Here is a 113,717-nt window from a genome sequence, read left to right as displayed (position 1 = left end):
CACCGACATTGGGGTCTTGCGCATTGTCCGCAGTCGGATCGAGACGATTCGCTCGACACCTGCCAGGGACCCGAGGAAAGGCGAGACGGTGCCCGCGCTGTATCCCGCCGTAGGAGTGCGTGCGCTAGTCCTCGTCCCGATCGGGTTCGTCCCGCGGCGGCAGAATGGGTTCGCTGTCGGCGGGCTGCCCCTCTTCGATGCGCCGCCCGCGCGCGAGCTCGGCGTCGAACTCCGCCCCGAGCAAGATCGCGACGTTCGACAGCCACAACCACACCAGGAAGACGATCGCACCGGCCAGCGAGCCGTACACCTTGTTGTAGGAGCCGAAATTGGTTGCGTAGAAGGCGAATCCGGCCGACGCGGCGATCCACAGCAGTACCGCGAGCACGCTGCCCGGCGTGAGCCAGCGGAAGCCGAGCTGACGAGCGTTGGGCGCGGCCCAGTACAGCAGCGCGAACACCAGACTGGCCAGCACCGCGAGCACCGGCCATTTCACGATGCTCCACACCGTCACCCCGGCCGATCCGAGCCCGAGCCACTGGCCGACGGTGTCGGCGACGCGGCCGCTCACCAGGACACCGATCGCGCACAGCGCGACGAGCAGCACGGTCACGGCCGTGAGCCCGAGGCGCAGCGGCAACGTCTTCCAGAGCGGCCGCCCCTCCTCGGTGTCGTAGACCGCGTTGGCGGCGCGCACGAACGCGCCGAGATACCCGGACGCCGTCCAGAGCGCCGTCGCCACACCGATGATCGCCAGCGGTCCGGCCAGCGAACGCGAGCGCTGTAGTTCCTCGACGGCCTGCACCACGACCGTGTTGCCGCTGCCCGGCCCGATGTCATCGATGGTGTCGATCAGTGAACGGGTGGCATCTGGTCCGGCGAGGCTCAGCAGCGAGGAGAGCACGATGACGGCCGGGAACAGCGAGATGACGCTGTAGTAGGTCAGTGCGGCGGCCCAATCGGTCAGGTTGTCCGACCGGAATTCCGCGACGGTGCGGCGCAGCACGCCCCACCACGATCGCCACGGCAACGCCAGTGGGCCGCCGATATGGGCGCGCGCTCGCACCCGCTGAGCAGTCGTCGCTTCCGTCATCGCACCAACCTTCCGTCCGCTTGGCGCGTACCCGGCGAGTGTTGGGCGAAACGGGCCGCGCGGCTCGGTTCCGCGGGGACGCCGTGCGCGGCAACAGAGCTCGCTCCCACACCGCGCCGAGCCGCTGCTCTCCTTTCGGCGAATTTCCGCGGCCGTCGGCCGAGCGTGCGCACGCGTCGTGCGCGGTGCGTTGCGGGGGCTGTACTTTCGACGGGGTGAGTGCGTGGTTGGGCCGGACGTTTCGCCGGGTGGAGCAGATGGATCGGGCGGTTACCGGTGCGGTGGCACGGCTTCCGATGACGGCGGTCGATCGCGGCATGGTGCGGTTGACCCGGGCGGCGGACCGGGGCGTGCTGTGGACGGTCGTCGCCGCGGCGCTGGCCACCCGCCAGGGTTCCACGCGCCGGGCGGCGCTGCGCGGCGTCGTCTCGGTGGCCGGGGCAAGCCTGACCGTCAACCTGGTGCTCAAGTCGTTGATCGCGCGCCGCAGGCCCGCGGCGCAACTGCTGCCGCCGCATCGGCGCCTGATCCGGGTGCCGACCTCCTCGTCGTTCCCCTCCGGGCACAGCGCGGGCGCCATCGCGTTCGCCACGGCGGTGGCGCTGGAGAGTCCGCGCACTGCGGTGGTGGTGGCGCCGCTGGCCGCCACGGTCGCCTACTCGCGGGTGCACACCGGAGTGCACTGGACCTCCGACGTGGTCGTCGGCGCGGCCGTCGGCGCCGGTGTCGCGATGGCCTCGCGCCGGTGGTGGCCGGTCCGTGAATCCGACGAGGCGGAGGCGCACGCGGTGCGCGAGGTGCCGATGCTCGTCGAGGGCAAAGGCCTTGTCCTGCTGGTGAATCCGGTGTCCGGCGATCCCGGCTACGACCCGACCGACGACATCGCCGCCGCGCTGCCCGCGGCCACCGTGCTGCGCACCGAGCCCGGCCGCGACTGCGTCGAGCAGCTGGAGGAGGCGCTCGCGGCGCGCACCGAGCGGGCGTTCGCGGTGGGTGCTGCGGGCGGTGACGGGACGATCGCCGCGGCGGCGGCTGTCGCGCTGCGCCACGAACTGCCGCTTGTCGTCGTTCCCACCGGAACCCTGAACCATTTCGCGCGCGATCTCGGCGTCTACGACCTGCGCGAGGTGGTCGACGCCACCGGTGCGGGCGAGGCGGTCGCCGTCGACATCGCGAGCGTGGAACTCGACACCGAGGACGGCGCGCGCACCCACTATCTGATCAACACCGCCAGCTTGGGCGCGTACCCGGATCTCGTTCGGCTGCGCGACAAATGGCAGCCGAGGTGGGGGAAATGGCCCGCCTTCGCGGCCGCCCTTGTGGTGGTCCTGCGGGACGCGCAGCCGGTCCGTATTCGCCTGAACGAGAGCTGGCACGACGTGTGGTTCCTGTTCATCGGCAACGGCGCCTACCATCCGCACGGCGCGGTGCCCGCGTTCCGCGCCCGCCTCGACGACGGCATGCTCGACGTCCGCTGGCTGCGCGCCGATCTGCGCTTCTCCCGCACCCGCGCGGTACTGGCCCTGCTCCTGGCCGCCATCGGCCGCAGCAAGGTGTACAACGAACTCCAAGTCCCCGAGCTGATCGTCCAGGTCCGTGAACCGGAAGCGGTGGCGGCCGACGGCGAGGTCCTCGGCGAGGCCCGCCGCCTGCGCTTCTCGGTCGCGGGCCAGGTCGCCGCCTACCGCCGCGACGAAGACAACCCCCGCTGGGCAGCCCGCCCCCGCCCCCACCACCGCCGCCCCTTCCTCCGCCGCTGGCTCTGATCGCGCGGCCTTGGGGGTTACCGCTGCGCTCGAGGCGCCGGTGCGATGGGCAGGTCGCTACGGCTCACCCACGGCGGCCGGTGAGGTCAAGGGCGATGTCGACGATCATGTCTTCCTGGCCGCCGACGAGGCCGCGTCGTCCCGCCTCGACGAGCAGGGTGCGGACGTCGATTCCGTAAGCGGTAGAGGCGTTTTCGGCGTGCCGCAGGAAGCTGGAGTACACCCCGGCGTAGCCGAGGGCCAGCGTCTCCCTGTCGACTTGCACGGGCCGGTCCATCAGCGGACGGACGAGATCGTCGGCGGCGTCGGTGAGGGCGTCGAGATCGGCGCCGTGCTTCCACCCGGTGAGATCGGCGACGGCGACGAACGCCTCCAACGGCGTATTGCCCGCGCCCGCGCCGAGCCCGGCCAGCGAGGCGTCGACCCGGGTGACGCCCTCCTCGACGGCGATGACGCTGTTGGCGACGGCGAGCGAGAGATTCTGGTGCGCGTGAATGCCGATCTCGGTGCTCGGATCGAGCACCGCGCGGTAGGCCCGAACCCGTTGGCGCACACCGCTCATGGTGAGCCGCCCGCCGGAATCGGTGACGTACACGCAGTGCGCGCCGTAGGACTCCATCAGCCGCGCCTGCTCGGCCAGCCCGGCCGGAGTGTTCATGTGGCTCATCATCAGGAACCCGGAGACGTCCATGCCGAGCTCACGGGCGTAGCCGATGTGCTGCGCGGCGATGTCGGCCTCGGTGCAATGGGTCGCCACCCGCACCGAGCGCACGCCGACGTCATAGGCGCGGCGCAGGTCCTCGATGGTGCCGATGCCGGGCAGCAGCAGCGTGGTCAGCCGGGCGGTGGTGAGCGCTTCGGCCGCCGCGGCGAGCCATTCCCAGTCGGTATTGCTGCCCGGTCCGTAGGTGAGGCTGCCGCCGGACAGGCCGTCGCCGTGCGCGACTTCGATCGCGTCCACGCCCGCCGCGTCGAGTGCGGCGGCGATGGCGGCGACCCGATCGGTGGTGATGCGGTGACGCAGCGCGTGCATGCCGTCGCGCAGCGTGACGTCTTGCAGGAATACGTGGGTCATCGGGTCAGCTCCCGCGCCGAGGCGATCTGTTCGGCGACGCGCAGCGCCGCGGAGGTCATGATGTCGAGGTTGCCCGCGTACGCGGGCAGATAGTGCGCGGCGCCTTCGACTTCGAGGAACACCGACACCTGATGCGTTACCGGCCGGTCGCCGACGAGCGTGCGCACCGCGTCCTGCGGCACCGGCGTGATCTGGATGTCCTGCTTCAGCCGATAGCCGGGCACGTACGCCGCGACGGATTCGACCATGGCGCGGACGGATTCGCGCACCGCGTCCCCGGCGCGCTGTTGCGGATCATCGATGAGCGCGAGCACCGTGTCGCGCATGATCAGCGGTGGCACGGCGGGATTGAGCACGATGATGGCGCGTCCTCGCTCGGCGCCGCCGACCGCGGTGATCGCCGCGCCGGTGGTCTCGGTGAACTCGTCGATGTTCGCGCGGGTGCCTGGCCCGGCCGACTTCGAGGCGATCGACGCGACGATCTCGGCGTAGGGGACGGGCGCCACGCGCGAGATGGCCGCGACGATCGGAATGGTGGCCTGTCCACCGCAGGTGACCATGTTGACGTTGTCCGCGTCCAGGTGCGCGTCGAGGTTGACGGCGGGGACCACGAACGGTCCGAGCGCGGCCGGTGTCAGGTCGACGAGCCGCTTCCCGTGCGGGGCAAGGGCTTCGGCGTTGGCGACGTGCGCACGGGCGGAGGTGGCGTCGAACACGATGTCGATCTCGGCGAAACCGGGCATGGCGATGAGGCCACGCACGCCGTCGGCGGTGGTGGGCACCCCGAGTCGCGCCGCCCGCGCCAGACCGTCGGAAGCGGGATCGATGCCGACCATCGCGGCCATTTCCAGGGTGTCCGAGAGCCGGAGCACCTTGATCATCAAGTCGGTGCCGATATTGCCCGAGCCGATCACGGCGACCTTGGTGCGTGTCATGCGGTTTCCTCCAGGGTGAAGCCAACAGTGCCGAGCGTCTCTACGCCGTAACGGATTTCGGAGTGCACGTGCGCGCCGGGCCGCAGCGGCGCCATCGGACCGAGCGCGCCGGAGAGCACGATCTCGCCTGCGCGCAGCGGGTCGCCCAATGCGCGGGCGGTGCGCGCCAGCCAGGCCAGCGCCTCGAGCGGATCACCGAGGCACGCCGAACCTGTTCCGGTGGAAACGATCTCGCCGTCGAGCAGCATGCTCATGCTGACCTCGCGCGGCTCGAAGTCCGCCAGCGACAGCCGCCGCTCACCGAGCACGAACCATCCGCTTGACGCGTTGTCGGCCACGGTGTCCCCGAAGGTGATGTCCCAGTCGGCGATTCGGCTGTCGACGATCTCCAGCGCGGCGACGGCGTAGTCCACCGCGTTCCGCACGCTGCGGGCATCGATTTCCTCGGTGTCGAGATCGGCGGACAGCACGAAGGCCAGCTCCGCCTCGATCTTCGGTTGCAGCAGCCGGGGCCGGTCGGCCACCGGGGTGCGAACGTCCATGTCGGCGAACAGGACTCCGAAGTCCGGCTGGTCGACGCCCAGCTGTCGCTGCACGGCGGGTGCGGTCAGGCCGATCTTGCGGCCGACCACCCGCGCGCCGGATTCGATACGCCTGCGGACGCCGAGTCGCTGCACGGCGTAGGCGGATTCGACATCGTCGCTGCCGATGAGGTCACGCACGGGCGCGGCGGCCACGCCGGTGTCCGCGGCATCGGCGAGCCGTTGCGCCGCGGCCAGGATCGCTGGGCTCTCGGTCACGGTCGAGGTCATCGGGACTCCTCGTATTCGGGGGTGGTCATGTGCTCGGGGTGGGGTAGTGCGGCGTGGCCGGTGGGCAGGCGCAGCTGCCGCACCAATTCCGCGACCAGCGGCCCGGTTTCACCGCGCGGTGCGATTCCGAAGACGAACCGATCGGGTCGCAGCACCATTACCGCGCCGCGGCCGACGCCGGCCTTGCCGAACCACGACGCCAGCGCACCGGTGTGGTCTTCGATGTCGGCCACCGCGTCACCCTCGCCCCGTCCGTCACCGGGCTTGCCCTGCGGGCGTCCACCGAGCGGGTAGACCGTGACGAAGTGACAGCCGAGCCCATTCAGCACGGCCAGGTCGTCGGCCGAGCATGCCGAACGCGGGTCGACGCCGTAGCCGAGCACGGCGAAGCCGAGACCGAGCACGTCGTCGAACCGGCGGTGCCTGCCGTCGTAGGTGCGCACCTGCGGCTGCGGAGCCAGGGTGCCCTCGACACCGCGGAGCCCGCGCCGGGGCAAACCGAGGTAGGCGCTGCGGCGGAACCTGGGCGGCGGCTTCATCTGCGCCCCGCGCAGCCAGCCGCCCAGCCCCGGCGTCCGCAGCGCGGTGGTCACCGTGAGGTCCCGGAGCCGAGCGGCCACCGGATTGTTCACGGAGACCAGGTTTTTCATCCACACCGACAGGGTGATCATCGCTTTGGCGTGCGGGCGACGCTCGGACTCGTAGCTGTCCAGGATCGCCGGGTCCGCGCCATGGCGCAGGATCGCGGTCAGCTTCCAGGACAGGTTGTCGGCGTCGCGCACACCGGAATTCATGCCCTGGCCGATGAACTGCGGCGTCATGTGCGCGGCGTCGCCTGCCAGCAGGATGCGTCCGTCGCGCCAGCTGTCGGCCACGACCGCGTTGAAGGTGTAGACGAGCTTGCGCAGCACCTCGACCTCGTCGGGATCGACGAACCGGGCGATGTGCGCGCGGACGTTGTCGGCGTCCTCCATCTCCTCCTTGGTCTGCGACTCGCGCAGCATGAACTCGAAGCGGTGATGCCCACCCGGCTGCGGACAGGACACGATCGGCAGTTCGGGCTCGCACACGAAGTTGAAGTACGGCAGATGCCGGAACGCGTCCACGCCGTCCTTGGCCTTCAGATCGACCACCAGCCAGCGCTCGGGGAAGCTGGTTCCGGTCATGTCGATGCCCAGCTGGGTGCGCACCACGCTGCGGCCGCCGTCGCAGCCGACCAGGTACTCGGCGCGCACCCGCTCGGCGGTCCGGCGATCGGTCTCGGGTTGCCGTTTGCCGTAGCCGGTGCCCGCGCAGGCGGCGTGCTCGACGCTCACACCCGTGGCGTCTTGGTCGAAGTCGACGACCTCGCGGCCGCGTCGCACGGTGACGTGCGGGTAGCGCTCCAGCGCCCGCTCGAGGGAGCTCTCCAGATACGGCTGGTAGAGGAAGTTGACCACCGGCCAGCCGAGGGGACGCTCGACCTGGTTGAACTGCGCGAGCAGCTTTCCGTCGGAGCGGACCCACTGGACGGTGGAGTCGATGTTCATGTCCGCCGCCAATTCGTCCGCCGCACCGGCCGTTTGGAAGATCCGCATGCCCTCGTCGTCGGTATAGACGGCGCGCGCGAGTCCGTAGTACTCCGGCTCGCGCTCCAGCACGAGCACCCGCACGCCGCGGCGGCCGAGCAGGTTGGCCAGGGTGAGCCCGGTCGGTCCGAGCCCGACGACTACCACGTCGTAGTCGAATTCGTTCATCGAGACGGTTCTCCCGACAGTTCCGGCACCGTGATCTCCGGTGTGCGTACGGTTTCCATGGCGCGGCGGAACTGGGCGAACGTGTCCAGCACCGTCTGTCCGACAGTGGTGTGGCCCCAGATGCTGATGCCCTGATAGGTGCTCGGCTCCCAGGTCGCCTCGCGTTCGGGTGTGATGACGATCGGATTCCAGCCGACCTCGAGCTCGAAGCCGGACGGTGTCACGCAGTAGTAGGACAGCTCCCGGTCGTTGGTGTGCTGGCCGACCGACCACGCCATGCGGAAACCGAGATCGGTGACGCGCTGGAAGGAGGCCAGCATGTCGTCCAACGTCGCGGACTGAATGTTGATGTGCTGCACGCGGGTCCGGATCGGGTCGATCTTCACTCCGCGCACGTTGGCGATCGCGATCGAATGGTGGCGCTCGTTGACCCGCAGGAAGCGGATCTTCATCGTCAGTCCCGAGATGTTCTCGTCGATGTAATCGCTCAGGCGGGAATCGAAGATGGTGTGGTAATAGCCGCGCATCGACTCCGGTTCCCTGGACACGATCGCGACATGGCCCATGCCCGCCTCGCCGGTGACCCAGCCCGAGCTGAGCATTCGCAACGGTTCCGGCGTGGTCACCGCGGTCGTGAAGATCTCGGTGGCAATGCCTTTGGGGCCGGGAAAGCGCCAGAGCCGCTCCACCCCGCGCAGGACGGCTTCGTCGGGCGTGCCCTCCTCGATCGGGACACCGCGGTCGGCGACCCTGGCGACGATCCGGTCGAACGTCTCGTGATCGTCGATCTGCCAGCCGAGAGCCGTCACGTCCTCGGCGGGACCGCGCTCGATCAGGAATCGGCACGCGTGGTCGTCGAGCCGGAAGCGCAGCGTATCGGCGTCGAGCCGATCGACGTGCATGCCGATCGCCAAGGCGCCGAAGCGATCCCAGTCGGTCAGCTTGCGGGACCGCACCGCGACGTAGCCCAGGTGCACCGCTCCGAACACCGAGCCGTCGGAGTTCGGGCGCAGGAAATCGGTCATGGCCTCGCCTCGAGGAACGTGGTCGCGAGCCCGTTGAACAGGTCGGCGCGCTCCCACTGCACCCAGTGGCCGGTCCGTGCGGCGAGGAACAGGTCGCAGTTGGGCATCCGGTCGGCCAGCATGCGGCCGCCCTCGGGCCGGTTGACCTGGTCTTCGGCACCCCAGATCACCAGTGTCGGATGCTTCACCTCGCCGAGCCGAGCATCGCGGGTGAAGTCCATCCGCCACACCGTCCGTAGCGCCGAGGGGCCCGACGGCCTGCGCAGCGGCGGATTCGCGACGACGTCGGGGTCCAGGCTGGCCCGATACCGCTCATCGATCAGCTCCTCGGTGATCGCGCTCGCGTCGTAGACCAGGTGATCTCGCACGAACGTGGCGAGTTTCTCCCGGCTCGGGCCGTCGCCGCCGTAGTAGGAAAGCAGCGACCGCAAGCCTTTCGTCGGCAGCGCACGGGTGGTGCCGATGCCACCCGGGCCCATCAGGATCAGCCTGCCGACCTTCTCTGGGCGGTCCATCGCCAACCGCAGCGCCGCGGCGCCGCCGTAGGAGTTGCCGACCAGGTGCGCGCGCGGCAGGTCCAGCGCGTCGAGCAGCCCGCCGACCGAGGCGGCGAGATCGCCGAACGGGTCGGACTGATCGACCCGCTTGGTCGAGCGGCCGTAGCCGGGCATGTCCGGGACGATGACCCGGAACCGCCCCGCCAGCGCCTCGATGTTGCGCGAGTAGTTCGAGAGCCCGGACGCACCGGGGCCGCCGCCGTGCAACAGCACCACGGCCGGGCCCGCGCCGAACTCGGCGAAGAAGATGTCGCGGTCGCCGACCCGAACCGTCCGTCCGGCGTCGACCCCCTTGTCGATGCTTGTCACAAGCCACCTCCACAGTTCAGATGATGAAATCATCAGTTACGAGGAAAGTGTTTGTCAAGCAGAAATGATGAGAACATCAGAAAAGATGATTGTCTCTATTAGGTGTGGCGCGCGCCGCGGCACCGCGGCCGGGAATCGTCTCTGATCGTTTCCTCAGTTACGATTCTGGTGACGATTCCGAGTGGGGAGAGGGCCGATGACCACCGAACCCGTAGTGCGCAACCGCGTCGACCGGCGCCGTGAGCGCACCCGCAACGCACTGCTCGGCGCGGCACGCAAGTTTCTCTCGGAGGGCCGTTCGGCGGTGAGCATCCAGGAGATCACCGACGCCGCCGACGTCGGATTCGGTTCCTTCTACAACCATTTCGAGTCCAAGGAGCAGCTGTTCGACGAGGCGGCGCGCTCGGCGTTGCGGGTCTACAGCGAGATGCGCGACGCCATCGTCGCGCTCTACGACGACCCGGCCGAGGTGTTCGCCGTCAGCTTCCGCCTGACCGGACGGTTGCAGCGGCAGATCCCCGAGATGGTCAAGGTCGTACTGAACTGGGGCATGTCGATCATGCTGCTGGACGAGGGTCTCGCGCCGCGCGCCCGCCGCGACATCGTCGCCGCCCAAGAGGCGGGCCGCTTCGAACCTATGGACCCCGACCTAGCCGTGATGGCCGCGGGCGGCTCGATGCTTGGCCTGCTGCAACTGCTCGACGCCGAGCCGGACGCCGACGCGGGCGCCCTCTCGGACGAGATGGCCTTCCGCGTGCTGCGCATGTTCGGCATGAACAAGCGCGCCGCGCAGAAACTCACCTCCACCGAGCTGCCGCCGCTGCCGCAGCTGTGACCGTCAGGGCCGGTAGGCGCGCCGGGTGAGCTCGACGAGCGAGTCGGCGTAGTCGGCGGTGAGCGGGCGGCCTAGAGCGCCTGCGGTCCGGCGAGCCCGATACTGCCCGCGAGGTCGGCGAGGGTGGCGTCGAACAGCGCGTCCGGATCGCTGACGGGCATCGGGTAGTTGCCGAACACCTCGAGGGTGACGTGCCCGTACAACCGCGCCCAGAGCGTCATCATCAGGTAGGCCACGCCCAAGTCGAGCTTCTCGGCGGGGAACTTCTGACTCGATTCGGCGAGCATGGCGAGCAATTCGGTCTGGAAACCGATCAGATCCTCGCGCAACGCGTCGGGAATCGTGTCGGTCGCAGGGGTCACCAGGTCGTAGGTGGTGAGCAGCCTGCCCGCTGCGCCGAGGAAGACCCGGCCGAACGGTTCGTCGAATTGCCTTATCCCGCCCGGGTTCTCGCCGTTCGGCGAGGCGAAGACGAGGGTGAACTCGTGCGGGTGGGCGAGGGCCCAGCGCCGAAAGCCCTTGCAGATGGCGAACAGTTGCACGACGCCGTCGTCGGGCAATTCGGCGACCTGCCCCGCGAGTTCGTCCGCCAGGTCGACGCAGATGTCGCGGCGCAGCGCGGCGACCAAGTCCTCGCGGGAGGCGTAGTGGCGATACAGCGCGGGCGCGGTGATGCCGAGATCGCGCGCGATGGCGCGCAGGGTCAACGCCTCTGGCCCCTGCTCGGCCAGCACCGTTCTGGCCACCCGCCGGATGTCCGCGTCGTGTACCGCGGGCATCCGGCCCCGTCGTGCGGGTTGTGTCATTCGTATGCGACCTGCCAGCTCTTGATGCCGTTCAACCAGCCCGAGCGTAGCCGGACCGGCTCGGAGATCTGACGCAGGTTCGGCATCACGTCCGCGATGGCGTTGAAGATCAGATCGAGTTGCAGCCGAGCGAGATTCGCGCCGACGCAGAAGTGCGTTCCGGTGCCGCCGAAACCCACGTGCGGGTTGGGGTTACGGGTGACGTCGAAGTCGAAGGGCTTGTCGAAGCGCTCCTCGTCGAAGTTGGCCGAGGCGTAGAAGAGTCCGACGCGCTGGCCCTTGCGGATGGCCTGGCCGCCGATCTCGGTGTCCTGCAACGCCGTCCGCTGGAAGGCGATCACCGGCGTCGCCCACCGGACGATCTCGTCGGGCGCGGTGCGCGGCCGCTCCGCCTTGTACAGCTCCCACTGCTCGGGGAAGTCGATGAACGCCTTCATGCCGTGCGTGGTGGCGTTGCGGGTGGTCTCGTTGCCCGCGACCGCCAAAAGGATGACGAACCAGGCGAATTCGTCCGATCCGAGCGCCTCGCCGTCGAGGTCGGCGGTGACGAGCTGGCTGACGATGTCGTCGGCCGGGCACTTGCGGCGCTCCTCGGCGAGGTTCCAGGAGTAGCCCATGATCTCCGCGGTGGCCAGCTTGTGGTTGCCGTCGAAGTCCGGATCGTCGTAGCCCATCATCTGATTCGACCAGTCGAACAGCTTGCCGCGGTCGGACTGCGGCACGCCGAGCAGCTCCGCGATGGCCTGCAGCGGCAGCTCGCACGCCACCTGCTGGACGAAGTCGCCGCCGCCGGTCTTCTTGGCCTCGTGGACGATTCGCTCGGCCCGCTCGTGCAGCGCGTCGCGCAGGCTCTGCACGGCGCGCGGGGTGAAGCCGCGGGAGATGATGCGCCGCAGCTTGTCGTGGATGGGCGGATCGGTGTTGACCAGCATGGCGCGCTGGATGTCGATCTCGTCGCGGGTGATGTCGCCGTTGAAGCGGATCACCGCGGTGTTGGCGTTGGTGGAGAACACCTCGGAGTTCTTGGAGATCTCCTTGATGTGGTCGAGCTTGCTGACCACCCAGTACCCGCCGTCGTCGAAGCCGCTGACGCCGTTGGGCTGGTCGACCCACCAGACCGGGGCGGTCCGGCGAAGCTCGGCCCATTCCTCGACGGGCAGACGGCTGGCGAGCAGGTCGGGGTCGGTGAAGTCGAAATCGTGCGAGATGGACGGTGCGGACACGGTACCTCCTTTGGAACACGTTCCACAGGAGTGAACCACACCACACCCTATTTGTGAACACCATTTAGTAAATCGGGTTCACTTGATTTTCGGATCAGTCCGACGGCGGTCCCGCGAGGATGGCGGTGACGACGTCGACGAGCTCGCTCATCACCTGCTCGGGGTTGAGCTGGACGCCGGAGATCGCGAGCAGGTCCTGTGTCTGGTGGACGTCGCCGAGAACTTGGAAGGTCAGGGTCATGGCCTGCGTCAGGCGGAATCGGATGGTGTGGCGAGGGAGGTCGGGGAAGGCTCGGCCGAGCAAGGTCATGAAACGGCGTGCTTGATCGGCGAACCCCTCGGCGACGGTGGACAGCGCGGGGTGGCCGCTGCCGAGAACGCTCGCGATGAACTTGACCCAGGATTCGCCCTCGCCGGTCGCCATCTCCCATACCGGCAGCACGAACGCCTCCGCCAAGCCGCGGGCGCTGACGACGCCCGACTGCTCCACGTCGTCGAGCAGGGCCGCGCGCCGGGTCGCGACCGCGTCGCTGCGCTGCCGGATCAGCGCCTCGATCAAGGCTTCCTTGGACCCGAAGTGGTAGTGCACCGCGGCGACATTCGCGCCGGCGGCCGACATCACGGCGCGCAGCGACACCGCGTCGATGCCGCGTTCGGCGAACAGCCGCTCGGCCGCGAGAATCAGCCGCCGGTCGGTCGGCATGGCTAGTTCTTCTTCGCTGATTCGAAGCTCGGCACGGTCCGCTGCGCTGGTCACCTGCTGCATTGTAGTGACCGTTCGCCCAGCGCAGACGATATCTCTATCAACTGATGCAATCACTTGATAGAGTGCGGTTCGTGAGTACGCCGACCGTTCCCGCGCACGACTTCGCGGAACTGACCGCGCTGGTGACGGGCGATCCGTCCGACACCGTTCCGGTGGTGGAGGTCTTCACCGGAACGGTCGTCGCGCACCTGCCGCAATCCTCGCCCGCCGACGTCGCCGCGGCGTTCGACCGCGCCCGCGCCGCCCAAGCCGAATGGGCGCGCTGGCCGGTGCGGCGTCGCCTCGCGGTGTTCGAACGCTTTCACCGTCTGGTCCTGGAGAACCACCGGACGATTACCGACTTGATCCAGATCGAGACGGGCAAGGCGCGCCGCATGGCCTTCGAGGAGCTGTGCGACATCCCGATGGTCATCGGCCACTATCTGAAACGCGCTCCCCGGCTGCTGCGCTCCGTTCGGCATCCCGGTGCGATTCCGCTGGTCAGCACCTCGACCGAGATCCGAAAGCCGCGCGGGGTCGTCGGCGTCATCGCGCCGTGGAACTTTCCGTTCGCGATCGGCTACTGCGATGCGATTCCCGCACTCATGGCCGGGAACGGGATCGTGCTCAAGCCGGACAACCGGACTCCGCTCAGTCCGGCGTTCGGATTGCGGCTGCTGCGCGAGGCCGGGCTTCCGGAGGGGCTCGTGCAGATCGTCTGCGGCGACGGGCCGGTGGTGGGGCCCGCGGTCGTGGACGGCGCGGACTTCGTGATGTTCACCGGATCGGAGGCCACCGGTCGGCTGGTCGCGAAACAAGCGGGCGAGCGCCTGACCGAATCGTGTTTGGAGCTCGGCGGCAAGAACCCGATGATCGTCTTGGCCGACGCGGATCTGTCCGCGGCGGTGCACAGCGCGATCTCGGGGGTCTTCGACAACACCGGTCAGCTGTGTTTGCACATCGAGCGGATCTACGTGCACGAATCGGTGTATCCGGCGTTCCGCGACGAGTTCACCGCGCGCGTCGCGGCGCTGCGGGTCGGACCCGGCTACGACTTCGACACCGAGATGGGCGCTTTGGTCTCGGAAGATCAGTGCGCTCGGGTGGCGGCGCAGGTCGAACAGGCGAAAGCTGTTGGCGCGCGGGTCCTCACCGGCGGTCATGCCCTGCCGGAGCTCGGGCCGACCTTCTACGCACCGACGGTGCTCGAGGGCGTCACCGCGGAGATGGACGTCTTCGGGGCGGAGACCTTCGGACCCGTTGTGGCGTTGTACCCGTTCTCGACCGTCGACGAAGCGGTCGAGCTCGCGAACGACACCCGGTACGGGCTGAGCGCGAGCGTCTGGGGGCGCGATCTGTCGGCGGCGCGCGCGGTCGGTGCGCGGCTGGCGGCCGGACACGTGAACGTCAACGACTCCGCCGCGCTCGCCTACGCCGGAAAAAGCGCGCCCTCAGGCGGATTCAAGGCGTCGGGGATGGGTGTCCGCAATGGCGACGCGGGTCTGCTGAAATTCACCGAGTCGACCAACGTGGCGACGCTGAAGCGGCAGGTGCTCGGGCCGGAGCCGGGCCAGCCGTACGAGAAGTACCTCGAGCGCACCCTGACGACGCTGTCCCTGCTGCGCCGCTTGCGCATCCGCTGACCGCCGATCCCGTTTCCTCACGGCGCCCTTCGAAGCCGCGAAGAAACCTCCGTACCGACTGCTGCTCGCGGTCTATTTCCTCGGCGGGCCGATCGTCACCGTGACCGGGAGACGGGCCTGCGGCGTCGCGGTGCGGCAGCCGGTGAAACCGGCTAGGGGACAGCCGGTTTCACCGCTACGTCCGCAACCGAGTTACGTCAGCGGTCGAGCCGCTCCGCCGCGAGGGCGCGCACGGCCTTCTTGTCGGGCTTGCCGAGACCGGTGAGCGGCAGCTCATCGATGACGAGCACGTGCTTGGGCACCTGGACCGATCCCTTGCGCTGCCTCACGGTCTCCTGAATCTCGGCGATCATCGTCTCCACCGCGGCCGAATCGCTCGGCGCTGTGGGATCGAGCACGACGACGGCGGTGACCGCCTCGCCCCAGCGCGGATCGGGCACCCCGACGACCGCGACGTGTGACACCGACGGATGTTCGGCGACAACGTCTTCCACCTCGCGGGGAAAGACGTTGAAACCGCCGGTGACCACCATGTCCTTGCTGCGGCCGACGATGTGCAGGAAGCCGTCCGCATCCTGGCGCGCCAGGTCGCCGGTGCGCAGCCAGCCGTCGCGGAAGGTCTCCGCGGTGGCCTCGGGCTTGTTCAGGTAACCCGCCGCGACCAGCGGTCCGGAGACACAGATCTCGCCGACCTCGCCGGGCTCGACGACCTTGTCGTCGGTATCGAGCAACGCGACGCGCAGCGCTGCCGAGGGACGCCCACACGAGGTGAGCCGCGCCGAATCGTGTTCGCGCTTACCGAGATAACTGATCGCCATCGGCGCCTCGGACTGCCCGAAATACTGCGCGAAGATCGGCCCGAAACGGTCGATCGCCTGCGTCAACCGGGTCGGGTCGATGGCCGAGGCGCCGTAGTACACCGTCTCCAGCGACGAGACGTCGCGGGTCGCGAGATCCGGGTGGTCGAGCAGCGCGTAGAGCATCGACGGCACCAGCATGGTCGCGGTGATCTTGTGTTCCTCGATGGCGCGCAGCACCTCGCCCGGCTCGAAGCGGGGAAGCACCACGCATTGACCGCCGAGCAGGACGACCGGGAGGAAGAAGGCCGCGCCCGCGTGCGAGAGCGGCGTGCAGATGAGGAATCTCGGCCGCTGCGGCCATTCCCATTCCGACAGCTGGATCTGGGTCATCGTCGCCATGGTGAGCGCGGTTCCGATGACGCCCTTGGGTTTTCCGGTGGTGCCGCCGGTGTAGCTGACCGAGATGACGGCGTCGGTCGGCAGGTCGGTGGCCTCGATCGGCTCCGCGTCGAACGCCGCGGCGGCGGCGGTCAGATCGACGCCGACATCGGCCAGTTCCGGCGGCACGGCGCCGAGCACGAGAACCCGCTTCAGCTCCGGCACCCGGTCGACCAGCTCGCGGGCGCGTTGCACGAAGGCGGGCACCGGATCGAGCACCAGGGTGGTGATGCCCGCGTCGGCGAGCACGTAGGCGTGATCGTCGAGCCCGCCCATCGGGTGCAACGCGGTGCGCCGATGGCCGCGCACCTGCCCGGCGCCGATGGTGAACAGCACCTCGGGCCGGTTGAGCGCGAGGACGCCGACGGGCGTGCCGGTGTCGACGCCGTTGGCCGCGAACGCGGCGACGTAGCGGCTGATCGCGTCCAGCACGTCGGCGCCGGTGAGGACGGTGTCACCGAGGGTGAGGACCGGACTGTCGCGGTGCCTGCGCAGCCCGGCGAGCAGGCTGTGGCCGTTGTGCACCGGCAGGCGCAGGTGGGTGTCGTGATCGATTGTCGTCATATGGTTTTCAGCTCCGAGCACTCGTTGATCGTCGTTCGGCACTATTCATGCGTGCGCCTCGCGGACGCGTGGTTCCGTCGTGCGCGGCTCGCTCATGACGGCCCCGCGTACAGTGTGACGACGCAGGCGCCGCCGAGACCGAGATTGTGCGCCAAAGCGATTCGCGCGTCCGGCACTTGCCGGTCCGCGGCCAGCCCGCGCAGCTGCCAGCAGAGTTCGGCCGTCTGCGCGAGTCCGGTAGCGCCGAGCGGGTGACCCTTGGAGATCAATCCGCCGGACGGGTTGACCACCCAGGTGCCGCCGTAGGTGGTGGCGCCGGACTCCACCAGCGCGCCCGATTCGCCCTCGCCGCAGAGACCGAGCGCCTCGTAGGTGATGAGCTCGTTGATCGAGAAGCAGTCGTGCAGTTCGATCACGTCGACCTCATCGATGGTGATCCCCGCGGTGTCGAGGGCGCGACCGGACGCGGCGCGGGTCATCGGCGCTCCGACGACATCGATCATCGACCCCGTGGCGAAGGTGGACGCGTCGTCGGTGACCAGCTCCTGGGCCAGGATCTCCACCGCCTGCGCCTCGAGCCCCAGTTCGCGCACGACGTCCTCGCTCACCAGCACGGCGGCCGCGGCGCCGTCCGACATGGGCGAGCACTGCGAGCGGGTCAGCGGACCGTGCACCGGCACGTCGGCAAGCACCTGATCCAGCGTGTAGGCATTCTGGAACTGCGCCAAGGGATTACGCGTCGAATGCGCATGGTTCTTCACCGCTACGGCGGCCAGCTGTTCGGGCGTCGTGCCGTAGCGCTTGGCGTGCTCGAGCGCGGCGTTGCCGAAGAACTGGGTGGTCATCGGCGCGGTGCCGAAGTCGTAGTGCGCGGACATGATTCGCAGGTGCCCGTCGACCGTGGTGGTCTTCGGCGGTGTCGCGGGACCGGCCATGGCTTGCTTGGTCATCTGCTCGAACCCGACGGCCAGCGCCACGTCCGCGAGACCCGCGCCGATCCACTCGCGCGCCAGCATGATCGCGGTGGAACCGGTGGCGCAGTTGTTGTTGACGTTGACCACCGGAATGCCGGTCATTCCGACGTCGTACAGCGCGCGCTGACCGGCCGCCGAGGGCTGGAAGACGTAGCCGACCGCGGCCCGCTGAACCCGGTCGTAGCCGATTCCCGCGTCGCTCATCGCGCCGCGCACCGCTTGGCCGACCATCTCGGGGTAGGTCCATTCCCGGGACCCGATCTTGACGAACGGCGTCATCCCGACGCCCACGACATACACCCGTCGCATCCTCGAACTCCCTTCTCGCTTCATGCCCGACCTCGCTTCTCGCGCAACGGCTCTCGTCGCCGCACAACGGTTGTGTCCGGTACGAAGCGTGCGAAAGGGCCATTCACGTCGTCGGCCGTTCGTCGCCGACGACCCACAGGGCGTGGAACTGAGAGGCGCCGCCCATGGCGTGGCCGATGGCTCGTCGCGTGCCGGGGACCTGGTGCTCGCCCGCCATGCCGCGGACCTGCAGCGCGGCCTCGAGGAAGCGGACCAAGCCGGTGGCTCCGGTCGGGTTGCCGGACAGCACACCGCCCGACGGGTTGACCGGCAGGGACCCGCCGAATCGCGTCGTCCCGTCGTCGACGAGTTTCCACCCTTGGTGCAGCGGGGCGAGGCCGATGTTCTCCAGCCACATCGGTTCGTACCAGCTGTACGGGATGTACAGCTCCGCGACGTCGACTTCCCGTGCGGGATCGACGATTCCGGCCTGCCGGTAGGCATCGGCGGCACACTCCGCGCCCGCGCGCGGGTTGACCTCGTCGCGTCCGGCGAAGTGGCCGGTCTCGGTGCGGAACGACATGCCGTGGATCCAGGCGGGCGGGCGCGCCGTTTTCCCGGCCTGCGAGGCGGCGGCGAGCACGATCGCGGCTGCGCCGTCGGAGGACGGGCACGATTCGAGGTAGCGGATCGGGTCCCACAGCATGCGGGACTCCTTGACCTTCTCGACGGTGATGTCGGGCATGTGCACGTGCGCGTACGGATTGCGCAGCGCGTTGAGCCGGTGATTGACCGCGACTTGCCAGCCGATGTGTTCCGGCGCGCCGGAGCGGCGAATGTATTCGCGGATGACCGGTGCGAAATGGCCGCCCGCGCCCGCGCCGAGTTTGGCGCTGAAGGGCAGTCCGCGGGAGAGCGCCCAGGTGAAATTGCCCTCGGACTCTTTGGAATACGCCGCGACGAGCACCCGTCGCGCCAACCCCGCCTCGATGAGGTGCGCCCCGTAGATGGCGGCGTGCCCGCCGACGCTGCCGCCGGTGAAGACGCGCGTCACCGGAAGGCCGCGGGCGCCGAGCGCGTCGGCGAGGTAGAGCTCCGGGTTCATCACCCCGTCGAACAGGTCGGGCGTCTTCGACAGCACGATCGCGTCGACCTCGCCCAATTCCAGCTCGGCGTCGGCCATCGCGGCCGCGACCGCTTCGCGCACCATCGCGCCGATGGTCGTCTCGCGGCGCTTGGCCTGCTTGCCCTGACCGATGCCGATGACGGCGACGGGTTCACTCATGCCGGGTCTCCTTCCAGCAGGCAGACCATATTCTGTTGCAGCGCTTGACCATTGGTGGCGTGCGCGAGCGCTCGGCGGGCTCGACCGGAACGAATGCCCTTGGCCGCCTCGGCGATACGGATCAGGCCGGTGGCCGTGGTCGGTCTGCCCGCCAACGGACCACCCGACGGATTGATCGCCGTCGGCGCGCCGAGGCCGAGCTCGCGCACCAGAAGCGGTTCCTGCGCGGAGTATTCGATGTGCAGTTCGGCGATGTCGACCTCGCTCGCGGCGAATCCCGCGGTCGCCGACGCCCGCGCGGCGGCGAGGTTCGCCGACGGCGCCCTGGTCAGATCGCGCGAGCCAGGGTAGTGCCCGTCCATCCGGTGGTCGATGCCGCGGATCCAGGCGGGACGTTCGCACAGCGACCTGGCCACGTCACCGGCGGCCAGCACGACGACGCTCGCGGCATCGCCGACCGGTGACACATCGTGGTCGCGCAACGGCGCGGCCACATAGGGCGCGGCGAGCAGTTCGTCGACCTCGTACTCACCCGACACCTGCGCGTGCGGATTGGCCTTCGCGTCCGCCAGGCTGCGCGCGACGATCCGCGCCATCTCACGCTCCGTGGTCACCTCGGACTGGAGTAGCGCGCACGCCTGGATGCCCGCGATCGCGTCGCGGTGCGGGCGCAGCGGCGTGAGGTAGTAGGGGTCCAGCTGGGTGGGCACGACCTGGTCGAGGTCGCGGGGCAGCGAACCGCGGCCGATCCCGTACACCAGCGCGATGTCGCCGTGTCCCAGTTGCAGCCACGACCACGCCTCGTAGAACGCCCACGCGGCGTCCATCTCCACGTGCGACTCCGCGATCGGCGGCCAGGCGCCGACGGCGTCGAGCGAGTCGATGTAGGCGAAGGTGCGTCCCTCGTGGAAGTCGTGACTGCCGGAGCACACGAAATCGACACGGTCGCGGTCGAGTTGGATGCCGGAGAGCGCCTCCCTGATCACCGGGAGCAGGATGCCCGCCATGTCGTCGCGGCGGTTCGCGGCGAGGCAGGCGGACTGTGCGGAGCCGACGACGGCGATCTCACGCATGCCGAACCTCCTCGGTTGCGACGGGACGATAGTGGCGGATGCTCATCCACGACGGCTCGAGCTCGCCCTCTTGCCAGACCGGCTCGACCTCCATGCCGATGTGGACCTCGGCGATGTCGACCTCGCGGATCAGGTGCATCAGCCGGGTGTCCGCGCCGTGCGGCTGGATGTATGCCACCACGTACGGCGGCTCGATCTCCTGTCCGGGGAACGGGAAGCTGACGACGCAGAAGGTGGAAACGACTCCGCGCCCGTCGAGTTCGGTCGGCGCGTCGAGTTCTACGAGGCAGCGGGCGCAGAATTCCGGAGCGGGCAGATACACGTGGTGGCACGACGGGCAGGTGCTCGCCAGCAGGCGGCGCTCGGCGAGGCCGCGCAGGAATCGCGAGCGACCGACACCGGCGACGAACGTGTACTCCATCCGCAGCGGCGTCGGCATCAGCGAAACCGGTTCCGGCAGTGGTTTATTCATCGTCGTCCTCCGGCTCGAAACAGCGGAGATCCGACATCTCGCCGCGGCGTTCCTCCGCCCACCGCGCCCGCACCCGCAGGCCCCGCCGGATCCGCGCCGGATCGCCGCCGACGTCGAGGGCGTGGAAGAACGTGCCCTCCGTGCCGTCCACGGCGATGAGCGCCCAGGCGAAATCGGCGTCGACCGGATCGCCCGCCCGATGCCGAACCCAGGTCCACGACTCGACAGCGCCGACCGGCTCCAGCTCGACGAGCTCGCCCAGCTCCTTCCCGGTCACCGGATCGAACTCCGGCGGCGGGCACACCACGGTTCCGCGCTCGGTCCGCGCACCGAACAGCCGCTTCTCCCGCAGCCCGGCCAGGAACGTCCCGACCACCGGCCCCACCGTGCGCTCGAACGGGAACTCGATCTCATACGGGGCCCGTAGCCCCTCGTCGACCTCAGCAGCGGACATCGGCAGCTCCTTTCCCGTCCGGAGTCTGCCTCAATCACGTGATTGAAACAAGTGCTTGAGCCCGCGTGCGGGTCTCGCGATGTCAGTACCCTCGCCCGAGCAACCCCGCCGCGCCGGAGCAGAGTTCGTCGATGACCTGGGCCGCCGGGGTGACCGCGGTAACCTGGCCGACTCCTTGGCCCGCGTCGACCGGTGCGGTGCGCGGGTCGTCGGCGGCGACGGCGGCCGCCAACTCAGCTTGGGCCGCCTCGTTCGTGCGCAGGGCGTCCTCGTGGCCCGTCCACCGGGTCGCGAAGTCGTTGCGCAGGACGCGTGCGGGAAACCTTGTCGGCCAAGGCAATCGCATCGCGACGTCGAATGCCGTGGTGGCGATCGTGTCGGTGCCGTCGGCCGCGAGCATCGCGCGGCGGCTCGCCTCCGGCAGCGACGACTCCGAGCAGGCGGCGAGGTGCGTGCCGAGCCACGCCCCGCTCGCGCCGGCGGCGAGCACGGCCGCGAGACTCGCGGGCGACCCGATGCCGCCCGCGGCGAGGACCGGCACCGTCACGGCGTCGAGCACCGCGTCCAGCAGCGGCAGCGTCGCCATTTCCACCGCGCCGTGACCGCCGCCTTCCGCGCCTCGCGCGACCAGAACGTCGATGCCGGCCTCCTCGGCTCGGCGCGCCTCGGCCGCGTTGTATACCTGTGTGGCCGTGCGTATTCCGTGGGCGCGCACGCGTTCGATCCAGGACGGGTCCGTCCCGAAGCTCACCGCGATCAGGGTGGGCGCCGCGGCGATTGCGACCTCGAGCAGTTCCGGTTCGGCGGCGACGACCCAGTCGACCAGACCGATACCGAATCGCCCGTCGAGGGACTCCGTATACGGAAGTTCTCTGCGCAGCGCCGCCGCGGATCCGGCGCTGCCCATGCCGATCATCCCCAGCCCGCCCGCCGCCGTGACCGCCGCCGCCAGCCGACCGCCCGCCACCCCGCCCATCGGTGCGTTCACCACCGGCACGCGCAGTCCCATCGCCCGCGACCACTCCGTGCTCAGGGGCGGTCCGGCGACTCGATAGTCCGAAGAATGCGGTTCCCGTTGCGACGCGGCCATGCCTCCATGCCAGCACAGCGGCGGGATTGAAACGCGGCGGGGTGGGTAGATCGAAGCGACGACGAAGGAGGTCCGCCATGCCACGCGCGAAATACACCGACGACGAGAACAACGACAAGTCGAAGGCCGACAAGCCGCCGGGACCGACCGACCAGGGCCGCGACGGCGGAATGGCGACCAGGGAGGTCGCCCCGGAAATGGCCGCCACCGAGGACGCCCAGGAACCCCCGGACTGATCCGTCTGGCACTACGCCGGGAGCTGAACACCAGAACGGGGTCAGCTCCCGCACGGCCGGGGCGGAGGTGGCTCACTCCAGGTCGATGGCCAGCGCGGGGTCGAGGTGCAGGGTGCGGCGGGTTCGCCAGGGTGGGGGAGTGAGCATGGCGGTGAGCTGGGGTCGGGTCAGGGCGGCGCGGAGTTCGGGGGCGGCGCGCAGGTGAGTCATGGTGGAGTACAAGGAGTTCGGGCGGACACCCCACATGATCGGGGTGATCTTCCACGGGCCGTCCAGGCTGTCGGCGGGTGGGCGTAGGTGCGTCGGCGTCCTTCTCGGTGTCCGGCGGGTGGTCACCGTGTCACGGGGACATCGGATCTCGATGGTCTCGGCTCCCTTGGGATCGAAACCCGCAGCGAAATGCGTTGCGTCCCAAGGGAATTCCCAGTCGAAGTTGCGCGTCGTGATCCGGATGGCGTCCGGGGAGAAGGACAGTCGTGCGGTACGCCGGTAGGAGAGGGTCAAACCCGTCAAGAGGAGGAGCGCGACGAGGAGCGCGATCCCGCACAACGTCGACTCGAGCTCGCGCGCGAGGACGCCGAGCCACAGCGCCGCCACCGCCACCGCCGCGAGCCCGGCGAGCACGGGAGCCAAGCGAACCGGGAAATAGCGCAGCACGAAGGTGTTCTCCGCGTCGCCCGCGCGCACCTCGGGGCGATCCTCGATGCCCATGACGAAATAGGTGAGCGCGGCGATCCCGCCGAGCAGCAGCAGAAGACCGCCGATCCCCACGACGGACCGGTTGCCGAACACCATTCCCACGACCGAACACGCCGCGCCGCCGACCAACGCGACCAACGACGCCACCGACCACCCGATGGCCCGAGACTCGGGCCACACGCACCGCCACGCGTACCCGGGCGGTGCGCCGGGATGGCCGGGAACTGTAGGTATGCTCATCGCCTTCCGTTCAGGGCTCGTCGTCGCACCGAACCCCGTCGTCCGGCACCGCCCTGAAAGTAGTCGTAGACCCCGACCAACCCGAAGACCAACACGGTTTGCCACGGCTTTCTCGGCATTTGTGAAACACGCGTGTGAACCTACGGGTAGACCGGTCGGTTTCTGGCAAAGTGCATGGGTATGAGCGATCAGGACACCGAACTGATCTACCTCGTAGAGATCTCGCGCCCCGGCCGGAGTGAGGAGCTGTGGTGGCGGGTCGGCAATGTCGGCACACCGGCGCAGACCTCGGCGGCGCTCGCCGAACTCGCCAGGCGCGTCTGCCGGGATCTGCTCTCGCCCGAGCCGCGGCGGTGCGACCGCGCGCGTCGCTGCTGGTATCACTGCCGAGTTTCCTGGCCGGACGGCGTAGTTCTCGACGAAGTCGAGGGACGCGTGCAGGCATTCTTGCTCGCCGTCGAGTTGTGGCGAGCCTCGGCGATAGCGGGGTCCGCGATCAAAGACGTGGACACCTAGAAATCCCGAGCGTCCGATCCGACTTTTCGGTTTTCGCGCACGCGCCATCGCCCGCCACTATCCTTGATGCGTCAGTTTCTCCAACACGGCTCGAAACCTGTCCTGTCGGGGCGGCATCCGCCACCCCGCCTAGAAGCTGGGAGAGAACCGAATGGATATTCAGGACATTCACGAGAAGTTCGACTCGCTGGACATCGACGGCGACGGCTACATCGACCGCGAGGAATTCATCCAGCACTACGAGCGCAGGGGCCAGGACATCGACATCCTGGCGTCCCGCTTCGACGAAGTCGACATCGACGGCGACGGCAGGATCAGCAGGGACGAATTCCTGACCGCCGCTCGCGCACCGCTCTGAACCGGCCTTATTGGAGCGTTTTCGCTCCGAGCCGAAGAGCGTTGCCGATCACTAGCTCCACCGGAACGCGCGAGGGCCCCTCCGCCGAGGGGCCCTCGTGTTCCCTTCGGCCCGCGCGAATTTCGTAGCGTCTCACCGGCGCCGAGCGGCTACTCGGTGATTCCCAAGGCTCGCCATGCCGCGGCGAGAACCTGCCGACGACGGGCGGGCGGCCACGGTGCGCCCTCGTCGAACCCGCCGACGACGAGCCCGTCCACGACGACGTTCAGCAGATCGGCGGCGTGCTCGCGCTCCGCGATTCCCGCCTGTGCCAACAGGTTTTCCAGCGCGGCGTCCCACCAGTCGTTGAACGCGTCGAGTTCGGCGCGCAGGACCGGCTCGGTGGGCGCGCCGAGGATCAGCGCGAGCCAGAACCGGTGGGTCGCTTCGTCGGCCGTCAGCACGGCCCACTCGACCAGCGCGCGCAACGCGACCGCGCCGCCGTGGCCCGCCATGGCGTCCTCGGCTTGTCCGCGCCGCGCGTCGACCTCGCGCCGTACCGCCATGCGCAGCATCTCGTCCCTGCTGCCGACGTAGTGCGTCACCACCGAGGTCGACGCGCCGACGCGTTCGGCTACCGAACGGATGGTCACGGCGGCGAACCCGGCCTCGGTGGCGAGGCCGACGACGGCGTCGCTGACGGCCGTGAGTCGGGCGGTGCGATCGACGGTACGTGGCATGGCCACAGCCTAGCATTTGTGCAACACTTGTTTTACAACAAGCGTTGCACAAAGGAGCTGGCGATGGAACGAACGACGGTCGCGGTCATCGGCGCCGGATTCGCGGGACTCACCGCGGCCCGCGCCCTCCGCGCACACGGCATCGACGCACTCGTCCTGGAAGCGGCCGACCGCGTCGGCGGCCGCGCCAGGACCGAGCGTTCGGCCGCGGACACACCGGTGGATCTCGGCGGCCAGTGGATCGGCCACGACCACGCCCGAATGACCGAGCTCGCAACCGAATTCGGTATGACACTGTTCCCGACGCCCAGCGTGGGCAAAGCTCTCGTCCTCGACGGCGGACGCCGGGTGCGGATCGGCCCGCTCACCGCGGCGGCGACCGGGTGGGCGCTGCTGCGGCTGGAATTGTTGGCGCGCAGGGGTGCTCACCGCCGGTGGGACGAGGTGACGGCGTCGAACTGGGTCGGCCGGATTCCCGGGTCGCGTGCGCGTCGCCTGCTCGAGGTGATCCTGTCCGAAGCGCTGGCTTGCGATCTCGACACCGTCTCCGTCGCGGCGCTCGCGGTGGGTGTTCGGTCGGCGGGCGGTCTGCGCGTCATGCTCGGCACTGCGGGCGGTGCACAGGAATCGCTGCTCTCGGGCGGGGCAGGCGCGCTGGCCGAAGCGCTCGCGGCCGAACTCGGCGACGCGGTTCGTCTCGCACGGCCGGTCACCGCGATCACGCGATCGGACGACGGCGTCACCCTCACCACGCCGACCGGTCCGGTGCACGCCGCGCGCGCGATCGTCACCGTGCCCGCGCCGGTCGCCGCCGCGATCCGGCACGACCCGCGACTGCCCGCCGAACGCCGACGCCTTCAGGACAACGTCCGAATGGGCACGATCTACAAGGCGATCGCCGTCTACGACCGGCCCTTCTGGCGCGAGCGTGGCCTCAGTGGCGAGATCGTCGCCCTGGACGGTCCGGTGCCCGCCTCGTTCGACATCTCACCGCCGACCGGCCCCGGCCACCTCTGTGTGCTCGTCCCCGGACGGGACGCAAGGGAACTGGATCGGCTCGCTCCCGCCGACCGGCGGAACACCGTGCTGTCCGCCTTGGCGAACCATCTCGGTCCTGCCGTGCTGGACCCGCTCAGCTGGCACGAGAAGTCCTGGCACCACGATCCGTTCGTCGGCGGCGGGTACTCCGGGCTTCCGCTTCCCGGCACGCTCGATCTACTCACCGCCGCCGCGAAGCCGACCGGTCCGATCCACTGGGCGGGCACGGAAACCGCGCCGCGCTGGACCGGCTACCTCGAAGGCGCGGTCGTCTCCGGTGCGCGCGCCGCCGACGAAGTCGTGGCGTCGTTGCGCTCGACTTGCCTTGGAGTGCACTCCAAGTCGTAGCGTGAGGGTCTCGGGCTTGCCGATACACGAGGAGACCACACCATGGAACTCGGCTTTCACATTCCGATCTTCGACATCGACGGTGGAACCACCGCCATCGCGGGCGAACTGGCCAGGGTCGGCGCCGCGGCCGAAGCATCGGGTGCGACCTGGTTGTCGTTCATGGATCACTACTTCCAGATCGAGCCGACCGGCCTTCCCGCGGAAGCGAACATGCTGGAGGGCTACACCACGCTCGGCTTTCTCGCCGCGCACACCTCGACGATCGAACTCGGCTTGCTCGTTACCGGTGTGACGTACCGGCATCCCGGCCTGCTCGCCAAGATCGTCACCACGCTCGACGTCCTGTCGGGCGGGCGGGCCGCGCTCGGTATCGGCGCCGCGTGGTTCGAGCGCGAGCACCGCGGGCTCGGCGTCGAGTTTCCCTCGGTCGCCGAACGATTCGAGCGACTCGAAGAAGCTCTGCGCATCTGCGACCAGATGTGGGACCCCCGGAACAACGGGCCGTTCGAGGGCAAGCACTACCGGTTGGCCGAGACGCTGTGTTCGCCGCAGCCGATCCACCGCCCCACGGTGCTGATCGGTGGTGGCGGGGAACGCAAGACGCTGCGGTTGGTCGCGCAGTACGGCGACGCGTGCAACCTGTTCGGGACCTCGCCGCAGGACGTCGAACACAAGCTCGACGTCCTGCGCAGGCACTGCGACGATCTCGGCCGCGACTACGACCGGATTCGCAAGACGATCATGGCGAACAACCCGCGCCCCACCCCGGACACCCGCGACGAATTCGTCCGCTCGATGGCCGATTACGCGAAGCTCGGCGTGCACACCGTCATCATCGTCCCGACCAGCGGCTCGCCTGCCGCGTGGATCGATGAGATCGCGCCGGTCGTCCCGCAACTGGCCGACCTCGGCTGACCGCCGCACTCGCTCCAGCCCGGCGCGGCCGGTGCTCACCGAGCTGTCAGGCTCCCGGCGCATCGTCACCGATGCGCCGGGAGTCCGCTCACCGTGGCGTCACGCCGTCGGCGCGGGGCTGAAGACGCAGAAGAAGTTGCCGGAGGTGTCGAGCAGGTCGGCCGACACCAATCCGTCGTTGCTGGTGACCGGCGGCGTCACCACCTTGGCGCCCAGCGCCTCGGCCGCCGCCAGCGTGGCCGCGACGTCCTCCACGACCACCAGGAAGGTGGCGTGGTTGGCCGAGGTGTCCGTGGTGTGCGCGATGCCGCCGCTCGGCGCCTCGCTGCCGGGGTAGTGGATCAGTTCGTAGCCCTGGTCGCCGCTCGGGTAGGGGCTGAAGGTCCAGCCGAACAGCTCGCCGTAGAACTTCTTCACCAGTTCGGGCTTGTCGCTGCCGACCTGGAACCAGGCGACGGTGTTGTAGGCGGGAGTGGTCATGGGATTTCGCTCCGGAATCTCGGGGTCGTTGACTTGCCGGATCACGATCTCCCGCCGCGGCGACAACCCCCTGTCGGTGTTTTCGAATCGGTTCTACAGCGCGACGATCCGGAGTCTGGTGTCGGGAATGTCCAACGCCGGACCGTCGAAATCGCGGTGCGGCGCGGGCTGTTCGGTCGCCGCCGCCGACGCGATCCGGTCCAGCCGGAAGCAACGCGGATTGCCGCGCAGCCTGCACCAGGCGGCCAGGTACCACCCGTTCGCCCCGTTCACCAACGCGAACGGCTCGACGTCGCGCTCGGTGCGCGCGCCGAACCGGTCGAGATAGCCGATCCGCAAGACCCGCCCGACCTCGATGGCCCCCTCGATCACCGCGGGAATCGTGTTGATCTCTTGTGCGTCGAGCGGATCGATCAAACGGATACGTCCGGCGAGCTCGCGCGCGGCGGCCGCGTTGCGTTCCGGCAGCACCGCCAAGATCTTGCGCAGCGCGCTGTGGCCCGCCTGCTCGAACGGACCGCCGCGATGACGGGCCAGCGCGACCGCCAGCGCGACGGTCTCCGCGGGCGTGAAGTTCAACGGCGGCAAGGACATGCTCTTCTCCAGCGCGTACCCACCGCGCCTGCCCACGTCGGCGTAGATCGGGATACCGGCCTGCTGTAGCGCGGCGATATCGCGTTCGATCGTCCGGACGCTCACCTCGTACCGTTCCGCCAACTCCCGCGCGGTGCGCAGCCGCGGGGAGATCGCCCGCAACTCCTCGACTATCGCGTACAGCCGATCCGTCCGGTTCACGCCGCCACCGTAGCGCCGCCCACCGACAGATCTCGGACCGTGATTCCAGCCCTCGGCCCGAATTCGACAGGCGGGTCAGACCCAGGTCGCCGAGTCGGGATCGACGCCGTTGGCGCGCGCGTTGGCGTCGATGATGTCGCGCAGCCAGGCGCTCAAACCGGTCTCGATGCCGTCGTAGAAGGTGGCGAATCCCGGGTCGGTGGCGTAGGTGCGCCCCAGGCAGACGTGCATCGAGTGGGTGCAGTCGAAGTACACGCCGAGCGAGGCCCGGTGCCGCTCGGCCAAGGCGTTGGCCTGCTCGCTTCCCGGCATCACGCCGGCCCGAAGCGCCGCGCCCAGTTCCGTGTGCAGCGCGTCGACATCCTCCGCGATCTGTTGCCAATGCTCGGCGGTCCGGCCCGCGGCGCGCTCGGCGTACTGCGCCCACTGCACGGTGTCACCCCAGCGATCGCGTGCTTCCGCGGCCCAGGACGGTTGCCAGTGCTCGCCGAAGATCGCCACCTGCTCCTCGGCGGACAGCAGGATGCCGGACTCCCGCGCCTCGATCATGCGATCGAGCGCGTCGCCCATCCGGCGCAGGTGGGCGCCGCGCTCGCGCAACTGGTCGCGCTGTGTGCGCAGCGCCGCGAGGGCGTCGGCCGCCTGCGCGTCCAACAGCGCCGCGATATCGCCGAGCGGCACGCCGAGCTCGCGGTACACCAGCACCCGGTGAATGCGAGCGAGGTCGGCGGCCGTATAGCGCCGATAGCCTGCGTCGGTGCGCTCGGACGGGTGGACGAGCCCGATCGAATCCCAGTGGTGCAGCGTTCGGATCGTCACGCCGACCAGCGACGCGACCGCGCCGACGGTGAGATCGCCGTCTTCGTCCATGGCTCGATTCGTCACGCGGATCAGTCTGGCAGCCGGTTCACTCGCTGGGCGGTTCGATCCCGATGCCTCGCAGATGCTCGGCCTCCGGGCTGTCGGGATCCCACGGTCGCGCGGCCGTCATGATCACCCGGGTGTTCTCCGGAGTGCGGATCTCGAGTTCCACCGAGTTCCACGGCATCCGCCGGGGGCCGGTCGCGCAGCCGGGGACCAGCTCGTCGCACGCGGCGGCGATCGCGTCGAGCTGGCTCAGCACGCAGGCGAAGCTCACGGTGAGCGCGGGCGCCTCGGCGGGCCGCTCGCCGTGCACGAGCAACACGTCCTGGAAGGCCCAGCGGCGCAGGTGGGTGAGTCCGCCGGGGATCGAGAACAGGTCGAAGAACCCGAGGCCGCGGGTCCAGAAGTCGACCGATGCGGCCAGATCCGGCGTCGGCGCCGTGACGAACATCGGCATTCCGTACAGGCCGTGGAAGAGCTCCGGTGGTTCGGCGTTCAACTCGGGAGTGGGAACAGGGCTGATGTCGAAGGCGGGGAAGGTCTCTGTCATGGCGCCATCGTCGACCCTCACGCGACGTGAGGGTCAAGTCGTGCGCCGTCGTGCCTCGGAGACCATCGAGGCACGACGGGGCGTGGGCGTCCGCTAGGCGATCGTGACGGTTTCCAGGTCGAGGTCGCGGAAAGGCGTGACGGTCACGTTCCGCAGCCGCTCCGACCAGCCGGTCTGCACGCCGGGGACGACGAGCGGGATCGCGGGCATGTCCTGCAGGACCAGGCGTTCGGCCTGCTGGTAGAGGCTCCAGGACTCCTGCTCGTTCGCCGTGGCGTCGGCGCGGGCGAGCAGCGCGTCGACCTGCGGGTTGCTGTAGCGGCCGGTATTGGACGAACCGCCGGTGCGGTAGAGCGGGTTCAGGAAGTTCTCGATCGAGGGGTAGTCGGCGACCCAGCCGGTGCGGTAGATCGTCCGCATCTGGTGGGCGTTGATCTGGCGGCGGAACTCGCCGAGCGTCGCGACAGGCTGGAACCGGCACTCGCGGCCGAGCGCGGCGGTGATCGACGAGCACACCGCGGTCAGCCACTTCTCGTTGGCCGAATCGACGTTGGACGCGATCTCGATCGGGCCCTGGAATCCCGTGCTGTCGAACAGTTCTCGCGCCTGCTGCGGACGATGCTCGCACAGTGCTCCGCACTGGCCCTCGGTGGCGCCGCGCACGGTGGACGGCACGAGTCCCGGCGCCGGGATGCGATCGCCGGTGAACACCGTGTCGATGACGTGCTGACGATCGATCGACATCGAAATCGCCTGGCGCACCCGGGGATCGGCGAAGCGCGGATCGTAGAGCGGGAACGTGATCGACTGCAGACCCGTTCCGGCGCGGGTGAAGTGACGGCCGGCGAGATCCTGCTTGTAGCGTCCGGCGACGAGCGCGTCGCCGGGCAGCACCTCGAGGAAGTCGAGGCGGTTGGCGACGACGTCGCCGTAGGCCGCCTCCAGCGTCTTGTTGAAGCGGAACTCCGCGCGTTCGATGGCGGGCTTGTGCGGGCCGGAGTAGTTCTCGTTGCGCTCGATGGTCAGGCTGGAACCCGTTGCGTGCGAGACGAACTCGAAGGGACCGTTGCCGATCGGGTGCGCCAGGTAGCCCGCGCGATCGGAGAAGAACCGCTTCGGCAGCGGCGCGTAGGCCAGGTAGCCGAGCCGGTTGACGAAGCTGGGCAGCGGAGCGGCGAGCGTGATCGTGAACCTGTGGTCGTCGAGGACACGCAGGCCGCTCATCGTGCGCGCGGCGGGGCTGCCGGAACTCGCGACGGGTGTGCCGCTCGGGTCGGGCGCGTTCACCGCGTCGAAACCCTCGATGACGGAGAGGAATCCGGCGCCCTGCTGCTGATTGGGCGCGTACGCGGTGTAATTCCACGCGTCCACGAAGCTGTGCGCGGTCACCGGTGTGCCGTCGTGGAAGGTCCACCCGTGCTTCAGCGTGACGGTGAAGACCCGGGAGTCGGTGGTCTCGATGGATTCGGCGACGGCGTTGCGCGGCGCGGCGGTGCGCGGGTCGTAGTCGACCAGACCCTTGAACAGGGTGCGAAGGATCTTCGAGCCACCGGCGTCGGTGGTGTCACCGGGCACCAACGGGTTCTCCGGCTCGGTCGTATTGAGCGTGAGCGGACTGGCCGCCGGCTCGGGGGAAGTCGTGTCCGCGCCACAACCCACCGCACCGAGGGCCGTGAGACAGGCGGTGAGAACGCATAGCGCGAGTCGAGATTTTCGCATCGGGTGCTGCCTTTCCTGCGTGATGCCGAGCGTCCGACCGCGACGAGGATGTGGTCGGATGCCCAGAGTCAGTGCAGCAGCGCCGTGCGTTGACCGTAATACGTTGCACGCCAGGACAATCAAAACCGGTCAATCGTTCAGGACTGCGTCGCGGTGAAGCCGATCCACATCGCCGTCCACCAGCAGCCTTGGGAGACGAGAGCGGTCACGATGCCACGCAGGACGAGCGGAAAGCCGAGGTGGGGTCCCGCCGCGGCCATCCGCCGTTCGAGCGCCATCGCCTGTACTCCGTTGACCAGCAGGATCGCGACCAGCGCCAGCTTCACGCGCGTGGCGAGGACCTCGAATTCGGGTTCGAGCAGCATCCCGCTGCCCACCAGTCCCGCGAGGCCGACCCAGATCGGCAGGTGCAACCGGCCGATGTCGTGCAGCAGCTGCGCCGTCGTCACCCGCCTCGCCAGCCACAGCAGCGCCGCGTAGTCGCCGACCAGCACCGCGCCGAGCCCGACCACCAGCGCCGCCAGGTGAACGAACAGCGCGACGCGGTGCAGTTCCTCGCTCACCTCCAGGCGGCTCGACACCCAGATCGCGACCGCGAGGAACCCGCCCGCCGAGAGCGCCGCGAGCGCGGGCGCGACCGCGCCGCCGCGAGTTGCCGGTGTCACCTTCGCGACGTCGATGGACATGACGCCTCGTCCTCTCCCTCGGACAGATCCCTGCGTCTGCCAGTGGAACAGGCGCGCGCGTTGACCTCCGCGTATCGGTCAACCGTCCATCAATCGACCCGCCGGAACATCCATACGGTTTCGGCGCCGGAGGATTCGCCCGCTCGGCCCTGGGTACGCGGCGAAGATGGATGCCTCGAACATTCGGACCGGCATCACCCTGCGCGTCGACGGTGAGCAGCGGTCCCTTCGGGTCGACAACCGCACCACGCTGCTCGACGCGCTGCGCGAGCAGCTCGGCGTGACTTCGCCGAAGAAGGGCTGCGATCACGGACAGTGTGGGTCGTGCACCGTGCTGCTGGACGGTCGCCGAACCACCACCTGTCTCACCTTCGCCGTCGCCCAGGACGGCGCCGATATCGTCACCGCGGCCGGTTTGGGTGAGGGCGGCGAGCTGCACCCTGTGCAGGAAGCATTCCTGGATCGCGACGGGTTCCAATGCGGCTACTGCACGCCGGGGCAGGTGTGCTCCGCGGTCGGGATGCTCGACGAAGCGAAGGCCGGTCACCCCAGCCACGTGACCGACGATCTCACCGCGGAGCCGGAACTGACCGACGACGAGATCAGGGAACGGATGAGCGGCAACCTCTGCCGCTGCGCCGCCTACCCCAACATTCTCGCCGCGATCCGAGCGGCCGTGGGACTGTGATCCCCTTCGAGTACCGCCGCGCCGCCACCGCCGAGGACGCGGTGGCGACGGTGTCGGCCCGGCCGGATGCCGCGTATCTGGGCGGCGGGACGAACCTCGTCGACCACATGAAGCTGGGCGTGACCGGACCGCGCCTGCTGGTGGACGTCAGCAGGCTCCCGCTCGCCGAGGTCGAGGAGACCGCCGACGGCGGTCTGCGGATAGGTGCGGCCGTGCGCAACACCGATCTCGCCGCGCACCCGCTCGTGCGCACCCGCTACCCCGCGCTGTCCAGGGCGCTGCTCGCGGGTGCGTCCGGGCAGTTGCGCAACCTGGCGACCACGGCGGGAAATCTGTTGCAGCGCACCCGTTGTCCGTACTTTCAGGACGTCACGACGCCGTGCAACAAACGCGAACCGGGCAGCGGATGTTCGGCGATCGGCGGATACGTCCGCTACCACGCGATTCTGGGAGCGTCAGAGCAGTGCGTGGCGACCCATCCGTCGGATATGGCGGTGGCCATGACCATGCTCGACGCCCGCGTGGTGGTACAGGACGTCGACGGTACGAAACGCATCCCGATCGCGGACTTCTATCGCCTGCCGGGTGACCGTCCCGATCTCGACACCGTGCTGAGTCACGGCCAACTGATCACCGGGGTCGAGCTGCCCGCACCACCCACCGGTGCGCGCTCGACCTATCGCAAGGTGCGCGACCGCGCCTCCTACGCCTTCGCGCTGGTCTCGGTCGCCGCCGAACTCGTCCTCGAATCCGGCGAGATCGTCTCCGCCCGAATCGCTCTCGGCGGCGTCGCGCACAAGCCGTGGCGGGCCGAGCATGCCGAGGCGGCGCTGGAAGGCGCCCGGGCGAGCGAAGAGATGTTCGTCCAGGCGGCGCGGGCCGAACTCGCGCAAGCGCGCCCGCTCGACGGCAACGAGTTCAAAGTCGAACTGGCCCAACGGACTCTGGTCGCGACGTTGCGGACCCTCACCGAAGGGACGCGGCGATGACACTGATTCCGGCGACATCGATGGGCGCGCCGCTCGCCCGGCTCGACGGTCCGGCGAAGGTGACCGGCACCGCGCCTTACGCATTCGAGCATCGAGTCGAGCGGCCCGCCTACCTGCATCCCATCCAGGCCACGACCGCGCACGGGCGGGTCGTCGCGATGGACACCGCCGCCGCAGAGGCGCTGGACGGTGTGGTCGCCGTGCTGACCGTCTTCGACGCGCCGAAGCTCGCGGATACCTCGGACGGCGAACTGAGCATCCTGCAAGACGATCGGGTTCACTTCCGCGGACAGCTGATCGGCGCGGTCGTCGCCGAGTCGGCCGAAATCGCGCGGCAGGCGGCATCTTTCGTGAGTGTCGATTATCGAGCCGAGCCGCACGACACCGAGCTGCGCATCGACCACCCCGGGTTGTACGCGCCGGAGAAGCTGCTCGAGACCGAGCCCGCCGACACCGACGAAGGCGATGTCGACGCCGCCATGGCCGCCGCGGCGGTGACGGTCGACCAGACCTACACCACCCCGATCGAACACAACAATCCGATGGAACCGCACGCCTGCATCGCGGTGTGGGACGAGACCTCTGGGCGCCCGCGGGTAACGCTCTACGACTCGACGCAGGGCGTGCACGCGGTGCGCAAGACGCTCGCGCCGTTGTTCGGCCTCGAGCCTGAACAAGCGCGGGTCATCGCACCGCACGTCGGCGGCGGGTTCGGTGCGAAGGGCGCGCCGCACGCCCACAATGTGCTCGCCATCATGGCCGCGCGGCGCAGCAGGGGTCGTCCGGTGAAGCTCGCGGTCACCCGTCAGCAGATGTTCGCCCTCGTCGGCTACCGGACACCCACGATCCAGCGGATCAGGCTCGGCGCGGACCGGGACGGCACGTTGACGGCACTGTCGCACGAAGTCGTCGAACTCACCTCGGCGGTCAAGGAATTCGCGGAGCAGACCGCACTGGTGTCGCGCATGATGTACGCGGCGCCGAACCGTCGGACCTCGCATCGCCTTGCGCCGCTGGACGTTCCGGTGCCGTTCTGGATGCGCGCGCCAGGCGAATGTCCCGGTATGTTCGCCGCGGAGGTCGCGATGGACGAACTCGCGGCCGCCTGCGGCATCGACCCGATCGAGTTGCGTCTACGCAACGAACCCGATGTCGAACCGGCGTCGGGCAATCCGTGGTCGGGGCGGCACCTGATCGAATGTCTCCGGACCGGCGCCGAACGGTTCGGTTGGGCCGAGCGCGATCCGGCGCCCCGAAGCCGTCGACAGGGCGACTGGCTGCTCGGTACCGGCGTCGCCGCAGCGACCTATCCCGCCTCGTCCATGCCGGGCAACGTCGCCCGCATCGTCTACTGCTCCGACGGCCGATACACGGTGCAGATCGGCGCGGCCGACCTCGGGACCGGCACCTGGACCGCGCTGACCCAGATCGCCGCCGACGCGCTCGGGTGTGACACCGCCACGGTCGATCTCCAGATCGGCGACACCGACCTGCCCGCCGCCTCGGTGGCCGGCGGGTCTTCGGGTATCAGCTCGTGGGGCACGGCGATCGTCGCGGCGGCGCGGGCCTTTCGTGAGGAGCACGGCGAAAAGCCTTCCGCCGGAGCGCAAACCATCGCGGAACCGCCGGAGAACCCCGACGCAGACAAGTTCGCCATGCATTCCTTCGGCGCCCATTTCGTCGAAGTCGCCGTCGATCGGGACACCGGCGAAATCCGCGTCCCCCGCATGCTCGGCGTCTTCTCGGTCGGCCGCGCCATCAACGCCCGCACCCTGCGCTCCCAGCTGATCGGCGGAATGACCATGGGCTTGTCGATGGCGCTGCACGAGGAAAGCGTGCGCGACCATCGATTCGGCCACGTCGTCACTCAAGATCTCGCCACCTACCACATCAGCGCGCACGCCGACGTCCGCGACATCGACGCGATCTGGCTCGACGAAGTCGACGAGCACGCCAATCCCATGGGCTCGAGGGGGGCGGGCGAGATCGGAATCGTCGGCGCCGCGGCGGCCGTCGCCAACGCCGTGTACCACGCCACGGGTGTGCGTGTCCGTGACCTGCCGATCACGCCCGACAAACTGCTGGTCTGACGAGCGTCGCTCGGACGACATCGAGGAAGTCGGCAGGCGGCGAGGACGGGCGCGCTCGAATGGCGTTGCGCGTCAGCGGTGTTGCTGCGAGGCGGCCGCGTCGGCGCTGAGGTCGGAGAGGGAGAGCGGATGGGAAGGGGGACGATCGAGGATGGGTGTGCGGTGGGCGTGGAGGTTTCGGTCGATGTGGAGGAGTTCGCCGGAGGGGAGCAGGCGCCAGTCGGGGTCGTCGTCCATCTCTTCGCTGGCTACGACGAAGGTGGGGACGCGGGCAGGCTCGGTCGAGCGGACTCGGACGGTTCCCGCGGTGCCGCTGTGCTCGAGGTGGTCGCCCGGTTCACGGTCCAACACGTAGAGGTCGTGGGTGGTGGGGTAGCGCAGCGCCCACAGCTCGGTGGCGGTGGTCAGCAGCATGTTGATCGCGAAGATCGGCAATCGGTCGGCGATCCAGTGCGTCGCTTCGGTGATGCCAGCGGTGACGTCGCCGTTGTGTGCGTCGATGTGTTTGGTGATCAGGGCGAAGAAACGTTCCGAATCGGTGTCGCCCTCGACCAGCTCGCGGTATCGGCCGAGTTCCTCGTCGAGGCGGGGAAGATCCTCGATGACGCCGTTGTGCGCGAAGATTCGCCCGTCCTGGGTGAACGGGTGGGTGTTCTTCGTGCTGAGGTCGCCGGTGGAGGCGTGCCGGATGTGGGCGAGGAATGTGGCCGACTCGCGGTGCTTGGCTTCCACGGCGAACTGCCGGTCCTCGTACGCGGCCAGCGGCTGTTTCTCGACAAGCGGCCGACCGGCGGTGTCGAAGGTGCCGAGCCCGGTGCCGTCGGGATTCGCCTCGCTCTGGCGGTCCAGGCTGTCGGCCGCGTCGAGTAGCCAGAAGCTTGCTTTCACCCGTCGCGGGGCGGCGGTCAGTCCGAACAGTCGACACATAGTGCATCACCCCTGCGCCGGTCGCACCGAATGATCTCGCCCGAGCCTATCGCGCGTTCGCCCCGCGGATCGGCGACTCGGCAGCCGCTGACCGCGGGAAGCGAGCACGCAGCGACGCGCGCCGGAATCCTGTCGACTCCGGCGCGCGTCGCACTCGCAACGGTCCGCCGACTATCGGCGGGACGGCTCCCTGACCTCGCGATTTCGCACTCGTGCCCGACGATTACCGCGAGCGCCGATCAACGCAGAGCGAGACCGACCAGACGCTGACGCAACCAGGTGAGCGGGGTCGCACCCCCGGCGGCGACCCGGTAGGTCGGGTAGCACTGGTGGGCGCCGGAGGCCAGGAAGTCATCGATCTGCTTCTTGCGCTCCTCGTATGCCGAGTTGTTGAGCTGGTCGTGCAGAAGCCCGAAACCGCCCGCGGCCATGGCGTCGTTGATGAGTTCGCCCGCCTGCTGCTGGTACTTGTCGAACAGGGCGGGGTCCGGGTTGGAGACCTGCGCGAAGAATCCGGCGATTCGGGCGGCGTAGTCACCGTCCGGGGTCGCGCAGTACAGGTCGCCGGGGGCGCAGAACGTGAAGGTGTGCGGGGTCAGCCAGCCGAATCCACCCAGGCGCGGGCCGCCCGCGCCCGCGCCGGGCACCGGCGGGCCGATGAGGGTGTCGGTGGGGGAGCGGCGCGGGTCGGCGATCAGGCCGACGAGTTCGACACGGTCGGGCGAGACAACGCCGAGCCCGGTGCCGATCTCGGCGGCGAGATCGCCTGCGGCGTCCGCGCCTTGGCTGTAGCCGAGCAGCGCGAACCGCGTCGTCGCGCAGCGCTGGGCCGTGTCCGCGATGAGCGCGCGGGCGGTGTCGATGGCTTCGCGCTTGGACCGGCCGTACACCTCGCCTTCCCAGGGGAACGCGGTCGCGGTGTAGGCGACGTAGTCGGTCCAGACGTCGCCGGGCAGGTCGTCGGCGACGGCGGCCAACATCCCCTTGCCCGGTTCGGTTTTCGAGGTCTCCCAGGTCCCGGGAACCGCCACGACGTGGATGTCGGGGCAGTGCGGCGGGCTGGCGTGTGCGGTGGTGGAAGTGACGGCGGGCGACAGGACTGCGGCGAGGGTCGCCACCGCGCAGGCGGCTGTGTTCGTCCATCGAGTAAACATCGCGTACTCCGTGTGTTCGCTGGTGGGCGAGGACGACGGCTCTCGGGTCGAGCGCCGGTGTCGTTGTCTTTCAGGTAGGCACGAGTGCGTCGGAAATCGTCCGGGGGGACAGACAATATTGTGGCGGAAAGTTTCGTTTGTGCACGGTGATGCTCGAGGATTGCCCCACCCGTGTCGGCGCGAGCGCCCGAGCGGCGGTGCCGACCGGCGGTGGGCGCGTCCTTCGACGGTGCTCCGGCGGGGACCGTGCGGTGAGGTTTCGGGCAGACTGGGCGCGGGGATCCAGCCAACGATCCTCGGACCACGCCCGGCAGAGCACGATCGCGAACAGGAGTGCGCGCGATGACCGACGTCCGCATCGGCGAGCGTCCGGCGCCGGTCGTCTCCGCGCGCGGCCTACCGCCGGTCGGCGGGTGGTCGCGGCGGGCGCGGACGGCGCTCACCGCTTCGACCCCGCGCGCCGTGGTCCTCGTGGCGTGCTGTCTCGTCGTGGCGCAGGTGGCGCTGCGCGGCTGGATCGCAGGCCGCGGCTATTTCTATTGGGACGACCTCGTTCTGGTCGGGCGCGCCGGTCGCTACGAGTTGTTCTCCGCGGACCTGCTGCTCTACGACCACGACGGTCACTTCATGCCGCTGGCTTTCGCCACGGCGTGGCTGGTGACAAAGGCGGCGCCGCTGGCGTGGGCGGGGCCGGTGCTCTCGCTGATCGTGCTACAACTCGCGGCCTCGCTCGCGGTGCTGCGCATGCTGATCATCGTGGTGGGCAAACGCCGCGCGCTGCTGGTGCCGCTCGTGCTCTACCTGGTGTGTCCGCTGACGCTGCCCGCGTTCGCGTGGTGGGCGGCGGCGTTGAACGCGTTGCCGTTGCAGTTCGCCCTCGCCTGGGTGATCGGTGACGCGGTGCTGCTGGTGCGCACCGGGCGGCGCCGGTACGCGGTGTCGGGGATCGTCGTCCTGGTCGCGGCGCTGCTGTCCTTCGAGAAGTCGGTGGTCGTTCCGTTCGTGGCGTTCGCGGCCGCCGCCTTGACCCACCACGTGGACGGTCACGCCGGGGTCATCCGAACGGTCGCCCGGCGCGGGGCGATGCTGTGGGTGGGTTGCGGTGTGGCGCTGGTGGCGTGGCTCGGCGTGTATCTCAGCGTCGTCGATGTCGCCGCCGTGCACGGCGACGGGCACGATGTCGGGGAGTTGCTGCGCAGCGCCACGTCGCTGGGTGTCGTGCCCGCGTTGTCGGGCGGGCCCTGGGTGTGGGAGCGGTGGTTGCCCGCCACGCCGTGGGCGGCTCCGCCGGACTGGGCGGTCGCTTTCGCTTGGGTGGCGCTCGGTGTGCTCGCGGTGGTCGCCGTCTTCTTGCGCCGGCGGGTGACGGCGGTCTTGGTGACGGTCGCGGTCTACGTCGTTGTGGTGCAGCTGCCGCTCGCGCTGATCCGCAGCGGACCGAACACCGCCACCGAGATCATGCAATCCCTCCGGTATCTGGCCGATGTCGCGGTGGTGATGGCGCTCGCCGGCGCGCTGGTGCTTCGGGCGCGGCCCCGCGACTCCGAGCTGTGGGCGCGGCGGTTCGTCGCGCCCGCGATGGCGGTGCTCACGGTGGCGTTCGTGGTGAGCAGCCTGTGGTCCTCGTTGACCTTCGCGCGGGCCTGGGCGATCGGACCGACCCGCACCTACCTCACCAACGTCACGGCCGCGCTCGGCGAACAGGACGCGCCGCTGCTGGAGCAGGAAGTGCCATGGGCCGTCCTCGCGCCCTACGCCTATCCGCAGAACCTCGCCGAGAACGTGCTCGCACCGGTCGCGCCGCCCACCGCGTTCGCCGACTCGACACCTCGGCTGCGCATGATCACCGACACGGGCGAGATCGTGGACGCCGTCGTCTGGTGGAACCGGCACATCCGCCCCGGCCCCGACCCCGCCTGCGACTACCGGATCGCGGGCCCGACACCGGTCACGCTTCCGCTGGACGGTCCCATGCTCGACAACAACTGGACCGCGCAGCTGAACTACGTCGCCGACCGAGACGGGCAGATCACCGTCGGCCTCGAGCGCGGGCGGCCGGTCGTCGTCCCGGTCCGAGCCGGGCAGCACACGGTGTACGTCCGCGTGGTCGGGGGCGGATCGTTCCTTCGGATAGGTTCCTACACAACAGGTCTCGGTGTGTGCGTCGGCGTGGGGCCGGTCGGTGTCGCCTCCTACGACCGCTGAACGCGACCCGTGCGCTACTCCGATTTCACAGCGGCGCCGCGTCGTCGGACGCTGTGCCACGCAAGTGGCGGGAAGCGCCGATGGCCAGCCGAATCCTGCTGGCGTCCCAGTCCGGTCGCGCGATGTCACGGAAGACCTCGGCGCGGATCGCGGGCTCGCAGGCGTCGAGCAGCAGACGGAGTTCCCGGTCGTCTTTCGCCTGCTGGTAGAGCATCCGCAAAAGCCAGAAGGGCAACCGTTCCAAGCCGGTACCGGTCACGGAGGACCGCAATTCCGGCGCCCAGCCATTGGCCGTCGCCAGTAGCACCTGGGCTTGATCGACCGGTGCGGCGAGGCGCTCGTTCCCCAATCTGCGGTAGGCGCGCTCCCGTGCGTCGTCGCCCCAACCCGGCTGGTCGAGCTCGGCCGCTACCCAGGCGAGAACCGTGCTGTGCGCGATGTTCGGCCGAACCCTCGGCTCGCTGATCGGGCCACGGGACACCCGGCCCCCTGGTGTGTGCCGTAGTGTCCACAGCGCCCTGCCGACGTGCTGCCAGAACCGACGTTCGTCCAACAGCACCGACCGTTGGACCGTTCGATCGACGGCGTCTCGCAGAATCCGCAAGGTGCGTGGGACCGCTTCCGTTCTGAGCCGTTGCAGGATGTCGGTCAATTCACACAAGGTCGTCAGCGTGGCGCTCTCCGCGATGGTGGCGACGTCGGTGGCGAGCAGATCGTCGAGAATCTGGTTGGCCTCGACCGTTCGGTCGAGAGCGCAAAGCGTGCGGATCAAGCCGACCGTGGGGCCGAGATCGGCCACCTGCCCGAAGCGAACTCGACGTCCGATTCGACTGAGGTCCAGCTGGTCGACCGCGGCGGAACCCCAACGGAAGTCCCAGATTTCGAGCATGCACACGAGCGCGTCCGCGCGTCGCGGGCTGGCGAACATCTTGACGGTCTGCACGCGCGAGCGGTATGTGGCTGTGATCCACTTCGCCTGCCGCGTGCCGCGGGACAGACCGGCCCGCGCGAAGTTGCGCGCCGCGGTGGCCTGGAGGACCGGATCCTGCAGATTCACCAGATCACCGTCGAGGACGTACATCAGGTGGCTGTCCTCGGTGAGTTCGCCGAATACCACGGGGGCGAGTTCGGGCTTCGTCTCGTGAATCGAACGGACGAGGGCGGACGCGGTGACGGAGTCGTGCAGCATCGCGGCGCGCAACAACGCCGCGAGCGTATCGAGCCGGCGATCGCCGATTCGGAAACGGCTGGGTGTATCGCGCAGCTTCTCGACCACTTCGCGCGCGCACGCGCGGTCCAGTGCGATCAGGTTGTCGAACCCGTGGACGAAACGATCGGGGTTTCGTCCGCGTCCGAGGCGTCGAGCCCAAACCTCTGCCCCGCCGCTCGCCTCGAATATCATCGCGCCCGCGCCCGGCACGTCGGCGTCCCCGAGAGTCTTCGCGACCTCTGCGCACACGGCGAGTGCGGCAGTCGGAGCCGATTTGCTCAGCCCTTCCACGAATGCGTGCAGCTCCCACTGATCGCGGTACATGGTGGCGACTTCGGGGTACAGGACACGACCGAGGCGGTGAAACATCACCCGGCTGTGCGCAGTACTGCCGCGGAACATGAGCTGCACGATCTGCTCCGGTGGAATCTCTGCACGGAGCCTGCGGAAAGCGGGCTCACCGAGTTCCGGGTCGGCGGCGAGCAGCAGCGCGATCTCCGCGCCCCAATGCTTGCGTCCGCGACGGACCGACTGCACGACCTGCTCGAGCACCAGATCCAGCACTCGGTCGCGATAGCTGGCCCCGACTTCCCAGAGCGCTTTGACCAGTTGATAGCAGGCCGACATCCGCGGATCGACGATCATCTTCCTGATCGTGTCTTCGCCGATCTCCTCGGCCAGGTCCGCGGCGAACGAGCTGCGCCACGCATGGAACATCCCCCCGACCGCGTGCGTCGCGGAAAGCAGCAGGCCGGCGCCGAGCGCGTCGTCGTTGCTCTTGATCCGGTTGGCGAAACTTCGTACGAGTCCGGCATCGACCTGATCGCCGGACCTGCACAGAATGCGTGCGGCAGTGAGGGATTGCGATCTCGCTATCGTCCGCAACAGGGTCGCGGCTTCCATCGGATCGGATCGGCGCATCAGACTGCGCGCCTGAATGAGGAAGTCGTGCCAATTGCTCAGCAACCACCAGCTGAAAGCGGGCTTGGTCGTGTAGACGCTGTTCAGCACGTCCGCCAGCTCCGCGGCGGTGGCGAATCGCATCGCGGCGGTCAGCGGCACCTCATACGACTGGAAAAGGACTTCCAGCTCACCGTTCTCGAACTCGTGGTGCAGGCTCATCGATTCGATGAGTACTCCGACTCCGTCCTGCTCATGGGGATCGTGGGTCAGCAGATCCTGCACCGCGTATTCCTGGCCGATGGGAAAGTCCTGCACGTCATTGGGTGATTTCCAGAGCAGGCGGCGTTGCATGTTCTGCACTTTCCGCACCAGCCGGTAACTGGAGACCTGATCGACCCGCAGGCCGCCGAGGACATCCAAGAACCGTTCGGCGAGAAGGGATTTCACGGCTTCGCTATCGATCCGTTCCAGCTCGAGCAGCAGCGCGAACCGTTCCTCGGGGAAGCCGGTTCGATCGGCGATGATTCTGTCGACGACGGCTACCAACCATCGCGCGAACTCGTCGGTGGTCTGATCGGAAATGACGAAAGCGGTGTCCTGTACGGCGCGTATCAAGGCGAGCAGGCGCGTCGGATGCCACACCGCCGATGTCGAATCGAGGCGACCGAGCAATTTCTCGACCATCGTTCGCGTCATCTGTTCGGGTAGCACATCGATGAGTCCGAGAGTGCGGACGACGCTCATCAGTGGCGCGGCCGAGCACCACCCCGCCAGGAGTTCGTCGTCCTCCGCTCGCTGGAGCAGTTGCTCGCACACCGCGCGGTGATACAGCCGGGAACCGATGAGCAGAGCGGCTACCTCGGCGCTGTTGTCGCGCAGTGCGGTGGTGAGCACCGGCGCGAGCAGGTCGGTGATCGTCGCGTTGCGGCGCTGGACGAGCGACTCACCGCCGCGCGCCGAATCACGTTGGGTACTTTCCCGATACAGGTCGATCAGTTGCAGACTGTCATCGATACCGGCCAAGCGAATAGTGGACTTTTCCGGGTCGACCGTGACGCCGAACAGGTCGCGATCGTCGGCTTCCAGTGCGTCGAGCTGCTCGGCCGGGATCTCGCAGCGCATCAGGCTCAACGCGGCCGCCCGCACGAGGGGCTCGCGTTCGCTGTTCGCGAGCTCGGCGAAGCGCGCCGCCACCCGGGCGTCCGGGTCCTGTCTCGACAGCGCCTGGGTGATTCGCCGAAGATCACCGCCACGGCCGACCAGCGCGTGCGCCGCCGCCGCGTCGAGGGAGGCGTCCGACATCGCGAGGTTGTCGACGAACAGCCTGCGCGCCGCCGGGCCGACCACCGACGTCACGGTGAACAGATTCTTGGTCTGCCAGTCGATCTGGGAGTCTTCGCTGTCCTGCAGGACAGCGAGAACAGCGACCTTCAACTCGCGGGCCACGTGCTCGAATACCTCGTCGACGTTGTCCGCGCCGATCGGTTGGAGGTTCTCGAAGACGAGGACAGGCCGCTCGGTGGGATTCTCGAGTACGCCGAGCGCATGCGCACCGACTGCCGCCGCCTCGTATTTGTCGGGCAGCTCGTGGTTTTCGCTGTGTTCGATGACCTGCACCGCTCGCGGGTTGCGCTTACGTGTCGACAGCAGTGTCGCGAGCCTGCGTACCGCGGTGCTCTTGCCGCTCCCGGGCGTTCCGCCGAGGATCGCGACCGTCGGTGCGTTGTTCTCGGTGAAGTACCTCGCCAGCTTGAGGCTTTGCGTGGTGTCGAGATCCGCGATCGGCGGGTGGCCGGGCGTCACGTGCCAGTCGATCACCCGCCATCCCGCCGCGGCCAACTCGTGGGCGTGCCGTTCGCGAAGCCAGCGCGTCCAGTCGGCACCCCAGACCGCCGCGGCTGCGGAGGCGAGCGTGAGGGGGCCGCTCAGCGCTTTCTCCGTCTCGTCGGGACAGAACAGGCGCCATCCGTTCTCGGTCGGAGCGAGCAGTGACCTCCCCGAAGCCTTGGCGGCTCGCTTTCGCGTGGCCAGCGCGTGACCGACCAGCGGGTGACACTCTTCGCCGATGATCTCGCCCGCGCTCAGTGGCTGCGGGTCACCCAGCCCGGTGATTCTGCCGAGGTGCCAGAGAGTGACAGGAAGTGTGGTGGCCGGTGCGGCGAAGGGCACGTCCGGGGGCCAGCACACCGATCGCGGCAGGTCCGTTTCGGTCGGCCACGCGGCAGGCCACACCGAAGGAAAGGCGCCCACTGTGGCTCGCAACGCCGCCTTCACCGTTTCGTCCGAGCTCTCCGGCAGCCGCTGCACCCAGTCGGTACCGGATTCCTCGTGCGTCGTGAGCAGGACGCCCCGGCCGTCCGGCTGCTCGACGATGATTTCCGGCCCTTCGCTGTGGAGCGCCGCGGGCGGTGTGGTCGTTGCCTTCATGTGCTCGGCCAGCTCCCAAAGACCGAGCAACAGATCATCCGACAGCCTGTCGGCGCCGGGCACATCCGAAATGCGTTCGAGCTCAGCCGGAGTCGCGACCATCCGACTCCAGACGACTAGCTCCGATGCCGGGGAATCCAGGCCTTCGCTCTCGTCGTCGAGCAGGCGGCGGACGAGAGTCGCGACGTCGACGACGGCTGACCACGCAGGCTCGGACGGCACGTCCCCGGCGACGACGGCTCGGATGAGAACCAGCCCGGCCACGAGTTTTTCGCGGGTGGACCGGTACTCGGTCGGGAGTTCGGGCCGGGATGTGGTCATGATGTCACCTTGCCCATTCCTCGAGGGCGGTGTCGGCCGGTCGGTCGAGTTCCCGCGGGGTCGACGCCATGGTCAGCAATCCGGATGGCCGAGCAACCAGGAGGTCGCCGGAGTCCAGCACCGCGAGCCCGATCGGTGGGTCGTCGAGCGGTACGTCGAGCACACGTTCGGATCCGTCGCGGTGATGAATCTGCAGCCACCCGCGACCTCCGGTCGGGCCGCCGCCCACCACGACCATGCGCGAATCGGCCGCAGCGGCACGGATATTCGGAGCGCGTTCGCCACCGAGGCGCTCGCTGTCGCCCTCGGCGCCCCGCAGATGCAATCCGCCGCCGACGTCGATGATCAAGATGGCATCGCCGCCCGGTGCGGCCGCGGTGAAAAGCGGTCTCGGAGACACGGGGAAATGCGCCACTTGGGATTCCGACAGGGGCGCGAGCCGCAGTCTTCGGACACGGCCGGTACTGGTCACCAACCACCCGACGGGATCGTCCACGGACCCGGCCACCAGAATCGAGTGCAGCTCGGATTCGAGTGCGACCGCGCGTCGTGCGGGCAGCCCGGAGGCGATTTCGCTGCTCCACACTCGACTGCCGGATCCGACGAGTACTCGCCCGCTTCGGTGCAGAGCGACATGCAATTCACCCGGCGGCGCCGCCGTCGACGCAAGGCGGGCGAGATCTGGCCTGCGCACCGGCTCCGCCTCGTTGTCGCACGGGACGGACCACACGTCGCCGTCCCAGGTCGAGACGAGCGCGACGGTACTGTCGGCAAGCCGCGCCGCGCTGATCGCGCAGGGCACACCGGACAGGCGGACCGGCGAGCGCACGGCCCCACCGTCTTTCGGGTTCCAGAACTCGAGTACGTCGTTGTCGTCGAGGGTGATCGCGATCGTGCCCGCCGCATCGGTGGTGAACCTGGCGAAGCGGCTGGTGCGCGGTCTGGCGGGGTGGACCCAACCGACTTCGTGCGCGGGCCGACAGCGTGTCCGTACCGCGGTCGCGACCGCGGCCAGCCCGAAACGGTGGCTCGCGATGTCGAGCAGCAACGCCCGGTCGGCGAGGCTGCCCTCCTCGGAAACAACGCCGGCCACCAGCGATCGGCGGGTGCGATCCGCGCCGTCGGTCAGCTTCCGCACGGCGGCCGCCACGAGACCGGCCGGCGCGCTGAGCAAGAAGCCGGGATCGTCGAGCAGTCGGCCACTACCCGTTTGCAGTGCCAGACCCCATGCGACGAGTCGCAATACGGAAGGGTCGACGGTGTCCCATTCGACTCGAGACGGATCGGTGAGCTGGGGGAGCAGCGCGAGGAAATGCTCGGCAGGCTTCATATCCGCCGATCGGCGCTTCCGGTCCGAAGAGCCGTACGGATGGAAGGTGGTACGCCAGCGGTCGGCGCCTTGGGAACCCTTCTCGCACTTCACATATCGACCGAGTTGTGCGGCGGCGGCGGTGACCGCTTCGGCGGTGATCAGTGCGCCGGACGATTTCGACGCCACGGCCGCCCACTCGTGGGCGGGCACCGCGATCGACTCGTCGAAGGAGCACAGCGCACTGAGCGCGTCGACCACCGAACCCGCGTCCTCCGCGAGATCGGCGAACAGGATGGCCCGGCAGATCTTGCGTGCGGCGGCAGTCGCCGCCCGCTTCGCGGTGCGCTCGGCGGCCGAGCGGGCTTGGCCTGCCCTGGCTTCGGCGTAGGCGTCGCACCCGGCGACGGCGACGGCGAAACCCGGCCCCCATCGTTCGGCGTTCGCGACCAGGTTGCGCAATGTCGATTCGGATTCGTCCTGGTGCACCAGACGAAATCGGGTGGCCAGGTAGCCGCCGATATCCGCGTCGATGTCCGCACCGGACTCGTCGAGATCGATCACCGGATGACCCGCCCGCGTAAGGAGTTCCGACCGCGGCGGCAAGCCGACCGCCAGGCGAACGCTAGGGACGGCGGCGAGAGTGAGGATGTCGTCCCAGGACTCGCCGTCCTCCTCGACGAGCTGATCGAGGACGACAGCGATCGGCTTCGGCGATTCGCGCAGCGCCGATTCCACCTCGGCGACGGTGGCGTCCGCCCTATCGAGTTGTCGAGCGAGCTGCCGGACAACGGAATTGCGCGCGCCCCTGCCGGTGAGCACCCTGACCGAGAGCGCGGGCCAACGCAAGCGCGCTTCCGTGGTGAGGGCGGCAGACCCTTCGGCGGTGAGGACGACGTTTCCGAGCAGCGCGCTCTTTCCCGAACCGATGGCGCCGGTGACGACGATTGTTGTCGCGATGCCTGCTCCGGCGATGTGCTCACGCAACATGCGCATTTCACGTGCTCGCCCGGTGAAGAAGTAGCCGGGCTTGTCCGCGGCCGAGACCCCGCGTGCCGCGGCCGCCCAGTTGCTGGTGATGGGAAGTTCGACTGGCAAGGACGAGGATTGGTGGCATGGGTTCGGCAGCACGCGGCACCCGGTCGTGGAATGCGCCGCGGCGAGCCACACCGACTGGCCCGACCCGAGTGCGCTGTCGATCTCTTTGGCCAGGTGCGTCGGTTCGAAGTGGCCGACGGTCCAGGAGGGCTTCGAGTTTCGTCGCAGTGCCTTCGCGAAGGCCGAGGCGAATGTTCGTTGCGCGGCGGTCTCCAGTCGCCTGCTCGAAGCTATCGCCCAGAATTCCACACGCTGCGCGGTGTTCGTCAGTGGTTCGCGCGCACTGCTCAGCGCCGCGTCGACACCTTGTCCGGCATTGCAGGTATCCAGAATGAGCACCACTTGACGCAAGGTCCTCCGCTCGGCCAACGCGGTGAGCACCTCCTGCGGCGCGAACAGGCGCCCATCGGATTCGACGAGGCGAAATCGGGACTGGTCCGCGATCACCCCGTGGCCGGTGCAGTAGATCAGCAGGGTTTCCTGATGGTCCTCGGTGGTCTCTCCCCGCGAGGCCCACGTCAACAATTCGCGTTGGAGGTCGCCGTGGCCGCGTTCGTCCTCGGTGAACGAAGCCAACTCCGTCAGCCCGAGTCTGGTCAATGCCTTTCGCATGGTCCGGAGTTCGTCGGGCACCCCGTCGAGGTCCTCCTGCTCCGTGTACGTGCTTACGCCGGAAAGACAGAACAGCTGGCGCGCGCTCATCCGAGTGTCTTGTCGATCGCGCGGGCGGTGCGGACGTTCTTCAGGTAGCTGATCGCCGAATGGGCAGCGCTGCGCGAGTTGTCGCAGGGCTGGTCGACGATATCCGGGTGATACAGTGCCGCAAGCTTTTTGACCATGGCAACGGCATCGTGGCCCGCGGCGATGTTCGTCCACGAGGGGACACGACCGGGCCACCGGGAGCGGTCCTGGGGCTGGTGGCGTCGCCTGCGGATCGCCTCGAAACCCAGTGGTGATCCCAGGGTGATCAGCGCGGGCGGACTGTCGACCTCGTTGCGTTGCAGCCAGTCGTATGCGACCACGCTGCCCAGGGAATGCCCGATTACCAGACGCGGCGATCCTGCCATCGCGCGCGAGAACTCGTCGAGAACGCGGGCCTGGAACTCGGCGTCTGTCAGATATCGATGAACCTGTTTGACGAAGGAGATCAGTATCGAGTCGACGCCTTCGAACAATCGACTCGCCTGTATGGCGACGAGAGCTTTCTGGAGGGTGTTGGGAAGGTACAGCTTCTTCCCCTCGCTGTCGGCCTCGGGCAGCGCGGCCGCGATCGCCTCGACGAGTTCTTCTTCGAGGCCTGGCTTCACATCTATTGCGGCGTAACTTGGTTCGGCTCCGGATTTGCCGTCGTTGTACTCGTGTCCGTAGAAGGCGCATTCGAGGGTCAGCGAATCGGCGTGCACACTCCTGACATTGCGTAGCCCCTCGACGATCGCGGCCAGCCAAGCGTCGTGCATCGCTTCGCGCGACGAGCGGTGCTGCTGTATGCCATGAATCGCGACGATGTCGGCCATGGTCCTCCTCAGGCGATCGAACGAATACGACGTGAACGTGTTTGCACCGGGTGTGTTCGCGAAATCGGTTGGCAAACAAGTTGTTCGGCTGAAGTCTCAGGATTTCGGGATTCGACCCATGCGACAGTTCGGGCGTCCGATACGCCGGTGGGAAGGCTGCGCCAAGCGGCAGAACAACAGTCATCGATGGCCCTTCACGGCAGATCGTTTGCCGCAGGGAAGCCCCGAATCCCCTGCCCCTGAAAGATATTTACCACACGAAGCGCCCGTGGGTGAGAGCTTTCGTCTGCCTCGATGACGTCGCTATCGGTCATCCGACAACACGTGGCAACTCGGTGTCGGCCGGTCGGATGGGTGTCGAAGTGTAGGGCGGGATCGGTGCCGAGTTGGAGTTCTCCGCGAGCCCATCGAGGGGCGGTGCTGCTCGTCCGAGCTGGCGCCCGGTCGTGCGCGCGCCATCGACCGTTCGCTCCGGCCGCCGCGCCGAGTCGAAGAACGTTCGGCGTGGTCGGCGGCGTAATCGGGGTGGAGCGAGGATGATGGGGAATCGTGTCCGAGAATCAGAAGGTCGATCTCAAACCGCGTAGCCGCGACGTCACCGACGGACTGGAGAGGGCCGCCGCGCGCGGGATGTTGCGTGCGGTCGGTATGGGGGATGCGGACTGGGAGAAGCCGCAGATCGGGGTGGCCTCGTCGTGGAACGAGATCACGCCGTGCAATCTGTCGCTGGACCGGCTCGCCCAGGGGTGCAAAGACGGTGTCTTCTCCGGGGGCGGCTACCCGATGCAGTTCGGCACCATCTCGGTGTCCGACGGCATTTCCATGGGACACGAGGGGATGCATTTCTCCTTGGTCTCCAGGGAGGTGATCGCCGACAGTGTCGAGACGGTGATGCAGGCCGAGCGGCTCGACGGCTCGGTGCTGCTCGCCGGCTGCGACAAGTCGCTGCCGGGGATGCTGATGGCGGCGGCCAGGTTGAACCTGTCCAGCGTGTTCCTGTACGCGGGTTCGATCCTGCCCGGCATCGCGAAACTCTCCGACGGCAGCGAGCGCGAGGTGACGATCATCGACGCGTTCGAAGCGGTCGGCGCCTGCGCGCGCGGGCTGATGAGCCGTGACGACGTCGACGCCATCGAGCGGGCCATCTGCCCCGGCGAGGGTGCTTGCGGCGGTATGTACACCGCCAACACCATGGCCAGCGCGGCCGAGGCGCTCGGCATGTCGCTGCCGGGCAGCGCGGCGCCGCCCGCGACCGACCGCCGCCGCGACGGTTATGCCCGGCGCAGCGGCGAGGCGGTGGTGGAGTTGATCCGGCAGGGCATCACCGCCTCCGACATCCTGACCAAACCCGCGTTCGAGAACGCGATCGCGGTCGTCATGGCTTTCGGCGGCTCCACCAACGCGGTGCTGCACCTGCTCGCCATCGCGCACGAGGCGAACGTCGACCTGTCGCTGGACGATTTCGCGCGGATCGGTCGCCGAGTGCCACACCTGGCCGACGTCAAACCCTTCGGCAAGCATGTGATGACCGACGTGGACCGCATCGGCGGCGTGCCGGTGATGATGAAGGCGCTGCTCGACGCCGGTTTGCTGCACGGCGACTGCCTGACCGTGACGGGCCGGACGGTGGCGGAGAACCTGGCCGAGATCATCCCGCCGGACCCCGACGGCAAGGTGATCCGCGCGATGGCCTCGCCGATCCATCCCACCGGCGGCATCACCATCCTCACCGGGACCCTCGCGCCCGAGGGCGCCGTGGTCAAGTCGGCGGGCTTCGACTCGGATGTATTCGTCGGCACGGCAAGGGTGTTCGACCGCGAGCGAGCCGCGATGGACGCGCTGGAGGACGGCACGATCACGGCGGGCGACGTGGTCGTCATCCGGTACGAGGGGCCCAAGGGCGGTCCGGGGATGCGTGAGATGCTGGCCATCACCGCGGCCATCAAGGGCGCGGGCCTCGGCAAGGACGTGCTGCTGCTCACCGACGGGCGGTTCTCCGGCGGCACCACCGGTCTGTGCGTCGGGCACGTCGCTCCGGAAGCGGTCGACGGCGGCCCGATCGCGTTCGTGCGCGATGGCGACCGCATTCGCCTCGACGTCGCCGCGGGCAAGCTCGATGTGCTGGTCGACGAAAGCGAACTCGTTCAGCGCGGCGAGGGTTGGAAACCGTTGCCGCCGCGCTACACCCGAGGTGTGCTCGCCAAGTACACGAAGTTGGTCGGCTCGGCCTCCGGCGGTGCCGTCTGCGACTGACGGCTGAAGGCGCTGGGGCAGTAGGTGATTCCAGCGCGTGCAGCGGTCGCTACGAACTCGGCGATATCCGGTGGTGTTGCGCCGCCACCGACGACACGGCACCTCGGCCGACAGCGCGGCTGCCCCGGCGCACCGCAGGAGGTGACGCGGCGTCGGCGTACCGGTCTACGTGGTTGAACGCGGTCGGTGTCGGCGCCGACGGCGCCGCGGCTACCGGGCTGTGGGGTGGAGGAGGATGGGGGCATGGGCATTTCGCTTGACCAGGCCGACTCGGTGATCTCGGCCGCTCGGAAGGTGGCGGGGGAGTTGGGGGAGGCTGTGGCGGTTGCGGTTGTGGAGGTCGGCGGGAAGATGGTGGCCTTCGCGTGCATGGATGGTGCGGCGCGGTATACGACCGAGATCGCGAAACGTAAGGCGGAAGCGGCGATTGCGCTGGGGTTCGACACGGTGCACATGACCACCGCGACACCGGAGGGGCAGCCGTTGGTTGGTGGGCCGCGGCAATCGGGGACACACTCATTGGTGCCCAACGGCGGGGGTGTGATCATCCGGGTCGGTGGCACAGTGCTCGGCGCGTTGGGTGTATCCGGTGCGGCCTCCTCGATCATCGACCATAAGATCGGCACGGCCGCTGTCGCCCAATGGGATTGACCGTTCACCGACAAACCGCGTCGAGCGGGAGTGCCGGAAGGCGAGGTGGTCGTGCAGCAGTTGTCGATCAGCCGGGTGTATGCCTGGGCGGGCGCGTCGGGGGAGGCTGGTCGAGAAGATCCTCGCCTTGCTCGTGGGCGGTGGGGCCGAGGAAGCGTTGCGGGTCGATGAGGCGGGTCAGCCAGGCCGATGTGGCGCGGTGGTCGGCGAAGCCGCCGGGTAGTTCGTCGTAGGTCACCTGCCAGACCTGGCCCGGCGCGGGCCACCAGGTCGATGTGTGGTGCCATCCAACAGCTTTCAGCGGCAGCAGATACCGGTCGATCTCGGCCAGGGCGAGGGGGAACTCGCCGCGGTGCACGTCGCCGAGGGAAGGGCGCTCGCCCGCCTGGATGACGACCCCGCCACCCTGTGCGCGGGTCACGGTGATGCCGGGGGTAATGAAGACCGGCAGTGCGGTGCCCGACAGGTGCGTGAGGAAGGCGGGTCCGAGAACGGTCAGCCAGCCGGCGCCCACCACCCGCTCGGTCGTCGCTTCGAGCCAGCCGTCGACCTGTCCGACGTCGAGGGCGAAAAAGCGGCGGCACCAAGAAAATACGTGCTGGTACGGATCGTTGGCGGCGTCGTGGTCCCAGACGTAGGCGCTGTATCCGCCGTGGCCGGACCGTACCGGCAGCAGCTCGGTCAACTCGGCCGTCAGCCGTGCGAGCCGCTCCGGATCCTCGTCGACGGGAACGATGACTTCGCAGAACGAGGCCCGCGTGCGGTTGTCGTCGGTGGGCGGGATGCCGCGGACGTTGAGGGTGTAGGAGCGCTCAGCCGTGGCCCCAACCCGCACCAAGACTCGGATTCCGAAATGACCGCCGACATCGACGCGCATCTGCGCCTCCCACGACTCGTCGTCGGGATGTTCGGCGTCCTCGGGAAAGCCGCCGAACGCGTTCGGCACGGCCCAGACCATATCGCCATCGACGGGGAAATGACGGCGGAAGGCCCGGAAGCAGCCGATCACCTCGTCCGGCGACGGATAGGAGCCGAGGTAGAGCACCGAGTTGAGCATCACCGACGCCTTGGGTTCCTTCTTGCCCACCCTCAGATCGCCGGGCTCGACGACAGCAGGCATCGGGTCGTGCGCCTGCGGTGCCGGAGCAACCGGGACGGCCGCGCGAGGCCGGGTGGTCGACGCGGAGCGCAGTTCCTCGAGAAGCCGAGCCTCCTTCGCTTCGCGATGCGCCGGGGTCCAGTCGGCGCGCGCGTCCTGCTCACGCTGCACCAGCCGCGCCAGATAGGACTCCACCGCGGTCAGCCGGTCGGTCAGGAAAGCTCCGAAGCCGGGATACCTGGCACGCTCCTCGTACAGGAAATCGACCACCTCGCCGGTGCCGAGCAACAGCACCACGGAAGGATCGTTGTGTGAGGCGCCGACGATCAGGGCGTCCATCAACTCGTCGGGCGCCTCGCAGTCCTCCAGCGTCTCCTCGTAGTACGGGTAGGTCTCGTCGTTGGTCAGCTCCTTCGTGCCGAATAACGTGCTGCCCCAGGGGAATTCCGGCCAACCGTCGTGCAGGCGCAAGAAGTCCAGGTACTCCGGCGAGAAATCGCCGCCCCGTGCCCGCCGGGCCTCGGCGACGGCGGGCGTCGAGGCGGGCGGGCGCGGCCCTGGCCCCGGGTCGTCCCCCTCGCGCTCGGCGATCTCGGACAGCACGGTCAGAATCCGAGAAATGGTCGCCTCGAGCATCAGCCGCGAACCCGGTCGAACTGGCTGTCCTCCCGCAGCCCGCCCAGTCCATGTGCGTTGTACGAAAGCTGCATATCGATCTCCAGGTCTCTGCGGCCCCCAACGAATTCGGGTGTCAACGGCATCGTAGAGGGGTCCCCCGACCGATAGCTCGATCCGCGAGCTCAGTGGAATTCAGGGATCAGCCGCACGGCGTATAGCTATCGGAGTCGGCGCAACTGGGGCGGGGACCCCAGCGGCAGCACCTCCCATTCGAGGCGCACTGGAAGACGTCGCTCCAGGCGCCGCCTTCACCGGCATGGGTTACGGCGTAACACCAACCGCAATACACCCCCGGTGACGTCCCCGGTCGGCATTTGCAGCCGTTTTCGACGCAGGCGGCATTGGCGACTTCGGGGAAGACCGCGGTGAGCGCCGACATGGTGGCGGTGAACACGGCGGTGAGCCCGAGGCGGCGGAGCACATCGCGGCGCGCGATCACGAGTGGGCCTCCTGGGATGCGGGTGGATGAGGAAAGGGCAGATCGGCCGGTTCGGTTTGCGGCACCGCGAGGGGATCGGCCGCTGATTCGGGTGGCCGGCGTCGGTGGGCGATCAGGCTCAGCGCGGCGGTGATGGCGGCGATTACGACAACCTGGACCGCAGGGCCGAATTCGGTGATGCTCGGACCGCTCACTCCGCGCAGGGCGACCACGACGAGCGCGGCGACGAGCACCATGTTGCGGACCACGACCGGCCAGGAGATCAGGGTTCCTACCTTGCCGAGGCATCCGCACGAGACTTCTTGCCCGCGGATCAGCGCGATCACCACCGCGGCGGTCACGATGCCCAACGTCGCGATCGCGGCGATCGCGCCGGCGCGTCCGAAAGCGCCGAGCGCGAGCATCACGCCTACCACCACCTCGGTCAGCGGCGTCAGCCACGCCATCGGGAGCAGGAAGGGACGCGGGAGCAGTTTGTAGGAGTCCAGCCAGTCCACTCGCCACGCCGCCGTGGTGGAGAACTTGGCGATCCCGGCCAGGACGAGCAGGCCCCCGATGGCCAGCCGGACGAAAAGCTCGACAACGATCCAGATCATCGGCGGCCACCACATCGACGCGGCGACCGACCATCCCGCCCACCGCACCGACCAGTCGCGGTGCTGACTCCCGAACATGAACTGCGCATGCGCCCTCCAACCAACATCGACTGCTGCCAGAGACCAATGGACCCGAGCTCGTGGACAACTCGGAGCGAAGACTTCGATCAGCCCGCGTAACGCGCAGGGCTGGAAACAACCCCGCAGAGATTAGCGGAATCGGTAGCTGCCGCACGGCATTCGGGGCCGCGTGTTCGGGCCGGGCCGAAATGCGATCGCGGCGCGGTGGTTCTGAGGTTTGCCGCTCGCTAGCGGTTCATGCGGTGCTCGCGCGCGAGGGACTCCAGGAGTTCGACCGGAGCGGGCAGCGGGATCGCGCCCTCTTCGCCGGGCGCGGTGAGCCGGGATTGCGCGACCCGCTCGTGCAGATGCTCCATCCGCATGTCGAGCCGGTTCGCGGCGTCGGCGGCGTCGGTCAGCTCGGTGAGCAACTCGTCCGGGATCTCGCCGCCGTACTTGTAGTAGATCTTGTGCTCCAGACTCGCCCAGAAGTCCATCGCGATGGTGCGGATCTGCAACTCGGCGGGCACGTGCTCGACGCGGTCGCTCATGAAGACCGGCAGCTCGAGCAAAATGTGCAGGCTCTTGTAGCCGTTGGGCTTGGGGTTGGCGATGTAGTCGCGCACCTCGTTGACGGTGACGTCGGACTGGCTGGTCAGCATGTCCGCGATCCGGTAGGTGTCCTGGATGAAGCTGCAGGTGATGCGCACGCCCGCGATGTCGACGATGTTCTTACGGATGTCGGGCAGGGTGATCGGGATGTTCTTGCGTCGCAGCTTGTGCAGAATGCTCTCCGGCGACTTCAGCCGCGATCGGACGTGCTCGATCGGGCTGTACTTGTGGATGTAGGTGAACTCGTCCTTGAGGATGTTGATCTTGGTCATCAACTCCGAGGTGACGAACTGGTACGACATCATGAATCGGGCGAATTCGGTGCGAAAGTGTGCCAGGTCGTCGTCGCGCACGGTGTTCGGTGAATCCATCAGTATCGCTATCCCGCCAATCCGGATCTGCCGTGTCCAGCCAGTCTGCCACCACGGGCTGAGACGTTGCTGAGGCGTCAGGCCGCGGTGCCGTCCTGGGGCGCGGCGTCGAGCGAGGGCAGCGGTCGGCGACAGATCTCGGCGGCCTCGTCGGCGGGCAGACCGAACATGCGCAGCAGGTCCTCGGTCACCTGATCGGCGGCCTCGGCGTCGTCGCGTTCGGGGTTGTCGTGCAGGAGCCTGCCGAGGCACAGCGCGGCGCCCGCGACGATGGTCATGGCCAGCTCCGAGTCGCGGACCTGGAACCGTCCCGCGTTGGCCGCCGCTTCGATATCGCGACGGGCGCGGGGCGCGAGTCCCCGCTCGGAGCTCACGAGACCGAGCCCATCGGCGAGCAGCACCTTGCTCAGCGTGGGGTTGCGGCGGTGCAGGCGGCCGGTGAGGCGGAAGCTCTGGGCGAACACCTGGGCGGGGTCGTCCAGGTCCTCGCACAGCAGGTCGAGTACCGCGCCGTGCCGGTCGAGCGCCTCCTCGACCGCGGCGTGGAACAGGTCCTCCCGGCTCTGGAAGTGGTTGTAGAACGAGCCCATGCCGACGTCCGCGGCCTGGGTGATCTCCAGGATCGGCACATTGAGCCTGCCCTCGGCCAGCAGCGACTGAGCCGCGCTCACCAGCGCTGCGCGGGTGCGCGCCTTGCGGCGCTCCAAGCGGTTGGGTTCCGAACCGGTCATCGCAGTCCACCTCTCCCTGACGTCTTCGCACGTCATAGTAGCGCCCGGGTCAGTAGTGACGAATTTGTCAGAAGCCTTGACTGAACGATCGGTCGTGAGTGACGATATCGTCAGAACTTGGAAGGGAGTGGTCGATGAGCAGCCAGCACGATGTGCACAGCGGTCTGCACAGCGAGCGCGGCGCGTTGGCGGGTGAGCATCCGGGCCGAGCGCGCAATCCGGTGGTGAAGGTCCTCGATCTCGCGTGGCTGGAGTTCGAGAAGGCCGATCTGGCGGGCGCCGAGACCTTCGCGCACGCGTTCGGCTTCACGACGGCGCATCGAACGGCCGACGAGGTGTGGTTGCGCGGCACCGACGCGGGCTCGCCCTGCGTGCTGATCCGCCGCGGCGCGCGGTCGCGGTTCGTCGGTCCGGCGTTCCAGGCCGCTGACTCCGCCGATTTGCTGCGACTGGCGACCGCGACGGGCTCGAAGGTGGCGCCGCTGCCGGAGTCGCTCGGCGGGTCGGCCGTCGATCTGGTCGATCCGAGCGGGCTGCGAGTCCGGGTCGTCGCCGAGACGCATCGGCTGCCCGCGTTGCCCGCGCAGCAGCCGCATGTGCTGAATCTCGGGCACGACGTGGTGCGGGTGAACGCCACGCAGCGGCCGCCGCGGGTGCCCGCGCGGGTGCAGCGGCTCGGGCACGTGGTGGTCCAGTCGACCAGGTACCGGGAGACGCTGGACTGGTACCTGGGGACTCTCGGCATGATCGTCAGCGATTTTCAGTACTACCCGGGACAGCGCGAGCGGGGGCCGGTGATGAGCTTCATCCGCTGCGATCGGGGTTCGACTCCGGCCGATCACCACACGCTCGCGCTGACTTTGGGGCCGTCCAACCGATACGTGCACTCGGCGTTTCAGGTCGCCGATCTGGACGCGCTGGCCGCGGGTGGTGAGTACCTGCGCGAGCGTGGTTACCGCCGGTCGTGGGGGATCGGCCGCCACATCCAGGGCAGCCAGATCTTCGACTACTGGCGGGACCCGGATGGCTTCTTGGTCGAGCACTTCAGCGACGGCGACATGTTCGACTGCACTGTGGAGCCGGGTTGGGCACCGATGAGTGCCTCGGGTCTCGCGCAGTGGGGTCCGCCCGCCACGAAGGACTTCCTCGGCATCTCGCCGGGCGCCGAGTCGCTGCGCGAGGTGCGCGCGATCGTCGACGCGCTGCGCGAGGACAACGAATTCGATCTCCGCCGCTTGGGCGGCCTGTTGAAAGTAGCCAATTCATGAGTGTTTCCGTTCTCCGTACCGCCGACGCTTGGTGGGTGCGCACACCCGCAGGCGCGGCCCGCATCGACACCGCCGCGACGACCACGCGGGAGCTGCTCGCCGACCGCGCGGCGATCGCGGCCGCAGCTGCCAGCTCGGACATTGTTGCGGTGGAGAGTCTTTCGTTGATCTCGCCGGTGACCGTGCCATGCCGGGTGGTGGCGCAGATGACGAACTTCGCCTCGCACGTGAAGGACTCGGGCATGGATCCGGAGACGGTGCCGTTGACGTTCTTCCGCAAGGCTTCCGGCTCGATCAGCGGCCCGCACGACGACGTGATCCGCCCCGCCCACGTGAACCTGCTCGATTACGAAGTGGAGATCGGCCTGGTCTTCGGCCGCGAGATGCCGGTCGGCTCGGAGATCGACGCGGAGAATCTGGCCGACTATATCGCTGGCTTGGTCGTCACCAATGACATCTCCGCTCGTGACGTGCAGTTGCCGAAAACGCAGTTCTACGAGGCGAAGTCGTATCCGACGTTCACCCCGGTCGGTCCGGCGCTGGTCTTGCTGGAGGCCGACGAGTTGAAGCGGTTCACCGATCTGCGGTTGCGGCTGTGGGTCAACGGCGAGGTGCGCCAGGACATGACGGTCGCCGACATGATCTACCGGCCGGTCGAGGCGCTGCGCGCACTGACCCGGTTCCAGCGAATGGACGCCGGTGATCTGTTGCTGACCGGAACACCGGTCGGCACGGCGATCAGCGCTCCTGCCAAGCCCATCGAGATCATCGGTTCGCTGTTGCCGCCGAAGGTCAAGTGGAAGATGTTCTTCAAGGGCCAGGCCAAGAATCCGAAGTACTTGAAAGACGGCGATGTCGTCGAGGCCGCGATCGGCACCGACGACGGTGTGCTCGATCTGGGCCGCCAGCGCACGGTCGTGAGGTACGCCCGGTGACCGAGACGACGCTCGAGACCTCCGCCGAAGACCTCCTCTGGCCTCGCTACGCCGATCCGGCGGATTTGGCCGCGATCGAATCAGTGCCCTTGGCGGCGCGCGGTCTGCCCGAATCCACCTACGCCCTGCTCGTCCGTGCCGCGGCGCGGTGGCCGCGACGCGATGCGTTCAGCGTGCTGCCCGAGGCCGCGCGCTGGCGAGAACCGTTGCGTCGCAGCTACGCCGAACTACTCGCCGACGTGCACCGGTATGCGAACCTCCTGCACGAGCTCGGGGTTCGCCGGGGCGACGCGGTGGCGCTGATCGCACCGAATTGCGCCGAGCTGATCCCCGCAACCCTCGCCGCGCAGCTGGCAGGCATCGCCGCACCGATCAACAGCGGTCTCTCGCGTGATCACATCGCCGAGTTGCTCGGCCGGTCCGGAGGTCGAATCCTGATCGTCGCCGGGCCCGAACTCGCCGCCGAGAGTTGGGCATGCGCGCGTGAGCTCGCCGCGCGAGGACTGGTGGACGCGCTGCTGGTGCTGCGACCCACCGCTGCGGTGGACCAAGCGCCCGAGCTGCCCGCCATCTCCGGTGTGCGCGTCGGATATCTCGATGCCTTTGCGGCCGAGCAAGATTCGTCGCGTTTCGTCGGAGTGCCGCCCACCGCCTCGGATCTGGCGGCCCTGTTCCACACCGGCGGCACCACCGGCGTGCCGAAGCTGGCCGCGCACCGGCATTCCGGTGAGGTCGCCAACGCGTGGATGATCGCCGCCAACTCACTGCTCGACGAGGACGCGGTCGTCTTCGCCGCGCTACCGCTGTTCCACGTCAACGCGCTCGTCGTCACCCTGCTCGCACCGCTGTTCCGCGGCCAGTCGGTGGTCTGGGCGGGACCACTCGGCTACCGCGACTTCACCCTCTACGCCGAGTTCTGGAACATCGTGGCGCACTACAGGATCGCCGCGATGAGCGCGGTGCCGACCGTGTACGCCGTGCTCGCCCAGTGCCCGATCGATGCCGACATCTCCAGCCTGCGCTACGCGATGGTCGGCGCGTCACCGCTGCCGCCCGCGGTGCGCGAGAACTTCCAGACACACACCGGCGTGACCCTGGTGGAGGGCTACGGCCTCACCGAGGCGACCTGCGCGTCGGCGCGCAGCTTCCCGGACCGGCCTCGACCGGGCGCGGTCGGGCAACGCATGCCCTATCAGCACGTCGCGGTCGTCCGCGTCGCCGAGGACGGTACGTGGGAGACGCTGCCCGTGGGCGAGACGGGCGTTTTGATCATCAGCGGCCCAACGGTTTTCGCGGGCTACGTGACCGGACGTGACGAGCGTGGTCACCTCGTCGACGGTCTCGGCACACTGGTCGACGGCCGGCTGAACACCGGCGATCTGGCCCACATCGACGACGACGGCTTCATTCACCTGCACGGCCGCGCCAAGGACCTGATCATCCGTGGCGGCCACAACATCGACCCGGCCACCATCGAGGACGCGCTCCTGCAACACCCGCAGGTCACCGCCGCGGGGGCGGTCGGACGCCCGGACGCGCACTCCGGCGAGGTGCCCGTCGCCTATGTCGCTGTGACGGCGGGCGCGGACGTCTCCGAAGACGAGCTGGTCGCCTGGGCCGCCGAGCGGGTGCAGGAACGCGCCGCCGCACCGAAAACGGTCACCGTGCTCGACGCGCTGCCGGTCACCGACGTCGGCAAGCCGTACAAGCTGGGACTGCGCGCCGACGCGACCCGCCGCGAGCTGCTCGAGGCACTTGCGGACAGCGCCGGAGTGCGCGCCGTCACGGCTGCGGTCGAAGACGGTGCTGTCGTCGCGACGGTTGAACTCGATGCCGCCACGTACGAGCGGGAAGTCGCGGCGATCCTCGGCCGCTACGCGATCACCTGGAAAGTCCTGGTAGCGCAATGACAATCGTCTCGACTGTCCTCGCTGGCGTGCTGGCGGCGGGAACGGGTCCGACGCTGCTGATGGCCGGTGCCATCGCGGCGCACGTCCGCGACGGCGACGGTGCGGCCGACATCGCACCGGCGGCCGTGACCGGCCTCGCCGCCGTCGCGTACGTGCTCACGCTGGCCGGAGTCCAGCCGTGACCACGCCCATAATCCCCGTCGTGCTCGTCGGAGCGGGCCCGGCCGGACTCACCGCGGCGACCCTGCTGGCCCGATACGGGATCGAATGCCTCGTGCTCGAGCGGTGGGACGACGTTTATCCGCAGCCGCGGGCCGTGCACCTGGACGGCGAAATCCGCCGCCTCCTCGGGCATCTCGGCGTCGGCGACGAGTTCGACGCCATCTCCCGCCCGGTTCTCGGTCTGCGCCTGCTCGATCCGAGCCTGCGGGTGCTCGCGCAATTCGATCGCGATCCGGCGGGGACGCGCAGCGGGCATCCGGAGGCGAACCTGTTCGACCAGCCGGAGCTGGAAGCGATCCTGCGCGCGAACCTTGCTCGATACCCCGTCGCGACACTGCGCGGCAACGCTGACGTCACAGCCGTGGCGGAGCAGACCGATTGCGTCCGTGTCGATTTCACCGACAGGACGAGCGGTCGCGCCGAATCCGTGTGTGCGCGATACGTCCTCGGTTGCGACGGCGCCAACAGCCTCGTCCGCCGTGCGATCGGCGCCCGCATGCGCGATCTACGGTTCGAGCAGCGCTGGCTGGTCGTGGACATCGCCACGACCGCCGACCTCGGACACTGGGACGGGGTACACCAGGTCTGCGATCCGGACCACGCCGCGACCTACATGCGCATAGGAAAGACGCGCTACCGCTGGGAATTTCGGCTTCGCCCTGGCGAAACCGCAGACGACTACGCGGATATCGCCCGGCTGCGTCCGCTGCTCGCACCATGGACGGCGGGCGTCTCGGACGCGGACCTCGAACTGGTGCGGGTGGCCGCGTACACCTTTCGCGCCCAGCTCGCCGACCGCTGGCGCGCCGGTCGCATCTTCCTGCTAGGAGACGCCGCCCACCTCACACCGCCGTTCATCGGTCAGGGCATGGGCGCGGGGTTACGCGACGCCGCCAACCTCTCCTGGAAACTGGCCGGCGTCCTACGCGGTGAGCTGCCCGATCGTGTGCTCGACACCTACGAGACCGAGCGAAAGCCACACGCGCGGACCATGATTCGGCTGGCCAAGCTCACCGGCGTGACCATGACCCAGGGCGGCGAGCTCGGCAATCGCCTGCGCGGCCTGATCGCGCCCAGACTGCACCGCCTGCCCGGCTTCACTCGCATGCTCACCAGCGGCGAATCCCCACCCCTGCGCCGCTCCGGCCTTGTCGACGCTTCGCCGCTGCGACGCGGCCCGGCCGGTCGGCTGACGCCGAACGATCGGCTCCCCGATGGGCGAGCGGTCGACGAGATCATCGCCGGACGGTTCGCGATCGTCACCGCGGTCGACCTGTCGCCCGAGGATCGGGCGCGGGTCGAAGAACGCGGCGGTGTCGTGCTCGCCGCCGCACCGGGAACGGACCTGCACCGCTGGCTGCGCCGCGGTCGAGTGACCGCGCTCGTCCGACCGGACGGCGCCGTGCAGCGCTGCGGCAGAAACCCGTCGACCCTGTGCGCGGCGCAGCCACGGTTCGCCCCAGCGCAAAGCCCACTCGCGTCGCCGAATGATTGCTGACCATTGATGCGTTTATGAGGAAATCATCACTTGACGTGTTATCGTACGGCGTCGGTGTTCTGGTGACTCCGTGAGAGGACCCGCATGTCTCGGTATCTGTTCGCGCTCGGCCAAGTCGTAGCCCGTCGCCGCTGGTGGGTCCTGGCGATATGGATCGTGCTGCTGGGCGCCGCGATCGCGTTCGCCGCGGGAACCGGTGGGAAGACGAACGACAACTTCACGGTCCCCGGCACCGAATCACAGGATGCCGTGTCGTTGCTGCAACAGCGGATGCCCGCGTTCAGCGGCGCGCAGATGCAGGTCGTCTTCGCGACGCCCGGCATGGCCAAGGTGACCGATCCGCAGGTGACCGGTGAGATCGAGCAGGTGATGGCCGGGTTGAAAGGGCTGCCGCAGGTCGCCGCGGTCGTCGACCCATTCCAAGCCAAGGCGGTGTCGCCGGATCAGCGCGTCGCGCTGGGCACCGTGCAGTTCTCGGTGTCGGCGGGAGAGGTCGCCGAGCACACCCTCGACGAGGTGAACCGCGTCGCCGACCCGGCCAGGGAAGCGGGCCTCGATGTGGAGTTCTCCGGCGCGGTGTATCCGGGTTTCACCGCCGAGATCCCGCACACTCCTGAGCTTCTCGGAATCGTCGCGGCATTGATCATCCTGTTGATCACCTTCGGCGCCGCGGTCGCCGCGGGCCTGCCCATCGTCACGGCGATGGTCGGTGTCGGTATCGGTATCACCGGAATCCTCGGCGTGGCAGCGTTCGTCGACGTGCCGTCGGCGGCGACGTCACTGGCATTGATGCTCGGATTGTCTTGCGGCATCGACTACGCGCTGTTCGTCCTGTCCCGGCATCGGCACCACATCGTGCTGGGAATGTCCGCGGCGGAGTCGATTCCGCTCGCGGTCGGGACCGCGGGCAGTTCGGTGGTGTTCGCGGCGGTCACGGTGATCATCGCGCTGTGCGGCTTGGCGGTGGCGGGCATCCCGTTCCTCACCGTCATGGGTCTGACCGCGGCGGGCGCGGTGCTGGTCGCCATGCTCGTCGCGCTGACGTTGCTGCCCGCGCTGCTGGCGTTCGCCGGCGATCTGGTCGCCAAGTTCATCTCGCCGCCGCTGCACCCCGGACGTCCCGAGGAGGTGGCGCGCATCGCCGCCTATGAGCCCGAACGCACCTTCGGACACGCGTGGGGACGTTTCGTCACCCGGTTCCGCATTCCGCTGCTGATCCTCGGTATCGCGATCCTCGCGGTGCTGGCGATTCCGGCCACGCGCATGGAGCTCGGCCTGCCGAGCGGCGCGACGCAGCCGGAGTCGAGCACCGCGCACAAGGCCTACGACCTCGTCGAGGAGTCGTTCGGCCCTGGCTTCACCGGGCCGCTGCTTGTCGTGACCGACCTGTCCGGCGCCACCAGCCCGGATGTCGCGCAGACGGTGATGGGTCGGCTGCAGCAGGAATCCGGCGTCGTCGCCGTGCAGCCCGCGGGCACGGGGAACGGACTGCTGCTGATCCAGGTCGTGCCCGAGAGCGGGCCCGACGATCCCGCTACCGGAGATCTGGTCAACCGGCTACGGGACGACCGGGACCGCATCGTGAGCGATACGGGCGCAACGTATCTCGTCGGCGGCACCACCGCGGCCAATATCGATACCTCGCGGCGGCTCGCCGAGGCGCTGCCGATCTTCCTCGCGGTCGTCGTCGGCCTCGCCCTTGTGCTGCTGACCATCGCCTTCCGCACCATACTGGTGCCGCTGTCGTCGATCGCCGGATTCATCCTCTCGGTCTTCGCCGCGCTCGGCGCGCAAGTCGCGGTGTTCCAATGGGGTTGGGGCGCGCAGCTTTTCGACGTCACCAAGGCGCAGACGCTGAGCTTCCTCCCGATCATCACCTTGGCCATCATCTTCGGCCTCTCCAGCGACTACCAGATCTTCGTCGTCTCCCGGATCAAGGAGGAGCACACCCGCACCGCCGACGCGACGGCCTCGGTGCGGAACGGCGTCGGCCACGCCGCGCGCGTCGTCACCGCCGCCGCGCTGATCATGTTCGGTGTCTTCGTCGCCTTCGCCACCGTCGACAACCCGATCGTCAAACCCTTGGCGTTCACCCTCGCCGTCGGCGTCCTGCTCGACGCCTTCATCGTCCGCCTGACCCTGGTGCCCGCCGTCATGGCACTCGTCGGCAACCGCATGTGGTACCACCCGCGCTGGTTCGCCCGCTACGTCCCCGACCTCGACATCGAGGGCGCCGAACTCGAACGCCGAGTCGGCCACGACGCTGAATTAGCCATGCGATAGCGGTTTCGCCGCTCGGCGAACGGCGTCCGAGCGGTGCCGCGGCCCGCACTTGCCTTTCGCCGTCGATCCGCTGTTGCCGCCCGTGCGCTGCTCTCCGGGCGATACCCTGGATCGGGGAGGTTTCGCGGAAAGGAGTCACCGTGGGGCAACTACCGCAGGGTCGGATCGCGCGCATGATCCGCGCGATCGCCCGAGGCTGATTCCGGACCACCGATGCACGAGCCGCTCGACCTGGTCGATTCCGCCGAACGAACCCGCACGGCACTGACCAACGCCGTCGCGCTGTTCACCGAGGCATGGGCGTCCGGTTCTCCACCCGATCTGGCGGCGTACCTACCGAGCGAACCTGCCGCGCGGCGCTTGGTGCTGATCGAACTGATCAAGATCGATCTCGACTACCGGTTCCTGCGTCATCGGATCCCCAAACGGCTGACCGAGTACCGCGCGGAGTTCCCGGAGCTGCGCGACGGTCCGATGCCCGACGAGCTCGTCTACGAGGAATTCCACGCCCTGCGCCGCAGCGCGCTCGCCGGTACGCCCCGCACGGTCGCCGCGGACACACCGGCCATCCCCGAGACCGCCCAGGCGAGCGACTACCACAGCACGATGATCGCCCGCCCGAACGCGCAAGCGCTGCTCGACGCCTTCGACGTCGGCGACCACGTGGACGACTTCGACCTGCTGATGCGCATCGGCGCGGGCGCGTTCGCCCAGGTCTATCTGGCTCGGCAGCAATCGATGCAGCGCCTGGTCGCGGTCAAGATCTCGCACAACCACGGCAGCGAACCGCAGACCCTCGCTCAGCTGGACCACGAGTACATCGTGCGGATCTTCGACCAGCGGCTCATCGCCGACGGCGAGCTGAAGCTGCTCTACATGCAGTACCTACCCGGCGGAACATTGCTCGACGTGCTGCGCTTGCGGCGCTCGACACCCGAGGCGCAGCACAGCGGGCAACTCCTGCTCGACGCGGTCGACGCCGTGCTCGCGGAGAAGGGCGAGGTGCGGCCCGCCGAATCGGCGATCCGGGAACGAACCGCCGGGCTGACCTGGCCGGAGACGGTCGCTTGGCTGGGTCGCCGACTCGCGGACGCGCTACAGCACGCGTCCGAACGAGGAGTGCTGCACCGCGACATCAAACCGGCGAATGTGCTGCTCAGCGCCGAGGGCATCCCGAAGCTGGCCGATTTCAACGTCAGCTTCAGCAAACGCGTCAAGGGCACCAGCCCGCTGGCGTACTTCGGCGGGTCGCTGTCGTACATGTCGCCCGAACAGCTCGAGGCCTGCCATCCCGAGCTGCCCGCGACCGCCGCCGACCTCGACACGCGAAGCGACATCTTCGCGCTGGCCGTCATGCTGTGGGAACTGCTGACCGGACGGCGTCCCTTCGCGGACGAGGCGTACGCGGGCGAGTCGGAGACGTCGCTGGCCCGCATGCTCGAACTGCGCCGCCGACCCATCGACTCGCGATTCCTCTCCGATCTCCCGCCGGACTGCCCACCTGCCCTCTGCCGGGTGCTGCTGAAGTGCCTCTCGCCCGACCCCGCGGACCGCTACTCGTACGGTTCGGAATTGGCGCAGCAGCTCGATCTGTGCCTCGAGGCACGGGCCCGCGACCTCGTCTACCCGCCGCCGAACAGTTGGCGGGCGCGTCTATCGCGGTGGCCGACTCCGATCCTCTGGTTGTCTTCGCTGTTCGGCATCGGCCTGGCTACGGCCTACCTGGCTGTACACGCGCAGAAACTGATCAGGGAGCGGGTCCCCGACGTGGTCAACGTGCAGATGAACAGGGGCGTGATCGCATGCATCCTGGGTGTCTTGCCGTTGGCGATCGTCATCTACGTGTACATATCCCGCGAGGTGCTCGCGGTCTTGCGCGGCTTGCGCGAGGGCAGGCGCTACGACGAGGCCACGCTCGCGCGGGTGCGCAAGCGAACACTGGTCTGGGGCGACCTGTGCGCGCTGAACACCCTGCTCGGCGCGCTGATCGCCACCGTGACGGGCGTGCTGATGGTGCGCTATATGACCGACCTGCCGCTGCGGTTGCAGATCCACGCCGCGATGACCGTGCTGGTGGCAGGCACCATCTCCGTCGCCTACACGTTCTTTCTCTCCACGTTCTACATCGTCCGCTGCGTCTATCCCAGCTATCTGCGCCACGGCCGGAGCACCGCGCGCGACTCCGCCGGTCTGCACTCGCTGCGCCGAAGAACTACGGTCTATCTGGCGATATCGGCCTCGGTCCCGGTGATCGGCGTCCTGGCCGGATTCAGCGCCCTCGAATCCGACGAGCTCTACCTCGTGCGCGATTCGGTCCTCGGCTTGTGCGCGGGCGGCGGCCTCGCGTTCGTCGCCGCCTATTGGCTGTACCGAAAACTGGATGCCGACCTCCGCGCGCTGGACCGGGTGATCTGACCGAGCGCGTGCGATATCGGTGCGGCTCAGTGCAATACGTACCGGCTGGTGGGGACGACGTCGATGTCGCGGTCGGCGCCGAAAGTCGCCACGCTGGCCATCATGCGTTGGATGCGCCGGTTCAGTTCGGCGGGGTCGCCGCCGCTGCCGTAGAAGGCGTGCGGGTCGCGCAGCGCGGCCGAGGGGAACAGTTCCTCGACGACCGCGGCGACGTCCGGCGCCGTGTCGGTGACCGGTTCGAGGACGCGGTTCTGGACGTAACCGAAGGTGGCCTGGGTGGTGATGGCGACCTCGGTGTGGTGATTGCGCCACCGGTCGAGCCATTCGTCGTACGGCAGTTCCGGCGGCCTGCGCAGGAACGCGACGTTGGCGAAGCCGGGGGTGCGCTCGCCGATCGCCACCGACGGCGGCGGGAGCGGCGTCCTGACCTCGACCCGCCAACCCTCGTGGCGCTCGGAAACGTGGCCGAGTGCGTCCAGCACCGCGTTCAGGTCGCAGGCGGTCGGGGACGACAGGGCGAGCACGGCTTCGATCGGTGCGTCGAAGGTCGTCAACCGGAGCATCGCGTCGGCCACGTCGGCGTCGGAGACGTTCAGCCGCACGGCCTCGGCGCCCGCCGCGACCAGCCGCTGGGGCAGCTGCGCGTGGTGCAAGTCGCCGACACTCCAGAGCGCGAAGATCAGCTCCTCCGCCACACCGCCTCCTAGAACAGGTTCTAATACGGTGAGTCTAACCAGCGGAACCGGCGGTGCGGGCGATATGGGTCAGCGGTGCCGGTCTCGCGCGAATAACCCTGCCGCACAGTATCTACGGAGCGTGTAGTAGACATGTGCGGGTGGCTACCAGGTTCCTTTCCAAGCGCACGGTCCTGCTGCTCGTCCTCACCGCGGTGGTGTGTGTGGTTCTGGGCGGCTGGCAGTGGTCTCGGACGGAATCGGTGCTCGGCATCGATCAGAACATCGGCTACGTCCTGCTGTGGCCGTTGTTCGCGGGGTTCCTGATCTTCGCGTCCGTTCGGGCTCGGCGCTTGGAGCGGGAGTCGATGGTCGCCCATCCCGAGAACTGCTGGGCCGCGGCGGAAACCGTGCGTCGGCGACCGATGCCGTGTCCGCAGAGCGCCGACGACGTCGAGCTCGCCGCCTACAACCGGTACCTGGCCGACCTGAACGCCCGGGAACTGCGCCACAAACTGCGTGCCGCCGGTCTCGACATCAGCGCCGCCGACCGTTGACCCGGAAACCACAGCGACGTCCTCGACGCGGGGCCGCCCCACTCAGAAGGGGGCCGTTCCACTCAGAATCCGTGGGCCGTCAGTCAACTGTCGAGGTCGTCGCGGAAGCGGGCGGCGGTCGGTTCCAGGGTGAGACCGCGGGTGGCGCCGTCGAGGAGGACGATGGTGACGTCGAGATCGAGTATCAGGTGAGGGTATCGACGACGTAGGCGGCGGCCTCGGCGAGCAGGGCTTGACCGTAGGGAGCGTCCGGGGTGGCTTTGCTGGACATGAGGGCGAGGACGAGCGGAGCGGAGTTCGGCGGCCAGACGACGCCGATGTCGTTGAGTGTGCCGTAGTCTCCGGTGCCGGTCTTGTCGGCCACCGTCCAGCCCTGCGGCACGCCGGCCCGAATGCGTTGCGCGCCGGTGGTATTGCGTTCGAGCAGATCGCGAAGGAATGCGCGCTTGTCGGCGGGCAGAGCGTCGCCGAGCACGATCTGTTGGTAGTCGGTGCCCAGGGCACGGGGCGATGTCGTGTCGCGCAAGTCGCCCGGAACGGCCTGGGTGATGGCGGGTTCGGTGCGATCCATTCGGGTGATCGTGTCGCCCAAGCTGCGCGCGTAGGCGGTCAGCTCGGCCGGGCCGCCGAGGTCGCGGAGCAGCAGATTGCCCGCGGTGCCGTCACTGAAGCGGACTGCGGCGTCGCACAAGTCGCGGATCGTCATGCCCGTGTCCACGTGCTTCGGCGTGACGGCGGCGTTCTTCAGCAGGTCGGCCTCAGTGTAGGAGACGACGGTGTCCAAGTGCGACAGCGGATTTCGTTGCAGAACCGCCGCGGCGACCAAACCTTTGAATGTCGAGCAGAACGCGAATCGTTCGTCCGCGCGGTGGGCGACGGTGGCGCCGGTGCCCGTGGCGAGAGCGTAGACGCCGAGGCGCGCGTCGAACTTCCGTTCCAATTCGATCAAGTGCTCGTGCCTGATCTCGGTCGGTGTGGCCGGGATCGAGGTCGGGACAGGCGATGCCGATCCCGAGTCCGCCGTGCACGCCGCCAGTGGCAAGAACACGGCCGCGCCGAGGAGCGCGCGGCGGCTGAGGTTCGGTCTCGACAACGTCACAGGCTTCCTTCCGTCGGTGCGCGGTGACCGAGGCTGTCCGCCACGCGATCATCCCCTGGTCCCACGAATACCCGACCACCGGAAGGGCTACAACAGTTCCGCGTACATACCCCCGTCCAAGACGCCGAATTCGATCTGGCGCGGGAACATCGGCGTGTCACCGGCCGAGAGGCAGGCGTGATGCTGGGCGATCACATCGATCGCCCAGTCACGAAGCGCCGTCGGGAGCAGAAAGACCCGCTCGTCGGTGCACTGTATATAGGGGCGTGTCGGTTCCTCGCCGATTGCCAGCGGGTTGACCAGTCCGACGGTAGCCACGTCGAGAACGAGTCCGGTGCGATTCGGTGCGGCCACAACCGGCGGATCCAGCTCCACGGTTTCCATGCCTTGTCACGGTAGCTCGGAATGTGCCATAGCGTGACCGAGATCGCGAACTCCGCTCGAAGATCGCGGGGAGCGGTCAGCTCGTGCCCGCCGTGGCGGCCGAGGTGCGCGTCCGCACCGTGGATCCGGACATGACGTCTGCCCACCAGGAGCTGAGGGGGCTGGGGTCGGGCCAGACGACCGGATCGAAGTCCTGGTCGTCGCCGCTTCGCACAGTGGGATTGTCCATCACGATGTCGTTCCTCCGCGATACAACAGCCATGCGCAGGGACGCTCGCGACGTGTGCTTCTCGCCGAACATACAAGTGCCCCTTCGCGGTTGATCTCCGGCCCGACCGCGCTGTCGGACCGATACGCCCGGCGGGTACCACGGCGCGGAGGAATCAAACAAGCGCGGATCGCCTCCCTGAGCGGCCGGCTATGACGGTGTGCGAACCAGTGCCGCGGTGAGCCTGCGGACCAGTGGAAGCATCAGCAGCAGGGTGGGAAAGGCGATAGGCCAGGACACAGCCCACGCGCGCAACCATTGGCCGACCGCGAGGCCGTCGCTGATCACCGTACTGATCAGCGAGACCACGCAGGTCATCAGAATAGATAGCAGCATGGGCAGCAGCACCGCCGCGTAACGCGCGGGCAGCTTGCGGACTGGGTGAGCGGTGGTCGTCGTTTCGGACATGGGACGCTCCGTAAGGTCGTCAATGGCAGCGATCCCACCGGTCGGCGGGATCGGTGCGTTGATTGACGTGAACGCTTACGGCGACGAGTCGCGGCGTCGAGCATAGAGACGACGTCGTCCGCGGCGCAACCCCGCTGCTCCACTCGGCCGCGCCTGAACCAGTTTCGCGGAACCCGTGGCCGCTGTCCAAGGAGGAGTCCGCGGGAGCCCGGCACCAGCCCAGGCTGACGTCGGACCCCACATTTGTGTCAGGTTAGGCTAACCTCAGGTTCACGAGAGGTGACCCGAGAGGATGATTCCCATTTCCGATACGCCTGCCGATACCTCGGACCCCGCCTTTGTGCTGTCCCGCCCCTACCGCACCGTGGTCGCGCACGGCCGCGGTCGCACCTTCCGATCCGCGCGAGACGCGGTGACTGCGCTGCGGCGCGGCGAGGTCGGCCATGTCGTCGGGGCGCTGCCGTTCCTGCCCGACGCACCCGCGGCACTGTGGGCCCCGGAATCGTTGTCCACCAGCGACACCGGATATCGGCAGACGACGACGCGCACACCGCGCTTCGATTTCGAGGCCGCTGTTCCCGACCCGGAAACCCACGTGCGACGCGTGGCCGAGGCGGTACGGATGCTCGCCGATCCCGAACATCCGATTCGAAAGGTGGTGCTGGCCAGGGCGATCCGGGCCCGAAGCGCTGAACCGGCGCGGCCGCACGACATTCTGGCTCGCCTGGTGTCCACCGATCCGATGGGCAATGGTTTCCTGGTCGATCTGTCCGCCGCGGGCGCGCCGTACACCGGTAGGCATCTGATCGGTTCCAGTCCCGAGGTACTCGTCCGGCGGGACGGCACCGAGGTGCTCAGCCATCCTCTCGCAGGGTCGGCGCGCCGCGTGCTCGACGACGAGGCGGCCGACCGCGATGTGGCGCGGACGCTGCTCGGATCCGCCAAGGATCAGCACGAGCACCGGTACGTGGTCGATCAGGTCAGCGGCGTGCTGCGCGATCGCTGCGCCGAAGTCCGCACGCCCGCACCGGAACTCACCAGCACACCGGAGATGTGGCACCTCGGCACGCCGATCACCGCCGCGGTGCGCGCGGACGGACCCTCGGCGCTGGAGTTGGCGGCGGCGCTACATCCGACGCCGGCGGTCTGCGGGACGCCGACCGCGGCGGCCGCGCGCCTGATCGCCGAACTCGAGGGTGATCGCGGTTTCTACGCGGGTGCGGTCGGCTGGTGCGATGCCGAGGGCAACGGTGAGTGGATGGTGAGCATCCGCTGTGCCGAGCTGGCCGCCGACGGCCGGAGCTTGCTCGCGCACGCGGGCGGCGGCATCGTGGCGGAATCCGATCCGGCGGCCGAATTGGCCGAGACCACCGGCAAATTCCAGCGCATCCTCGCCCCGCTCGGTATCGCGGAGCTGCCCGTCACGGTGGCCTGACCCAGCGCGCCGAGTCCGACCTGTCGGCCCTGGCTTCTGCGCAGCGCACCCGAAAACCGTTCGCGCCGACCGGCCTTACGTCCTGGGAACAGGATCCGGTCGACGGCCGTCGAGTGAACCCGCGAGCACGCGCGTGAGGAATTCGAGTTGGTCGGCCAACGTCGCCCGCTGCCACGGCCCCTCGTAGACGTCGAAGTGGTCGACGGGGTATTCGCGCAGCGTCGCCCACCGCCCGGCCTTCGCGGCGGTCCGGCGTGCCGCGGCGGGCGGTGCGACGCTGTCGTTCGTACCGACCTGCACCAGGATCGGGCAGGGCAGGTCGCCCGCGAAGGTGGTCGGCCGGTTCGCTCCGACCTCCAACGCGGCCCGCGCGCACACCTCGTTGCGCCAGGTCGGTCCGGCTATCGAGAGGCAGGCTTCCACAGCGCCGGGTGTGGTCATCATGGCCGCCGACCCGGGCGTCCCGGCGATCGGAACGTGATGCGGCGTGCGCTTGGTGAGGGCGCGGGCGAGATCGCGCAAACCGTGTCCGGTGAGGCGCGCCAGGCGACCGAGTCCGGCGTGGCGCGCGATATGGGCCAGGGTGGCGGGCCCGTCCGGCGCGGGCGTGAGCGAGATGATCGCCGCGATGCGTCGGTCCCGCGCCGCGACGGCGACGACGTGACCGGCGGAATACGACGTCCCCCACAGCACGATCCGGTCCGGGTCGACGCCGGGTAGGTGGCGGGCGGCCGCGATGGCCGCGTGGTAGTCCTGCCGCTGACGTCGAAACGAAACCGACTGGCGTGGCGTGCCTTCCGAGCCTCCGAAGCCGCGGTAGTCGAAGAGGAATACGTCGAGCCCGGCGGCGGCGAAAGCCTCGGCGTAGCCGAGCAGCCCGGTGTCGCGGGTACCGCCGAAACCATGCGCCATGACTACGCAGGGTCGACCAGCCGGTGCGTCGGCGGCCGCAGGCAGATGCCAGGCGGCGCAACGGTTTCCGTGGCTGGTGAAGGTGATCTCGTTCCTCATGCGCTCTCCGAGGCGGAGGCCAGCAGCGAAGGCTTGGTGGCGGTGAAGCGCAGTGCGCCGTCTTCGACCGGACCTTCGCGCAGCCGCTCGACGTCCTTCTCGTAGGCCATTTCGGCGGTCCATGGGCCGCTCGTCCCCGCCCTCGGAAACTTCCCGATGTCGCGCTGCACATAGCCCGAACTCAAGGTCATGAGCGGAAGCCGCTCCATCGACGGATCGTCCAGCACCGGCTCGACGGTGTCGTGGCCGTGCGCGTCCATGTAGTCGAGCAGGCGGCAGAAGTGTTCGCAGACCAGGTCGACCTTGAGCGTCCAGGAGAGGTTCGTGTAGCCGATGGCGTACACGAAGTTGGGCATGCCCGAAAGCATCATCGCCTTGTAGGTCGTTGTATCCGGCAGATTCACCCGTTGTCCGTCGACGTCGAACTGGATCTTGCCGAAGGGCGACAAGGTCAAACCCGTTGCGGTCACGACGATGTCGGCGGCCAGTTCCTGACCGGACTCCAGCAGGATGCCGCGCTTGGTGAATCGGGAGATCCGGTCGGTGACGACCGAGGCATGCCCGGCCGAGATCGTCTTGAACAGATCTCCGTTGGGCACCATGCACACTCGCTGTTCCCAGGGGTTGTAGCGCGGGGTGAAGTGCGTGTCGACGTCGAAGTGCGCGGGCAGCTGCCGTCGCACCGAGGCGATCAGCACCTTGCGCATCACCTTCGGTGCGCGCATGCACGCCTTGTAGATACCGCGGACGAGCATGATGTTCTTGCGCCGGATGATTCGGTAGGCGCGGTCGTGGCCGAGCGCCTTGTTGAGCACATTGGCGATCGCGTCCTCGGCCGGAAGCGAGAACACGTAGCTCGGCGAGCGCTGCAACATCGTGACGTGGCTCGCCCTGCCTGCCATCGCCGGGATCAGCGTGACAGCCGTTGCGCCACTGCCGATCACGACGACGCGCTTGCCGGTGTAGTCCAGATCCCGCGGCCAGTGCTGCGGGTGGACGACCCGGCCCTCGAAGTCCTCGACGCCGCTGAACTCGGGGGTGAAGCCCGCATCGTGGTCGTAGTACCCGGTGCCGAGAAACAGGAATCGCGCCGTGAATCGGACCCGCTCGTCACTGCCGGACCGCAAAGCGGTGACGGTCCACCGCCCTTCCGAGGAGGAGAACTCCGCGCCGACCACCCGGTAGCCGAACCGAATGTGTTCGCCCAGCCCGTTCTCGGCGACGGTCTCCCGGAGGTAGTCCAAGATGACGTGCCCGTCGGCGATCGACTTCCGGTGTGTCCACGGCTTGAAGCCGAAACCGTAGGTGGGCATGTCCGAGTCCGAGCGGATGCCGGGGTACTGGAACAGACTCCAGGTGCCGCCGATCGACTCGCGGCTCTCCAGGATCGCGAACGACGTGCCCGGTCGGCGGGTTTTGAGGTGATAGGCGGCGCCGATACCGGAAATTCCAGCGCCGATGATCAAGACATCGACATCGGTGCCCTGGGGTTTGCTGATGGTCGCGATCGTCACTGATCTCTCCTGGCGGCGGAAGCGGAGTTGCGGTGTGATGTGGTTCACGCTAGGGCCGTAGTTGCGGGCGGGGTATGTCCGTGTGCCCATGTTTTACGCGGAAATGTGGGCGGTGGCACACTGGGATCCATGACCGCTCCGACGCTGCCGCCGGAGATCGTCGAGCTGATGGGCGGCGTAGCCGAGTCGATGCTGGCCGATATCGACGAACTCGTCGCTGCCATGGACGCCGCGGCGATCGAACTGACGCCGACGGTGGGCGCCGACGCCGCGCTCGTCGCAGAGATGTCGGCGAGCAATCGCGCCAATGTCGTGCGGCTGATGACCGTGTTCGCCCGGCGCGACGCCAGACCGTCGCCGATCGACGTGCCGCCCGAGGCGCTCGACGTGGCGCGCACGGTCGCCCGGCGCGGTATCGACCTCGACGTGATCTTTCAGTCCTACCGCCGCGGACAGAACATCGCCTGGCAGAGCTATATGGCGCACGCGACCCGTGTCGTCCCGCCCGGCCCGCAGCTCGTGCGGTTGCTGGAGATCTCCTCGCAGCGCATGTTCGAGTACGTCGACCACGTCATCGGACGGGTCATCGCCGCGGCGCAGCGCGAGCGCGAGGAGGTGCTCGGCGGTGCGCTCGCGCGGCGCACCGAAACGGTCCGGCTGATCCTCGACGGCGCACCGATCGACAGCCGCAGGGCCGGTGAACGGCTGGGCTACGACCTCGCCCGCCGCCACACCGCCCTCATCCTGTGGGCGCCGCCGCCAGGGGAAATCCAGGGCGCCTTGGAAGCCGCAGCGAGCATGCTGGCCCGGGCCGCCGGTGCGCGGCTGCCGCTCACGCTTTCCGCCGGAAGTTCCACACTCTGGGCCTGGTTGGGTACCGACTCCGAGCCCGCCGTCGAGGCATTGCGCGGCGCGCTCGAGCGGGCGCAACCCAACATCCGCGTCGCCGTCGGTCCCACGATTCGCGGCATCGCGGGTTTCCGCCGCTCGCACGAGGCGGCGCAAGCGGTGCACAATCTGCTCGCCGGGCACCCGGGCGGCGAGCGGCTCGCGCTCTACCGAGACCTCGAGGTGACCGCGCTCGCGGCGCAAAGTCCCGTTCGCGCAGCGGAATTCGTCGCTTCGACGCTCGGCCCGCTCGCCGAGGACACACCCAGCGCGGCGCGGTTGCGCGAGACCCTGCGGGTCTATCTCGACGAGGCCGAGAACGGGCCGCGCACCGCCGCTCGGCTGCACACGCACCGAAACACGGTGCTGCAACGGGTCGCTCGCGCGACCGAGCTGCTCGGACACCCGCCCGGGGAGCGCAGGTTGGCAATCGAGCTCGCTCTGGAACTCGCCCATCAGATCGGTCCCCGGGTATTGGCTAGCGGCTGACGGCCACCGCGGGCTGTTACGATTTCGAATCGTGTTCGACAAGCAGGCGACGACTCGGACGTCGGCGCGTCCGGCCCCGGTGCAGCGCCGGGGAATCGAGCGCGTGCACGCGATCCTCGACGCGGCCGAGACACTGCTCGGCGAGCAGGGCTACGAGGCCGCCACGCTCAAGGCGATCGGCGAGCGGGCGGGCATTCCCATCGCGTCGGTCTACCACTACTTCGCCGACCGGCATCAAGTCGACGCCGAGCTCGTGCGGCGCCACGTGAGCGCGCTCGACGAACGTCTCACCGCGGCGCTAGACCACGCCGAGGCGCGCACCTTGCGCGAGGCCTGCGACTCGGTCGTCGACATGCTGCTCGCCTACTACCGCGAGCACCCGAGTTTCGTCGAGCTCTGGTACCGGGGTCGCAACTCGACGCTCAGCGTGATGGCGCGCGAATTCGATGTGTCGCAAGCGGAGCAGCTCTGGCGCTACCTGCTCGAGCGCGACCTGATCCGCGCCGACACCCCCCGATTCGTTCTGGAGCTGGCCTACGAAGCCGGTGACCGGCTCTTCGACGTGGCGTTCCGCCGCTCCCCGTCCGGTGATGCCGCCACGATCGACGAAGCGCGTCGGCTCGTCACCGCGTACCTGGAGACCTACGCGTCGAAAGGCTGACGCCGCCCCACGTCGGTTCCGCCATCGCCTTCCTCGTCTCCGATGCCGCGAGCTGGGTGACGGGAGAGACCTTCGTGATCGACGGCGGGCAGCGCCTCGGCGACGCCGAGCTCTTCCGGCGAGGTACGACCGCTCATTGAGTCGTCGCCGCGCGATGGACGAGCCGCTTCGCTGACTTCGTGCGAGCCGCGGCACGGTGATCGGGGCGGCGGTATTTCCGTTGTTCGGTGGGGGCATCGGGTGTAGCGTCCGGGGCATGCAGCGCGCTCAGTCCACGACGACGCCGGACGACGTCCCGGCGCGCTGAACCCTGTTCTGATCGAAGCCCCGGGCGGATGCCCGGGGCTTTCGCACGTGGTCATTCGCCCTCGACCGGGAGGAGACCCCCGTGCACGATCATCGAAAACTCGGCCGCGAACTCGACGTGTTCGACACCGATCCGCTGATCGGAGCGGGCTTGCCGTACTGGCTGCCCGACGGCGCGATCGTGCGCCACACCCTCGAGGAGTACATCCGCGCCGCGGAACGACGGGCGGGCTACCAGCACGTGTATTCGCCGGTGCTCGGGAAGCGCGAGCTGTACGAGATCTCCGGACACTGGGCGCATTACAGCGACGGCATGTACCCGCCGATGGACGTCGGCGGCGAGCAGGTGGTGTTGCGACCCAGCCTGTGTCCCGGTCACGCGGTGATCTACCGATCACGTTCGCACAGCTACCGCGAGCTGCCGCTACGGATCGCCGAACTCGGCGCGATGTATCGCTCCGAATTGTCCGGGGTGCTGGGCGGTTTGACCCGTGTGCGCGCCATTCAGCTCAACGACGCGCACATCTTCTGCACACTGGACCAGGTTGCCGACGAGGTCGCCGACGCCTTGGCGCTGATCGGGTCCGCGTATCGCGCCATGGGGATCACCGCCGCACGCTACCGGTTGTCGCTGCCCGGTGCGACCGGGAAATACGTTGCGGCACCGGATATGTGGTCGCGGGCGAGCAAGTTGTTGCGCGAGGTGCTGGACGGGGCCGGATTGTCCTATCAGGCGGTCGAGGGTGAGGCGGCGTTCTACGGCCCGAAGATCGACGTCCAGGTCGCCGATCACGCCGGACGGGAATCCACCCTGTCCACCGTGCAGGTCGACTTCTACCAGCCCGAGCGATTCGACCTGCACTACATTGGCCCCGACGGCGGCAAACACCGACCGGTCATGGTGCACCGCAGCATCATCGGCAGCGTCGAACGCGCCGTCGCCCACTTGATCGAACACCACGGCGGCGCCCTCCCCGCCTGGCTGGCCCCCTCGCAGATCGCGGTGCTGCCGATCTCCGCCGCCGAACAAGCCGCCGCCGACGACCTCCGCGACCGGTGTATCGACGCAGGCTTGCGCGCCCGCGTGATCGGCCCCGAATCCGGCAGCCTGTCCGCACGGGTGCGCGAAACCCGCCTGACCCCATACCAATTCATCCTCGGCCCCGCCGAGACCGCGAACGACGAAGTGTCCATCCGATTGCGAGACGGCCGCCGTCTACCCACCCAACCCACCACCACCGCCATCGCACATATCCGCACCCTGACCGCCCACCACAACACCCACTTGTGGACCGACTGACACCGAACCGCTCACTCGACCCGGACAGCGGTCGATCCGCCGACACCGGCCCAGTCGGGCTTTGCGCAGTGTCGACCGCTGCGACGGCGCACGTGCGGCGAGCAACGCGGTGGTCTCCTGGACATAACGCCACGCGGTGTCCGCTACCCGGGAGTGAACCTCAGGCCACCGAACCGTGCGCGCTACCTCGCAAGCTGGACCTATCGAATGCGCCGGACATGTGGGAGGATGGTCACGTTTTGCCCGGTTTGTCAGTCGTCACGACGTGCTGACCGGCTGTGGTCAGCGCGACTCCCATGAAACTTGCTCCGGAAAGGACAGGCTCATGACAGCGATGGCAACAGATCTCGTCCAGCGCAAGCTGGAACGGGAGTTCGACACCATGGACGCCAACAATGACGGCTACCTGGAGTGGTCCGACTTCCAGCAGCTCATCGACCGCTACACCAGCGTCTTCCGGGCCGGCAAGGACGACCCGCGCTCCGGCTACGTCCAGGCCTACTTCCAGATGTACTGGATGGAGCTGATCCGTCACGCGCAGCCGAGTGCCGAGAGGTTGACGAAGGAGCAGTTCGTCCAGGCCAACCGTCTTGCCAGCATCGACACCAGCCGGCTCAACATTGTCGAGGCCGGTGCCCACGTGGTATTCGACTGCATTGATGCCAACGGCGACAACGAGATCAGCAAGGATGAGTACGAGACCTGGCTGCGGAAGGTCATGAAGGTTTCCCAGCCCGACGCGATCGAGGGTTTCCACAAGCTGGACCTCGACGGGGATGGCGTTATCTCGCGGCAGGAGTTCATCCGGGCGGCACACGAGTACTACTTCTCGAACGACCCGGACGCCGCGGGCAGCCTCTTCTTCGGACACGTCTGATCCGAGCTCGCCAGGTGGGTACTCGAGAACACCTGAACGGCATGTGAACCCCTGAATGGATGTCACACCGTGCGGCCCCGTGGTGCGGTGGTGTGACATTCATTCGGGCTAGTACTCCAGCCCGACTTCGTGTGACTGGGCCCGACTGCAGGTCCACCGGTCATCCGAGCTGTAACTCGTGCTCGGACTCGGTGTGGGTGGTGTACCACTGAGCCTTTCATCCTGAATGGCTCGCGCGAGTCGTCCGGCCTCGAACGGGCAGCAGCGTCGTTTCGCGAGGATCTTCCAAGTCTCGAGCTGCGCGAACGCTCGCTCGTCCAGGCCGCGCAAGGCGCGTGGGCCCGGTTGGCGTTCTTCTGCGACCCTGATTTGCGTCGTCCTTTGTATGGCGTCAGAACCCCTTCGCCACCCTGGTAACCCTTGTCGCCCAGCACAATCCAGCCCTGCGCCTGCAGCTCGTGCACCGAGCCAATCACGCAGCGCCCCAACACCTCTCATCCGCAGAATGAGATAGGATCACGGGATCTTCGTACCTCGGTTGTGTGGACCCTACGAGCAGGGGGCGCGGTATGGTCATCGGTAGGTCTCCGGCGATAGTGGACGTAGTGCGTACAGTTCGATTCCTCGAATAGTCATCGCTGTATTGGCAGTTCATCGCCATTTCTAAGCCCCGGCTTCCCTTGGGGGTAGCGCTGGGTGATTTCGGCTGTCTGCGAATCGGACTCTCCGACCGCGGAATTCGCATTGTTCGTGATTCCGATATCCGCGCGCCCTCGTGAAACCGGCGGCGCGACATCAGGAAAACCCTTCGCACGGAAACGGAAAGGAACGACATGACACAGCCTCGCCAGGACCGACTGCGACTGCTTTCCCCCGATCAGGAGCACGACGTCGACGCGGTCGTGCACGATCTGCTCACCGGAGACGCGAGCCGGGTCCCCGCCGACCTCGTCGACGACATCGCCGCGGTCCGCACCCAGTGCCGCCTCGGCGCCGAGCAGATCCCCGGCGCGGACGGCGTGCCGCTCGACGCCTTCGCCGCATGGCCGCTCACCGGCGGCCCCCACCCGCTCATCATCCTGCCCGCCGGACTGGACCCCGCCGGCTGGAAGATGTACGGCGGCGCCATCATCAGGTTGTTGATGCGCCGCTACGCCGTCGTCGCGTACACCGAACGCGGACTACCGGGTTCCGGAGGGGAACTGACGGTGGCCGGTCCCGAGGACGTCGCGGACGGACGCAAGGTCATCGACTGGGCGCTCGCCAAGACCGAACTCCGCGCGGACCCGGACCGCATCGGCATGCTCGGCATCTCCTACGGTTCCGGCATCAGCCAGCTGGTCGCCAACGCGGACGAACGGGTCGGGGCGGTGGTCGCGCTGAGCACGTGGGCGGACCTCGGCCAGGCGCTCTACGACAACCGGACCCGGCACATCGCGGCCGCGGAAGCCCTCGCCGCGATCAGCGACCGGCCAAGCCCCGGACTGGTGAAGGTCCTCGAAGACTTCCGGAACAACACCAACATCGAGGAGGTGCTCGAGTGGGCGGAACCTCGCTCGCCCGCGCGTCTGGCCGAAATACGTCCCGTGCCAACCTTTTTCACCAGCTACTGGCACGAGACCATCTTTCCGCAGAACCAGTTGCTCGATTGGTTCGATCGTTACCCCGGCCCCAAGCGCCTCGACCTCGCCATCGGCGACCACGGCGCGGTGGAGATTCCCGGGCTCACCCTGGGCGTGTACACCCGGACCACGGAAGCCGCCTACGACTGGCTGGACCACCACCTGCGCGATGTGGACAACGGCATCGATCGCGACGGCATCGTGCACACCGAGACCATGTACAACTTCGCCATGGAAGCAGGCGCGGACCTGAAATCCTGGTCGAACTCGATGCTGCGCTACTACCTGAACTCGCCGAGCGGCGCATCCACCGACGGTGCGTTGACGACGGTTCCCGCGCGGACCTGTGACCAGAGCATTCAGGCGGGCACCGAAGAGGTCAGGGCGGCCAGTGCACTGGTGTTCGATGGATTCCTGGAACGACTGCTCATGCCCAAGCGCCAACTGCTCGACGACGTCGACCGCGGCGCCGCGGCGGTCTGGACCACCGAACCGTTCCCCGAGCCTCAGCGCATCGCCGGTGTCCCCGAGGTGCAGCTCACCGTCACCCCGTCCGACAAGACGGTGACCGTCATTGCCTACTTGTTCGATCACAACCCGTTCACCGGTCACCTGCGGATCATCACCCATGCCCCCGTCACCGTTCGGAATGCCGAGCCGGGCCGGCCGACCGCGGTGCACGTCCGAATGCAGGCCGCCGACTACCGCATCCCGGCGGGGCACAAGCTGACGATGATCATCGACACCAAGGACCACCTGTACGGGGACGAAACCGTCGCAGGTACCACGGTCGCGCTGTCCAACCAGCACGGTCCGGCCTATGTCGATGTACCCATGTCGGCCTGACCTACATTCCGCGCGATCGCACCCTCGACAGCTCGCCGCGGAGTAATTTGTGGTACGCCCTCATGACCGAGGGAAAACGGTTGCCCGCACGACGGTCGGCCCCGGGCCTTTCCAACGGAACACGGGGCCGACCTCCGGGGGAACCCACATATCCGATATTGCCCAAGTTTCCCGCGGGCATCGCTCTGGCGTTTCTGTGAAACGCACCTTTCACCCAGCGAGGACGACCATGGTGCCGGAGAAAGGAACAGGCGCGGAGGGGCTGGCTCCGTTCTACGCGGACGTCCAGTCCCACTACGACGTGTCCGACGAATTCTTCGCACTGTTCCTGGATCCGTCTCGCACCTACAGTTGCGCGTACTTCGAACGCGACGGGATGAGCCTCGAGGAAGCGCAGCTGGCCAAAATCGATCTGGCCCTTGGCAAATGTGATCTGCGCCCCGGCATGACATTGCTCGACGTCGGGTGCGGTTGGGGTTCGACGATGCTGCGCGCCATGCAGCACTACGACGTCGACGTGGTCGGTCTGACCCTCAGCCGCAACCAGTACGAGCACGTCGAAGGCCTGCTTGCGGCGCATCGCGGGCCGCGGCGCGGACGGGTGCTGTTGCGGGGGTGGGAAGAGTTCGACGAGCCGGTGGATCGCATCGTCAGCATCGGCGCGTTCGAGCATTTCCGGCGCGAGCGCTACGAATGGTTTTTCGACAAGTGTCACCGCATTCTGCCCGCCGACGGACGGATGCTGCTGCACACGATCGTGCAGTACAACCGGCAGGAGCTTCGCGCGAAAGGGCTGCCGCTCGACCGCGAGGTACTCGCGTTCGCCAGATTCATCGCCCGCGAGATCTTCCCGGGCGGCCAGTTGCCGATGCCGGAATGGGTTCTCGACTATGCGCGCGCGGCGGGTTTCGATGTCGAGCGGGTACATCCGCTCGGCCCGAATTACGTGACCACACTGGAACATTGGGCGCACGCGCTGGAAGAGCATCGCGACGAAGCGATAGCGGTGACTTCGGCGGAAACCTACGACACCTATTCGAAGTACCTGAGCGGCTGCGGTCGTTTCTTCCGCGATGGTTATATCGACGTCATGCAATTCAGCCTCGCCAAGAAGTAGCGGATTCGCCACATCCGGAGGCTGATCGTCGAGATAGCACAGAGGGCGCAGTTCCTGGTCCAACCGTCCGGTTCGGTCGGGCCAGGTCACCTTCCACGGCCCACCGAGGCAGTCGCGGCCGGACGGGGAGAGGTCGATTTCCGTAGCCGGGGTTTAGCCGGTCCCAAAATGTGCATTCGCGTTGTAGCTGTTTCCTCCCGCCCTCGACGGAACTGGAGACCACGATGCCGAATCGCGCTACGTCGACCAGGATCATCACCGCGGCAGTGGCAGGCGGCGCCTTGGCCGCCGCGCTGGGGCTCGGCCCGGACTGGTCCGCAGGCGCGACCCCGCCCGAGAACCACCCGGTGCCCGTGCACACGGGACCGGCAGACCCGGGCGGCGAATAGCCACGGCTGCCGGTCTCGAGGCCGGGCCACACCACGACTTACTCTCGGTATCGGTACCACACGGTGATCGCGAGAGACGGAGCTCGTCCGCGTGGCCTGGCCCGGTCTTCGAGGAAAGGAAATAGCACGATGTGCCAACGAATCACTTGCCGACAGTGCGGCAAGCCCGGCTACAGCGGGTGCGGTGAGCATGTCGAGCAAGTGCTCGGCGATGTGCCGAAGACGCAGCGGTGTTCGTGCACCGAGCAGGCGGGACCGCGCAAGCGGTGGTTCTTCGGCGGTTGATGCCGCAGCGAGCCGCCCCTACATCGGCTGGCTCTCAGCTGTTCGTTCACACTCGACTCGGCGGTGCCTGACCGATCGATGCTGCGTCCGAACGGTTTTCGGCGTGCTCGACCGAGGTCGTGGTGCAGACGCCGTGGCGGGTGAAGGGCTCGGCGAGTTGCGCCAGGTAACCCACCGGGTAGTCGGGTTTGGCCGCCATGCCGAGGTCGTCGGAGGTGAAGCGGCGGGCGGGGTCGTAGCTGTAGTGGTGCAGCAGGTGATCCCATACGAGGGTGAACAAACCGAAGTTGACATCGCCGATGCCCGCCCACTTCAGGTGGTGGAAGCGGACGTGCGGGATTCCGGGCTGTTCTGCTCGATCAGCTCGCGACAACGCTGGGAGTAGAGACATGACAGTTCTGGTGACCGGTGCGACCGGCGAGATCGGTTCGCAGGTCCGCACCGAACAGTCGCGCCCGTGATTCTCACCGACCGGGTCGCGCGTGGCATTGCCTCCGGTGAGGTCGTGCAGGTCTTCCGCCGCTGGGCGACACCGCGGGTGCGACCCGGCACCACCATGTACACCAGTGCCGGGATCGTCGCGATCGTGAGTGTGGAACCCATCGCGCCGCAAGACATTTCGGATGAGGACGCGCGATCGGCGGGTGAGCGCGACGCCGCGGCCGTGCGCGCGGCGTTTCGAGGTTCGGCGCACGACCCGGTGTTCAGAATCGCGGTCCGCTATGTGGGACCCGATGATCGCGTCGAGCTGAGCGGTCGTGCCGAGCTGTCTCGGCACGACATCGAGGAGATCGGTGCGGCGCTGGCCCGGTTGGATCGGGCCAGTCGCCGCGGACCGTGGACGGGCGAGGTTCTGCGAGCCGTGGCGGCCCATCGGGGTCGTCGCGCGGCCGATCTGGCCGCTTCGCTGGGCCGGGACAAGGACTCCCTGAAACTCGATATCCGCAAGCTGAAGAACCTCGGTCTTACCCGCAGCCTGGAGACCGGGTACGAGATCGCACCGCGGGGCGCGGCCTACCTGCGTGCCACCGAGGCCGAGTAGCCGCGCCGGATCCAGCGAAATCCACACCCTCCGCGACGCCGCGCAGGCAGGATCGGCCCAACTCGCCGACAGCGCGTCGATCGCCGAACAACGTCACCGACCGCCTCCACCATCCGGTTCGCTACGTGGTGGCCGCCGCCAGCTCGATCAGGCGGGCGCGGACCAGGTCGGGGCGTTCGTCGGCGATGAAATGTCCACAGCCGCTGACGGGTTCGAAGGTGTAGTCGTCGGCGCGGGCGGTTTCGGGGGCGGCCAGCGAAGGATGCAGAGCGGCATCGTCGACGCCGAACAGTGCGCGGATGGGGACGGTGGCTCGGCGGCGTTCGGGATGACGTGCGGCGCTGGGGATTTCGCGCAGCCAGAAGGTTCGGTAGGTGTCGGTGGCGGCGCGGGCGCAGACCGGGTCGCGGAAGCGGTCGGCGAAGATTCGCACCGCCTCGGGGTCGACCGCGCTGCGATCGGTGATCGCGGCGGGGATGAGTCGTTCGAGGAGGCGGGTGCGCTGTTGCAGCGGCACGCCCGCGATGGCCAGCATCGGTTGATAGAGGAGGAAGCGCCACACATGCCGCAACACCGTGGTCGCCGGTACCCAGGGATGCGCCATGTTCAGCGCGAGATAGCCGTCGAAACGTTCGGGCTCGCGCAGCACCATCAGGTATCCGACGTAACCGCCCCAGTCGTGTCCGACGAGCAGCACACGCTCCAGGCCCAGCGCATCGAGCAGCGCGAGCACATCGGAGGCGACGTCGTCCTTGGCCCAACGATGCGGCGGTGGGCCCGACCAGCCGTAGCCCGGCAGATCGGGCGCGATGATCCGCAGTCCCTCGGGCGGGTCGGCGAGCAGATCCCGGTAGGCGTAGTGGTGCTGCGGCCAGCCGTGCAGCAGCACGACCGGGCGCCCGTCGACCGGCCCGGCTTCGGTGACGTGGAACCGAACGCCGCGGGCGGTGCTGAACGACCGGCGCACGCCGGGGATGACTGGCGGTTCGGCGGTGGCGGTACCGGCGGTAACGGGCATACCCTCACGATAGTTCGCCGGGCGGGGCGCCGAACACCGTCCGCGGGTGGATCCAGCGGTCCGACCGTGGGTGCAGATGGGGGAGCGGCGGGCGGGCCGTCGGCGGATTCGGTTGCGCCGAGGTGTTGTCGGCTTCCGTACTGGCGAAAATGCTCTGGAATTCCGGGCAGTCGACCAGCGGTCGATGGGTGCAGGTCGCGGTGTGGCGGAGGCCGTCGCGCATTCGGGTGAGGCGCGCGATGTCCTCGTCGAGTCGATCGGCTCTCTCGGCCAAGTGGGATCGGAGGTCGGCGTCCTCCGGGGTCGCGGTCAGGAACCTGGCGATCTGCGCGAGGGTGAAGCCTGCCGAGCGGGCGCAGTTCACCAGGGCCAGTCGGGCGATTACGTCCGGGTGGTAGGTGCGGCGTAGACCGTTGCGGCCGTCCGGCTCGATCAGGCCGCGCTTCTCGTAGAACCGCAATGCGGACGGAGCCAATCCGGCCCGCTCGGCGACCTCGGCGATATCCAACGATGTCATGCCCGGTTGCTCCTTGACTTGAACTGCGCTTCAAGTTGCACCATAGGCGCATGACCGAACAAACAGAAGGCCGGATCTCGTTGCACCCGCAGGTCCAGGCGTACTTGGATCGCCTCGCCCAATTCAATTTCGGTGAGCTGCATACGTTTCCCCTCGAGCTGGCGCGCGAAGGGGTCCGCAGGGGAGTCGCTCTGCTAGGGGAGCCCGAAGCTGTTGCCGTCGTCGAGGATCGCCCGATTCCCTTGGCGGAGGGGGACATCCGGGTCCGGATCTACACCCCGGCCGGTGCTGGCCCCTTCCCGGTGTTGGTGTTCTTCCACGGTGGCGGGTTCGTGCTCGGCGATCTGGACACCCACGACGGCCTGTGCCGGAGTCTCGCGAACGGGGCCGAGTCCATCGTGGTCTCCGTCGACTACCCGCGGGCGCCGGAGCACAAATTCCCGGCGGCGCCCGACGCCTGCTACGCCGCGACGCGATGGGTCGCCGAGAACGCGGCCGACCTGGGCGGGGATCCCACCCGGATCGCGGTCGGCGGCGACAGCGCGGGCGGCAACCTGGCGGCCGTTGTCGCGCTGATGGCGCGGGATCTCGGCGGGCCCGCCCTGGTCTTCCAGCTCTTGATCTATCCCGACCTCGATTTCCGGCGGACGAACTACTCGATCCGCGAGTTCGCGGGTAAGTACGGCAATATCAGCAGGGCGACGCAGCACTGGTTCATGGACAATTACCTGACCACCGAAGCGGAGAAGCTCGACCCCCGAGTCTCGCCCCTGCTCGCCCCCGACTTGTCCGGGCTCCCACCAACACTCGTCATCACCGCCGAGTACGACGCGTTGCGAGACGAGGGCGAACAGTACGGGCGGCGTCTCGAGGAGGCCGGCGTCCCGGTGACCGTCAGCCGCTATCCCGGGATGATCCACGAATTCGTCCGGCACCCCTTCGACGACAGCGCGCGGGCCCGATCCGAAGCGGCGACAGCGCTGCGCAAGGCGTTCATCCTGTACTGAGAACTGCGGCCCGCCACCTCACCTCTGGACGGACACTCGAGATGCCCTTCTCCCTCTCGATCACACCCGCTACGAAGCCGTCCGGAACTGTCGCGGCTGCCCCGGACGGCGACCTGGACTACACCTCGCTCGTCATGATGGCGTGCGAGGTGCTCGCCGAAACCGATTGCGCGTTCACCATCGGCGGTTTCGGCAGCGACGACTGGGCGGTGGATGTCGCCTACGACCTGTCGACACTGGTCGAACAACTGCCCGATCTCCTCGACGACCTTCGCGCGCACCGCGTCGGGGAGATCGACCTGTACGGTCAGGGAATCGAGCGCACTCTGTACTTCCACCCCACCGACGGCGAAGTGCGGATCACCTGTACGTCCAGGACCACGTGGGCACCGGACCCTCCGGTGGAATCCATCGACCGCGAGGAGTTGCAGGCGATGATCGCCCGGTTGATGTCAGCGTTCAGTACCTCGCTGCAAGCAACCGGTTCACCGCTCGCCGACATGGCACCGTTCCCGGCTTGGCGCTGACTCGCGCCGGCGGGCGACGCTGTGCTCATATCGATGTTCGTGGAGTGGACCGAGGGATATTTCGTGGACAGCGAGAGAAGACCTCGAAAGTCGGTCAGGGGTTGCGCGGCGGCCGTTCCGGGTCGGCTCCCTGCTGCTTCTCGCGTGATGTCGAGTCCGGATCGACCTTGTCCGCGCGCTCCCACTCCTTGTCCAACTCGGTCCGCGATTCCGCCGCCTCGCTGCTATGCGCCTGCGCTTGATGGGCAAGCTGCTCGGCTTGTGCCACCTTGGCCTCGCCTTCGGCCTTTGCCGCCCGGCTCCGTGCGGCGGTCTCCTCCGCCCGCGCCTCCCGCTGAGCGACCTCGACTTCCCGTTCGGCCGCGCGGTCACGGAGAGCCCGAGCTTCGGCTCGCTGGTGTTCCCGCCGTTTGCGCATCAAAGCCCATACGACGGCCAGCAAGACAACCACAGCGGCGACAATGATGATGATCAGAACGGTGGTGCTCATCTTTCGACTCCTCGCACTCACCCCCCTCTACCCTAGCGCCACTCGATTGCCCCCTCGACTGCGAAATGCACAGAACCGCCGCTGGTTCGCTGGGCGGCGAGCGGTCACCCGTTGTGAGCGGGGCCCGGTTCGTTGCTGTTGGCCAGTTCGGTTCTCGCATCACTTATGAATCGTAAGTCGGATCCCTCCGGGGGTGACCACCCTTCTTTGGTGCCGATTCGGCGGCAGGTGGAAAGCGTTCTCAAACTGTGCATCAATACTGCATCGTTTGGCGTAAGATGGGCGAGAACGCTCTGAAGCTTCGCGGAGGGATGATGGCATGGGCCGTTGTTTACTGGCTGCCAGTCCGAGTACACGACGTGTGGCATCCACGACGGCGATCGTTGCGGAGGCGCGAGTCGCTCTGGCCGCTCACAACCGCCCGCGGGCGACGCATTGCCTCGAACGTCCCAGAGGGGGAGACCGGTGAGCGCCGCCCTGTGGATGCCCGCGGGTTCGCCGCGCGAGGACGGGCGCTCTGATCTCGGCGAAGGATTCGAGCGCTGGCGCGTGGACGTGCGGGCGCGAGTACTCGCTGAGTTGAGCGGCTTCCTCCGCGATCTCCGAATTTCCGGGCTGGACGCATGGGGCGTCGAGGACATCCTGGTGCAGTACGTCACCGGCGGGAAGTGCCTCCGCTCGACGTTGATGTATCTGGGGTGGCTCTGCGGTGCCGGGCCGGATGGCGCCGCGTTGCGTGCTGCGGCGAGCTTGGAACTGCTGCACGCCTTCGCGTTGCTGCAAGACGACGTCATGGACGATGCCGTGCTGCGCCGCGGGGCGTCGGCGGCGCATGTGCGACTGGCCGAGCAGCACCGGCGCGACCACAACGCTGGTTCGGCGGCTCGCTTCGGCGCTTCGGCGGCGACGTTGCTCGGCGACATGTGCCTGGTGTGGGCCGAGCAGATGCTGCGCGACAGCGGTGTCGGGACCGCCGCTCTGGCCCGAGTGTGGCCGGGCTACGACGCGATGCGCATCGAGCTGGCGGTCGGCCAGTTCGCCGACCTGATCAACGACGTGCGCGATCGGCCCGACCTCGACGACATCCTCGCCATCGCCCGCGCGAAGTCCGGCAACTACACCGTCCGGCGGCCACTGGAGTTGGGCGCCGCGATGGCCGGGTGCGGCCAGGACACGCTGAGCGTGCTGGCCCGCTTCGGAACTCGCGTCGGCGAGGCGTTCCAATTGCGTGACGATCTGCTGGGAATCTTCGGCTCGGCGGCGGTCACCGGCAAGCCCGCCGACAGCGATCTCGGTCAGCACAAGGCCACAAGCGTCGTGGTCGTCGCGCTCGAATTCGCCGACCCCGTTGTGCGGGACGAGTTGCTGGAACTGATGAGCCGCCCGGTGCTCGATCGCGTCGCGATCGACCGCTGTCGTGCCCTGATCGCCGCATCGGGCGCTCCCGCATACGTCGAGGCGATGATCGCCGATCGCGTCGAAGCGGCCATGCACGCGCTGAGCGAGGGCTCGCTCGACGCCGGGCTGCGGGTGGCGCTGGAACAGATGGCGCTGTTGTGCACGGCGCGGAAGCTGTAGAGGAGATACACGATGCGCACTGTCAAAGGCTGTCCCGACCACGTAGTGGTGGTAGGCGCAGGGCTGGCGGGCCTGTCGGCCGCCATCCACCTGGCCGGACGAGGGCGGGCGGTGACGGTGATCGAACGCGCGACGGTGCCGGGCGGGCGGATGGGCCGGCTGGATCTGAACGGCTGTCGAATCGACACCGGTCCGACAGTGTTGACGATGCCCGAGCTGATCGACGAGATCTTCGACGCGGTCGGGGAACGGACCGGAGATCGTCTGGAGTTGATGCCGGTCGTGCCGGCCTATCGCGCCCGGTTCGCCGACGGGCGCACCCTCGACGTGCACAGCGACGAGCAGACCATGGCGCACACCATCACCGAGTTCGTGGGCGCCGACCAAGCCGAAGGCTATCGGCGACTTCGTGATTGGCTCACCCGGCTCTACCACGCCGAGTTCGACCGCTTCATCGCAACGAATTTCGATTCGCCGCTCTCGATGCTGACTCCGGCGCTCGCCGAATTGGCTGCCCTGGGCGGCTTCGGCAACTGGGATCGCCGGGTCGCTCGGTTCATCACCGACCCCGATCTGCGACGAGTGTTCACCTTTCAGTCGCTGTATGCCGGTGTCGCACCCGACCGCGCACTGGCCGCCTACGCCGTGATCGCCTACATGGACACCATGGCGGGCGTGTACTTTCCGCGAGGTGGCATGCGCGCAGTGCCCGACGCGCTCGCCGCTGCGGCCGAAGCCGCAGGCGTGCGATTCCACTACCAAACCACCGTCACGGCCTTGGCTCGCGAAGGGGCCCGCGTCCATGCCGTGCACACCGACCGGGGCGACCGAATCGCTTGTGACGCGGTGGTTCTGACTACCGAGCGGCATCGCACCTACGCGCTGCTCGGACACCGTTCACGGCGCCCGATCCCGGTGGTCGCAGCCCCCTCCGCGGCGGTACTGCACGTCTCGTGTGATCCGCTCGAGATCCCCCATCATTCTCTGCTGTTCGGCGCGGCCTGGCAGTCGGCCTTCCACGACATCATCGGCGACGGCCGGCTCCCGTCCGATCCATCGCTGCTGGTGACTCGGCCGACGGCGGGTGACCCCACATTGGCGCCGGAGGGACGCGATCTGCTCTACATTCTCGCGCCGGTACCGAGTTTGGAACGGGGGCGGATCGATTGGCCGCGCTTCGGTATCGATTACGCCGAGCAGGTTCTCGATATCGTGCGAAAACGCCTGGGACCATCCGCGTTGCGCGGCGCCCAACTCCTGCGCGTTGTCACGCCGACGGACTGGGCCGCTCGAGACATGCTCTCGGGGAGCCCGTTCGCTCTGGCACATACCTTTGCCCAAACCGGACCTTTTCGGCCCGCCAACATGATTCGCGGTATCGACAACGCGGTGCTCGCGGGCGCCTCCACCGTGCCGGGCGTTGGTATTCCACCGGTGCTGATCTCCGGGCGACTTGCCGCTGACCGTGTCACCGGGCCGGTGCGCTCCGGCGCGGCCCGCCGTCCGGGAAATGCCGCACACTCCTACCACTGATGGGACACCGAGATGACACGTACGGAACTCGATGCGGCAGGTATCACCGATCGATCACTACGTCGGTCGTATGAACACTGTCGGGCACTCAACGCCCGGCACGGTAAGACGTTCTTTCTGGCCACGCGGTTGCTCGCCCCCGACCAGCGACCCGGCGTGCACGCGCTCTACGGCTTCGCCCGCCGCGCGGACGACATCGTCGACGACCTCGATGCGGGATTCGAGACATCCGACCGAGCGGCCCGATTGGACAGTCTGGCAGAGCAATGGAAAACCCGTGATGTCGGCAGCGATCCGGTGTTGGCCGCAGTGCTGCACACCGCAGGCCGTTACCGCATACCTGACGATCTGTTCGACGCATTTCTCACATCGATGCGGATGGATCTGTCGGTGACCACTTACCCAGACCGCGGCGCACTGGACCGCTACGTCTACGGATCGGCTGAGGTGATCGGTCTGCAGCTGCTGCCGATTCTGGGGACGACGGTACCCGGTCCAGAAGCCGAGCCGTACGCGGCGGCGCTGGGCAAGGCGTTCCAGCTCACCAATTTCCTCCGCGATGTCGACGAGGACCTGGCACGCGATCGCGTCTACTTGCCCGCCGACGAACTGGCCGTCCACGGCGTGGATCGGGAACTGCTCGTGTGGTGTCGTAGATATGGCAAGGGGGAGCCCCGCGTGCGCCGCGCGCTTGCCGATCAGCACGAGATCACCAGGCGGATATACGATTTCGCGCGCGGTGGCATCGAGCGGCTGGCACCACGCTCTCGTCCCTGCGTGGCGACCGCGCTGTTGTTGTACTCGGAAATCTTGGACCGCATCGAAGACCGCGATTTCGAAGTGTTCGGCCATCGTGCCACCGTCGGGACCCGGCGGCGTGTTCGTGTGGGCGCCGAGGGACTGGTGCGCGCGTGGTGGGCGCGCAGTGGGCGGCGCGCGGGCTCGCGAAGTCCTCGACGCTCGGCCCGGCGTCACGGGAACACACTCAGGGAGGGATATGGCTCTCTGCCGACGTAATGCGGCGTGGCACGGCCCGAGTCACTAGGGTCCTTCGTCGTAGCGGTTCGTTGGTGCGGCCGGAGGGCCGGGGAGGAGTACTACCGATGGGAAATCCGATGCCGCCGGGTCAGGGTGGGTACGTACCGGGTCAGTCGAATCCGTACCACGGGCAAGTGAATCCGCAGCAGAGTCCTCCGCCGCCCTATCTCGGTCAGCCGCATCCGTACGGCGCACCGCCGCTCGGCATGCCCGCCGCGGTGCCGCCCGGGAATGGTCCGGCGAGCCGACCGGCGAGCGGCGGTGCGATGGAGCGGGTCGCGGGCGGTCTACTGCTGGTCGCCGCGTTGCTCGCCATCGTCTTCCGTCTCGCCAACGCGTTCTCCTCGAGTTACCGCTTCCTGTGGTCCGACGTCATGCTCGCGCTGATGATCCTGCTCGCGATCCTCACCGGTATCTGCGCGCTCGCGGGGATGGGCGCGCGATATCCCGTGCTGCGCGCGCTCGCGGCGGTGGCCGCCGGCATGCTCCTGTCCGGCATGGTGGAAGCGGTGCTCGGCGCCGCACAGTTCGAATTCCTCTTCGAGGACACCTACTGGTTGTCCATCCCGTGCGCGCTCGCCGCATTCGCCGCCACCCTCGCGACGGTGGTCGCCGCCGCGGCGCGGACGGCGCCCGCACCGAGAAACCCTGTGCCGCACCAGTATCCGCCCCAGAACCAGCCGCCGCGCTAGATCCGAGCGTGCGCGTTGCCACTCCACTGAACGCCGCGTGGGGTACGAACCATGCGACTCTGAAGGCCAGGAGCGTGCGGTGTTGCCAGGCCGGATTCGTAGGCCGAACCGTGCGGTCCGGACGATCCGAGTCAGGCGGCCTCCAGAACGAAGAACAGGAAGTCGCCCGCTCGGGCAGCAGGTCCCGTGGGTGCGGGACCCAGGGCGAGCCGGTTTCGCGGCCCCATGGTTGGCGGGTCTCGGTGGCACGCTCTATGATCGACGCGATGATGATTCCTTCTGATCGCAGATTGGGGGTCCCGTTCGTCCAAGGTGAGTGCTGATGCTCACCGCGAAGACGAATGGGGACGATTCCCGCCTTTCCTTCTGGCCGCGCGTGCGTGAGTTCGCCGTGCCGCCCTCCATGATCGAGACCGCTACCGCTCGGCGTCGCGCCGGGGACTGGGCGGGGGCTTGTGCCGCTGCTGGTTTCGACGTCGGTATCGATTTACGTTCTGTGGCACGGACTTACGGCCGTGAGCTGGCGGCTGAAATCCGGTCCGATCTCCGGCATTTGGCTCCAGATCTGCTGCGCTGGCACCTGCCGAGGGTCGCTCCGGACGGCCTGCTCCGGCCGGGGTTGACGATCACGCTCGCTCGATACGCCTGTGGCACAGACGATTTCGTGCACCTGGTGGTTCGTACCGCGCCGACGTGGGCGGATTCCGGGCAGCGGGTGGCCCTCGCGCTGTGGGATGGATCCGGCTTCGAGAGTCCGCATCCGCATCCACGGCCGGACCGCCGTTTCCGGATGGACCTGCATCGTCACCTCTGGGACGCGCGCAGGTCCGACGAGTTGCGGCTGCGGTGCGGAGCCGCACCGGACGCCGACCGGTCGGCGCTGGACCCCGCTCTGCTGGAGATCGTGTCGCGGGATCGCGGGTACGCCGTTGATCGCTGGGCCGCCGAGGCCCGAATCCTGCTCGATGCCGAAGGGCGACAGGAGAATACCGTCCTGATGCGGTTGGGCGCTCGGCATCGGGTGATCGCCGAACTGGGCACTGTCGGCTTGCGGATCGTGACGACATATCCGGCCGGAGCTGTCTCGGCGCTTCCGGTGCTGCCCGACGCCGCGACCTGGCAACCACCCGACCTGGAACTGCTTCGCACCGGCGCGATCTCGCTCGAACGACTGCATCCGCTGGTCGCCGTCGCGCTGGCGCCGGACTGTTCGCCGAGCGAATCCGTCCGGGGGCCGACCCGGTGGGAGCGAACACATTTGGTGGAATGCGGCGGCGAGCAACACCGTATCGGCTTGGTCGACGGTGTGCTGTCCGCGCTGGACCACGACCCGGCCGAGATTCGGCGCGAGGAACTCCTGGCCGCTTTGAGCGGCACCCCGCTGCCCTGCCTGCAGGCGATCGATCGGGCACATCGCCAACCGGACTGCCTCACGGGCGTTCGCGAACGGCTCGCACACGGTGACACCGCGGGCGCGCTCGCCGTCGTCGAAGGCCTGCTCGGCCCCGAGGCGGTCCTGCGCGACGGCGCTCTCCGAGATGCATTGGAAGCCTCCGCGCGACAGCGAATCACCTACGGGCTCTATCGATCCGGGCTATCCGAATCGCAGCTCGTCCCCAACTATCCCGGCGCTCGCCGTCCACGAGACCGCCGCGCGCACCCGCGCAACGCGACGACCTACTGAAACCGCGTCCGCCGTGCGCTGCGGCGCTGTGCGGCCGCCTGCCGCTCCTGACCGCTGCGCACGCAGCGCGGCACTACCACCCGACGACCTGCGACCGGACCACGTCCCGCGTCGAATCAATCAATCCTTCTACAATACAAGGTGATTCACATGTCTGCTGCTGTCACGGACCTCGCTGCCCACACTTCCCAGCTCGATATCGCCGCCGATCTGCTGACCCTCCTCGGCGCGACCACCACCGAACCGCGAACCGACACCCAACTGGAGGCCCTCACCCTGGCGGTAGCCGCCGACCTGCCGGTGCTGCTCTGGGGCGAACCGGGAATCGGCAAGACCGCCGCCCTCATGCAGCTCGCCGAGACACTGGAGCTTCCGCTGACCACGGTGATCGCGAGCGTGCACGAGCCGTCGGACTTTTCGGGTCTGCCGATCGTCGGCGCCGACCCCGCCGAGCACGGTGTTCCGATGGCGCCACCGGACTGGGCGGTGCGCTTGGTCAAGGCGGGCCGGGGGCTGCTGTTCCTCGACGAGCTCTCCACCGCGCCGCCCGCCGTGCAGGCCGCACTGCTGCGGCTCGTGCTGGAGCGGCGGATCGGCGCGCTGAAGCTGCCGCCCGGCGTCCGGATCGTCGCGGCGGCCAATCCGCGCTCGTCGGCGGCCGACGGCTGGGAGCTGAGCCCGCCGCTGGCCAATCGGTTCGTGCACCTGCAGTGGGTGCACGATCACGATGTGGTCGTTCGTGGTCTCGGCGGGACATGGCCGCGCGCGACACTGCCGCGGCTCGATCCGGAAAAGCTCACGGAGGCAGTGGCATTCGCGCGTCGCGCGGTGTGCGTGCTGCTCGCGGCGCGCCCGAAGCTCGTGCATCAGATGCCGAGCAGTGAAGCGCGGCGGGGCGGTGCGTGGGCATCGCCTCGCAGCTGGGAGATGGCGCTGCGGCTGATCGCGTTCGCCACCGCCGCGGGCTCTACCAAGGACGTGCTTTCGCTGTTGGTCCGGGGGACGGTCGGGGACGGACCGGGTTTCGAGCTGCTGACCAGCCTGGACCGAATGGACCTTCCGGACCCCGAGAAGCTGCTGGCCGATCCGGCGGGCGCCGAGCTCCCCGAGCGCGGGGATCTGCGCCAGGCCGTGCTCGACGGTGTGGTCGCCGCGGTGCGTAAGCGCCCGGAGAAGTCCCGCTGGGATGCGGCGTGGGCGCTGTTGGTGCGGGCGATCGAAACCGGCCCGCCGGATCTGGTTGTCGTCGCCGCGACCACGCTCGCCACACTGCGCCAAGGCAATTGGGAGGTACCGGCGTCGATCGAGAAGCTGACGGGCGTGGTGTCGGTGTCGCGGCGCGCGGATCGCGCCGCCGACCTCGTGCGAGCGGGCCGATGACGGCGCGGGCAGCGGATCCGAAACTGGATCTGGAGAAGCTCTTCGCCGCCAGGCTGTACGCGGTGCGGGTACGGCCCTACCTGGCGACCGCGCTGTTCGCGCTGCACATCGTCGAATCGCGCCGCGTCCCGACGATGAGTGTGGACCGGTACTGGCGCTGCTATGTTTCGCCCGCGTTCGTCGACGGCATGCCCGTCGAGGAACTGGCCGGCGTGCTGGTGCACGAGGTGTCGCACCTGCTGCGCGATCATCACGGCCGCGGTGAGCGCTTCGCCCGCGAGCACGAACTGAGCGGGCCGGGGGAAAGGCTGCGCATGAACATCGCCGCCGACTTCGAGATCAACGACGACATCTTCGGCGACGGCCTGGTCCGCCCGGAAGGTGCGATCCTGCCCGCCGACATCGACTTGCCCGCGGGCAAACTCATGGAGGAGTACCTGCGGGAGTTCCGGTTCGGAACGTACACACCGGAGATGGCGTGGCTCGATTGCGGTAGCGGCGCCGACGGCTCGGAGCGCGAGTGGGAGCTGGGGCCGCTCGGCGCGGACGGACTCAGCGAACAGGAACGCGACGGCGTGCGCTTCCTGGTGGCGCAGGGCATCACCGGCCGCCCGGGCGACGCGCCCGAAGGATGGCGGCGCTGGGCGCGGGAAGTGTTCCATCCACCGCAGCCGTGGCGCGATCTGCTGGGCGCGGCACTGCGCGCGGCTGTCTCGGCGCCCGGCGTCGGGGAGGACTACACCTATCGCAGACCCGCGCGGCGCTCGGCAGGCGTGCCCGGTGTCGTCCTGCCGAGCCTGCGGCGCACACCGCCCCGCGTCAGCGTGATCATCGATACCTCCGGTTCGGTCAGCGACACCGAACTCGGCAGCGCCCTACTCGAAGTGACCGCCATCTGCCGTGCGGTGGGCGGTCGCCGCGACCTGGTCACCGTATTGTCCTGCGACGCGGCCGCCCGGATCGCGCACCCGATCTGCGCGGCCGAGGGTATCCCGCTGGTGGGCGGCGGCGGCACCGACCTCCGCACCGGTTTCGCCAAAGCCCTTCGTGCCCAACAACGCCCGGACGTCGTCGTGGTCCTCACCGACGGTCAGACACCCTGGCCGACAGCCGCACCGGCCTGCCGCACCGTCGTCGGCCTGTTCCGCCGCGCACCCTCGTACAACGAACGCGATTCCGACTACGTCCCGGACCGACCACCCAACTGGGCGCGAGTCGTCGAAATCGGCTAGCGCCCAGCTTGAACAAGCAACGCCGACCAAAGGTCACCATTCCTCGCCCCACCGCACCAAAGGTCACCCTCGGTCGGCCCACCAGGGCAAGCAGGTCGGCTGACTGAAGGTGACGTCCAGTCGGTCTGGCGGGATGGAGGTGGCCGTCGGTCGGTTACCGCGCCGACCATTCTGGACGCGGCACTGGCGGCACCGTCCGATTGATACGGCCGGAATGCTTTGGCGCCGAACGTCATCGACGGTGCCGGGCGAAGAACTGCGCGATCGTGGCCGTCGCGTCGAGAGCCGTGCTCGGCGGGTCGGTGCCGAGGAGGCGTTCGCGCATCGGGGTGGGATCGGCTCCTGGCCATTGGTGTCCGGCGCCGTCGATGGTGATCAGGGTGACTTCCCGGTCCTCGGGGCAGGTGGCGCGGGAGGTGGTGACCGGGCCCGCGGCGGTGATCACCTGGTCTGGGCAGCCCTGGTGGCGGCGCCATTCGGCGTGCAGTTCGGGCACGGACGGTCCGTCGATGACGGTGCTTCTGTTGTCGCCGGGGGCGCCGTCGTAGCGGACGGCCTCGTCGGCGCTGCCGTGGATGTGCAGGACCGAGACCGGTGCCGGGGCGGGGCAGTCGGCGAGCCGAGTGGCGGCCACGGGGGCGACGGCGGCGAAGAGCGCGGTGCGGCAGGCGAGGGTGTAGGCCATGATGCCGCCGTTGCTCATACCGGTGAGATAGACACGGGCGGAATCGATTCCGTGCTCGCGGGTGATGGCGGCGACCATCGCGGAGATGAACGCGACGTCGTCGACGGAGCGGCGCTCGGCGGGTCCGCAACAATCGCCACCCTCGGTGTTCCACGCGCGCGACAGGCCGTCGGGATAGGCGACAACGAAACCGTCGGCGTCGGCCTGCTCGTTCCAGCCGTAGGCGCGTTCGGCCTGAGCGCCGGAGCCGTAGCCGCCGTGCAGGACGACCACGAGCGGAGCGCCGTCGCGCGCGGCGGCGGGCCGGTAGACGCGGTAGTCGCGCGAGAGTCCGCCGCTTTCCAGCGAGTGCTCGGTCGATGCCGCGGGTTCGGCGGCCGCGCCGCCGGGGTGGGCGGCGCAGCCCGCGGCGGCGAGCAGCAGAGCCGCGGTGGTGAGGGCGGTCGACAGCGGTCGTGACAAAGACATACGGGATTATAGACAAGGGTCTTGTCTATTTGTCGAGGTGTGCCGAGGCCTGCCAGAGTGGCCGTCATGACCATCCGCTCGCACCGCACCGTTCCCGGCCTGGTCCAAGCCCTGGCCGAAACGAACACCCGGACTTTGCGTGCGGTTTTCGCCGCCGAGGGACTGGACGGATTGCGTCCGGCGCACGTGCTGGTTCTTGTGCGTCTGCTCGGCGGCGGTCGGCGCGCGGTGGATTTGGCTGCCGACATCGGGGTGTCACCGCAGGCCGTGGCTCAGGTCGCGGTGACACTCGAGCGCGCCGGATATGTGTCGCGCGTGAGCGACCCCGGCGACGCCCGCGCGAAACTGCTGTGTCTCACCGACCGCGGCAGGCACGCGCTGCGGGTGACGCGAACAGCTGGCGAACAGGTCGAACAGCGATGGCGTCAGGCGCTCGGCGCGGACGACCTTGCCCGTCTCCGCCACCTGCTGACCGCCGTGCTCGATCTCGAAAGCGGCGAATAGACGGGCGTGATCAGTCTTGGCAGCGGGCGATGAGGACCGGGCATGGCGCCGCGTGCAGGACGGCCTGGCTGACCGAGCCGAGTGTCATGCCGACGAACCCGCCGCGTCCGTGGCTGCCGACGACGAGCAGTTGCGCGCCCTCGGCTTCGCGCAGGAGTCGTCGGGCGGGCCGGTCCTCGACGACGACGCGGCGAACCGCCACGTCGGGGTAGCGGTCGCTGTAGCCCGCGAGGCTTTCGGCGAGCAGCGCGGAGTCTTCTTGCAGCATCTCCTCGCGCGGAATGTAGCGGTAGACCTCCGACCAGGTGTGCACGGCAACCAGCTCGACGTTGCGGACGGCCGCTTGGTCGTAGGCCACCCGGACGGCATGGGCGCTACAGGCGGAGCCGTCCACACCGACGACCACCGCGCCGTCGGTGGGAACGGGATCTTCGTCGGGGATGACCGCGACCGGGCACTGCGCGTGGCGGGCCAGGGAGGTGCTGACCGAGCCGAGCAGTCCGCGCCGCAGTGCACCGTGGCCGCGGGTGCCGACCACGAGCAGACGGGCGTCCTTGGAGCTGTCCTTCAGCGCGGGAATCGGCGCGGATTCGGCGAGCGCGGTGGTGATCTCGAGGCGCTGGTCGCCTACGGCTTGTTCCGCGAGCGCCCTGGCCTGCTCCAGAGTGCGCTCCCCGTCCTCGCGGATCGCTTGGAAGTCGATGGCGGCCGGGCCGAGCGCGGCACCGAACTCGACCATCGAACCGATGGCGGTGACGATGTGCAGCGGTGTGCGGTGGGCGGCCGCGTCCCGGGCGGCCCAGCGCACGGCGTACGCGGCCGAGTCCGAGCCGTCGGTGCCGACGACGACGGTGGAAGAGGAAGCAGTGGTGTTCACGGGTTCTCCTCGAAGAGGTTGTTCAGCGGGGTCGATCAGGGGTGTGACCAATGTCCTCCCTCGCCGAAGCGGCTGTCTGATTCCAGGCTAAGAACCCGCTGCGGCGTGTCGCGGGGGTCGGAAGTCCTCCGCGCACGGGCCCAAGGCCCCCGGCTCGTCCTCTGCCGGGCAGGCGGTGGCGCCTGTTGGGCCAGCGAGGACGAAGGTCCTTGTCCCACGGTCTGTTCGGCACTACGAGACCGGTGCGTACGCGACTAGCGTTGGGTCGAGGGTATGACCGGGTCGCGGCGAACGGCAACGGCCTTCCCGCCAGGATCGACCGAAGGAGCCTCCATTGCGATATCAGGTAGGCGTCGACCAGCAAACACCGCAGACCGTCCTCGAGCTGCGCCGCCGCGTGCGCGCCGAGCATACGGGCGAGGACATCGGCGCAGGCCTGCGGGCCCTGCAGGAGTTCGCCGCGGTCACCGGGCTGGCACCGGCCGGACCGGCCTCGACAACCTACGTCGGTGACTTCACCCCGGGCGCCGCGGCCGAGGTCGTGTTCACCCTGCCGGTCGCCGCGGCCTCGTTCGGGTCTGACGCGGGAGAGATCTCGCTGCAGCGCACCGAACCCGGCCTCTTCGCGCACACCATCCACCACGGCGACTATCAGCGCATCGGCGAGGCCTATCGAGCCCTCGAACAGTGGCTGCGCGCGGCGCAGTACCGGGTGGTCGGCCCTCCGACGGAGGTGTATCTGGTCGGCCCCGACGAGGCGGTCGCCGCCCACGACCTGCTCACCCAGATTCGTGTCCCCGTCGCCGCGGCACCACTGACGGTGCGGACCACGAGCCCGTTCACCGACACGGTGATCGCCGTGCGAACCGCGTTGACCGAACACGGATTCGCCGTGCTCAACGAACTCGACATGCGCGCGGCCCTGCAGGAGGCAGCCGACGCGGCCATGGAGAACTATGTGATCGTCGGCGCCTGCCACCCGCAGTTGGCCGCTCGAGCGCTCGCCATCGACCGCGGCATCGGGCTGCTGTTGCCCTGGAACGTCGTCGTGCGCGCCGACGGCGACACCACTGTTGTCGAAGCCGGCGACCCGCAACAGCTGCTGGCCCGCAGCGGACACACCGCCTTGGCGCCGATCGCCGACCAGGCTCGCCGCGCGCTGAGGGCGGTGCTCGACCAGGTCGCCACGAGTAGCTCACCCGTCGACAACGCGACACCTCGGTAGGCCGACGGCGCGGCGCAGTACGTGTGGTTCTGCTGGTCCCGGCATCGCGGCCCAGCCCGTGCCCGCCGTCGGCGACGAACTTGGTCGTACCCCGTGGTCACGCAGGGGTTTGCGGTTCGGACGGGCCGCGGCTCGGCAGGTGCCGCGGCCCCGAGATCACCGTGCCCGACGAGCGAACCCGCCAGCAGAGCCGTTGGTCCTCGAGAACCCCGACCAAGGTCAGCAAGCCCGAAGGCCCGCCACGATTCGGTGGATCCGCGAGTCGGACTACCCGGCGGGGGCGCGACCGAGAAAGATGTCGATATGACCAGTGCCGCGATAACGATCGCAGGGCTGCGGAAATCCTTCGGTGCGGCGACAGCGCTCGACGGTCTGGATTTGAGCGTGCGCACCGGTGAGATCCACGGATTCCTGGGCCCGAACGGTTCGGGCAAGACGACCGCGATCCGGATCCTGCTTGGCTTGCTGCGCGCGGATTCCGGGACGGTGCGCATGCTCGGCGGTGATCCGTGGTCGGACGCGGTCGCGCTGCACGCACGGCTGGCCTACGTGCCCGGCGAAGTGATCCTGTGGCCGGGGATCACCGGTGGTGAGGTCATCGACCTGATGGGGCGCTTGCGCGGCGGCATCGACCGGCGCCGATGTGACGAGCTGTTGGAAAGGTTCGACCTCGACCCCCGGCAGAAGGCGCGCGCGTACTCCAAGGGCAACCGGCAGAAGGTCGCGCTGATCGCGGCACTGGCTTCGGACGCGGAGCTGCTGCTGCTCGACGAGCCGACCGCAGGCCTCGACCCGCTCAAGGAGGCCGAATTCCGGCGCTGTATCACCGAAGCCAGGAACGAGGGCCGGACCGTGCTGCTGTCGAGCCACATCCTCGCCGAGGTGGAGGCGTTGTGCGATCGGGTGAGCATCATCCGGCGCGGACGCACCGTCGAAAGCGGCACACTGTCGGAGTTGCGGCATCTGACCCGCACCACGATCAGCGTCGAAACCGTCCGGCCCGCAAAGGATCTGCATGCGATGGCCGGAGTGCACGACCTCGTCGGTGACGGTACGCGGGTCAGGTTCGACGTCGACACCGCGCACCTGGACACCGTCATGCGCGTGCTCGCCGACCTCGGCGTGCGCAGCCTCACCAGCACACCGCCGACGCTGGAAGACATCTTCCTGCGCCACTACACGGACACCGCGGCACCGGCGGGGGAGGAGAGGCCGTGACCACCACCTCGATTCCGTCCGCACCGTTCGGCGAGACCATATCCGGGGCCGGGACTCTGCTGCGGTTCGCGCTGTGGCGCGAACGATTCTGGCTGCCGTGCTGGTTGCTCGGCGCAGGCGCGCTGCTGGTCTTCCAGTCTCTCGCCAGCCAGCGCTTCTACGACACACCCCAGAAGCTCGCCCAGCTCCGCGAGACGGTGAGCGCCAGCGCCGCCGCCGTCGCCATGGGCGGGCCGACCCGGCTGCTGGACACCATCGGCGGGGAGATCGTCTTCGAGATCTTCGCCTATCTCGCGATCGTGGTCGCGTTGCTGAACATGCTGCTTGTCGGCAGGCATACCCGTTCGGACGAGGAAACCGGTCGCGCGGAACTGCTCCGTTCGGCGCGGGTGGGACGCCGGGCACCCGCCGTTGCGGCGCTCGTGTTGGCGGGGCTCGCCGATGTCGCCGTGGCGCTGGTCGTGTTCGCCGCCGCGGTGGGTACCGGGCTGCCGGTGGGCAGTTCCGTGCTGCTCGGAATCGTCACGGCGGGAGTAGGTCTCACCTTCGCCGCCGTCACCGCCCTCGCCGCGCAGGTGTTCGAGAATCCCCGCAGTGTCTACGGGGCGGTCGGGCTCGCGCTGGCCGCCGCCTATGTGGCGCGCGCTGTCGGCGATGTGGGCAATGGTGCACTGTCCTGGGCTTCCCCCATCGGGTGGGGTCAGCGCAGCTATCCGTACACGGGTGACCGGTGGTGGACGGTGCTGCTGTTCGCCGTCGCGACCCTCGCACTGACCGCCGTGGCATTCGCGCTGCTCGATCGACGTGACTTCGGGGCGGGACTGCTTCGGTACCGAACGGGTCGGCCCACCGCGTCCTGGGCACTGCGCTCGCCGCTGGGCCTGGCGTGGCGATTGCAGCGCGGTTCCCTGGCGGGGTGGGTGGTGGGTGTGTTCGGGCTCGGCGCGGCGTACGGCTCGTTCGCCGACAGCATCGAGGACTATCTGACCGACAACCCCGAGATCGCCGCCTACCTTCCCGGTGGCGCGGCGCGTGCGGTGGATTCGTATCTGGCGCTGACGATTTCGGTAGTCGCCGTACTCAGCGCCGCGTTCGGTATCGCCAGTGTGCTGCGGTCGAGGGGCGAGGAGACCGCGGGCCGAGCCGAACCGATCCTGGCCGCGCCCGTCAGCCGCTACGCCTGGCTGGCCGGCCACCTCTCGGTGGCCCTCGTCGGCGGTGTGATCGTCTTGGGCGCAGGCGGTTTCGGCATGGGGCTGGCCTATGGGTTGACGGTCGCCGACGCGGGCCAGCTCCCGCGGGTCACCGGTGCGGCGCTGGCGTACCTGCCCGCGGTGTGGGCGGTCATCGCGGTCGCCGCGCTGGCGTGCGGCTGGGTCCCCCATGCCGCCGGTTCGGTGTCGTGGGCGGTGTTCGCCTACTGCGTGGTGGCCGTGCTCTTCACGACGGCCTTCGACTTTCCCGACTGGTTCGACGACGCTTCGCCTTTCACGCACATACCGCAAGTACCGCTGCAAACCCTCACCGCCGCACCACTACTGGTGCTCACGGCTACCGCCGCGGCTGTTCTCGCGGCGGGGTTCGCCGGATTCCGCCGCCGCGACGCCGGATACTGAGAGCCCGTCGGGTAGCCGCGCCGCGACGGTCAGCCCGGTGGCCAACAGGGCGGCGCCGAGGATCAACAGCGCGACACGCAGATCGAAGGCGTCGGTCAATGCGCCCGCGAGCGCGGGACCGGCCATCAGACCGGTGCCGTAGGCGAGGTTGAACAGGGTGTAGGCGCCGCCGAGTGCGGGCGGGTCGGTGTGCTGTCCCTGGAATCCGATCAACGTGGTGGCGGGCGCGGACAGGAACGCGACGGCCGCGCCGAGCAGGACCATCGCGACGATCACCAGCCACAGCCGGTCGCTGCGACCGAGCACCACCAAACCCGCGGTGGCGGTGAGGATTCCGATGCCGACGAGGACGCGTGCGTCGACCTTGCCGATCAACGCGCCGACGATCGGGTTGAGGACAGCGCCGACGACGACGGTGAGGCCGAACAGCAAGCCGATGCCGAGCGCGGAGGTGTCGAAGGCGCGGGAAAGATGCAGCGGCAGAACGGGTTCGATCGCGGCGATCATCGCCGCGCTCAGCAGCACGACCACCACGACAGGGCCGGTCCCGGGAACCCGTAGGACGGCGACCGGCCCGGTGGGGTCGTCGGTGGCGTGGTGGTCGACGCGGACGAACACCACGCGCGCGATGCCGTCGAGGACCGCGAGCGCGGCGGCGAGCAGGAACGGAACCACGGTGCCGAAGTGCTCGACAAGCAGCCCGCCGACCGGGGGCCCGAGCAAAATGCCGACGCTGATCATGCTCATCGCCGCGCCCATCGTCGGTCCGCGTTTGGTGAAGGGCACGGTCGCCGCGATCAACGACAGGCTCGCCACCCAGGCCATGCCCGCCGCGAAGCCCTGCAGGCTGCGGCCGACCAGCAGCAGCCAGAACGGCGCGCCGACCGCGAAAAGCACTGTGGCGGCGGCCAACCCGAACAAGCCGAGCAGCAGCGAGGTGCGCGGACCGCGGCGATCGACAAGGGCGCCTGCTACCGGCGTGGCCGCCAGCATCGCGGCCGCGTAGCTGGCGAACAGCAGCCCGGTCGCCGCGGGACCCGCGTCCACGGTCGCCGGGAGCAGCGGCAATACCGGGATCGCCAGGCCGTAGATGAACATGTCGGTGAACAGCGCCACGCATGCGACGACCACTGCCGCGGTCGATGATTTGGCGCTCGTAGGAGCGGACACGAACGTTGCCTTTCTGGAAATACGACCGAGACGGTCGCTGGATACCGGCGCGCGTGTGCGGCCGGTCGAGGAGATGCGCGCGGTCGGTTCAGGCCACCAGGCCGTGCACGCAGGCCAACGCCAGCGCGCGGGCGCCTTCGGCGTCGGCGGGCAGCAGTTCCGGCTGGGTCGCGGCGGTCATCGTCAGGCCGTGGACGAGCGTGATGATCACCAGCACGGCGACCTCGACGGTGACCCCCGGACGACAGCGCGTGTCGGTCAAGGCCGCGCGGATCCCGTCCTCCCACGCCGACATGGCGCGCTGCTTGGCGGTGATGCCCGGCTCGAGCGCCAGCGCTTGCGGGGCGACGATGGTGGACACGATCGCGAGCCTGCGGAACCGCTCATCGCCGGTCAGCGACCGCCCGTAACCCGACACGAACGCGACCAACCGCTCCGGCCCCGGTGTGCCGGGTTCGGCCAACGCCGCCAGCAGCGGGGCCACGGCATCGGTCCATCCCTCGTCCAGCGCTGCCGTCAGCAGTCCCAGCTTGTCGGGAAAGTGGTGATGCACTGCGCCGCGCGTAACCCCGGCTCGCGCACCGACACCGACGAATGTCGTTTTTTCCCAACCGATTTCAGCAAACGACGCCAAACCCGCCGCGAGGATGTTCGCCCGAGTCGCACGGGCCTCGTCAACCGACCGCTTCATGGGATACATGTAAGCATGTATGTAAAACTTGTCAAGTGGCGCTCGCAGGGTGCGCGCCGTCGGTGCGCGGTCCGGTGAGGTGTCACTGCGGGCGCAGTCGACGGTCGTGACGCTTCCGATGGCGCAAACCTGGAGCGATGCGATCGCCGATGCGTTCGCGGTGGTCCATCAGGGTCGGCTCAGGGTTGGCCTCCGCAGCGGGGGTGATCGATCGTCATCCGTTCGTCGGACGACCGGATGGCCGTCGAGGTCGTAGGGTCGCCCTGGCAGCATCGGCGCGAAAGGCTCAGGAAGACAAAGCGTTCGGCGGCCCACCGAGGTTGTGATCGCGAGCAGAGTGGAGACAGTCATGGTGAGGACCGGCAGTTGCGGGTGGCGGGCGGCGGCACTCGCGGTCGTCGCGGTCGTCTGTGCGGGATGTGTTTCGGCTGAGCGGGATTCGAACGCCGCGGGAGATCCTTCGCGCCTGTGGGGATATCTGCCGCTATCCGACGGCAATCGCATCAGATACTCGGTGTTGCTTCCCGCCGGGGACGGACCGCATCCGGTTCTTGTCGAATACGACGGCTACAGCGCGGGATCCGACCCCGACGTCGGACGCGGATGGTTGTCCGAGGGTTATGCGATCGTCGGCGTCAACGTGCCGGGAACGGGTTGCTCGACGGGAGAGAACCACATCTTCGACGAGGTGGTGGGCGCCGCCGGCGCCGCTGCGGTGGAATGGGCGGCCAGGCAGCCGTGGTCCAACGGCCGCGTCGGGATGATCGGCTACTCCTACTCCGGCTACAACCAGCTCTGGACAGCCGCGCAGCGTCCGCCGGGGCTTCGCGCGATCACCCCGAGCAAGAACGTCGCCGACCCGTATCGAGATGTCGGATACCCCGGCGGCATCCAGAACATCGGGTTCCCGGCCGAGTGGTGGAGTGAGTTTCCCGCTATCTGGCAGCACGCGGCTCAGCGGGCCGAGGAGCTGGACGGCGACACCGAATGCGCCGCGATCGTCGCGCAGAACACGACCAATGCGCAGCGGCCCGACATCGACCTCACCCGATGGCTCGCCGATCCGTTCTACGGTCCCAGCTACGCGGACAGGAGCGCGATGCTGCACACCAGCCGGATCGACGTGCCCGCGCTCGGCACGCAGTCGTGGCAGGACGAGCAGGTCGGGCCGCGGTCCGGGTATTACGAGGAGACGATGAACCCGGAGAAGATGTGGTTGATCAGCTCCAACGGTGATCATCACACCGATCTGACCTCGCCGGAGATCAATACCGTGATGAGGCGGTTCCTCGCCCACTTCGTCAAGGGCGAAGACAACGGATTCGAGCGGGAACCTCGTGTGCGGCTGCTGCAAGAAATGCAGGTCACCGACACCGGCGGCGAAATACCGCGCACCACACCGACTTCGATCGCCACGTTCGACCGTCTGCCGGTCGATGTGCGAGCGCTGCGGATGTGGCTGCAGCCGGACGGCCGACTCGGCGCCGAACAGCCAACCCTCGCAACGGCATCCGCGCGGTACCGCTATCCGTTCACAGCTTCCGCGGTGAACCAGCCCGGCACCGGGGGATGGAACCCGCCCTCGGCACCGGACGGCCAGCTGACCTTCACCACGGGTGCGCTGCCCGAAGACCTCAGCTTCTACGGGAGCGGATCGGCCGATCTGTGGCTCAGCTCGTCGGCGCCCGACACCGACGTCCAGGTGACCGTCTCGGAGGTGCGGCCCGACGGGCAAGAAATGTATGTGCAACGGGGATGGTTGCGTGCCTCCCAGCGGGCCCTCGACCAGACCCGCTCGACCGAGTCGCGGCCATGGGGTGAGTTCACCCGGGACGCGGCGAGGCCACTGGTGCCGGGAGAACCAACCCCGATGCGCATCGAAATCAACAAGTTCGCGCACGTGTTCCGCGCGGGCTCGAGCATCCGGATCACCATCGACACGCCCGCGCCGACCTGGTACTGGGTGTTCGGCAACCACACCACGCCTGCGACCAACACCGTCTGGTTCGACAGCGCCCGCCCATCGAGCGTCGTCCTCGGCTACACCCCCTACCCGCACGCCGACCAGCTGCCGTCGTGTGCGAGCACAGCGCAACAACCGTGCCGAACCAACGGCATCCCGGTGCCCGAAGGCCCGGGACCGAAGGCGCCGTCGTGAACGCTCGGTCGCATGCGGGACCCCGCCCAACCGCCTGATCGTGGTCCTGGAGACGCGCCCGAGAACGGGGGCATGTGGTGCATCGGGCGTTGGTGGCGGCTGCTTGCAGCACAATCTCGCGCATGGCCAACTCGATCACTCGCCGAGGGCTCATCGGTCACGCCGGGGCAGCGCTGGGCGCGGGATTGTTCGGCGCCGCAGGCCGCGCGGCAGCCGAACCGCGGCAGTCACTTCTTCTGCCCGAGGTCGGACAGACGTTCAGCCTGAGCCTCAACGCATTCGGTGCCCGGTTGATGGTCGACCTGCCCCAGCCCCTTCCGACACTGAACTTCATCGGCTCGCGAGTCGTGCAGGTAGTCGAACGAGACGCGGACTCTGTGGGTCTGCGGGTCCTCGCGTTCGCCGTCGAAGCCGCCCACCCGTTGTTCGGCAAGATCACCATGCGACTGCCCTACACCCACACCGACCCCGACAGCGTCCTGAAGCTGGTCGGCGCCGACCGACTCGTCGAAACCTGGTATCAGAGCATGTGGGTCAGCTTCGAAAAATGTGGCGACTGCCCGGGGCCGTTCGTCTTCCACACCCGCCAACCCGCGCAATGGACCGCCGAACTCACCGAGTTCCCACCCCCGGAGCAGGGCATGAACCCCGACGGCTCACCCACCGGTGGGTCCCTGTATCAGACGACTCGTCCGATCCGCCTCATCTCTCCTGAACAGATCGGGAAACCGGCTGAGTCCGGCGCAGGTCAGCAGGCCGACCCCGCCGGTAGCCGAGCCGAGACGAACCCCTCGTGTGGTACGTGCCCGCTCGGGGCGCCGCTACCCGGCACCGACGGCGATTACGCAGTCTTCGAACATCTCGACTTCAATCAGGGACGCCTGTCGGGATAGTCGACGCACGACCCGAGGGCAAACCACGACACCGCTCGATGAGGGGCCAGATGGCCGGTACCGAGCGGGGCGCTGCGGTCCGACGCACGGCCGTGTGCTCTATGTCCCTGCCGGTACGCCGGGCGAGGTGCGCGCCGCCCCGCCGGGGGTCGCGGTGTTTGCCGCCATTCGCGGCTGTCCGCCGCTGAACCACCCCCGGCACGGGAAGCGAGGGGTGCTCAGAACGCCGCTTCGTCGAGTTCCATGATCGAGGCGTCGATGTCGGACAGGACGGCCCAGTCGGCGCTCAGCTGTGGCAGCGTGGTTTTGGCGAAGAACGTCGCGACGGCGATCTTGCCTTCGTAGAAGGCTCGATCGGCGTCTGTTGCGCCGGAATCGAGTGCGATGTAAGCGATTTCGGCGGCGGCGAGGAGGCGCCATGCCACCAGCAGGTCGCCGACCGCGAGCAGCAAGCGCACCGAGCCAAGGCCGACCTTGTACAGTTCGGCGGGATTCTCCTGCGCGGCCACGAGGTGGCGGGTCATCCTGCCCACCATGTCCTGCACATCCTCCAAAGCGGTTGCGAGCAGGATCTTCTCGGCTTTGAGGCGGCCGTTGCCCGCGTCGGAGTCGGCGGTTTCCCTGATCTTTCCCGCGAGGTGGGCGAGTGCGACGCCGTGGTCGCGGGCGATCTTGCGGAAGAAGAAGTCCTGCGCCTGGATGGCGGTGGTGCCCTCGTAGAGCGAGTCGATCTTGGCGTCGCGGATGTACTGCTCGATCGGGTAGTCCTGGAGGAAGCCGGAGCCGCCGAAGGTCTGTAGTGATTCGGTCAGGTACTGGTAGGCACGCTCGGAGCCGACGCCCTTGACGACCGGCAGCAGCAGATCGTTGACGCGTGCGGCGAGTTCGGCGTCGGCACCCGAAACATGCTGGGCGACAACGGGATCCTGGTGTGCGGCAGTGTAGAGGTAGATCGCCCGCAGGCCTTCGGCGTAGGCCTTCTGCATCATCAGCGAGCGGCGTACGTCGGGGTGGTGGGTGATGGTGACCTTCGGGGCGGTCTTGTCGGCCATCTGGGTGAGGTCGCTGCCTTGGACTCGCGTCTTGGCGTAGGCGAGGGCGTTGAGGTATCCGGTCGACAGGGTCGCGATCGCTTTGGTGCCCACCATCATTCGGGCTTCCTCGATCACCCTGAACATCTGCGCGATGCCATTGTGCACGTCGCCGACCAGCCAGCCCTTGGCGGGGATGCCGTGGCCGCCGAAGGTCAACTCGCAGGTGGCAGAGGCCTTCAGGCCCATCTTGTGCTCGACATTGGTGACGAAAACGCCGTTGCGGTCCCCGATTTCGCCGGTCTCGGAGTCGAAGTGGTACTTCGGCACCAGGAACAGGCTCAGCCCCTTGGTGCCGGGTCCCGCGCCCTCCGGTCGCGCCAGCACTTGGTGGACGATGTTCTCGAACAGGTCGTCGGAGTCGGCGGAGGTGATGAAGCGCTTGACGCCCTCGATGTGCCAGGAGCCGTCCTCTTGCCGGATGGCTTTGGTGCGGCCCGCGCCGACGTCCGAACCGGCGTCGGGTTCGGTCAGCACCATGGTGGCGCCCCAGTTCCGCTCCACCGCGAGCGCGGCCCAGCGCCGCTGCTCCTCCGTGCCGATGGCATCGACGATGTCGGCCATGTTGGGTCCGGTCAGGTACATGTAGGCCGCAGGCTGCGCGCCGAGCACGAATTCGCTGATGGCCCAAGCCAACATCCGCGGCGCCGCGACGCCGCCGATCGCTTCCGACTTCCCGATGCGCCACCATTCCCCGTCGTACCAGGCGCGCACCGACCGCTTGAACGCTTCGGGCAGTCGCACCGAGTGGGTCTGCGCGTCGAAGACCGGCGGGTTGCGATCGGTGTCGGCGAAGGATTCCGCGACCGGTCCCTCGGCCAGCCGGGCGGCTTCGGCAAGCATCGTGCGCACGGTGTCGGCGTCCAAGTCGCCGAAGGACCCGCCGCGCAAGATCTCCTCGAGACCGAACACCTCGAAGAGGTTGAACTCGAGGTCTCTGACGTTGCTCTTGTAGTGCCCCACCGGCGCTGTCCTTTCGGAGAATGCGGCCTGACGGCCGAGTGCATCGCGGACGCACATGGCTGCGCCCCGCGGTGATTCTGGTGCTCGGGAATCCGGTACGCAACCGTAAGTTACTGACGACTAAGTCTGTCGACGCAATCTGTGGGTCGAGTTCCCGCAGTTCAACGGGCATTCGAAGGACAAGTTAATCGTCGATAAACTTTTACTGTGCCGTCGGCACGGCGGCTCGGGAGAGCGGGACGGAGAAGGCGATCCGGTCGCCGACGGCGGTCAGCGCGTCGAGCAGGTCGCCGCGGCGCACGGATCGCGGATTGCGGACCGCGTCGATGACCACGGTCGACATGGCCTGGATCAGCACCCGCGCCACCGGCAGCGACAACTCGGTGCGCGCCGATTGCAGCATTCGAGCCCAGCTCAGCACGCCCGCACGGTGCGTACGGCGATACCGGCTCGCCTGCGGCGCCGGCAGGTGGCCGACCTCGCTGACCGTGGTGCCGAGCAGATCCGGTTCGTCCAGTGCGAAGAGCACGTAGGACCGCAGCAGCAGCCGCATCGACTCCACGGCGTCACGCCCCTCGGCCAGTGCGCGTGCGGTGTAGAGCCGAATCCACTGGTCGTTGCGTTCGATGATCTCGTTCAGCAGATCGGATTTGCCTGCGAAATGGTGGTAGAGCGCGGGCCCGGTGACCCCCACCGCCGCGCCGATGTCCTCGATCCCGACCGCCGCGTATCCGCGGGTGTTGAACAGGCGGGCCGCGGCCGCGATCATTCGCTCCGGCCGCACGGTGCGTTCGAAATCCGCGGTTCCGCCGGGCTGCGGTGCGCGGTTCGCCGGTCGGGCGGGCGGTCCCTCCGTGGGCAGATCCGCGGTGATCAACGCCAGCACGGCTCCGTCGAGCACGTCGACGAACGTCGCGGCGGGCAGATCCACCTGGTGGTAGGAGGGGCTGACGGCCACCGACAGCACGCACCAGCTCAGCAGCTCGGCATCCGAGGCGGACAGGTCGGGGCGGTGTCCGCGGATGGCGCGACGCAGATACCCGGTCAATCGCACCACCCGCACCAGAACGGCCTGGCGATCCTCGGGGCTGACGCTGCGGAATTCCAGCTGCCACAGGCGCGGCAGCCCGCGCAGCTCCAGCGCGACCGCCACGAGTTCGGTCAGCACTCGGGTCCGCGGCTGCTCGCCGCGGGCGGCCTGGTCCAGCCGCGCGAGCGTGGTGTCGAGCCCAGTCAGCAGGCACTGCCCGAGCAGTTCCTGCTTGTTGCGGAAGTGCCGGTACAGCGCGGTCGCCGAAATTCCCTCCGCGGCGGCGATGTCGGCCATCGACGCGCCGTGATAGCCGGAGCGCGCGAAGGCCGCGCCCGCGGCGCGCAGAATGGACGCCCGGCGATCACGGGGGCGTCGGCGTTTCGGAGGTTCGATCTTCGCGCTGCTGGTCATCGCCTCTAGTGTCGCCCAGCATGCTGCCGCGTCGGCGAGATACCTCCGCCGCGCCGGTCACGAAGCCCGCTGCTCGCCCCCGGCTCGGCCGCCGCGGCGACCGAGCCGGGGGCGCTTCGGCGACCGAAGCGCAAACGCCCGGATGCCGCCGCCGTGACATGTGCGTCCGGATTCGGACATCGGTCGGGGCTCCGGACGACGCTCAGGCCGCGACGAGCCGTTCGGCAGTGTATCCGTGTGCGGCGGCGACGGATTCGGACAGCAGAACACCCTCGTGGGTGCTCAGTCCGGCGGCCAGGCCGGGATCCGCGGCGACGGCGTCGCGCCAGCCGTGTTCGGCCAAGGCGAGGACATAGGGGAGGGTGGCGTTGGTGAGCGCCACCGTCGAGGTGTTGGGCACCGCGCCGGGCATGTTCGCCACGCAGTAGAACACCGAATCGTGCACGCGGTAGGTGGGTTCGGCGTGCGTGGTCGGCCGGGAGTCGGCGAAGCAGCCGCCCTGGTCGATGGCGATGTCGACCAGCACCGAGCCCGGCTTCAGCTGCTCGACCAGATCGTGGGAGATGAGCTTCGGAGCTTTGGCGCCGGGCACCAGCACCGCGCCGATCACCAGGTCCGCCTCGCGCACGCAGTTCTCGACCTCATAGGTGTTGGACACCACGGTGCGCACCTGCCCGCGGTACTGCTCGTCCACCTCGCGCAGCCGGGCGACGTTCAGATCCAGCACGGTGACCTCCGCGCGCATTCCGACCGCGACGGCGAGGGCATTGCGCCCGGCGACGCCCGCGCCGAGGATCACGACCTTCGCGGGTCGCACGCCGGGCACGCCGCCCATGAGCACGCCGCGGCCGCCCTCGCTGCGCATCAGGTGGTAGGCGCCCGCCTGCGGGGCGAGCCGGCCCGCCACCTCGCTCATCGGGGCAAGCAGCGGCAGGCTCCCGTCGCGTCCGGTCACCGTCTCGTAGGCGAGCGAGGTGATGCCGGAATCGAGGAGGGCGTCGGTGCATTCCTTGGAGGCGGCCAAATGCAGGTAGGTGAACAGCAGCTGCCCGGCGCGCATGCGCGAATACTCCTCGGCCACCGGCTCTTTCACCTTCAGCACCAGATCCGCGACGCCCCAGACCTCGTCCGCGGTTGGCAGGACGTGCGCGCCGGCGTAGCTGTACGCGGTGTCGGGGAACGCCGATCCGGCGCCCGCATCCGCTTCGATGAACACTTCGTGTCCGCGAGAGACAAGCTCACCAACACCCGCGGGCGTGCACGCCACCCGGTATTCGTGATTCTTGACCTCGCGGGGGATCCCGATTTTCATCAGCACTCCTGATCGTCTCGTCACTGGTCGGGGTCAGAGCGGTTCCCTATCGGTGGGGTTCGCTTCGGTTTTCAAGTGTGAAGATTATGCGAGATAAGATCCATAAATATGAAGATGATTCTCGATGCAGCGGCGAATTCCGTGTATCACGCGAGTGAGAGGGCCATCACAGCAACCTGGCCGAATCATCTTCGACCGCTCCGGAGAGGCCCGCAGGACGCACGGCGCGCTTCGTCATCCGGAATCCCGCGACGACGGCCACCGCCCAGACAGCGCCGACCGCGACGGTGGTGCGCCCGCTGCCGGTGAACAGCAGCAGGATCACGACGAGAACGAGGAGCGGGAGCCGGTGACGGCCTCGGCTCGGTGCGGAGTGATCACCTTCGGCGAAAATCGCTGGCCGTCGCCCCTCGGGATGCGGGATCATCGATCACCTGCGTCCGTTCGATGCGAGACGAGGGGGATCATGAGTTCACGCGCGACGGCGGTCAGGCTGGTGCTGCGTTTCTACGGC

General features: G+C 68.4%; 100 protein-coding genes and 4 pseudogenes (1 of these 104 only partly in view). 49 read left to right on the top strand and 55 right to left on the bottom strand.

What is annotated here, in order from left to right; all coding sequences use genetic code 11:
• Positions 1 to 124 precede the first annotated feature (124 nt).
• On the bottom strand, positions 125 to 1,093 hold the full coding sequence (locus NAM01S_RS22220) for a YihY/virulence factor BrkB family protein (RefSeq protein ID WP_067788183.1): 969 nt from the start codon (positions 1,091 to 1,093) through the stop codon (positions 125 to 127).
• 215 nt (positions 1,094 to 1,308) lie between these two features.
• Here NAM01S_RS22220 and NAM01S_RS22215 point away from each other — a divergent pair, with 215 nt between their 5' ends.
• Positions 1,309 to 2,859, top strand: coding sequence for a bifunctional phosphatase PAP2/diacylglycerol kinase family protein (locus NAM01S_RS22215; protein ID WP_253799057.1), 1,551 nt, complete (start codon positions 1,309 to 1,311; stop codon positions 2,857 to 2,859).
• 64 nt (positions 2,860 to 2,923) lie between these two features.
• On the opposite strand, the gene dmpG is transcribed toward NAM01S_RS22215, so the two are convergent.
• From dmpG to NAM01S_RS22185, 6 genes are read right to left on the bottom strand one after another with little or no spacing between them, the layout of a single operon-like run.
• Positions 2,924 to 3,934: a 4-hydroxy-2-oxovalerate aldolase gene (gene dmpG / locus NAM01S_RS22210; protein WP_067788181.1), complete on the bottom strand. Its 1,011-nt coding sequence runs from the start codon at positions 3,932 to 3,934 to the stop codon at positions 2,924 to 2,926.
• Complete coding sequence (locus NAM01S_RS22205; RefSeq protein WP_067788180.1) at positions 3,931 to 4,869, bottom strand: acetaldehyde dehydrogenase (acetylating); 939 nt, start codon at positions 4,867 to 4,869, stop codon at positions 3,931 to 3,933. Before NAM01S_RS22205 ends, dmpG begins: the two co-directional genes overlap by 4 nt.
• Entirely contained in the window at positions 4,866 to 5,681 is an 816-nt protein-coding gene (locus tag NAM01S_RS22200) for a 2-keto-4-pentenoate hydratase (RefSeq protein ID WP_067788178.1), read from the bottom strand. The genes NAM01S_RS22205 and NAM01S_RS22200 overlap by 4 nt, the downstream gene beginning before the upstream one ends.
• On the bottom strand, positions 5,678 to 7,417 hold the full coding sequence (mhpA, locus tag NAM01S_RS22195; protein ID WP_067788177.1) for a bifunctional 3-(3-hydroxy-phenyl)propionate/3-hydroxycinnamic acid hydroxylase MhpA: 1,740 nt from the start codon (positions 7,415 to 7,417) through the stop codon (positions 5,678 to 5,680). Before mhpA (NAM01S_RS22195) ends, NAM01S_RS22200 begins: the two co-directional genes overlap by 4 nt.
• Complete coding sequence (locus NAM01S_RS22190; protein ID WP_067788175.1) at positions 7,414 to 8,442, bottom strand: VOC family protein; 1,029 nt, start codon at positions 8,440 to 8,442, stop codon at positions 7,414 to 7,416. Before NAM01S_RS22190 ends, mhpA (NAM01S_RS22195) begins: the two co-directional genes overlap by 4 nt.
• Positions 8,439 to 9,308, bottom strand: a complete 870-nt coding sequence (locus NAM01S_RS22185) for an alpha/beta fold hydrolase (RefSeq protein ID WP_253799059.1) — start codon at positions 9,306 to 9,308, stop codon at positions 8,439 to 8,441. Before NAM01S_RS22185 ends, NAM01S_RS22190 begins: the two co-directional genes overlap by 4 nt.
• 196 nt (positions 9,309 to 9,504) lie before the next feature.
• On the opposite strand from NAM01S_RS22185, the gene NAM01S_RS22180 reads away from it, so the two are divergent.
• Entirely contained in the window at positions 9,505 to 10,143 is a 639-nt protein-coding gene (locus NAM01S_RS22180; RefSeq protein WP_067788173.1) for a TetR/AcrR family transcriptional regulator, read from the top strand.
• A gap of 71 nt (positions 10,144 to 10,214) precedes the next feature.
• Here the strand turns inward: NAM01S_RS22180 and NAM01S_RS22175 are convergent, their stop codons facing one another.
• The 3 genes from NAM01S_RS22175 to NAM01S_RS22165 form a co-directional block, all read right to left on the bottom strand.
• Positions 10,215 to 10,949, bottom strand: a complete 735-nt coding sequence (locus tag NAM01S_RS22175; RefSeq protein ID WP_067788171.1) for a TetR/AcrR family transcriptional regulator — start codon at positions 10,947 to 10,949, stop codon at positions 10,215 to 10,217.
• Positions 10,946 to 12,172, bottom strand: coding sequence for a cytochrome P450 (locus NAM01S_RS22170; RefSeq protein ID WP_067788169.1), 1,227 nt, complete (start codon positions 12,170 to 12,172; stop codon positions 10,946 to 10,948). Before NAM01S_RS22170 ends, NAM01S_RS22175 begins: the two co-directional genes overlap by 4 nt.
• A gap of 94 nt (positions 12,173 to 12,266) precedes the next feature.
• Positions 12,267 to 12,875, bottom strand: coding sequence for a TetR/AcrR family transcriptional regulator (locus NAM01S_RS22165; RefSeq protein WP_067788168.1), 609 nt, complete (start codon positions 12,873 to 12,875; stop codon positions 12,267 to 12,269).
• A 134-nt stretch (positions 12,876 to 13,009) separates the two neighbouring features.
• On the opposite strand from NAM01S_RS22165, the gene NAM01S_RS22160 reads away from it, so the two are divergent.
• Positions 13,010 to 14,560, top strand: a complete 1,551-nt coding sequence (locus NAM01S_RS22160; protein WP_218018432.1) for a succinic semialdehyde dehydrogenase — start codon at positions 13,010 to 13,012, stop codon at positions 14,558 to 14,560.
• A gap of 197 nt (positions 14,561 to 14,757) precedes the next feature.
• Here the strand turns inward: NAM01S_RS22160 and fadD8 are convergent, their stop codons facing one another.
• From fadD8 to NAM01S_RS22125, 7 genes are all read right to left on the bottom strand, one after another.
• Positions 14,758 to 16,362 carry a fatty-acid--CoA ligase FadD8 gene (gene fadD8, locus NAM01S_RS22155; protein WP_067788164.1) on the bottom strand — a complete coding sequence of 535 codons (1,605 nt, stop codon included), beginning with the start codon at positions 16,360 to 16,362 and terminating at the stop codon, positions 14,758 to 14,760.
• A 92-nt stretch (positions 16,363 to 16,454) separates the two neighbouring features.
• Positions 16,455 to 17,645 (bottom strand): thiolase C-terminal domain-containing protein, encoded by a 1,191-nt coding sequence (locus NAM01S_RS22150; RefSeq protein ID WP_067788162.1) that lies wholly within the window; start codon positions 17,643 to 17,645, stop codon positions 16,455 to 16,457.
• A 103-nt stretch (positions 17,646 to 17,748) separates the two neighbouring features.
• Entirely contained in the window at positions 17,749 to 18,909 is a 1,161-nt protein-coding gene (locus NAM01S_RS22145; protein WP_067788160.1) for a thiolase family protein, read from the bottom strand.
• Positions 18,906 to 19,982, bottom strand: coding sequence for a thiolase family protein (locus NAM01S_RS22140; protein ID WP_067788158.1), 1,077 nt, complete (start codon positions 19,980 to 19,982; stop codon positions 18,906 to 18,908). The genes NAM01S_RS22145 and NAM01S_RS22140 overlap by 4 nt, the downstream gene beginning before the upstream one ends.
• Positions 19,975 to 20,454: a Zn-ribbon domain-containing OB-fold protein gene (locus NAM01S_RS22135; RefSeq protein WP_067788156.1), complete on the bottom strand. Its 480-nt coding sequence runs from the start codon at positions 20,452 to 20,454 to the stop codon at positions 19,975 to 19,977. The genes NAM01S_RS22140 and NAM01S_RS22135 overlap by 8 nt, the downstream gene beginning before the upstream one ends.
• Entirely contained in the window at positions 20,447 to 20,908 is a 462-nt protein-coding gene (locus tag NAM01S_RS22130) for a Zn-ribbon domain-containing OB-fold protein (protein WP_067788155.1), read from the bottom strand. The genes NAM01S_RS22135 and NAM01S_RS22130 overlap by 8 nt, the downstream gene beginning before the upstream one ends.
• Positions 20,909 to 20,990: 82 nt before the next feature.
• A complete protein-coding gene (locus tag NAM01S_RS22125) occupies positions 20,991 to 21,998 on the bottom strand; it encodes an NAD(P)H-dependent flavin oxidoreductase (RefSeq protein ID WP_067788153.1) in 1,008 nt (335 codons plus the stop codon).
• A gap of 77 nt (positions 21,999 to 22,075) precedes the next feature.
• Between NAM01S_RS22125 and NAM01S_RS35785 the strand changes: the two genes are divergently transcribed.
• The gene (locus NAM01S_RS35785; RefSeq protein WP_169810881.1) at positions 22,076 to 22,234 is read left to right on the top strand and encodes a hypothetical protein; all 159 of its coding nucleotides are present in this window, start codon (positions 22,076 to 22,078) and stop codon (positions 22,232 to 22,234) included.
• A 72-nt stretch (positions 22,235 to 22,306) separates the two neighbouring features.
• On the opposite strand, the gene NAM01S_RS22120 is transcribed toward NAM01S_RS35785, so the two are convergent.
• On the bottom strand, positions 22,307 to 23,173 hold the full coding sequence (locus NAM01S_RS22120; protein ID WP_157107848.1) for a hypothetical protein: 867 nt from the start codon (positions 23,171 to 23,173) through the stop codon (positions 22,307 to 22,309).
• 180 nt (positions 23,174 to 23,353) lie between these two features.
• Here NAM01S_RS22120 and NAM01S_RS22115 point away from each other — a divergent pair, with 180 nt between their 5' ends.
• On the top strand, positions 23,354 to 23,689 hold the full coding sequence (locus tag NAM01S_RS22115) for a hypothetical protein (protein WP_067788150.1): 336 nt from the start codon (positions 23,354 to 23,356) through the stop codon (positions 23,687 to 23,689).
• A gap of 151 nt (positions 23,690 to 23,840) precedes the next feature.
• Complete coding sequence (locus NAM01S_RS22110) at positions 23,841 to 24,047, top strand: EF-hand domain-containing protein (RefSeq protein WP_067788149.1); 207 nt, start codon at positions 23,841 to 23,843, stop codon at positions 24,045 to 24,047.
• A 149-nt stretch (positions 24,048 to 24,196) separates the two neighbouring features.
• On the opposite strand, the gene NAM01S_RS22105 is transcribed toward NAM01S_RS22110, so the two are convergent.
• Positions 24,197 to 24,766 carry a TetR family transcriptional regulator gene (locus NAM01S_RS22105; RefSeq protein WP_157107847.1) on the bottom strand — a complete coding sequence of 190 codons (570 nt, stop codon included), beginning with the start codon at positions 24,764 to 24,766 and terminating at the stop codon, positions 24,197 to 24,199.
• Between the two features lie 63 nt (positions 24,767 to 24,829).
• On the opposite strand from NAM01S_RS22105, the gene NAM01S_RS22100 reads away from it, so the two are divergent.
• Positions 24,830 to 26,152, top strand: coding sequence for a flavin monoamine oxidase family protein (locus tag NAM01S_RS22100; protein ID WP_067788318.1), 1,323 nt, complete (start codon positions 24,830 to 24,832; stop codon positions 26,150 to 26,152).
• A gap of 42 nt (positions 26,153 to 26,194) precedes the next feature.
• The gene (locus NAM01S_RS22095; protein ID WP_067788145.1) at positions 26,195 to 27,070 is read left to right on the top strand and encodes an LLM class F420-dependent oxidoreductase; all 876 of its coding nucleotides are present in this window, start codon (positions 26,195 to 26,197) and stop codon (positions 27,068 to 27,070) included.
• Positions 27,071 to 27,169: 99 nt separating this feature from the next.
• On the opposite strand, the gene NAM01S_RS22090 is transcribed toward NAM01S_RS22095, so the two are convergent.
• The 6 genes from NAM01S_RS22090 to NAM01S_RS22065 all read right to left on the bottom strand — a co-directional run bounded on the left by NAM01S_RS22090 (position 27,170) and on the right by NAM01S_RS22065 (position 32,164).
• Positions 27,170 to 27,550: a VOC family protein gene (locus NAM01S_RS22090; protein WP_067788316.1), complete on the bottom strand. Its 381-nt coding sequence runs from the start codon at positions 27,548 to 27,550 to the stop codon at positions 27,170 to 27,172.
• 93 nt (positions 27,551 to 27,643) lie between these two features.
• Positions 27,644 to 28,345: a helix-turn-helix transcriptional regulator gene (locus tag NAM01S_RS22085; RefSeq protein WP_067788143.1), complete on the bottom strand. Its 702-nt coding sequence runs from the start codon at positions 28,343 to 28,345 to the stop codon at positions 27,644 to 27,646.
• Between the two features lie 75 nt (positions 28,346 to 28,420).
• The gene (locus NAM01S_RS22080; protein WP_253799061.1) at positions 28,421 to 29,230 is read right to left on the bottom strand and encodes a MerR family transcriptional regulator; all 810 of its coding nucleotides are present in this window, start codon (positions 29,228 to 29,230) and stop codon (positions 28,421 to 28,423) included.
• Positions 29,231 to 29,252: 22 nt separating this feature from the next.
• Positions 29,253 to 29,759: a VOC family protein gene (locus tag NAM01S_RS22075; protein ID WP_067788315.1), complete on the bottom strand. Its 507-nt coding sequence runs from the start codon at positions 29,757 to 29,759 to the stop codon at positions 29,253 to 29,255.
• A gap of 93 nt (positions 29,760 to 29,852) precedes the next feature.
• Positions 29,853 to 31,478: a peptide ABC transporter substrate-binding protein gene (locus tag NAM01S_RS22070; protein WP_084483169.1), complete on the bottom strand. Its 1,626-nt coding sequence runs from the start codon at positions 31,476 to 31,478 to the stop codon at positions 29,853 to 29,855.
• Between the two features lie 137 nt (positions 31,479 to 31,615).
• On the bottom strand, positions 31,616 to 32,164 hold the full coding sequence (locus NAM01S_RS22065; RefSeq protein WP_218018431.1) for a hypothetical protein: 549 nt from the start codon (positions 32,162 to 32,164) through the stop codon (positions 31,616 to 31,618).
• 166 nt (positions 32,165 to 32,330) lie between these two features.
• Here NAM01S_RS22065 and NAM01S_RS36180 point away from each other — a divergent pair, with 166 nt between their 5' ends.
• The 3 genes from NAM01S_RS36180 to NAM01S_RS22050 are packed head-to-tail and all read left to right on the top strand — an operon-like array spanning position 32,331 to position 35,931.
• A complete protein-coding gene (locus NAM01S_RS36180) occupies positions 32,331 to 32,852 on the top strand; it encodes a 2Fe-2S iron-sulfur cluster-binding protein (protein WP_067788137.1) in 522 nt (173 codons plus the stop codon).
• The gene (locus NAM01S_RS22055; RefSeq protein ID WP_067788135.1) at positions 32,849 to 33,841 is read left to right on the top strand and encodes an FAD binding domain-containing protein; all 993 of its coding nucleotides are present in this window, start codon (positions 32,849 to 32,851) and stop codon (positions 33,839 to 33,841) included. The genes NAM01S_RS36180 and NAM01S_RS22055 overlap by 4 nt, the downstream gene beginning before the upstream one ends.
• Positions 33,838 to 35,931 (top strand): xanthine dehydrogenase family protein molybdopterin-binding subunit, encoded by a 2,094-nt coding sequence (locus NAM01S_RS22050; RefSeq protein WP_067788133.1) that lies wholly within the window; start codon positions 33,838 to 33,840, stop codon positions 35,929 to 35,931. Before NAM01S_RS22055 ends, NAM01S_RS22050 begins: the two co-directional genes overlap by 4 nt.
• A gap of 72 nt (positions 35,932 to 36,003) precedes the next feature.
• Here NAM01S_RS22050 and NAM01S_RS22045 read toward each other — a convergent pair whose 3' ends face one another.
• The gene (locus NAM01S_RS22045) at positions 36,004 to 36,858 is read right to left on the bottom strand and encodes a class II glutamine amidotransferase (protein ID WP_067788131.1); all 855 of its coding nucleotides are present in this window, start codon (positions 36,856 to 36,858) and stop codon (positions 36,004 to 36,006) included.
• A 239-nt stretch (positions 36,859 to 37,097) separates the two neighbouring features.
• The gene (locus NAM01S_RS22040) at positions 37,098 to 38,012 is read right to left on the bottom strand and encodes a cutinase family protein (RefSeq protein WP_084483168.1); all 915 of its coding nucleotides are present in this window, start codon (positions 38,010 to 38,012) and stop codon (positions 37,098 to 37,100) included.
• Positions 38,013 to 38,354: 342 nt separating this feature from the next.
• Here NAM01S_RS22040 and NAM01S_RS22035 point away from each other — a divergent pair, with 342 nt between their 5' ends.
• A complete protein-coding gene (locus NAM01S_RS22035) occupies positions 38,355 to 40,217 on the top strand; it encodes a hypothetical protein (protein ID WP_157107846.1) in 1,863 nt (620 codons plus the stop codon).
• 25 nt (positions 40,218 to 40,242) lie between these two features.
• Here the strand turns inward: NAM01S_RS22035 and NAM01S_RS22030 are convergent, their stop codons facing one another.
• From NAM01S_RS22030 to NAM01S_RS22020, 3 genes are read right to left on the bottom strand one after another with little or no spacing between them, the layout of a single operon-like run.
• The gene (locus tag NAM01S_RS22030) at positions 40,243 to 45,078 is read right to left on the bottom strand and encodes a hypothetical protein (RefSeq protein ID WP_067788129.1); all 4,836 of its coding nucleotides are present in this window, start codon (positions 45,076 to 45,078) and stop codon (positions 40,243 to 40,245) included.
• Positions 45,079 to 45,082: 4 nt separating this feature from the next.
• Positions 45,083 to 48,187 carry an ATP-binding protein gene (locus NAM01S_RS22025; protein WP_067788128.1) on the bottom strand — a complete coding sequence of 1,035 codons (3,105 nt, stop codon included), beginning with the start codon at positions 48,185 to 48,187 and terminating at the stop codon, positions 45,083 to 45,085.
• On the bottom strand, positions 48,184 to 48,999 hold the full coding sequence (locus NAM01S_RS22020) for an alpha/beta hydrolase family protein (RefSeq protein ID WP_067788126.1): 816 nt from the start codon (positions 48,997 to 48,999) through the stop codon (positions 48,184 to 48,186). Before NAM01S_RS22020 ends, NAM01S_RS22025 begins: the two co-directional genes overlap by 4 nt.
• 549 nt (positions 49,000 to 49,548) lie before the next feature.
• Between NAM01S_RS22020 and ilvD the strand changes: the two genes are divergently transcribed.
• The gene (gene ilvD, locus NAM01S_RS22015) at positions 49,549 to 51,252 is read left to right on the top strand and encodes a dihydroxy-acid dehydratase (protein WP_253799063.1); all 1,704 of its coding nucleotides are present in this window, start codon (positions 49,549 to 49,551) and stop codon (positions 51,250 to 51,252) included.
• A gap of 243 nt (positions 51,253 to 51,495) precedes the next feature.
• A complete protein-coding gene (locus tag NAM01S_RS22010; RefSeq protein WP_067788307.1) occupies positions 51,496 to 51,903 on the top strand; it encodes a heme-binding protein in 408 nt (135 codons plus the stop codon).
• Between the two features lie 67 nt (positions 51,904 to 51,970).
• Here the strand turns inward: NAM01S_RS22010 and NAM01S_RS22005 are convergent, their stop codons facing one another.
• The 5 genes from NAM01S_RS22005 to NAM01S_RS21990 all read right to left on the bottom strand — a co-directional run bounded on the left by NAM01S_RS22005 (position 51,971) and on the right by NAM01S_RS21990 (position 56,489).
• Complete coding sequence (locus tag NAM01S_RS22005) at positions 51,971 to 53,638, bottom strand: type VI immunity family protein (RefSeq protein ID WP_067788122.1); 1,668 nt, start codon at positions 53,636 to 53,638, stop codon at positions 51,971 to 51,973.
• The gene (locus tag NAM01S_RS36720; protein ID WP_255284326.1) at positions 53,638 to 53,763 is read right to left on the bottom strand and encodes a hypothetical protein; all 126 of its coding nucleotides are present in this window, start codon (positions 53,761 to 53,763) and stop codon (positions 53,638 to 53,640) included. Before NAM01S_RS36720 ends, NAM01S_RS22005 begins: the two co-directional genes overlap by 1 nt.
• 352 nt (positions 53,764 to 54,115) lie before the next feature.
• Positions 54,116 to 54,793 (bottom strand): DoxX family protein, encoded by a 678-nt coding sequence (locus NAM01S_RS22000; protein WP_067788119.1) that lies wholly within the window; start codon positions 54,791 to 54,793, stop codon positions 54,116 to 54,118.
• A 230-nt stretch (positions 54,794 to 55,023) separates the two neighbouring features.
• Complete coding sequence (locus tag NAM01S_RS21995; RefSeq protein ID WP_067788117.1) at positions 55,024 to 55,758, bottom strand: GTP pyrophosphokinase; 735 nt, start codon at positions 55,756 to 55,758, stop codon at positions 55,024 to 55,026.
• Positions 55,759 to 55,835: 77 nt separating this feature from the next.
• Positions 55,836 to 56,489: a TetR/AcrR family transcriptional regulator gene (locus tag NAM01S_RS21990; RefSeq protein ID WP_067788115.1), complete on the bottom strand. Its 654-nt coding sequence runs from the start codon at positions 56,487 to 56,489 to the stop codon at positions 55,836 to 55,838.
• Positions 56,490 to 56,623: 134 nt separating this feature from the next.
• Between NAM01S_RS21990 and NAM01S_RS21985 the strand changes: the two genes are divergently transcribed.
• From NAM01S_RS21985 to NAM01S_RS21955, 7 genes are all read left to right on the top strand, one after another.
• Positions 56,624 to 57,757, top strand: coding sequence for a VOC family protein (locus NAM01S_RS21985; RefSeq protein ID WP_067788113.1), 1,134 nt, complete (start codon positions 56,624 to 56,626; stop codon positions 57,755 to 57,757).
• On the top strand, positions 57,754 to 58,692 hold the full coding sequence (locus NAM01S_RS21980; protein WP_067788111.1) for a fumarylacetoacetate hydrolase family protein: 939 nt from the start codon (positions 57,754 to 57,756) through the stop codon (positions 58,690 to 58,692). The genes NAM01S_RS21985 and NAM01S_RS21980 overlap by 4 nt, the downstream gene beginning before the upstream one ends.
• Entirely contained in the window at positions 58,689 to 60,602 is a 1,914-nt protein-coding gene (locus NAM01S_RS21975) for an acyl-CoA synthetase (RefSeq protein WP_067788109.1), read from the top strand. The genes NAM01S_RS21980 and NAM01S_RS21975 overlap by 4 nt, the downstream gene beginning before the upstream one ends.
• Positions 60,599 to 60,784, top strand: coding sequence for a hypothetical protein (locus tag NAM01S_RS21970; protein ID WP_067788107.1), 186 nt, complete (start codon positions 60,599 to 60,601; stop codon positions 60,782 to 60,784). Before NAM01S_RS21975 ends, NAM01S_RS21970 begins: the two co-directional genes overlap by 4 nt.
• On the top strand, positions 60,781 to 62,322 hold the full coding sequence (gene mhpA / locus NAM01S_RS21965) for a bifunctional 3-(3-hydroxy-phenyl)propionate/3-hydroxycinnamic acid hydroxylase MhpA (RefSeq protein ID WP_067788105.1): 1,542 nt from the start codon (positions 60,781 to 60,783) through the stop codon (positions 62,320 to 62,322). The genes NAM01S_RS21970 and mhpA (NAM01S_RS21965) overlap by 4 nt, the downstream gene beginning before the upstream one ends.
• A gap of 84 nt (positions 62,323 to 62,406) precedes the next feature.
• Entirely contained in the window at positions 62,407 to 64,605 is a 2,199-nt protein-coding gene (locus NAM01S_RS21960; protein ID WP_067788104.1) for an MMPL family transporter, read from the top strand.
• 213 nt (positions 64,606 to 64,818) lie between these two features.
• Positions 64,819 to 67,020: a serine/threonine-protein kinase gene (locus tag NAM01S_RS21955; RefSeq protein ID WP_067788102.1), complete on the top strand. Its 2,202-nt coding sequence runs from the start codon at positions 64,819 to 64,821 to the stop codon at positions 67,018 to 67,020.
• 26 nt (positions 67,021 to 67,046) lie between these two features.
• On the opposite strand, the gene NAM01S_RS21950 is transcribed toward NAM01S_RS21955, so the two are convergent.
• Entirely contained in the window at positions 67,047 to 67,715 is a 669-nt protein-coding gene (locus NAM01S_RS21950; RefSeq protein WP_067788100.1) for an EthD domain-containing protein, read from the bottom strand.
• Positions 67,716 to 67,855: 140 nt separating this feature from the next.
• Here NAM01S_RS21950 and NAM01S_RS21945 point away from each other — a divergent pair, with 140 nt between their 5' ends.
• Complete coding sequence (locus NAM01S_RS21945; protein WP_067788099.1) at positions 67,856 to 68,251, top strand: hypothetical protein; 396 nt, start codon at positions 67,856 to 67,858, stop codon at positions 68,249 to 68,251.
• A gap of 184 nt (positions 68,252 to 68,435) precedes the next feature.
• Here the strand turns inward: NAM01S_RS21945 and bla are convergent, their stop codons facing one another.
• From bla to NAM01S_RS21925, 4 genes are all read right to left on the bottom strand, one after another.
• Positions 68,436 to 69,344: a class A beta-lactamase gene (gene bla / locus NAM01S_RS21940; protein ID WP_218018437.1), complete on the bottom strand. Its 909-nt coding sequence runs from the start codon at positions 69,342 to 69,344 to the stop codon at positions 68,436 to 68,438.
• Positions 69,345 to 69,437: 93 nt separating this feature from the next.
• Positions 69,438 to 69,734 carry a hypothetical protein gene (locus NAM01S_RS21935; protein WP_067788097.1) on the bottom strand — a complete coding sequence of 99 codons (297 nt, stop codon included), beginning with the start codon at positions 69,732 to 69,734 and terminating at the stop codon, positions 69,438 to 69,440.
• Between the two features lie 76 nt (positions 69,735 to 69,810).
• Positions 69,811 to 69,963 carry a hypothetical protein gene (locus NAM01S_RS21930; RefSeq protein WP_157107845.1) on the bottom strand — a complete coding sequence of 51 codons (153 nt, stop codon included), beginning with the start codon at positions 69,961 to 69,963 and terminating at the stop codon, positions 69,811 to 69,813.
• Between the two features lie 189 nt (positions 69,964 to 70,152).
• Complete coding sequence (locus NAM01S_RS21925; RefSeq protein WP_067788094.1) at positions 70,153 to 70,410, bottom strand: DUF2798 domain-containing protein; 258 nt, start codon at positions 70,408 to 70,410, stop codon at positions 70,153 to 70,155.
• Between the two features lie 292 nt (positions 70,411 to 70,702).
• Here NAM01S_RS21925 and NAM01S_RS21920 point away from each other — a divergent pair, with 292 nt between their 5' ends.
• Positions 70,703 to 71,845, top strand: coding sequence for an isochorismate synthase (locus tag NAM01S_RS21920; RefSeq protein ID WP_067788092.1), 1,143 nt, complete (start codon positions 70,703 to 70,705; stop codon positions 71,843 to 71,845).
• A gap of 75 nt (positions 71,846 to 71,920) precedes the next feature.
• Here the strand turns inward: NAM01S_RS21920 and NAM01S_RS21915 are convergent, their stop codons facing one another.
• Complete coding sequence (locus tag NAM01S_RS21915; RefSeq protein WP_067788090.1) at positions 71,921 to 72,856, bottom strand: alpha/beta hydrolase; 936 nt, start codon at positions 72,854 to 72,856, stop codon at positions 71,921 to 71,923.
• Positions 72,853 to 74,370, bottom strand: a complete 1,518-nt coding sequence (locus NAM01S_RS21910; RefSeq protein ID WP_067788088.1) for a flavin-containing monooxygenase — start codon at positions 74,368 to 74,370, stop codon at positions 72,853 to 72,855. Before NAM01S_RS21910 ends, NAM01S_RS21915 begins: the two co-directional genes overlap by 4 nt.
• 129 nt (positions 74,371 to 74,499) lie before the next feature.
• Between NAM01S_RS21910 and NAM01S_RS21905 the strand changes: the two genes are divergently transcribed.
• The 5 genes and pseudogenes from NAM01S_RS21905 (at position 74,500) to NAM01S_RS21890 (ending at position 78,891) form a co-directional block, all read left to right on the top strand.
• Positions 74,500 to 75,747 carry a PucR family transcriptional regulator gene (locus NAM01S_RS21905; RefSeq protein ID WP_067788087.1) on the top strand — a complete coding sequence of 416 codons (1,248 nt, stop codon included), beginning with the start codon at positions 74,500 to 74,502 and terminating at the stop codon, positions 75,745 to 75,747.
• A 31-nt stretch (positions 75,748 to 75,778) separates the two neighbouring features.
• On the top strand, positions 75,779 to 76,408 hold the full coding sequence (locus tag NAM01S_RS21900; protein ID WP_067788085.1) for a TetR/AcrR family transcriptional regulator: 630 nt from the start codon (positions 75,779 to 75,781) through the stop codon (positions 76,406 to 76,408).
• A gap of 17 nt (positions 76,409 to 76,425) precedes the next feature.
• Positions 76,426 to 76,548, top strand: a pseudogene (locus tag NAM01S_RS34225) (3-oxoacyl-ACP reductase); the annotation flags it as partial.
• A gap of 239 nt (positions 76,549 to 76,787) precedes the next feature.
• Positions 76,788 to 78,014, top strand: a pseudogene (gene thrS / locus NAM01S_RS21895) (threonine--tRNA ligase); the annotation flags it as partial.
• A gap of 325 nt (positions 78,015 to 78,339) precedes the next feature.
• Complete coding sequence (locus tag NAM01S_RS21890; RefSeq protein ID WP_084483163.1) at positions 78,340 to 78,891, top strand: EF-hand domain-containing protein; 552 nt, start codon at positions 78,340 to 78,342, stop codon at positions 78,889 to 78,891.
• A 225-nt stretch (positions 78,892 to 79,116) separates the two neighbouring features.
• Here NAM01S_RS21890 and NAM01S_RS36715 read toward each other — a convergent pair.
• Positions 79,117 to 79,346: pseudogene (locus NAM01S_RS36715) on the bottom strand (transposase family protein); the annotation flags it as partial.
• Between the two features lie 378 nt (positions 79,347 to 79,724).
• On the opposite strand from NAM01S_RS36715, the gene NAM01S_RS21885 reads away from it, so the two are divergent.
• The 4 genes from NAM01S_RS21885 to NAM01S_RS37565 all read left to right on the top strand — a co-directional run bounded on the left by NAM01S_RS21885 (position 79,725) and on the right by NAM01S_RS37565 (position 83,150).
• Complete coding sequence (locus NAM01S_RS21885) at positions 79,725 to 81,359, top strand: CocE/NonD family hydrolase (RefSeq protein WP_067788082.1); 1,635 nt, start codon at positions 79,725 to 79,727, stop codon at positions 81,357 to 81,359.
• Between the two features lie 229 nt (positions 81,360 to 81,588).
• The gene (locus NAM01S_RS21880; protein WP_067788081.1) at positions 81,589 to 82,476 is read left to right on the top strand and encodes a cyclopropane mycolic acid synthase family methyltransferase; all 888 of its coding nucleotides are present in this window, start codon (positions 81,589 to 81,591) and stop codon (positions 82,474 to 82,476) included.
• Positions 82,477 to 82,700: 224 nt separating this feature from the next.
• On the top strand, positions 82,701 to 82,865 hold the full coding sequence (locus tag NAM01S_RS35205) for a hypothetical protein (RefSeq protein WP_157107844.1): 165 nt from the start codon (positions 82,701 to 82,703) through the stop codon (positions 82,863 to 82,865).
• A 129-nt stretch (positions 82,866 to 82,994) separates the two neighbouring features.
• Positions 82,995 to 83,150: a DUF8730 family Cys-rich protein gene (locus NAM01S_RS37565; protein WP_504928463.1), complete on the top strand. Its 156-nt coding sequence runs from the start codon at positions 82,995 to 82,997 to the stop codon at positions 83,148 to 83,150.
• Positions 83,151 to 83,196: 46 nt separating this feature from the next.
• On the opposite strand, the pseudogene NAM01S_RS36175 reads toward NAM01S_RS37565, so the two are convergent.
• Positions 83,197 to 83,478 (bottom strand): annotated as a pseudogene (locus NAM01S_RS36175) (sterol desaturase family protein); the annotation flags it as partial.
• Between the two features lie 129 nt (positions 83,479 to 83,607).
• Here NAM01S_RS36175 and NAM01S_RS21870 point away from each other — a divergent pair.
• Positions 83,608 to 84,192, top strand: coding sequence for an ASCH domain-containing protein (locus NAM01S_RS21870; protein ID WP_067788077.1), 585 nt, complete (start codon positions 83,608 to 83,610; stop codon positions 84,190 to 84,192).
• 121 nt (positions 84,193 to 84,313) lie between these two features.
• On the opposite strand, the gene NAM01S_RS21865 is transcribed toward NAM01S_RS21870, so the two are convergent.
• Positions 84,314 to 85,210 (bottom strand): alpha/beta fold hydrolase, encoded by an 897-nt coding sequence (locus NAM01S_RS21865; RefSeq protein ID WP_067788075.1) that lies wholly within the window; start codon positions 85,208 to 85,210, stop codon positions 84,314 to 84,316.
• Positions 85,211 to 85,214: 4 nt separating this feature from the next.
• Positions 85,215 to 85,727: a MerR family transcriptional regulator gene (locus NAM01S_RS21860; RefSeq protein ID WP_084483162.1), complete on the bottom strand. Its 513-nt coding sequence runs from the start codon at positions 85,725 to 85,727 to the stop codon at positions 85,215 to 85,217.
• Positions 85,728 to 85,777: 50 nt separating this feature from the next.
• Between NAM01S_RS21860 and lipP1 the strand changes: the two genes are divergently transcribed.
• Both lipP1 and NAM01S_RS21850 read left to right on the top strand, forming a co-directional pair.
• Entirely contained in the window at positions 85,778 to 86,734 is a 957-nt protein-coding gene (lipP1, locus tag NAM01S_RS21855; protein ID WP_253799066.1) for a LipP1 family hormone-sensitive lipase, read from the top strand.
• 41 nt (positions 86,735 to 86,775) lie between these two features.
• A complete protein-coding gene (locus NAM01S_RS21850) occupies positions 86,776 to 87,261 on the top strand; it encodes a hypothetical protein (RefSeq protein ID WP_067788073.1) in 486 nt (161 codons plus the stop codon).
• Positions 87,262 to 87,355: 94 nt separating this feature from the next.
• Here NAM01S_RS21850 and NAM01S_RS21845 read toward each other — a convergent pair whose 3' ends face one another.
• Entirely contained in the window at positions 87,356 to 87,751 is a 396-nt protein-coding gene (locus NAM01S_RS21845) for a hypothetical protein (RefSeq protein WP_067788071.1), read from the bottom strand.
• 483 nt (positions 87,752 to 88,234) lie between these two features.
• On the opposite strand from NAM01S_RS21845, the gene NAM01S_RS21840 reads away from it, so the two are divergent.
• The 7 genes from NAM01S_RS21840 to NAM01S_RS21810 all read left to right on the top strand — a co-directional run bounded on the left by NAM01S_RS21840 (position 88,235) and on the right by NAM01S_RS21810 (position 96,888).
• Positions 88,235 to 89,329, top strand: coding sequence for a polyprenyl synthetase family protein (locus NAM01S_RS21840; RefSeq protein WP_067788300.1), 1,095 nt, complete (start codon positions 88,235 to 88,237; stop codon positions 89,327 to 89,329).
• A gap of 12 nt (positions 89,330 to 89,341) precedes the next feature.
• Entirely contained in the window at positions 89,342 to 90,862 is a 1,521-nt protein-coding gene (gene crtI, locus NAM01S_RS21835) for a phytoene desaturase family protein (protein ID WP_067788070.1), read from the top strand.
• 12 nt (positions 90,863 to 90,874) lie between these two features.
• A complete protein-coding gene (locus NAM01S_RS21830; protein ID WP_084483161.1) occupies positions 90,875 to 91,879 on the top strand; it encodes a phytoene/squalene synthase family protein in 1,005 nt (334 codons plus the stop codon).
• Between the two features lie 86 nt (positions 91,880 to 91,965).
• A complete protein-coding gene (locus NAM01S_RS21825; RefSeq protein WP_157107843.1) occupies positions 91,966 to 92,592 on the top strand; it encodes a hypothetical protein in 627 nt (208 codons plus the stop codon).
• Positions 92,593 to 92,914: 322 nt separating this feature from the next.
• On the top strand, positions 92,915 to 94,276 hold the full coding sequence (locus NAM01S_RS21820; RefSeq protein ID WP_067788298.1) for a hypothetical protein: 1,362 nt from the start codon (positions 92,915 to 92,917) through the stop codon (positions 94,274 to 94,276).
• 150 nt (positions 94,277 to 94,426) lie between these two features.
• Complete coding sequence (locus NAM01S_RS21815; protein WP_067788067.1) at positions 94,427 to 95,656, top strand: AAA family ATPase; 1,230 nt, start codon at positions 94,427 to 94,429, stop codon at positions 95,654 to 95,656.
• Positions 95,653 to 96,888: a vWA domain-containing protein gene (locus tag NAM01S_RS21810; RefSeq protein WP_067788065.1), complete on the top strand. Its 1,236-nt coding sequence runs from the start codon at positions 95,653 to 95,655 to the stop codon at positions 96,886 to 96,888. Before NAM01S_RS21815 ends, NAM01S_RS21810 begins: the two co-directional genes overlap by 4 nt.
• A 232-nt stretch (positions 96,889 to 97,120) precedes the next feature.
• On the opposite strand, the gene NAM01S_RS21805 is transcribed toward NAM01S_RS21810, so the two are convergent.
• On the bottom strand, positions 97,121 to 98,041 hold the full coding sequence (locus NAM01S_RS21805; protein ID WP_067788064.1) for a CE1 family esterase: 921 nt from the start codon (positions 98,039 to 98,041) through the stop codon (positions 97,121 to 97,123).
• A 66-nt stretch (positions 98,042 to 98,107) separates the two neighbouring features.
• Between NAM01S_RS21805 and NAM01S_RS21800 the strand changes: the two genes are divergently transcribed.
• Positions 98,108 to 98,545, top strand: coding sequence for a MarR family winged helix-turn-helix transcriptional regulator (locus NAM01S_RS21800; RefSeq protein ID WP_067788296.1), 438 nt, complete (start codon positions 98,108 to 98,110; stop codon positions 98,543 to 98,545).
• A 10-nt stretch (positions 98,546 to 98,555) separates the two neighbouring features.
• On the opposite strand, the gene NAM01S_RS21795 is transcribed toward NAM01S_RS21800, so the two are convergent.
• Positions 98,556 to 99,422, bottom strand: coding sequence for a universal stress protein (locus NAM01S_RS21795; protein ID WP_067788063.1), 867 nt, complete (start codon positions 99,420 to 99,422; stop codon positions 98,556 to 98,558).
• A gap of 334 nt (positions 99,423 to 99,756) precedes the next feature.
• Between NAM01S_RS21795 and NAM01S_RS37095 the strand changes: the two genes are divergently transcribed.
• The 3 genes from NAM01S_RS37095 to NAM01S_RS21780 all read left to right on the top strand — a co-directional run bounded on the left by NAM01S_RS37095 (position 99,757) and on the right by NAM01S_RS21780 (position 103,481).
• The gene (locus tag NAM01S_RS37095) at positions 99,757 to 100,647 is read left to right on the top strand and encodes a DUF302 domain-containing protein (protein WP_157107842.1); all 891 of its coding nucleotides are present in this window, start codon (positions 99,757 to 99,759) and stop codon (positions 100,645 to 100,647) included.
• Between the two features lie 303 nt (positions 100,648 to 100,950).
• Positions 100,951 to 101,865 (top strand): ABC transporter ATP-binding protein, encoded by a 915-nt coding sequence (locus NAM01S_RS21785; protein WP_067788061.1) that lies wholly within the window; start codon positions 100,951 to 100,953, stop codon positions 101,863 to 101,865.
• On the top strand, positions 101,862 to 103,481 hold the full coding sequence (locus NAM01S_RS21780; protein WP_084483160.1) for an ABC transporter permease: 1,620 nt from the start codon (positions 101,862 to 101,864) through the stop codon (positions 103,479 to 103,481). Before NAM01S_RS21785 ends, NAM01S_RS21780 begins: the two co-directional genes overlap by 4 nt.
• On the opposite strand, the gene NAM01S_RS21775 is transcribed toward NAM01S_RS21780, so the two are convergent.
• Together NAM01S_RS21775 and NAM01S_RS21770 are read right to left on the bottom strand one after the other, a co-directional pair.
• Positions 103,401 to 104,651 (bottom strand): MFS transporter, encoded by a 1,251-nt coding sequence (locus tag NAM01S_RS21775; protein ID WP_218018430.1) that lies wholly within the window; start codon positions 104,649 to 104,651, stop codon positions 103,401 to 103,403. The genes NAM01S_RS21780 and NAM01S_RS21775 overlap by 81 nt on opposite strands.
• Positions 104,652 to 104,739: 88 nt before the next feature.
• The gene (locus NAM01S_RS21770) at positions 104,740 to 105,342 is read right to left on the bottom strand and encodes a TetR/AcrR family transcriptional regulator (RefSeq protein ID WP_067788289.1); all 603 of its coding nucleotides are present in this window, start codon (positions 105,340 to 105,342) and stop codon (positions 104,740 to 104,742) included.
• Positions 105,343 to 105,691: 349 nt separating this feature from the next.
• Between NAM01S_RS21770 and NAM01S_RS21765 the strand changes: the two genes are divergently transcribed.
• Together NAM01S_RS21765 and NAM01S_RS21760 are read left to right on the top strand one after the other, a co-directional pair.
• Positions 105,692 to 107,500, top strand: coding sequence for a CocE/NonD family hydrolase (locus NAM01S_RS21765; protein WP_067788057.1), 1,809 nt, complete (start codon positions 105,692 to 105,694; stop codon positions 107,498 to 107,500).
• 122 nt (positions 107,501 to 107,622) lie between these two features.
• On the top strand, positions 107,623 to 108,393 hold the full coding sequence (locus tag NAM01S_RS21760) for a hypothetical protein (protein ID WP_157107841.1): 771 nt from the start codon (positions 107,623 to 107,625) through the stop codon (positions 108,391 to 108,393).
• 218 nt (positions 108,394 to 108,611) lie between these two features.
• Here the strand turns inward: NAM01S_RS21760 and NAM01S_RS21755 are convergent, their stop codons facing one another.
• The 4 genes from NAM01S_RS21755 to NAM01S_RS35780 all read right to left on the bottom strand — a co-directional run bounded on the left by NAM01S_RS21755 (position 108,612) and on the right by NAM01S_RS35780 (position 113,630).
• Positions 108,612 to 110,447 carry an acyl-CoA dehydrogenase gene (locus tag NAM01S_RS21755; RefSeq protein WP_067788055.1) on the bottom strand — a complete coding sequence of 612 codons (1,836 nt, stop codon included), beginning with the start codon at positions 110,445 to 110,447 and terminating at the stop codon, positions 108,612 to 108,614.
• Positions 110,448 to 110,649: 202 nt separating this feature from the next.
• On the bottom strand, positions 110,650 to 111,891 hold the full coding sequence (locus NAM01S_RS21750) for a TetR/AcrR family transcriptional regulator (RefSeq protein ID WP_067788053.1): 1,242 nt from the start codon (positions 111,889 to 111,891) through the stop codon (positions 110,650 to 110,652).
• Between the two features lie 202 nt (positions 111,892 to 112,093).
• Complete coding sequence (gene ald / locus NAM01S_RS21745) at positions 112,094 to 113,203, bottom strand: alanine dehydrogenase (RefSeq protein WP_067788288.1); 1,110 nt, start codon at positions 113,201 to 113,203, stop codon at positions 112,094 to 112,096.
• Between the two features lie 166 nt (positions 113,204 to 113,369).
• Positions 113,370 to 113,630, bottom strand: a complete 261-nt coding sequence (locus NAM01S_RS35780) for a hypothetical protein (RefSeq protein WP_067788051.1) — start codon at positions 113,628 to 113,630, stop codon at positions 113,370 to 113,372.
• 39 nt (positions 113,631 to 113,669) lie between these two features.
• Between NAM01S_RS35780 and NAM01S_RS21735 the strand changes: the two genes are divergently transcribed.
• On the top strand, positions 113,670 to 113,717 hold the 5' portion of the coding sequence (locus tag NAM01S_RS21735; RefSeq protein WP_157107839.1) for an ABC transporter ATP-binding protein. 1,734 nt of this gene lie beyond the right edge of the window; only the first 48 of its 1,782 coding nucleotides appear in the window; the start codon lies at positions 113,670 to 113,672; its stop codon lies beyond the right edge, outside the window.

The sequence above is a fragment of the Nocardia amikacinitolerans NBRC 108937 genome, assembly GCF_001612615.1.
Taxonomy (GTDB): Bacteria; Actinomycetota; Actinomycetes; order Mycobacteriales; family Mycobacteriaceae; genus Nocardia; species Nocardia amikacinitolerans.
The sequence above is the reverse complement of the archived record's forward strand: the minus strand, read 5'-3'. Positions and strand labels throughout refer to the sequence as shown.

Bases quoted from the DNA above. Each gene is read 5' to 3' on its own strand.
- NAM01S_RS22220 (WP_067788183.1), bottom strand. From the start codon at position 1,093: ATGACGGAAGCGACGACTGCTCAGCGGGTGCGAGCGCGCGCCCATATC.
- dmpG (WP_067788181.1), bottom strand. From the start codon at position 3,934: ATGACCCACGTATTCCTGCAAGACGTCACGCTGCGCGACGGCATGCAC.
- NAM01S_RS22205 (WP_067788180.1), bottom strand. From the start codon at position 4,869: ATGACACGCACCAAGGTCGCCGTGATCGGCTCGGGCAATATCGGCACC.
- NAM01S_RS22200 (WP_067788178.1), bottom strand. From the start codon at position 5,681: ATGACCTCGACCGTGACCGAGAGCCCAGCGATCCTGGCCGCGGCGCAA.
- mhpA (WP_067788177.1), bottom strand. From the start codon at position 7,417: ATGAACGAATTCGACTACGACGTGGTAGTCGTCGGGCTCGGACCGACC.
- NAM01S_RS22190 (WP_067788175.1), bottom strand. From the start codon at position 8,442: ATGACCGATTTCCTGCGCCCGAACTCCGACGGCTCGGTGTTCGGAGCG.
- NAM01S_RS22180 (WP_067788173.1), top strand. From the start codon at position 9,505: ATGACCACCGAACCCGTAGTGCGCAACCGCGTCGACCGGCGCCGTGAG.
- NAM01S_RS22175 (WP_067788171.1), bottom strand. From the start codon at position 10,949: ATGACACAACCCGCACGACGGGGCCGGATGCCCGCGGTACACGACGCG.
- NAM01S_RS22165 (WP_067788168.1), bottom strand. From the start codon at position 12,875: ATGCCGACCGACCGGCGGCTGATTCTCGCGGCCGAGCGGCTGTTCGCC.
- fadD8 (WP_067788164.1), bottom strand. From the start codon at position 16,362: ATGACGACAATCGATCACGACACCCACCTGCGCCTGCCGGTGCACAAC.
- NAM01S_RS22150 (WP_067788162.1), bottom strand. From the start codon at position 17,645: ATGCGACGGGTGTATGTCGTGGGCGTCGGGATGACGCCGTTCGTCAAG.
- NAM01S_RS22145 (WP_067788160.1), bottom strand. From the start codon at position 18,909: ATGAGTGAACCCGTCGCCGTCATCGGCATCGGTCAGGGCAAGCAGGCC.
- NAM01S_RS22140 (WP_067788158.1), bottom strand. From the start codon at position 19,982: ATGCGTGAGATCGCCGTCGTCGGCTCCGCACAGTCCGCCTGCCTCGCC.
- NAM01S_RS22135 (WP_067788156.1), bottom strand. From the start codon at position 20,454: ATGAATAAACCACTGCCGGAACCGGTTTCGCTGATGCCGACGCCGCTG.
- NAM01S_RS22130 (WP_067788155.1), bottom strand. From the start codon at position 20,908: ATGTCCGCTGCTGAGGTCGACGAGGGGCTACGGGCCCCGTATGAGATC.
- NAM01S_RS22125 (WP_067788153.1), bottom strand. From the start codon at position 21,998: ATGGCCGCGTCGCAACGGGAACCGCATTCTTCGGACTATCGAGTCGCC.
- NAM01S_RS35785 (WP_169810881.1), top strand. From the start codon at position 22,076: ATGCCACGCGCGAAATACACCGACGACGAGAACAACGACAAGTCGAAG.
- NAM01S_RS22120 (WP_157107848.1), bottom strand. From the start codon at position 23,173: ATGAGCATACCTACAGTTCCCGGCCATCCCGGCGCACCGCCCGGGTAC.
- NAM01S_RS22115 (WP_067788150.1), top strand. From the start codon at position 23,354: ATGAGCGATCAGGACACCGAACTGATCTACCTCGTAGAGATCTCGCGC.
- NAM01S_RS22110 (WP_067788149.1), top strand. From the start codon at position 23,841: ATGGATATTCAGGACATTCACGAGAAGTTCGACTCGCTGGACATCGAC.
- NAM01S_RS22105 (WP_157107847.1), bottom strand. From the start codon at position 24,766: ATGCCACGTACCGTCGATCGCACCGCCCGACTCACGGCCGTCAGCGAC.
- NAM01S_RS22100 (WP_067788318.1), top strand. From the start codon at position 24,830: ATGGAACGAACGACGGTCGCGGTCATCGGCGCCGGATTCGCGGGACTC.
- NAM01S_RS22095 (WP_067788145.1), top strand. From the start codon at position 26,195: ATGGAACTCGGCTTTCACATTCCGATCTTCGACATCGACGGTGGAACC.
- NAM01S_RS22090 (WP_067788316.1), bottom strand. From the start codon at position 27,550: ATGACCACTCCCGCCTACAACACCGTCGCCTGGTTCCAGGTCGGCAGC.
- NAM01S_RS22075 (WP_067788315.1), bottom strand. From the start codon at position 29,759: ATGACAGAGACCTTCCCCGCCTTCGACATCAGCCCTGTTCCCACTCCC.
- NAM01S_RS22070 (WP_084483169.1), bottom strand. From the start codon at position 31,478: ATGCGAAAATCTCGACTCGCGCTATGCGTTCTCACCGCCTGTCTCACG.
- NAM01S_RS22065 (WP_218018431.1), bottom strand. From the start codon at position 32,164: ATGTCCATCGACGTCGCGAAGGTGACACCGGCAACTCGCGGCGGCGCG.
- NAM01S_RS36180 (WP_067788137.1), top strand. From the start codon at position 32,331: ATGGATGCCTCGAACATTCGGACCGGCATCACCCTGCGCGTCGACGGT.
- NAM01S_RS22050 (WP_067788133.1), top strand. From the start codon at position 33,838: ATGACACTGATTCCGGCGACATCGATGGGCGCGCCGCTCGCCCGGCTC.
- NAM01S_RS22045 (WP_067788131.1), bottom strand. From the start codon at position 36,858: ATGTGTCGACTGTTCGGACTGACCGCCGCCCCGCGACGGGTGAAAGCA.
- NAM01S_RS22040 (WP_084483168.1), bottom strand. From the start codon at position 38,012: ATGTTTACTCGATGGACGAACACAGCCGCCTGCGCGGTGGCGACCCTC.
- NAM01S_RS22035 (WP_157107846.1), top strand. From the start codon at position 38,355: ATGACCGACGTCCGCATCGGCGAGCGTCCGGCGCCGGTCGTCTCCGCG.
- NAM01S_RS22030 (WP_067788129.1), bottom strand. From the start codon at position 45,078: ATGACCACATCCCGGCCCGAACTCCCGACCGAGTACCGGTCCACCCGC.
- NAM01S_RS22025 (WP_067788128.1), bottom strand. From the start codon at position 48,187: ATGAGCGCGCGCCAGCTGTTCTGTCTTTCCGGCGTAAGCACGTACACG.
- NAM01S_RS22020 (WP_067788126.1), bottom strand. From the start codon at position 48,999: ATGGCCGACATCGTCGCGATTCATGGCATACAGCAGCACCGCTCGTCG.
- NAM01S_RS22010 (WP_067788307.1), top strand. From the start codon at position 51,496: ATGGGCATTTCGCTTGACCAGGCCGACTCGGTGATCTCGGCCGCTCGG.
- NAM01S_RS22005 (WP_067788122.1), bottom strand. From the start codon at position 53,638: ATGCTCGAGGCGACCATTTCTCGGATTCTGACCGTGCTGTCCGAGATC.
- NAM01S_RS36720 (WP_255284326.1), bottom strand. From the start codon at position 53,763: ATGCCGTTGACACCCGAATTCGTTGGGGGCCGCAGAGACCTGGAGATC.
- NAM01S_RS22000 (WP_067788119.1), bottom strand. From the start codon at position 54,793: ATGTTCGGGAGTCAGCACCGCGACTGGTCGGTGCGGTGGGCGGGATGG.
- NAM01S_RS21995 (WP_067788117.1), bottom strand. From the start codon at position 55,758: ATGGATTCACCGAACACCGTGCGCGACGACGACCTGGCACACTTTCGC.
- NAM01S_RS21990 (WP_067788115.1), bottom strand. From the start codon at position 56,489: ATGACCGGTTCGGAACCCAACCGCTTGGAGCGCCGCAAGGCGCGCACC.
- NAM01S_RS21985 (WP_067788113.1), top strand. From the start codon at position 56,624: ATGAGCAGCCAGCACGATGTGCACAGCGGTCTGCACAGCGAGCGCGGC.
- NAM01S_RS21980 (WP_067788111.1), top strand. From the start codon at position 57,754: ATGAGTGTTTCCGTTCTCCGTACCGCCGACGCTTGGTGGGTGCGCACA.
- NAM01S_RS21970 (WP_067788107.1), top strand. From the start codon at position 60,599: ATGACAATCGTCTCGACTGTCCTCGCTGGCGTGCTGGCGGCGGGAACG.
- NAM01S_RS21960 (WP_067788104.1), top strand. From the start codon at position 62,407: ATGTCTCGGTATCTGTTCGCGCTCGGCCAAGTCGTAGCCCGTCGCCGC.
- NAM01S_RS21955 (WP_067788102.1), top strand. From the start codon at position 64,819: ATGCACGAGCCGCTCGACCTGGTCGATTCCGCCGAACGAACCCGCACG.
- NAM01S_RS21935 (WP_067788097.1), bottom strand. From the start codon at position 69,734: ATGGAAACCGTGGAGCTGGATCCGCCGGTTGTGGCCGCACCGAATCGC.
- NAM01S_RS21930 (WP_157107845.1), bottom strand. From the start codon at position 69,963: ATGGACAATCCCACTGTGCGAAGCGGCGACGACCAGGACTTCGATCCG.
- NAM01S_RS21925 (WP_067788094.1), bottom strand. From the start codon at position 70,410: ATGTCCGAAACGACGACCACCGCTCACCCAGTCCGCAAGCTGCCCGCG.
- NAM01S_RS21920 (WP_067788092.1), top strand. From the start codon at position 70,703: ATGATTCCCATTTCCGATACGCCTGCCGATACCTCGGACCCCGCCTTT.
- NAM01S_RS21915 (WP_067788090.1), bottom strand. From the start codon at position 72,856: ATGAGGAACGAGATCACCTTCACCAGCCACGGAAACCGTTGCGCCGCC.
- NAM01S_RS21905 (WP_067788087.1), top strand. From the start codon at position 74,500: ATGACCGCTCCGACGCTGCCGCCGGAGATCGTCGAGCTGATGGGCGGC.
- NAM01S_RS21890 (WP_084483163.1), top strand. From the start codon at position 78,340: ATGACAGCGATGGCAACAGATCTCGTCCAGCGCAAGCTGGAACGGGAG.
- NAM01S_RS21885 (WP_067788082.1), top strand. From the start codon at position 79,725: ATGACACAGCCTCGCCAGGACCGACTGCGACTGCTTTCCCCCGATCAG.
- NAM01S_RS21880 (WP_067788081.1), top strand. From the start codon at position 81,589: ATGGTGCCGGAGAAAGGAACAGGCGCGGAGGGGCTGGCTCCGTTCTAC.
- NAM01S_RS35205 (WP_157107844.1), top strand. From the start codon at position 82,701: ATGCCGAATCGCGCTACGTCGACCAGGATCATCACCGCGGCAGTGGCA.
- NAM01S_RS37565 (WP_504928463.1), top strand. From the start codon at position 82,995: ATGTGCCAACGAATCACTTGCCGACAGTGCGGCAAGCCCGGCTACAGC.
- NAM01S_RS21865 (WP_067788075.1), bottom strand. From the start codon at position 85,210: ATGCCCGTTACCGCCGGTACCGCCACCGCCGAACCGCCAGTCATCCCC.
- NAM01S_RS21860 (WP_084483162.1), bottom strand. From the start codon at position 85,727: ATGACATCGTTGGATATCGCCGAGGTCGCCGAGCGGGCCGGATTGGCT.
- lipP1 (WP_253799066.1), top strand. From the start codon at position 85,778: ATGACCGAACAAACAGAAGGCCGGATCTCGTTGCACCCGCAGGTCCAG.
- NAM01S_RS21850 (WP_067788073.1), top strand. From the start codon at position 86,776: ATGCCCTTCTCCCTCTCGATCACACCCGCTACGAAGCCGTCCGGAACT.
- NAM01S_RS21845 (WP_067788071.1), bottom strand. From the start codon at position 87,751: ATGAGCACCACCGTTCTGATCATCATCATTGTCGCCGCTGTGGTTGTC.
- NAM01S_RS21840 (WP_067788300.1), top strand. From the start codon at position 88,235: ATGCCCGCGGGTTCGCCGCGCGAGGACGGGCGCTCTGATCTCGGCGAA.
- crtI (WP_067788070.1), top strand. From the start codon at position 89,342: ATGCGCACTGTCAAAGGCTGTCCCGACCACGTAGTGGTGGTAGGCGCA.
- NAM01S_RS21830 (WP_084483161.1), top strand. From the start codon at position 90,875: ATGACACGTACGGAACTCGATGCGGCAGGTATCACCGATCGATCACTA.
- NAM01S_RS21825 (WP_157107843.1), top strand. From the start codon at position 91,966: ATGGGAAATCCGATGCCGCCGGGTCAGGGTGGGTACGTACCGGGTCAG.
- NAM01S_RS21820 (WP_067788298.1), top strand. From the start codon at position 92,915: ATGCTCACCGCGAAGACGAATGGGGACGATTCCCGCCTTTCCTTCTGG.
- NAM01S_RS21815 (WP_067788067.1), top strand. From the start codon at position 94,427: ATGTCTGCTGCTGTCACGGACCTCGCTGCCCACACTTCCCAGCTCGAT.
- NAM01S_RS21810 (WP_067788065.1), top strand. From the start codon at position 95,653: ATGACGGCGCGGGCAGCGGATCCGAAACTGGATCTGGAGAAGCTCTTC.
- NAM01S_RS21805 (WP_067788064.1), bottom strand. From the start codon at position 98,041: ATGTCTTTGTCACGACCGCTGTCGACCGCCCTCACCACCGCGGCTCTG.
- NAM01S_RS21800 (WP_067788296.1), top strand. From the start codon at position 98,108: ATGACCATCCGCTCGCACCGCACCGTTCCCGGCCTGGTCCAAGCCCTG.
- NAM01S_RS21785 (WP_067788061.1), top strand. From the start codon at position 100,951: ATGACCAGTGCCGCGATAACGATCGCAGGGCTGCGGAAATCCTTCGGT.
- NAM01S_RS21770 (WP_067788289.1), bottom strand. From the start codon at position 105,342: ATGAAGCGGTCGGTTGACGAGGCCCGTGCGACTCGGGCGAACATCCTC.
- NAM01S_RS21765 (WP_067788057.1), top strand. From the start codon at position 105,692: ATGGTGAGGACCGGCAGTTGCGGGTGGCGGGCGGCGGCACTCGCGGTC.
- NAM01S_RS21760 (WP_157107841.1), top strand. From the start codon at position 107,623: ATGGCCAACTCGATCACTCGCCGAGGGCTCATCGGTCACGCCGGGGCA.
- NAM01S_RS21750 (WP_067788053.1), bottom strand. From the start codon at position 111,891: ATGACCAGCAGCGCGAAGATCGAACCTCCGAAACGCCGACGCCCCCGT.
- ald (WP_067788288.1), bottom strand. From the start codon at position 113,203: ATGAAAATCGGGATCCCCCGCGAGGTCAAGAATCACGAATACCGGGTG.
- NAM01S_RS35780 (WP_067788051.1), bottom strand. From the start codon at position 113,630: ATGATCCCGCATCCCGAGGGGCGACGGCCAGCGATTTTCGCCGAAGGT.